Source organism: Bacteroides sp. Phil13 (genome assembly GCF_001940965.1).
Classification (GTDB): domain Bacteria; phylum Bacteroidota; class Bacteroidia; order Bacteroidales; family Bacteroidaceae; genus Bacteroides; species Bacteroides intestinalis.
This window is the reverse complement of the sequence record NZ_MSHA01000010.1, coordinates 119,200-219,265: the sequence shown is the minus strand read 5'-3', so window position 1 is coordinate 219,265 and position 100,066 is coordinate 119,200. Positions and strand designations below refer to the sequence as shown.

Below are 100,066 nucleotides of genomic sequence, written 5' to 3'. Positions count from 1 at the left end.
AACGATTCTGCTATTCTTTTAATAAGAGTTATATTCTCTCATAAAATCATCAATACAACGGTTACACTCTTCAGATAAGCCTTAAAGAATTGTAGTCTGCGCCATCAGCATGTCAACTTGTTCTTTCAACTTGGGAAGATCCTTGCTGATAACTCCCCAAATAATTACATTATCTACTTTATCGTAACCATGAATAACGAAATTACGCAAATCTACAATCCTGCGTGCATTGTCTATTGCAATCGACTTATCCAATTCAAGCAAATGATTTACCGCTTCACCAATAATCTCCAATTCACGCTCCACGGCCCGTCGGAGCTGCTTATTCTGTTCATAGGCAAAGAAATCCCGCTTTTCTCCTAAATACTCATTAATAGAATCAATAGACTGTTGAATATCATACAAATACTTTCTTAAACTACGTTGACCCATACAAAAGTTGTTTTGATTGTTCTACATCTTCTATAAAAAAAGGATTGGAAAGTGAACGGCGTGTCACAAGATCAATTTTACGTTTAAACAATTCCGTTAGTTTCTCACGCAATAAAAAGAAATAATCTGTATATTCCTCAATACTAACATCCGGTTCAAAATCTATCAGCAAGTCAATATCACTCTTATCCGTAAATCGCGGAGTATTAATCGAACCAAAAACATAAAGGCTCTTCACCTTGTAACGTTTACAAAGTGTTTTCAAAGCATCCATCTGCTCATGAATAATCTTATTCATCTCCTTTTCTCCTTCTCTGATTTATTCCGACAAGGACAAAGATAACTATTCTGCTGAAATTAAGAACTGAATTACATTAGAAAATGTCTTTTCAGAATAGAAAATTACGGCTACTTTATGAGTAAATCAGCCAAAAACTGATTGTTTTTATCACATCTGTCTAATAAATAAATCAGAATTATCGCATCTGAGCAAGTACTATTTAATAGTTTTTATCGCACACGCACTTACATTTTATCACATTTATTCCTACCTTTGCGCCCAAATTATAACTTTTAACTAACAACTCATAATCAACTACCATGGCTAAGATAACCAAAGAAGCTGCCTTGCTGTATCACTCACAAGGCAAACCAGGTAAGATAGAAGTAGTGCCCACCAAGCCCTACAGTACCCAAACCGACCTTTCACTTGCATACTCCCCCGGTGTGGCGGAGCCATGTCTTGAAATAGAAAAGAACCCGCAGGACGCATACAAATATACAGCGAAGGGTAATCTGGTAGCTGTAATTTCCAACGGTACCGCAGTGCTCGGTCTGGGCGATATAGGCGCATTGAGCGGCAAACCCGTAATGGAAGGTAAAGGATTACTTTTCAAGATTTACGCCGGTATCGACGTGTTCGACATCGAAGTGAACGAGAAAGACCCTGAGAAATTTATCCAGGCAGTCAAAGCCATCGCCCCTACTTTCGGTGGCATCAACCTGGAAGACATCAAAGCTCCCGAATGTTTCGAAATAGAACGCCGCCTGAAGGAAGAACTCGACATCCCCGTGATGCACGACGACCAACATGGTACAGCCATCATCTCCAGTGCCGGACTTGTGAACGCTTTGCAGGTAGCAGGCAAGAAGATTGAAGATGTGAAAATCGTTGTGAACGGTGCCGGTGCATCGGCCGTATCCTGCACGAAGCTGTACGTTTCGCTGGGTGCCCGCCTGGAAAACATCGTGATGGTGGATAGCAAAGGCGTTATCAGCAAGACACGTACCGACCTCAACGAACAGAAGCGTTACTTCGCCACCGACCGTACCGACATCCATACTCTTGAAGAAGCCATCAAAGGCGCCGATGTATTCCTGGGATTATCCAAAGGAAACGTACTGTCACAAGACATGGTACGCAGCATGGCCCCGTCTCCTATCGTTTTCGCACTGGCCAATCCTACACCGGAAATCTCTTACGAAGATGCCATGGCAGCCCGCCCCGATGTACTGATGGCAACCGGACGTTCAGACTATCCGAATCAGATTAATAACGTAATCGGTTTCCCCTATATCTTCCGTGGCGCGCTCGATACTCAGGCAAAAGCCATCAACGAGGAAATGAAAATTGCCGCCGTACATGCCATTGCCAACCTGGCAAAACAGCCCGTGCCCGATGTTGTGAACGAGGCTTACCACGTAAACAACTTTAGTTTCGGTCCCGAATACTTCATCCCGAAACCGGTTGACCCGCGTCTTATCACCGAAGTTTCCTGCGCCGTAGCGCGTGCCGCCATGGAAAGTGGTGTAGCCCGCAAGAACATCGAAGACTGGGATGCCTACTGCGTACAGCTCCGCGAACTGATGGGTTACGAAAGCAAACTCACCCGTCAGCTTTACGACACCGCCCGCCGCAATCCGCAACGTGTGGTATTTGCCGAAGGTTCCCACCCCAATATGCTGAAAGCAGCCGTAGAAGCCAAAGCCGAAGGTATCTGCCATCCCATTGTTTTAGGTAACGACGAGACCATCGAGAAACTGGCAAAGGAACTCGACCTCAGCCTGGAAGGCATCGAAATCGTAAACCTGCGCCATCCGAACGAAGCAGCACGCCGCGAACGTTATGCCCGCATCCTTTCTGAAAAACGTGCCCGCCAGGGTGCCACCTACGAGGAAGCCAACGACAAGATGTTCGAACGCAACTACTTCGGTATGATGATGGTGGAAACAGGCGATGCGGATGCATTCATCACCGGTCTTTATACGAAGTACAGCAACACCATCAAGGTAGCCAAGGAAGTTATCGGCATACAACCGCAATACAAGCATTTCGGTACGATGCACATCCTGAACTCCAAGAAAGGTACGTATTTCCTTGCCGACACGCTAATCAACCGTCATCCCAATGCCGAAACATTGATTGACATTGCCAAACTGTCAGAGCACACCGTACGTTTCTTCAACCATACCCCGGTAATGGCCATGCTGAGCTACTCCAACTTCGGTGCTGACACCGAAGGTAGTCCGGTAAGCGTACACGAAGCCGTAGAGTACATGCAGCAAAACTATCCCGACCTCGCCATTGACGGTGAAATGCAGGTGAACTTCGCCATGGACCGCAAGATGCGTGACGCCAAATATCCTTTCACCCGCTTGAAAGGCAAGGATGTGAACACCCTCGTATTCCCGAACCTGAGCTCTGCCAACTCCGCATACAAACTGTTGCAGGCTATGAATACGGAAATGGAACTGATTGGTCCGATACAGATGGGCCTGAACAAACCTATCCACTTCACCGACTTCGAAAGCTCTGTTCGTGACATCGTAAACATCACCGCAGTGGCAGTTATCGACGCCATCGTGGACAAAAAGAAAGCAGGTAAATGAGACGTCCTTTATCGAAATCACAAAGTGTTTGCATTATGTTGCTTTGGGCAGCACTTTGCTACATTGTTCTAACAACTGTCGAACGAATTGATGGACCAGTCATTATGACGCTTATCATTTCGGCAGCGTTAGTGTTCATTCCGGTAATAAAATCATTAAAGAGAGGATAAATAATGTCTTTTTATTCCTTTTTGCGGTAGAAAACAATAAAAATGTTGTTTTCTACCGCATTTTCTTTATAAATTGTTTGTTTGTCTCATTTTTATGTGTACTTTTGCAACCGCAACAGAGAAAAAGGGAAACGAGATACGAGGAAACAAGTTACAAGGAATTCCCTGCGGCAGCGCAAATGCCTTATCAACTGAACCCCTCGTCAACTTGTCAACTGAACTCTCGTCAACTGAAAAATAACCAATAAAAGAAATAGATTATGAACGCAGCTAAGGTATTAGAAGATTTGAAGAGACGGTTCCCCAACGAACCAGAGTATCATCAGGCAGTGGAAGAAGTACTTTCTACAATTGAAGAAGAGTACAACAAACACCCGGAGTTTGACAAAGTCAATCTGATTGAACGTCTTTGCATCCCCGACCGTGTTTACCAGTTCCGCGTGACTTGGATGGACGATAAGGGTAACATTCAGACCAACATGGGTTACCGCGTTCAACACAACAACGCTATCGGCCCGTACAAAGGTGGTATTCGTTTCCACGCTTCTGTAAACCTTTCAATCCTGAAATTCCTAGCTTTCGAGCAGACTTTCAAAAACTCACTGACTACGCTGCCTATGGGTGGTGGTAAAGGCGGTTCCGACTTCTCTCCGCGCGGTAAATCCAATGCTGAAGTAATGCGTTTCGTACAAGCATTCATGCTGGAATTGTGGCGTCACATTGGTCCTGAGACTGACGTTCCTGCCGGTGACATCGGTGTAGGCGGTCGTGAAGTAGGTTTCATGTTCGGTATGTACAAGAAGCTGACTCGTGAATTTACCGGTACATTCACAGGTAAAGGTCGCGAATTCGGTGGTTCACTGATTCGTCCTGAGGCTACAGGTTACGGTAACATCTACTTCCTGATGGAAATGCTGAAAACTAAGGGTACTGACCTGAAAGGTAAAACCTGCCTGATCTCAGGTTCCGGTAACGTAGCTCAATATACCGCTGAAAAAGTTCTCGAACTGGGTGGTAAAGTTCTGACAATGTCCGACTCTGACGGTTATGTTTACGACCCGGCAGGTATTGACCGCGAGAAACTGGACTACATCATGGAATTGAAGAATCTCTACCGTGGACGTATTCGCGAATATGCAGAGCAATATCCGGGTGTGAAGTATGTAGAAGGAGCTAAACCTTGGGGTGAAAAAGCTGACATCGCTCTGCCTTCTGCAACTCAGAACGAACTGAACGGTGACCACGCTCGCCAGTTAGTAGCAAACGGCTGTATGGCTGTATCCGAAGGTGCTAACATGCCTTCTACTCCGGAAGCTATCAAAGTATTCCAGGATGCCAAGATTCTGTATGCCCCGGGTAAGGCTGCCAATGCAGGTGGTGTATCAGTATCCGGTCTTGAAATGACTCAGAACTCTATCAAACTGAGCTGGAGTTCTGAAGAGGTAGACGAGAAACTGAAGAGCATCATGAAGAACATTCACGAAGCCTGCGTACAGTATGGCACAGAAGCTGACGGTTATGTGAACTATGTGAAGGGTGCTAACGTTGCCGGATTCATGAAGGTGGCAAAAGCTATGATGGCACAAGGTATCGTGTAAGAAAGCTATAGTTGTTATATATTGGGAATCCCCTTTGCACTCGGTGTGAAGGGGATTTTCTTTATAACTCATCGTCATTTTCTTCATCAGCTTAGACTTCATCCTTAAATCCGTTTTTTTTACTACTTCAATGTCGCAATCAATACTATCGGATTACTTTCCTCGCCAACATTTTCCAGAGCCTCAACAAGTTCTTTCTTTTTAGCTTCATCCTTTGCCTTGGTGGCTTTTATCCGACCTATATCAATCCAGTTATCTTCACTAAAAGGTTCCAGCACATCTATCCAATACTTACCGGCAGAACGATAATCAACTGTAAATTCACCTCCCAACAAGTCATTATCCAAAACAAAAGGACGTTCTATACGTCGTAAAGGTATGTTGAACCAGGGCACTTGGCGTTCTTTAATTTTGCCTTATCGCTTTTGCTCCCTCACTGTTCCATCTTGTTTGTTGTAGCAATAAGTCAATACCTTATCCCCTTTGCTCCCCACCAAATAGACATAATCTTTGCTTGGATAATAAGAGCTGATAGAGAAGTAATCGAAGGCTTTTCTTTCTCTAAACCATAAATGAGTCTGCTCGTAATCTCCTTTTTCTTCTTTTGTAAAGATAGAATATTGAGGACTCAAACTTTCATGAGTGACGTCATATCGATAGATAGTATCAGTATCGGGATATTTAAGGGTTAATTGGCTACCATAAGTATCTATATTGGTCAGATCCTCTTTCCAATAATTAGCAAAATAATTCATCTGAGCGCAATTCTTAATGATACCTTCTTCTCTACCCTTATGAACCGGATTCTTGAACATCTTTTTTAAATGAAAGCAACTGTCTACCAGTGCAAAAGACCATAAAGAGTCTTTGGGTACCGGTCTGTACAATGCTATGTTTTGTGCAATGAAAAAGTTGTTTTCGAACAGTACATGTTGCGTATAAGCTGCTGCAAATTTATTATAGTGATTATACCCTATAACGTTTCTCTTAAAGTTCCCTTCAAAATCATACACCAGAATGCCTCCACCTACAATATAGACTTCTACGTAGAATACGATTATCTTTATAATGCGCTATCCAAATATCATGATCTGTTACTTGCACCAGATGAATGCCTGCTGTCAGCGCCTCATTGGTTGCCTCCAAACACACAAACTCTACTTTAGCAACGGCATCGCTCAACGGCAGTGAAGAAGCATCCGATACATTTTCGGACAAATTAATCACAGCAACACCATTGGTTTCGGTAGTCGAAGTTTGTTGTTTCTTACCGGGTGTACAACTTATTAGTGCACAGATTAATAACAAAGGAATGTATTTCATAATACACAGGTATTAATTGGTTCTTTACATGATGTGCTTCACCTTATTATATCTATAGAATGCTCCATTTGCATATTCTTTCAAACTCCTTTCTACAAAGGAACAAATTAATTAGGAGAATTCGCAAATATATGAAATGAATTTTAGCCTGCCTTTTGCATGCCTTTCCAAAGATAATCCCTACTTTTGCAACAATAGCTTTATTCTTTAATATATTATGCCAGTAACAGAAGAAGAATTAAAAACGATATTTGCATCCTCATGCATCGAGTCAGCTGCCCGTGCTATTGGATGTCCGGCATCAGAAATGTATTTGCGCATGAAGCGCATCAATCTGATTGAAAACTATATTTGGGAGTTTTATGATGTACTTCACACCCAAAGCCGGGTATATGTAACAGAAGATATCCTGAAAACATTGGATATTTGGGAAAAGAAAGCTGGAATAAATCACTAATTCAAAAGAAAAATATATGCTCACTGTTTATCACGGCTCCATTACTAAAGTGGATTATCCAATTGCTAAAGCCGGACGAGAGAATCTTGATTTCGGCCAAGGTTTTTATATCACCAACATAAGAGAGCAAGCGGAAAGATGGGCCTTTCGCATAGGCAGACAACTACAAGAATCCCCTATACTCAATATTTACGAGCTTGATATAGAACGCATAGAAAAGGAATACCGCTATCTAAAATTTAAGAAATACGACCAACAATGGCTTGAGTTTATTGTAAAAAGCCGCAAAGGCGAAAAACCATGGGCAACATACGACATTGTGGAAGGCGGCGTGGCAAACGACCGCGTCATTGATACAGTAGAAGCCTATATAAACGGCATGATGACTGTAGAGATGGCATTAGGGCAATTAGCGCAACACCAGCCTAACAACCAATTTTGTCTGTTAAGCCAATTACTAATAGACGAATGCCTACATTTTGTTTCCATTGAACAATTAAACCCCTAAATATATGTTGAGTGACCTTCTTATGTGGAACAAAATCGGAAGAATCGTAATGCGACTTTCCGAGAAGCTGGAGATTTCTCCATTGCGTGCTTTAGATGTTTTCTATACATCAACGGTTTGCAACCGCCTGCATGACCCTGAAACCGAACTCTATACTTTCAGTGATGCCTATATTGTAGATGAAATCATTATGGAAATCCGCAACAATTGATACTCTCTATATACGATAAGCCTATTATAACGAGATTGTCCTGCCGGCTCCCGCCACTGCCATAAAACTAATATCAAACCTACTAAGAACTAATCCCCGCAACGCAAGGAACTAATTTCTTATTAACTAAAAACTATTCATACATCAATTGTTGTAAGAAAATTCTATAATTATTGTAAGGGAATAGAACAATTATTGTAAGAAACTACTATATTTGTAGTACGAATATTTTTTAGTATGAAAAATATTAGTTCGTAGCACATCCGACATTAGTTTCTTGCAGTTCCGATGCCAGTTTGTTTCTACGGAAGTATAAACCTCTTAAAACATATATTATGAGTACTTACTATGACCTCTACGAAACACCGGATCCCAGTGGCGAAGGAAAGAAAAAACCGTTGCACGCACGTGTGCGCTCTAAAGGCACCATTACGGCAAAAGAATTTCAGGAACGAATGGTGAAAGAGCAGCACATGCCGCACGCCATGATAGTGGGCATCATGCAAGCCATCAGCAATGCACTGGGCGACTGGCTTGCCGACGGCTACAATGTGGAATTGGACGAACTGGGTTACTTCAGCACTACGCTGAAATGCACGCGGACCGCCATGAACAAGAAAGATATTCGTGCCGAGTCCGTACGGTTTGAAACCGTGAAGTTCCGCCCAAGCAAAACCTTCAAAAAGTACGTTAGGTATCAAATGCATTTGGAAAGGCTGGACAAGAAGATGACGACAAAGAAACCGGCAGTAGCCCCGGAAAAAAGAAAAGAGATGATGCTGAAATTCCTGGAAGCAAATGTCTGCATCACACGCGCCGAATACTCCCGCCTGACGAATATAACGGACCGCCGTGCCAGTTGTGACTTACAAGAATATTTAGCAGAAGGCATTATTCGCAAACGGGGCGGAGGACGTTCAGTAGTTTATATAAAGAGGAATCAAGAATAAGCCATACTCCTTTCAGCGGGAAAACGCAGAAAGCAATGCCTCGTAAACCGCCGGATGGAGGAAGTAACGAACATCTTTCCCTTCCTCCATCGCTCGGCGAATAAAGGTAGAACTAATTTCGAAAGTAGGCGAAGAAACTACTTTCACATTCTCCGGAAGGGAATCGGAAGAAACCGGATAACCGGGACGGGGATACACAAGAATATGGTTTTCAACAAGAATACGATCCGACTGATACCAACAGGGAAAGAGCACCCAGTTATCCGAACCGATAATCAAATAAAATTCCCGGTCGGGATAGGTTTCTTTCAGTTTATCCAGCGTATGGATGGTATAGGACGGACGGGACAGATTAAACTCAATATCAGAAGCCTTAAACTTGGGATACCCCTCAATGGCAAGTTGAACCAACTTCAAACGGAAGGCATCATCCATCAATTCATCTTCTTCCTTCAACGGATTATGAGGGGTTACGAGAAACCATACTTCATCCAGCCCTTCATACTCGCAAAGATAATTGGCAAGGGCAAGATGTCCGATATGTACCGGATTGAAGGAGCCGCTGAAGATACCTGTTTTCATTCTATTGTTTTCATACGTTTCCAGCAAGTATAAACATTGATGCAACTTGAAAGCAGCACCACAGACATACCAATAATGATTGTCCATTGCAGGTAATACAAAGCGATCAATCCAGACACAAGAGAAACTAGTGCCAAGAGAATGTTGAGAATCAACAATGCTTTGTTCTGCTTGGGAGAAACAGGTTTCGGGGTATACATAGGAACCAATTATTCAGACAAAAACTCTGTAATAACCTGCAAAGCTTCCGCCTTTGCCTTCTCCAAATCATCATTTACAATGACTTTATCGAACTTAGGGGCAAACGTCAGTTCATATTCCGCCTTGGCAACGCGGGCTTCTATCACTTCGGGAGCATCCGTTCCACGTCCTACCAGACGTTTACGAAGTTCCTCTACCGAAGGAGGCTGAATGAATACCGACAGAGCACGGTCGCCATAAAACTTTTTTATATTGCAGCCACCTACAACGTCCACATCAAAAACCACATTTTGTCCGGCAGCCAACTGAGCTTCTACCTGAGACTTCAATGTACCGTAGTAACGGTCCTTATACACTTCTTCATATTCCAGAAACTCATCATTGGCAATGCGAGTACGGAATTCTTCGGGAGAAAGAAAGAAGTACTCCACTCCATGCTGTTCTGTTCCGCGTGGCGGACGACTGGTAGCAGAACAAGAAAAAGCCAGATTCAGGTTCTGCTCCAACAAATAGTTGATAATGGTTGATTTCCCTGACCCTGAAGGGGCTGAGAAGATAATAAGTTTAGCCATATTGAAATAGTAATTACATCACGTTCAATACCTGTTCTTTGATTTGTTCCAGCTCATCCTTCATCTGCACTACAATCTTCTGCATCTCAGCATGATTGGACTTGCTTCCCAACGTATTGATTTCACGTCCCATTTCCTGGGCAATGAAACCCAACTTCTTACCTTGTCCGCTTCCATCCTCCATAGTATTAATGAAGTATTTCAAGTGGTTGCTCAGGCGTTGTTTTTCTTCGTTGATATCCAGTTTCTCAATGTAATAGATGAGTTCCTGCTCCAGACGGTTCTTGTCATAGTCCACGCTGATGGTCTTTTCCAAAGCATCCGTGATGCGTTCTTTGATTTTCTCTACACGCTCTTTTTCGTACGGATCAACAGAAGTCAGCAACTTGGCAATATTGGAAATCTTTTCGCGGAACTTCTTCTCTAAAGCCGCGCCTTCCTGTATACGGAATTCAACCAGATTTTGGATAGCCTGAAGTACAGTGGCATGAACAGCTTTCCATTCTTCCTCGCTTAGTTCCTGAATATCGTTCTTGGTCATCACGTCCGGCATGCGGAGCAAAGTAGAGAACCAGTCTTCGGGTGCAGGGATACCGGTAGTTTCGGAGATGGTACGAATGCGTTCGTAATACGCCACTACCACATCCTGGTTAATGGGAGTAATAAGTTCACAGGCATCTTTTTTATCAATCCACAGACTGAAATCCACTTTACCACGTTCCAGTGCCTTAGCAATTTCGTTACGGATTTCTATTTCTTTTTCCCGGTAGAGGGGAGCGATGCGGGTTGACAGATCCATCGCTTTACTATTGAGCGATTTGATTTCTACATTGATTTTCTTATCGGACAGTTCAGCGGTCGCTTTACCGTATCCGGTCATGGATTGTATCATAAGATTCTTTAGTTTTCCGCAAAATTACATGAATATTTTCATTAGTGAAAATTATTCAAGAAATAAGTGACGTGTTTATCGCTTACTCTTTACTCCAAATACGTGTGTTCAAGTTCAGTTCATCTACAATTTCCAGTAAGGATTGGAGCACTGCAAAGTCCGATTTAAGGATGCTCATATCGTTCAAAGAACTCCACACATCTGCTTCAAACCGGTTTTTTGAATCCGGAATGGCGACCAGAATCGTAGAATTCCGGAAACTGATGGTAATTCCTTTCTTAAAATTGCTGTCCAACTTCAACATTCTTTCCATCATGGAAGGGGTAATCAGATAGCGGGCCTCAATCTGGTTCGTGGAAAAGACATCAAAGACTTTTTCAAAATCGGGACTTTCCATTTTCACTCTCGAAGCTCCCATCTTAATCTTGAAAAAGCTGTCCCGCAAAACGGTCGTTTCTCCCTGAAATTCTTTATGAAAGTCAGCAATGAAAAGAAATCCTTTGAAAATATCTTCCCAATAATACTGCACTCCATTCTTAGTAGAACGAGCTCTGCGCTCTTCAGCATGTACTTCGGAACAGATAAAGCTGGTTTTATCCAGACATCCTTCTATCAGATCTTCGGCATGATAACGGTCGGGAGAAGTAAACAGTCCGCTATTTCTAAAAAGATCCTCACTCACTCCGTCATTCGGAGAATAGGTCGCATTCGGACAAAAGACATGGATTATTTCATCTACCACTTCTTCTTTATAAAAAAAGGAAAATATTTTCGACTTATTATTGATACAAGTAATAAAAATGATGACAGAAATAACAACAATAACTATCGGACCAAAGATCCCTTCCAATTTAAGTATTAGCAAAGCAATCACTCCTACTACCAGAAAAATAGCAGCATAAATCAAACCCTCTGAACGTCCTTTCCTCAGAAGTTCCTTACGTTTATTTTCCAGAACTTGCAATGTGGGGGCCAGCTTCTGCGCCAGAGAGTCAAAATCTACATAATCCATTGCCGGCTATTTTATGAATTGAATAAGTTCTTTACATCCGGAGTTGCACGTTCTGCTTCCGGAATTGTCAGCACCGCTTTTCTTGTAAAGCCAAACATACCTGCCAACAGATTTGTAGGGAAAGTCTGGACGGCATTATTGTAATCGGTTACAGAAGCATTGTAAGTGCGGCGGGCAGCAGCCAACTGTTCTTCCGTTTCATTGAGCGAACGCTGCAATTGCAGGAAATTTTCAGAAGCTTTTAGTTCGGGATAGTTCTCCGCCACTGCAAAGAATTGAGTACGCACTTTAGAAAACATTTTGTCAAAGTCCGCCTTTTCGCTGTCATTAAGAGAAGTATAAGTCTTGTTGCGCATTTCCGTTATTGCAGCAAATGTATCAGCTTCATGCTTGGCATATTGCTGAACGGTTGCAACCAGATTGGGGATCAAATCGAAGCGACGTTTCAACATGACATCGATAGTGGAAAAAGCATTTTCTATCTGATTTCTCTTTCTCACCAATGAGTTGTACATCGAAATCACCACCAAAATAAAAAGTACAATAATAATAGCTACGATCATAATTACAGATACAACGACCTCCTTGTGCCGGTTATTTTATGTTAACGAATTCAGCGTTTATTCCTAAAATCAGACAGCAAAGATAGAAATAATCTAAAAACCTGCCAATTATGCCGTAAGAAAGATACCGAACCCTTTTTGGATTCGCTTGTGTATCTGAAAATAAACCTGTAAATTTGCCACAATTAAACTAACAAAAGACTATGTCGTGTATCTTGCATATTGAAACGTCCACCTCGGCATGCTCCGTTGCTGTGAGTGAAGATGGACAAAATGTATTTAACAAAGAAGATCTGAACGGCCCGTCTCATGCCGCTCTGCTGGGAGTATTTATAGACGAAGCTCTGTCGTTTGCCGACAGTCATGCCATGCCGATTGATGCAGTAGCAGTGAGTTGCGGACCGGGTTCTTACACTGGGCTACGTATCGGTGTATCTATGGCGAAAGGAGTTTGCTACGGACGTAATATTCCGCTGATCGGTCTTCCGACATTGAAGGTGCAATGCGTACCGGTATTGCTTTATCATGATGAATTACCCGAAGACGCATTACTATGCCCGATGATCGATGCACGCCGCATGGAAGTATATGCTGCTATCTACGACCGTGCCCTGAAACCTGTGCGCGACATAGCCGCTGACATTGTAGACGAAAACTCTTATACGGAATTTCTGGATCAACATCCCGTTTATTTCTTTGGAGACGGAGCAGCCAAGTGCAAAGAAAAAATAACTCATCCCAATGCGCACTTCATTGACGATATTCGTCCATTGGCAAAGATGATGTTTCCACTTGCTGAAAAAGCAATAGCCGAAAACGACTTTAAGGATGTAGCGTATTTTGAGCCATTCTACCTGAAAGAGTTCGTAGCTTCCCAACCGAAAAAACTTTTATAATATATGCAATATAACACTCAACAAAAACGGATGCCTTTGCCGGAATACGGACGCAGCATCCAAAACATGGTTGACCACGCGTTAACAATCGAAGATCGCGCCGAACGCCAACGTTGCGCAAACACCATTATCAACATAATGGGTAATATGTTCCCGCATCTGCGTGATGTACCCGATTTTAAACATAAACTATGGGATCATCTGGCTATCATGTCCGACTTCAAACTGGATATTGATTACCCGTATGAAATTATCCGCAAAGATAATCTGAATACCCGTCCGGAAGTAATCCCCTATCCCAGTACCAAAATCCGTTACCGCCACTACGGCCGTACACTGGAAGTATTGATAAAGAAAGCTATTGACTTCCCCGAAGGAGATGAAAAGCAGAATCTGATTGCCCTGATCTGCAACCACATGAAGAAAGACTTCATGACTTGGAACAAGGATACGGTAGACGACCGTAAGATTGCAGAAGATCTTAACGAATATTCGGGTGGCAAATTGCAGATGACGGATGACATCATCAAACTAATGGCTGAACGTATCAACCAGAACTACCGTCCGAAAATGAACAATCAGAACAACCGGAGAGATAACCGGAATAATAAGAGAAAGTACTAATAGATTTATGGCATCATTCGTAATTGAAGGAGGACACAGATTATCCGGCGAAATTCATCCGCAAGGCGCAAAAAACGAGGTATTGCAAATTATCTGCGCCACGCTGCTGACAGCCGAAGAGGTGACTGTACATAACATTCCGGATATATTGGACGTCAATAATCTTATTCAGTTGATGCGTGACATGGGCGTTACGGTATCCAGAAAAGGGCTTGATACGTATAGTTTCAAAGCAGAAAAGCTGGATTTGAGTTATCTGGAAAGCGATGAATTCCTGAAGAAGTGTTCCAGTCTGCGAGGTTCGGTTATGTTAATCGGCCCAATGGTAGCACGCTTCCATAAAGCGATGATTTCAAAACCGGGTGGTGACAAGATAGGACGCAGACGCCTAGATACTCACTTTATCGGCATACAGAATCTGGGTGCAGATTTCTCGTACAATACAGAACGCGAAGCATACGAGATTTCAGCTTGCGAACTGAAAGGCACCTATATGTTGTTGGACGAAGCTTCGGTAACCGGAACTGCCAACATTGTGATGGCAGCGGTACTGGCCAGAGGAACAACCACCATTTATAATGCTGCCTGTGAACCGTATCTGCAACAACTTTGCAAGATGCTGAACCGCATGGGCGCCAAGATACAAGGTATTGCCTCCAATCTACTGACCATTGAAGGAGTGAACGAACTGCACGGCACCGAACATACGATACTTCCCGATATGATCGAAGTCGGCAGTTTTATCGGTATGGCAGCCATGACGCAAAGTGAGCTCACCATCAAGAATGTTTCTTATGAAAACCTGGGCATCATCCCTGAAAGTTTCCGCCGTCTGGGCATCAAACTGGAACAACGGGGAGACGATATCTATGTTCCTGCACAGGAAACGTATCAGATAGAGTCGTTCATAGATGGTTCCATCATGACTATTGCCGATGCTCCCTGGCCGGGACTGACGCCGGACTTGCTAAGTGTAATGCTCGTAGTTGCCACTCAGGCAAAAGGCAGCGTGCTCATTCATCAAAAAATGTTCGAGAGCCGCCTGTTCTTCGTGGACAAACTGATAGATATGGGAGCACAGATTATTCTTTGTGATCCTCACCGTGCCGTTGTCATTGGTCATAACCATGCCATGCGTCTGCGAGGCGGGAATATGACTTCACCTGATATTCGTGCCGGTATTGCATTGCTGATTGCCGCCATGAGTGCGGAAGGAAGCAGTCGTATCCACAACATTGAACAAATCGACCGGGGGTATCAGGATATTGAAAGACGCCTGAATGCTATCGGAGCAAGAATTACGAGAATATGATATAGGATGGTGGAAGATGATTAAGAATGGTAGGATGATAAGATGATAAAAAGAGAAGATGTATATAAGATAGGAGTATTTAACAAACCGCACGGCATTCACGGTGAGTTGTCATTCACATTCACCGATGACATTTTTGACCGGGTGGAAGCTGAATACCTAATCTGCCTGTTGGATGGTATTTTCGTACCTTTCTTCCTGGAAGAATACCGTTTCCGCTCCGACTCCACCGCATTGGTAAAACTGGAAGGAGTAGATACGGCGGAACGTGCACGGATGTTCACCAACGTGGAAGTTTACTTTCCTGCCAAACATGCCGAAGATGCCGGACCGGGAGAACTGACCTGGGATTTCTTTGTAGGTTTCCGCGTAGAAGAAGTTAACTACGGAGACTTGGGAGAAGTGACAGAGGTGGATACTGCAACCATCAATACCTTGTTTGTAGTTGATCATCAGGGAGAAGAATTACTGATTCCTGCACAAGAAGAATTCATCCTGAACATTGACCAAAAGCACAAAGTAATCACAATGGATTTACCCAAAGGATTGCTGGCTTTGGATGAAACAGAGGAAGTGTAATATGAGTGATAAAGCGATAGGGCGATAAAGTGATAAACGCGTATGGTGAAAAAGAAACGACATAAAGCATTCTGGAGTAATATCAAATTCAAATATAAGCTGACTATCATCAACGAGAATACACTCGAAGAAGTAGTCGGTCTCCGTGTATCCAAGTTAAACGGCATCTCGGTATTACTTTCTGTGTTGACTGTTTTGTTTCTGGTTGCCTCAGTTATCATTGCTTTCACTCCGTTGCGCAACTACTTGCCGGGATACATGAACAGTGAAATCCGTGCCCAGGTGGTAGAGAATGCTTTACGAGTAGATTCACTTCAACAGTTGGTAGATCGCCAGAATTTGTATATCATGAATATACAGGATATTTTCAGTGGAACCATACGGGTAGATACTGTACACAATATGGACTCACTGACTACCGTACGCGAAGACTCGTTGATGGAACGCACACAGCGGGAAGCGGAGTTCCGGAAACAATATGAAGAGACAGAAAAGTATAACCTGACAAGCATTACAGCCCGCCCGGACATAGAAGGATTGATATTTTATCGTCCCACGCGAGGGATGATTACAGAAAAATTTGATGCTGACAGAAAACATTACGGTACGGATATCGCCGCCAATCCCGGAGAGAGCGTACTTGCTACGCTGGATGGTACAGTTATCTTGAGTACTTATACGGCCGAAACAGGGTATGTGATAGAAGTACAACATAATCAAGACTTTATATCCGTATATAAGCATTGCAGTTCCTTATTGAAACGTGAAGGAGACACTGTACAGGCCGGAGAGGCTATTGCTTTGGTAGGAAACAGCGGACAACTGACAACCGGTCCTCACCTGCACTTTGAGTTATGGCACAAAGGACGGGCGGTGAATCCGGAACAATATATTGTATTTTAAGTGATAGATAAATGAAAAAACAAATTGCTATACTCGGTTCTACCGGCTCCATAGGTACGCAGGCATTACAAGTGATTGAAGAACAATCCGACCAGTACGAAGCGTATGTGCTGACCGCCAACAACCGTGTAGAAGAACTCATTGCCCAGGCTCGGAAATTCAAGCCTGAAGCGGTAGTTATAGCCAACGAAACGAAATATGCCCAACTGAAAGAAGCCCTCGCCGATCTGCCTATCAAAGTATATGCAGGAACGGATGCTATCTGCCAAATTGTGGAAGACTCGGAAATTGACATCGTACTGACTGCGATGGTAGGTTATGCCGGACTGAAACCAACCATGAATGCTATTCGTGCCCGTAAACCCATCGCTCTTGCCAACAAGGAGACGCTTGTTGTGGCAGGTGAGCTGATTAACGATATGGCACGCCTATCCGGTACACCTATATTACCGGTAGATTCCGAACATTCAGCCGTTTTCCAATGTTTAGCGGGGGAACTCGGCAATCCGATAGAGAAGGTGATCCTTACGGCATCCGGTGGCCCGTTCCGCAATTGCACAATGGAACAACTGGCTACGGTAACCAAAGCCCAAGCCTTGAAACACCCTAATTGGGATATGGGAGCGAAGATCACAATTGATTCCGCTTCAATGATGAACAAAGGGTTCGAGGTGATAGAAGCAAAATGGTTATTCGGTGTTCGTCCGGATCAGATTGAAGTGGTAGTACATCCGCAATCTATTATACATTCGATGGTGCAGTTTGAAGACGGTGCAGTAAAAGCACAATTGGGTATGCCGGATATGCGTCTGCCTATTCAGTATGCATTCTCTTATCCGCACCGCCTGAAGGCTTCATTTCCCCGGTTAGATTTCAAGATGTGCACAAACCTGACATTCGAACAACCGGATATTACCCGTTTCCGTAATCTGGCTTTGGCTTACGAAGCTTTGCATAAAGGCGGAAATATGCCTTGTATCGTGAATGCAGCCAATGAAGTGGTAGTTGCCGCTTTCCTGCGGGATGAGATTTCATTCCTCGGCATGAGTGATGTGATAGAGAAAGCAATGTCTATCGTATCATTTGTGGCAAAACCGGAATATGAAGACTATGTAGCTACGGATGCGATGACACGCCGTATTGCACAAGAACTTATAAAGTGATAGCGGTATCAATGATAAGCCGCATTTAATATAGTAAATTGTAAATAGTAAAATAGAAAAATTATTAGATGGAAACATTTTTGATTCGTGCCCTGCAACTCGTTATGAGCCTTTCGTTGCTCGTTATCGTTCATGAGGGAGGGCACTTCCTCTTCGCCCGTCTTTTCAAGACACGGGTAGAAAAGTTTTGTTTGTTCTTCGACCCTTGGTTTACCCTGTTCAAGTTCAAGCCGAAAAATAGTGATACGGAATATGGTATTGGTTGGCTACCGTTAGGTGGTTATGTAAAGATAGCAGGTATGATAGATGAGTCTATGGATACCGAACAGATGAAACAGCCAATGCAACCGTGGGAGTTCCGGGCCAAACCGGCATGGCAACGGTTGTTAATCATGATAGGTGGTGTATTGTTCAATTTCATATTGGCATTATTCATCTATTCTATGATACTTTTTACTTGGGGAGATGAATACGTACCGGTACAAAAGGCCCCGCTGGGTATGGAATTCAACGAAACGGCAAAAGCTATCGGTTTCCGTGACGGTGACGTACTGATATCTGCTGATGGTGTACCCTTTGAACGTTACGGTGGTGACATGCTGACAAGCGTTGTCGATGCCCGCCAAGTAACAGTACGCCGTGATGGGCAAGAGGTATCCGTTTATATTCCTGAGAATTTCATGGAGCGTCTGCTGGCTGACAGTGTACGTTTTGCCTCATTCCGCTATCCATATGTTATTGATAGTATTTGTGCCAACCGTCCTGCTGCCCTTGCCGGCCTGCAAGCGGGTGACAGTATTATGCAATTGGACGGAAAGAACATTGCTTATTTCGATTTCAAAGAAGAGATGTTACGCCGTCAGAAAGCGGATTCTGCTTCTCATTATATCACATTGACTTATGCACGTGCCGGAGTGATAGATACCATAACTTTTGCTACAGATTCAATCTATGAGATAGGTGCAGTGGTACGTACGGCAACCAATCAGTTACTGCCGGTTGTAAAGAAAGAATATAGTTTTCTGGCCTCTTTCCCCGCTGGTGCAGCATTGGGAGTACAAACGCTGAAAGGCTATGTAGGACAGATGAAATATCTCTTCTCTAAAGAAGGTGCCAAGCAATTGGGTGGCTTCGGAACTATCGGAAGCATCTTTCCTGCTACATGGGATTGGCATCAGTTCTGGTACATGACAGCATTCCTTTCTATTATCCTCGCCTTCATGAATATTCTGCCTATTCCGGCACTGGATGGCGGACATGTACTATTCCTTATCTATGAGATTGTAGCTCGTCGCAAACCAAGTGATAAGTTTATGGAACGTGCGCAAATGGTGGGTATGTTCCTGTTATTCGGATTGCTGCTTTGGGCAAACTTTAATGATATTCTGCGGTTCCTGTTCTAAGAGAACTTTAGATTTACCCCAATAAAAAAGGATGACCAATATTACCTTGGCCATCCTTTTCTATATAATCGTATTTTCTTACACTAAATGTCCGATCCACTCTTCACGATCTCCCGGCAAAAGATCAATAACCGGAACCTCTACCATAGTGTAACAACCTGGTTGTTGACGCATGGAAGCGCGAGCTACACAAACCAATACCTGAGCAGTAAGTGCAGGGTTATTAATGCGCATATTGAACTCAAACAATTGATTCTGAGTTTTACCGGAAACTCCTTTACGAGTGAGGTTTACACCATGTCCCATGTCAAGCAAAGCATCTACGCTGGGAACTAATTTCACATGTGTCTCATCATTCACAAAATATGGATCTGCCTTGATGGCAGCAGATACTTTATCAAACTCATAACCGTCTTTCAATTCGATATAAACCATACGGCGGTGAATACCTGTTCCGGTAGGAATAGTCATGGAAAGAGCAGCCTTTACACCATCAATAGCTTTTACAGCTACTGTATGTCCCATACTCATTCCAGGACCAAAGTTTGTATAAGTAATTCCTTTCGGAGCAATCGCTTCCAACAGAGTACGTACGATAGAGTCGCTTCCCGGATCCCAACCTGCAGAAATAATAGAAACTGCATTATGCTCTTTTGCAGAAGCAGACAGTGTGCGACGCAAATCTACAATACCGGTATGAATATCGAAGCTGTCAACCGTATTGATGCCAAGTGCAAGGATTTCTTTGGCATAAGTCTCTACACTGCGGGTTGGTGTACAAAGAATTGCAACATCAACGCCTTCCAATTCCTTGATATTCTTTACAACAGGGTATTCACTCAGTTCTGCGGGACGATTTTCAGCTCCAGCTCGGCGTACTACACCGGCAATTTCAAAGTCGGGAGCCGCTTGCAACGCTTCGAGCACGTATTGCCCGATATTGCCATAGCCAACAATGGCTGCTCTTACTTTTTTCATTCTTTTATTGATATTATTTATCAGTTTTCTATTTTATCGGCACAAAAGTAATCATTTTCATTCAAATTAACCACAAAACGATTCAGTGTTCCACAGAGTTTTTTCTTTATTAACAAGATAAAAGAGTTACGAGCTACAAGCTACGAGTGGCTGCGCTATTATACCGAAAGGAGCTTGTAGCTTGTAACTCGTAACTTGTAACTCTTTCACACAATATTCTTCGCTCGCGCGCGTTATAGTAAGTATTATGATAGAATACATTAGAGGCGGACTTGCCGAGCTCAGCCCGGCAACCGCAGTTATCGACTGTAACGGATTGGGATATGCCGTTAATATTTCATTAAATACGTATGCTGCCATCCAAGGCAAAAAAGAGTGCAAACTATATATCTACGAGGCTATACGTGAGGATGCATATGTCCTCTACGGCTTTGCAGATAAACAAGAGCGTGAATTATTCTTGTTGTTGATTTCCGTTTCGGGCATTGGCGGTAATACTGCACGAATGATACTTTCGGCACTTTCACCGGCAGAACTGGTGAATGTTATCAGTACTGAAAATGCCAATTTACTGAAGACAGTGAAAGGTATCGGATTAAAAACAGCCCAACGGGTGATTGTGGATTTGAAAGATAAAATCAAGATAGGTACTGCAAGCGCAGGAAGTACGATAGGAAGTCTCGGCGGAATGTTATCTGCTGCTAATGCACAAGTGCAGGAAGAAGCTATTGCAGCATTGACAATGTTGGGATTTGCACAGGCACCATCACAAAAGGTAGTTTTGGCAATATTGAAAGAAGAGCCAGATGCGCCAGTGGAACAAGTTATTAAGTTGGCGCTAAAAAGACTCTAATTTAGCACTATGCGCTAAATTAAGTGACAAGCTACGAGCAACGAGCGACAAGAGCTTTTCAGCGTGATAGCCGAACGAATAATTATTCGTCCACGGGTATAGTTCAGTAACTTGTTACCCGTAGCTTGTAGCTCGTAACTTATTCAATTAAACACACATGAAGTCTCCTCGTATACGACATATCATTTGGTTATTGCTGCTATGGCTCATGCCTAGCAACTTTGTCGTTATGGGACAGAATGTAAATGGGGAGAATACACAAAAAGCGGAAAATGTACAGGATACAATAGCTCCGCGATATTCCGTTCGCAAGACCGTGCCGGGTACACTAAAAGACCTTTCTCCCCACCCTGCCGACCTGCAATCACCCATGAACCTACGAACCGAAGCAGAATATGATGCAAAAACAGACAGGTACTACATACGCACAAAATTAGGGAATACCGAAATCGATGTACCGATGGTACTAACTCCCGAAGAATATCTGGACTGGACATTGAAACAATCCATGCAATCTTATTACCGCCAAAAGAACGGAGAACAAATCGGCAAAGGAAAAGAGGCTTTCGACTTTATGGATATGAAGTTCAACCTTGGTCCGGCAGAGAAATTGTTTGGTCCCGGTGGGGTACAGATACGTACACAAGGTAATGCAGAACTCAGCTTCGGCATGACGTACAAAAATGTGAAGAACCCCTCACTTCCGGAAAGTCAACGCAAAACACTCGGTTTTGACTTTGACGAGAAAATCAATATCAACGTCAATGGAAAAGTAGGTGACAAGGTGAATATGAACATGAACTACAACACCGATGCTACCTTTGATTTTGACACCAAACGACTGAAACTGAAATATGAGGGAAAAGAAGATGAGATCATCAAACTGATTGAAGCCGGTAATGTGAGCATGTCCACCAATAACTCACTGATACGCGGAGCATCCGCACTGTTCGGTATTCGTACAGACCTGCAATTTGGCAAGCTAAAGCTACAAGCTGTTATCAGCCAGCAAGAGAGTGAAGCCAAAACAGTGACAAGTCGCGGTGGTGCACAAACCACTACGTTCGACTTCTCCGCAGATAATTACGAAGAAAATCGTCACTTTTTTCTAGCCCATTATTTCCGGGATACTTATGACAAAAACCTGACCCAACTTCCAAACATCCTTTCGGGAGTTACAATTAACCGAATTGAAGTATGGGTAACCAATAAACGAAACAACTATGATACCCCCCGCAATATTGTAGCATTAACTGACCTCGGGGAAGCCTTTCATATTGGTAACAACACAGCTTGGCAGGGAACAGGAAACCCATCCAACCCGACTTCCAATGTCAATGCACCCACCAACAATGCCAATACCCTTTATGCGCAGATGACCAGTACCTATGCCGCTGCCCGCGACATCAGCCAGGTAAGCAACACCATGAACAATATTCCCGGTGTAGAGGGAGGTATGGATTATGAGAAGATTGAAAGTGCCCGACTTCTCACTTCTTCGGAATATACTTTGAACAGTAAGTTAGGCTATATTTCACTAAAACAAACTCTGCAACCGGATGAAGTGTTAGCAGTCGCTTTTGAATACACACTGGGGGGACGGAGTTATCAGGTAGGTGAATTTTCTTCTGATATCAAAGAGACAGGGCAAAGTTTATTTGTTAAACTATTGAAGAATACGGCTAACTCTCCCGATGCCGCTTGCTGGGATCTGATGATGAAAAATGTCTATAGTCTCAATGCCTACTCTGTTCAGAAGGAGAAGTTCCAGTTGAATATCACCTACCAAAGTGATACGACAGGTGTGTATCTACGTTATATTCCCGAAGGCAAGATTGCCAAAATGCCTCTATTACGCGTCATGAACCTCGACCGCCTCAATAGCCAGAACCAAACTGGTACAGACGGTTTCTTCGACTTTGTAGAAGGCTATACTGTAACTGCTGTAGACGGACGTATTTATTTTCCAGTTGTAGAACCTTTCGGCAGTCATTTGCGAAAAGCAATCGGCAATGATGCACTGGCAGATAAATACGTATTTCAGGAACTCTATGACTCTACCCGTACTGTTGCCAGGCAAACTGCGGAGAAGAATAAATACCGATTAACGGGAGAATACCGTGCCTCCAATGCAAATGAAATACGATTGGGAGCCATGAATGTTCCACAAGGGTCGGTACGTGTAACAGCTGGTGGTATGACGCTGGTGGAAAATTCCGACTACACAGTAGATTACACATTGGGAATAGTTACCATCCTCAACCAAAGCATCATAGATGCCGGCACAGCCATCAGTGTAAATCTGGAAAGCAACACACTTTACAGCATGCAGCGCAAAACGATGATGGGGCTAAACTTCACTTATGATTTCTCGCAAAACTTCTCTTTCGGAGGAAGCATCATGCACCTCAGCGAAAAACCGCTGACGAGCAAAGTTGCAATGGGCGACGAACCCCTCTCCAACACTTTATGGGGGGTAAACGCCTCATGGAAGAAAGAGAGTCAATGGCTGACAAATATGATAGATAAGTTACCTTTTGTCAATGCCACCGTCCCCAGTAGTATCAATCTGGGTGTGGAATTCGCCCACCTCATTCCGGGACATGCCAAAGGACTGCAACAAAACGCTTCGTACATCGATGACTTTGAAAGTACGCAAAGTGGTATCGACCTTCGCCAGCCCTCATATTGGATGCTGGCAAGCACTCCCTACAGCCCTTCCGCCTCCGCCCTCTTTCCCGAAGCATCACTCAGTAATGATATAAACTATGGAAAAAACCGGGCATTACTGGCATGGTATCATATCGACGGACTTTTTACCCGACGCAATTCTTCGCTGACACCGACACACATCAAAAATGATCTCAACCAACTTAGTAACCACTACGTACGCGAAGTATATGAACAAGAACTTTTTCCTAATAAGGAAACCCCTTATCAGGAGTCAGCCTCTATGAATGTACTGAACCTGGCATATTACCCGCAGGAACGGGGACCCTATAATCTCGATACGGATATGAATTCGGATGGTACTCTACGTAATCCGGAGAAACGCTGGGGAGGTATGATGCGCAAATTGGATACAAGTGACTTTGAAGCTGCAAATATCGAGTATGTTTCATTCTGGCTACTCGATCCTTTCATCTATACAGAAGATGGTACACTTATTAAAAATACGACTTCTACCGCCCGCGGAGGTGACCTTTATATCAATCTCGGAGAAGTATCCGAAGATATATTGAAAGACGGCAAGAAATTCTTTGAAAATGGTCTGCCCATTGATGGAGATATGACAAAAACCGAAGAAACCGTCTGGGGACGTGTCCCCAGGGACCGTAGCGTAGTGTATGCCTTCGATAATACTTCCGGTGCACGCCGCCGCCAGGATGTCGGTCTGAACGGACTCTCCACAGAAGACGAACGTACTTTCTCCACGTATCAGAAATATCTGGAACGAGTACAAGGCATCGTTAATGCCGAAGCTTACCAGAAGTTCTACAATGACCCGGCCGGTGATACTTATCACTATTTCCGGGGTAGCGATTACGACCGGGAGGAACGTAGTATCCTGGAGCGTTATAAATACTACAACAATACCGAAGGTAACTCCACAGCCAGTGAAGACTCTCCTGAGCGATATGACATATCCTCAAAAACCGTACCCGATGTAGAAGATATCAATCAGGACAATACACTGAACGAGACTGAGAAATATTTCCAATATCGTGTCCGCCTTGCTCCCACCGATCTGAAAGTAGGGCAAAACTATATCACCGACAAAAGAACAGTCAGCGTCCGCCTGCGCAACGGACAAACAGAAGAAGTGACCTGGTATCAGTTCAAAGTACCTGTACGCAGTGGCGAGGCAGTGGGAAGCATTAAAGATTTTAAATCCATCCGCTTCATGCGTATGTTCCTGACCGGATTTGAGAAACCCGTTGTACTACGTTTCGCCACACTCGAATTAGTACGTGGTGAATGGCGTACCTATACCGATGCCTTGAACAACACACAGCAAGGTGCTTCTACCACCAGTTCCGCTACATTGGATGTATCTGCCGTCAACATCGAAGAAAACGGTGATCGCACCCCGGTAAACTATGTGATGCCTCCTGGAATTTCCCGCGTCATCGATCCCGGACAACCGCAACTCCGTCAACAGAATGAACAAGCCATGAGCTTGAAGCTGGAAAAGTTGGCTCCCGGTGATGCCCGTGCCGTCTACAAAAATACCGGTATGGACATGAGGCAGTACAAACGCCTGCAAATGTTTGCCCATGCCGAAGCCTTACCCGATCTCAGTACTGACCCACAAGACGGTGAGCTCTCCGTATTTATCCGCCTCGGTTCAGACTATCGTAGCAATTATTATGAATACGAAATTCCACTCACACTCACTCCCCACGGAGAGTATAATGGAAGCACTGCTGCCGGTTGCCTTGCCGTCTGGCCTAAGTCAAATAATCTGGATATCGACCTCAGTGTGCTGACCAATGCAAAAAAAGCACGCAATCGCCTGAAGAATATTTCAAATAGTGGTGTAACCTATGCCAAAGTCTATTCTGAATACGATCCGGATAAGCCCGCTAACAAAATAAGTGTAATCGGTAATCCGTCGTTGGCAGAGGTAAAAACTCTGATGATCGGAGTTCGCAATAATTCTCGTACCGTCAAGTCGGCAGAAATCTGGGTAAACGAACTGCGTCTCACTGAATTCAATGAAGAAGGTGGTTGGGCTGCACAAGGCAATCTCAATGTGCAACTCTCTGATATAGGTAGCATCAATCTGGCCGGACACATGGAAACAGCCGGTTTCGGCGGATTGGAACAAAGTGTCAGCGAACGCCGTCTGGATGACTACTATCAATACAGCTTCACTACTACATTCGACCTTGGACGCTTCTTTCCCAAGAAAGCCAAACTGACTGCGCCCATTTATTTCTCCTACTCCAAAGAAGCCACCACGCCCAAGTATAATCCACTGGACAAAGATATGTTACTGGATGATGCACTTGACGCCTGCACCACCGATTGGGAACGCGACTCACTGATGAATATAGCCCGTGAAATTACTACCTACCGTAATTTTAGCCTCAGCAATGCACGACTGGGTATCACCAGTAAGACTCCCATGCCATACGATCCGGGAAACTTTACTTTCAGCTACTCCCGTTCCCTACGTCATAATCAAGGCAGTACTACCGCCTATGAAAATGAAACAGACTGGCATGCTGCTATGACTTATAACTACGCTCCCATATACCGTCCATGGGAACCTTTCAAAAACATGGAAAACAAGTCTCCCTGGATGCGTTTTATTAAGGAACTCAATCTAAACTGGCTACCTCAAAGTATATCATTCAATACCGACATGACACGCCATTACTACGAACTGCAACTCCGTGACCTAGAAGCATTGACCTCCGGAACATCCGTGGGCAATGGAGACATCAGTATCGAAAGTATTCCAATCTCTGTAGCCAAAGAATTTCTCTGGAACCGTGACTTTGCCCTGCGCTGGGACCTGACAAAAAGCCTTCGCTTCAATTTCACCTCTGCTACCCACGCTGAAATTGTAGAGCCCTACGGCGTAGTGAATAAAGACCTTTATCCTGACGAATACACAGCCTGGAAGGATACTGTCCGCCGTAGCCTGCTCTCACTCGGCCGTCCCATCGACTTCCAGCAGACATTCAATGCTACCTATAAACTCCCATTTGATAAATTCCCTGCCACTGACTGGATCAGTGCAGATCTCCGCTTTGCTTCTTCCTATAACTGGGATCGTGGTGTCTCTTTATCCGAAGGCATAGAAATGGGAAATACTGTTAGCAATCAACGAAGTATCGATGTAAATTCCCGTTTCAACCTTGAAGCATTATATAACAAGATCCCCTATCTGAAGCAAGTAAACCGTCGTTTCTCTGCCTCGTATCGCAAACCGACATCCCCCAAAGAACAGAAGCCACGCCGCTACGATAAAGAAGTACAACTACGTGCAGATACCACCCTCACGATACAGCACAATATGAACTCCCGTCGTCCCAAAGTCAGTGCACTTACAGTAAACGGGCGTCGTTATCCTGTAAATTATAAGGTCCTAAGTGCCAATTCCCTCCGTATCGATACAAAAGATACGGCACGCATTAAACTTACGATCATTCCCGGGCCCAATCCGGAAGATGGCTGGTGGTATAAATTCGGGCAACATACCGCCCGCTTCGCTATGAGCGTGCGCAATTTCAGCTTTACGTACAAGAATACATATGCCATGACCCTTCCCGGCTTCCGTCCTGAAGTCGGTGACATGTTCGGACAAAAAAAGCATGGTGGCTTCCTTGCTCCGGGAATAGACTTTGCTTTTGGTCTTACCGGAGATGGCTACATTGACCGTGCCCTACAAAACGATTGGCTTGTTTGTAACGACTCCATTGTCAGTCCGGCCAGCAGTAATGCACTGGAAGACTTACAACTACGTATTTCTCTGGAACCGATACGTGATCTCAAAATAGACCTCACTGCAAATCGTACCCGTAACCGCAGTCGCGAAATGCAATATATGTTCGCAGGCATGCCGGATACCCGCAGTGGCAATTTCTCTATGAGCATCATTTCTATCGGAAGTTCTTTCGAACGACACAGTGCCGGAGATGGCTACCGTTCCGGTACTTTCGAACGCTTCCGTCGCAACCTCGATGTTATCCGGGATCGTGTGGAAACTCAGTTCATTGGCACACAATACCCACAAGGCAGCACCTTTGCCGGTAAGACATTCGATCCAGCCAACGGTACTATCAGCAAACATTCACCAGACGTAATGATACCTGCTTTCCTTGCCGCCTATACCGGAAGGAATGCCCGGAACTCGGCCCTCGACTTCTTCCCCAGCCTATTCTCCATGATGCCGAACTGGCGCATTACCTATACCGGACTCACCAAGATAGCCTGGTTCAAAAAGAATTTCCGCAGCGTCAATCTGAATCACGCTTACCGGAGTACATATAGTGTCGGCAGCTACAATACTTTCCAAAGTTTCATGAGCTATATGGGCGATCTTGGTTTTGTAGAAGATGTACAAACGGGAAATCCCATTCCTTCATCCCGTTTCGATATCAGCATGGTATCCATCAACGAGCAATTCTCTCCCCTCATTGGTATGGATGCTACTCTCAAAAATGGACTTACCGCCAAAGTAGAATATAAAACCAGTCGTATTCTGAATCTTAGTATGAGTGCATGCCAACTGGTAGAAACAGCCTCACGTGACTTTGTAATCGGTTTGGGATACAAGATTGTAAACTTCAACTTATTCAGCCGCCGCAATGTAAAGGACAGTAAAAATCGTGTCAGCCATGATCTTGCTCTTCGCGCCGATATATCATTCCGTAACCAGTCGGCCCTTTGCCGTGATATACAACAAGGATTTGCCCAGGCTACCAATGGGAACAAAGCCCTTAAAATATCTTGTTCTGCAGACTATACCCTAAGTCGTCTTCTGACTTTACGTCTCTACTACGATCGCCAGCAAAATACCCCACTGATATCTTCCAGTTCGTACCCGGTTGTCAGTGCCGACTTCGGTTTCAGTATGAAATTCTCACTGACTCGGTAAATATATCCGACGGCAGGAACACAAGTTCGAGGGAAAGCCCTATCTTTGTCTAATATAAAGTAAAACAACATGAAACAATCAAGAATTTACATGAAGCGTTGGTTAGCAGCTAACGAACGCAGTAAACAAGTTCCGACCGACACTTGGTATTTGCACTTCGCCAGTCAACTACTTCTTTTGATCGATCAATCTCCATTATACTGTAAAAAATCTGAAACGGAAAGAGTAGATGCTGCCATTTCATTAGCTCTCTACTTCCAAGACTGCATAGCCCAATCAGGTGGCTGGAAAGAGTTTTCAGATGCATACTATGGACTGTATAAATCTTATCTGCCCTTCTATACGCTGACGGATGCATATACTCCTGATGAGATCAACGTAGAGGACTTGTCATTTGTACAATGGACACTCTTCTCCCGATATGCTATTTTTGAAGAAGACGAAGTTATCGTCCAAAACCCTCATAACCCCGATTTATTGGCACTCAGCCAAGAAGCGTATGATCTAATGGATGCTTCATTCGAAGAAGCACCTATTTGCGATGAACCTTCTTCTCCTATTTGGGTGATGGGATTGGATTTATTAGAAATGCCTCAAGTGCCATTACCCGAAATTAAACCGGGAATGCAACTCAAGAAAGATGTAGAAAATTGTCTGGCATACAGTAAAGGAGAACCACTATTGTACTTCTCCGTATATGACGAGCTATGTAAATTCTTTATAGAAGAACTGAAATGGGAAAATAAAAATGAAAGCCTGCTACCCGAATTAAAAAATGAAAGGAACTTCGTAATCTATGCCAACGCCAAAGGTATGTTGATTGCCCCGAATGTTTCCTATTGTTTCTGCGATCCGCATAATCCAACATACAATGCAGCAAATGCTGCTGATAGAGGATTCAAATTATTCACTTATCCGGGAGCTTGTCCCTTTGATCTTGTAAAATATGGTATGGCTAAAGGGTTGTTCCCTGATCTGCAACTCCCTTTCCCCGGTGGAAAAGAAGTATTGCATGATAACTGGGACTTCATTGCGCGGTACTTCTTGTGTGAATATTACGAAGGAGAGTGAGAGTAATTGTGAGTTATGAATTATGAATTATGAATTGCCATGCGGCATGATTGCGCAGCCCATTCATAATTCATAATTATCCTACATTTCTATAATCTCTTCCTTACACAGCGTCAACTTCTCTACCCCGTCCACTGTTACTGCCCAAGAATTTTCGATGCCCAACGGACCAATACCCGGTAATACGATTTTCGGTTCAAGCGCAAATACCATGCCCGGCTCCAACTCCTGTTTCATACGCGGAGCAAGTACAGGGGCTTCATTAATTTCCAGACCAATACCATGACCTATAAATTTCGCTTTCTGTCCGGCTCCCATAAAGTAATCAGCAAACCCGGCTTTAGTAACCATATCGATAGCTGTATTATAAAGATCTTCGCACACAGCCCCTGGTTTTGCCTTTTCTGTTACGGCTTCCTGTATTTCCAGACAAGTTTGATGAGCAGCATAAGCTCTCTCCGGCAATTTACCAATAGAGAACACACGGCTCATATCACCCATATATCCATTGAAGTTTCCACCCATATCCACCATGAGACTCTGTCCGGGTTGCAACATTGCACCATTTGCACCGATAGGTATAGACGGATCAAGTCCTTCACCTCCTAAAGCAAAATCATAAGGTGCAGGAGCAGTAGCATTATCACCAGCCAACAGACTTCCCATAAATATCTCCATACTCTGTCCAAAAGTCCGGAAAATACCCAGGCAACCTTCCAAGCGCATCAGACGTTCTATCTCAATAGACAACTGGCGATCTGTCATTTCCGGTTGATAAACAGAAGGAATCCGCTCGTATGCTTTCGCGTGAGCAGCACCCGACCGGCGGAACATCTCAATCTCAATATCCGTCTTTATACTGCGTGCCTTACGAATAATAGGTGTACCATTCACAACCGTCGTTTCCGGAAAGCAAGCTGCCAGACGGGTATATTCAGTATACGACAATTCATCTCCCTCCAACATTAACTTTGTGGGCAAAGGTAACCCGCACTCTTTCAACAAATCAGTCAACTGCTCCGGCTTACGGATAGGATAAATATGTTCCCCCTCAATATTATTAGGGCGTTTGATAAACAAACGTGCCGGGGCATTCAGAGGTAAATAAAGATAACCACTGACAACACGTCCATACGTATAGATTAAATTTACATTGCAAGTGATAAGAGCGGCATCAATCTCTTGTTGAGCCATCAAGACGCGTATTTTATCGCGTCTCAGTTTCAATTCAGGTTGTAACATCTCTTTGTTATTTATAATTTTGAGATGCAAAGGTAGACTAAAAAATGAAGAATGAAGAATGAAGAATGAAAAAAAGTACTGCCCTACGCCTTCACAGGCAGGGGCAGCACAAACCACAAATACAAATACAACTAAACAAAGTTTTCCTTTAAATAATTCCCTGACCCATCATAGCGTGAGCCACCTTCATGAAGCCTGCAATATTAGCTCCCTTCACGTAGTTGATGTAACCGTCAGGTTCTGTCCCATATTTTACGCATTGTGCATGAATGCCGTGCATAATTGCGTGCAGTTTCTCGTCCACTTCGGCAGCACTCCAACTGAGATGCATAGCGTTCTGTGACATTTCCAATCCGGAAGTAGCAACACCACCGGCATTGACAGCTTTACCCGGAGCATACATAATCTTATGTTCAATGAACAAATCGATTGCTTCCGGCGTACAGCCCATATTTGAGATTTCTCCTACACACATCACTTTATTTTCAATCAACTGACGGGCATCATCACCATTCAGTTCATTTTGCGTAGCACAAGGCAGTGCAATATCAGCTTTCACTTCCCAAGGACGTTTGCCGGCAATAAATGTAGAACCGGGGAATTCGTCTGCATACGGAGCCACAATATCATTACCCGATGCACGGAGTTCAAGCATATAATCTATCTTGTCGCCACTGATACCATTCGGATCATAAATATACCCGTCCGGTCCGGAAATAGTAACTACTTTTGCACCCAATTCGGTTGCTTTGGTAGCAGCACCCCAAGCCACATTTCCGAAACCGGAAATAGCGACGGTCTTACCTTTGATATCAATGCCTTTAGTTTCTAACATCTGGTTCACGAAGTACAATCCGCCGAAACCTGTAGCTTCAGGACGAATCAGAGAACCACCGAATTCCAAACCTTTTCCGGTAAATGTACCGGTAAACTCACGCGTCAACTTCTTATACATACCGAACATATAGCCTACTTCACGGCCACCTACCCCGATATCACCGGCCGGCACATCCATATCCGGACCAAGATGACGCCACAATTCCAACATGAAAGCCTGGCAGAATCTCATAATTTCACCATCGCTCTTGCCACGTGGAGAGAAGTCGGAACCACCTTTACCACCACCCATAGGCAGAGTAGTCAGTGCATTCTTAAACGTCTGTTCAAATCCTAAGAACTTCAAGATAGAAAGATTTACAGATGCATGAAAACGAATGCCGCCTTTGTACGGGCCAATGGCATTGTTGAATTGCACACGATAGCCAAGGTTGGTTTGTACATCACCTTTGTCGTCCACCCAAGTAACACGGAACGTAAAGATACGGTCGGGTTCAACCAAGCGTTCTATGATTTTAGCTTTCTCGAACTCTGGATGCTGGTTATAGATATCTTCGATGGAAAGAAGTACTTCCTTTACGGCTTGAAGATATTCAGACTCGCCGGGATGCTTTGCCTCTAAAGAGGACATAATTCGTTCGATATTCATAATATTACGTTTTAAAAGGTTTATCCTTTCGTGATTTTAAGGTTATTCGAACAAAATGTCAGCGAATAACACTGCAAATATAGGCAAACTTTTGAATTTACCTATATTTTTCAGCGATATTTTGATTAAATAATGATAAAACGTCAGATTAATTATGAATTATAATTTAAAACTGAGGGTTCATTCCCAGATTATACATGATAAAGCCGTAAATGTCCGCCTGTTCCTCAAGCACCTTAGCCATAGGCTTACCTGCACCATGTCCTGCTTTGCTATCAATACGGATAAGCGTAGGATTCGTTCCGTCATTACATTCTTGCAGGGTAGCTGCAAATTTGAATGAGTGGGCAGGAACTACACGGTCATCATGATCAGCAGTAGTTACCATAGTTGCAGGATACTTGGTGCCGGGCTTCAGGTTGTGCAGTGGAGAGTATCCTTTCAAATACTCAAACATTTCCTTACTGTCCTCACTCGTGCCGTAATCGCTTGCCCAGTTCCATCCGATAGTGAACTTATGATAACGCAACATATCCATTACACCTACCTGCGGAATAGCTACACGGAACAGGTCAGGACGTTGTGTCATACAGGCTCCTACCAGCAAACCACCATTGGAACCACCTACTATGGCAATCTTATCTTTATTAGTATATTTATTATCGATAAGATATTCAGCAGCCGAAATAAAATCATCAAATACATTTTGCTTCTGCATCTTGGTACCTGCTATGTGCCAGTCTTCACCATACTCGCCACCCCCACGCAGGTTAACCTGTGCATAGATACCTCCATTTTCCAAGAACGGAATACGGGATGTAGAGAAGCCCGGATTAAGGCTGATATTGAAACCACCGTAGCCATAAAGGAATACGGGATTCTTGCCGTCCTTCTTAAGATCTTTCTTATAAGTCAGGAACATCGGTATCTTTGTTCCATCTTTGCTGGGATAAAACACTTGTTCCGTCACAAACTCGTCAGAATTGAAATCGACCTTCGGAGCACGGAAAAGCTCGTAGGTATTCGCATCCATATCATATTTATAAGTAGCACCGGGAATAGTAAATGAAGTAAATCCGAAGAAACATTCTTTATCATCCTTATCTCCCGTGAAACCTACAGAGCCAAGTGAAGGCAATTCTATTTCCAGTATTTCCTTACCATCCATCCCATATACATAAGCATGGTTGGCTGCATCCTTATCATAGGTCAGGAACAGTTTTCCACCTATCACTCCAGCATTCGAAAGTACATTCTCACTCTCCGGAACCAGTTCGGTCCAATCTTTCAGGGCAGGCTTATTGATATCTGCTATCATAAGACGGTACTTAGATGCATCGTAGTTCGTAAACATATAAATCTTATCTCCTATCACTTCCATCGGAGCATAGTTATAATCCATATCCGTAGCCATTGTCACAAACGGAGCATTCGGTTTACGCAGATCTTTCATATACAAAGCATTTCCGCGCCCGTCACCGCTCTCATACAGGAACAGGACAGTCTCATCCTCATTTACACTGGCAGTATAAAAACGCTTGGGATGTGCCGGATTCTGATAAACCAGCTGATCCTGCGACTGCGGTGTACCCATTTTATGATAATAAATCTTATGATTCTCATTTACGTTAGAAAATTCCTTTCCTTTCACCGGGGCGTCATAAGCACTGTAATAGAACCCGTCTCCTTGCCAGGCAGCCCCTGTAAACTTCGCCCATTCGATGTGATCATCCAGCAGTTTACCGGTTTCCGTATCCATCACATAGATTTCACGCCAATCCGATCCGCTGCGTGATATGGTATATGCTGTATATTTTCCATTATTCGAGAAAGAGATACCCGATAAGGCTACTGTACCATCGTCCGAGAGTTTGTTAGGATCGAGGAATACACGTGGTTCACCGTCCAAGCTATCCTGTACATACAGTACGCTCTGGTTCTGCAAACCGTCATTCTTATAGAAGTAATACTTGCCGTGTTTCTTGAATGGTGTACCAATCTTTTCATAATTAGCCACATCCGTCAGTCGCTTCAGCAGAGCATCACGGAAAGGTATCTTAGACAAATAGTCGTTTGTTACTTTGTTCTGAGCTTCCACCCATGCAGCAGTTGCAGCGGAAGTGTCATTCTCCAACCAACGATACGGGTCGGGTACTTCTGTTCCAAAATAGACATCTACAGTATCCACCTTCGCGGTTTCAGGATACGTAAGCTTTTGTTGTTGTGCACATGACATCATGATGATACCGGTTGCGAATAAAGTTACTTTTTTCATATTATACATATATAAGAGTATGATTGTTCTCTCTTTCTTAAAATGATTGCAAAAAATATTTTATTTAGTTTAGGCGTTAAAATTACAAAAACAACCAATAGTAAACAAGGATTTTTCCCATTATTATACTTCAAATAGCATTTCCTGTCAGCTTCATTCTTTTTTTAATTGTTTGTTTGTCTTTACAAATGAGAACTTTTATTTGTAATTCTCACAACACTTACTCCTTACCTACTCCTAATTATAGAACAAGGAGAAGGTAGGTATCAGGTTAGTCTAAGTCTGGTAGTACATACGTAGAAGTGCTGGTCACAATCCCCAAAGGAAAGTTTGTCTTTTTACTTTCCAAAGGAGTTTAAATATCATCAACTAAAGTAGATATTCTATCATTTCTTTGCATTTTGATGGTTTTTAAAGGTTTTATGGCTATTATCAAACCTCCTTTTGCCAAATAATCGCTAATCTTGCATCAGAAACCAAAGGTTAACTAAATCATGAGAAAGAAATCATTCATATTATTCCTGTTACTCATAAGCCATGTTTCCCTATTCAGTCAAAATTCTCTGACTGGAGACGCCTTACTGGAAAAGCAAATTTATGAAACCGGATTCATTCATGCCCCACTACCTTTGGACACCTCCCGTTCTTTCGAAGAAAATGCATTGAAAAAAGAGGTATTATCCAGTCAACCGCTTACAGAAACAGACAGTACAAACGGATGGACCCATTCCGGAACTGGCAGTATGGCTTTCTCTAATGAGAAATCCGTATCCGGCAAAGGTAGTATTCGTCTGACTTTTCCAACCGATACAGGAAAAAGAGCAGTCGGTTCTCCTTCCGACCCGGACTATGCAACTTATGGAAATAGCGGTATCACCTATCATGTCAATGGGCAAAATTGGGAGAAATATAACAGAATCGTTTTTTCTATCTATCCGGATTGTGACGGCGCACGTGTAGTCAACATGAATCTGACCTTCACAAACGATAATTCCACAACCAAGGAAGGATACAATCATCCCAGTGGCTCCCACCTCATCAATCTGGTCAATAAAACATGGAATCACTGTTTTCTTGATATAGACGAATATCAACGGGATAAAGTAATGTCTATTCGTTTCGACACAGCTCTAAAAGGGAAAGACCGGACCACAGGTGATTCTGCCATTTATTACATTGACAATATCCAATTACAGCAAATCAAAGCCCCCGGAAAAGTAAGCGGATGGACTCCAACAGAAAATGCCATCATCTATTCTACAACGGGTTATACAACCAACAGCCAGAAAACCGCTCTCGTTCATAGTCTATTGTGTAATCAGCAGACCGTATTCCAACTGATAAACTCTGCTACTAAAGAGGTGACATATGAGGGGGCATTGCAACGAAAACAAACCACCATCGGAGAATTCGGAGTTATTGACTTCACTGCCTTCAATCAACCGGGAGATTACCAACTGAAAGTAGGTAAAATCCTGACTCCAACATTCCGGATAGACGAAAAGCTATGGGATAATTCTCTTTGGAGAGTATTAAATTTCTTATTCTGCCAACGCTGCGGGCATCCCGTTCCCGGTAAACACGCGGCTTGCCACACGGATTTATTCTCCAAACATGATGGGAAAAGTATTTCTTATTCAGGGGGATGGCATGATGCAGGCGACTTATCACAACAGACGTTACAAACCGGAGACGTGACCTTTGCCCTGCTGGAAGCATACAATCGGTTCAAAACCCAAAATACTCCATTGGCTGCCCGCTTACTGGAAGAAGCGGAATGGGGAATTGAATTTATTCTGAAAAATCGCTATGGGGACGGATATCGTGCCAGCAGCATGGGATTGCTCATCTGGCAGGATGGTATACTGAATACAAAGGATGACATCCATTCCGTACGTGTTCAGAATATGGCATTCGACAACTTCCTGTATGCAGGATACGAAGCATATGCCGCAATGACCATAGACCGGGACCCGATGTTGCAAGAACATTTGCGGAAAATAGCGGAAGAAGACTTTTCTTTTGCCATAGAAAAATTCCGGAAAGATGGTTTCGACTCATTCAAGCAGATGTATGAACATAGTTACAATACCTCCGAGAGCCAATATATGGCAACTATATCCTGGTCTGCCAGCATGCTCTACAAACTGACTGGAAAATCTTGTTATGCAGAGACAGCCGCAGAAGCCATCCGGTATGTGCTCGACTGTCAGCGTACGGAACCTTTAAAAGATAAAGATAAGACCCGTGGTTTTTTCTATCGGAATCCATCACGGAAATCCATTGTGCACTATATCCATCAATCGCGTGAACAGGTTTACATGCAAGCCATGACGTTACTTTGTGAAACACAACAACAGCATCCTGATTATCAGAAATGGGCAAATTCCATACAACTCTACGGTAATTATCTGAAAAGTTTAATGAAATATACCCAGCCTTACGGAATGATCCCGAGTGGAGTATACCATGCAGAAGAGTATAAAGATTCTAAGAGCTTTTACGCCCTTCACCTCTTTCCACCATCCAATGCACAAGATCTGTACACAGAGCAAGTGAAACGGGGAGTCAAGCTCGACAAGGAGCATTACCTGAAACGTTTCCCGGTATGGTTCAGCATTTTCAACGGCAATACAGCTATATACCTCTCTACCGGAAAGTCCGCTGCCATTTGCGGCAATTTCCTTAAAGATGAAGAATTGCTCGGTATCGGTCGGGAACAGCTCTACTGGACAGTCGGGAAGAATCCATTCGGTCAATCCCTGATATATGGCGAAGGATACAACTATCCGCAGATGAACAGTTTCTCCTCCGGAGAGATGACCGGCGAAATGCCTGTCGGCATCCGTACATTGGGCAATGGTGATATTCCTTACTGGCCGCAGACCAACAACGCATGTTATAAAGAGGTATGGGTCACATCGGCAGGAAAATGGCTATCACTGATTGCTGAATACGAATAAAAAAGTTATTAACTATATAAATTATGAATGCTATGAGAAGTATAAAATTCTATCTTATTCTATTGTTTGCTATCTGTACATTTGCGGTAAATGCTCAGACTCCCCAAGGGTATCCGGCTAATTATGCCAATGGTCCCCGCTTCAAGGCACTGGTTTACTATACTCAACATGCAGAAGAGGCACACTATCAATTCTCCTTGCAGGCAGTAGAGTTCTTCAAAAAACTGAATTACGGTGACGGTTTTGTACTGGATATTACCATGGATCTGTCTCAATATAGTTACGAACAGCTGAAAGAATATAGCGTAGTGGTTATGCTCGATGGCTATCCCAATACAAAAGCTGAACGCGATGCTTTTGAAAAATACATGGAAAACGGAGGCGGCTGGGTAGGCTTCCATGTAGCCGCCTATAACGACAAGCACACAAATTGGCCTTGGTTTGTAGATTTTCTGGGTGGCGGGGTTTTCTATTGCAATAACTGGCCCCCTCAACCTGTACTGGTTGAAGTTGACAATGAAGAACACCCCGTCACCAGAAATTTACCCATTTCTTTTGTGGCTCCGTCAAGTGAGTGGTATCAATGGAATCCCAGTCCGAGAACCAATAAAAACGTAGAAGTACTTCTTTCCATTTCCCCTAAAAACTATCCGTTGGGCATAAAGGACGTGGTTAATTTCGGTGATTTCCCCATCGTATGGACCAACACCAAGTACAGAATGATCTATCTGAACATGGGTCATGGCGACGAAGAATTCATTGATGCCACACAAAACCTTTTGTTTGTAAACGCCTTCCGTTGGGTAGTCAGCACTGATAAGAAGGGAGACCCGTTCAAGAAATAAAAGTCAGCAAATACCCGATACTGAATGAAAAGCTCAACATTACAACGGGTAGCGGCTGTGGATGTATTCCGCGCCCTTACCATGTTCTTCATGCTTTTTGTCAATGACATTCCCGGTTTGAAGAATGTCCCGCACTGGCTGATGCATGCCGAAATGAACGAAGATATGATGGGATTCTCTGATACGATATTTCCCGCATTCCTGTTCTGTATGGGGATGTCTATACCTTTTGCCATTCAAAATAGAGTTAAAAAAGGAGATACAGCTTTACAAATCATCGCTCATATATCTGAACGTACAGTTGCCCTGATAGCAATGGGCTTATTTATGCTCAATTGCAGCGATGTAGGCAGTATATCTTATCAATGGTTCTCCATACTGATGGTCATTGGTTTTTTCCTGATATGGAATGTATACCCTCACACCGAAGGTCCTGGGAAATATGTGTTCAAAGGGATGAAAATCCTTGGCATTATTCTATTAGCATTCCTCGTTATATATAAAGATGTACATGGCTCTCCATTTCAACAAGGTTGGTGGGGCATCTTAGGACTGATCGGCTGGACCTATGCCGTATGTGCTGTCATTTATCTGTTTACCCGGGAGAGTCTTTGCAAAAATACAATTGTCTGGATAGTCATCATACTACTTGCTGTTGTAAGTCACTCCGATTTAATTCCCTGGGGATACGGCAGCCGGATTGTGTTACTCTCTTTTATTCCCAGCGATTGGACATTGCATGCATTCGGTATGTCCGGCATCATCACTTCCCTGATTATGTTGAAGTATGCCGACCGGAAGCATCCGGATAAATTCTTGTATATCCTTTTTGGCCTCGGCATAGTGATGTTCGTATTAGGATTATTCTCTCATCCCCATTGGATTATCTCTAAAATACAGGCCACTCCTACCTGGTTGTTCTATTGCCTGGCTATGTTCTTCCCACTATTTGGAATATTCTACTGGTTGACGGATGTGAAAGGAAAAGCTTCTTGGTTCAATATCATCAAACCTGCGGGAACGGCCACACTCACCTGTTATGTAATACCTTATCTGTGGTATTCCATACAGCAATTACTGGAATGGTACTATCCACATGCGCTATACAGCGGTATCCCCGGACTACTAAAATCACTCGTATACTCTCTCATCATTGTTATAATTGCCGGACTACTGGCTAAAGTTAAAATAAAACTGAAAATATAATCCGAACAATTACAGAATATGAAAAGAAACAAACTCCCCGGAATTATACTCCTTGCATGCTGCGCTCTGTTTGCTGGTATGCAAGCAAATGCGAAGGGTATAGAAGTTCGAAACGGAAACATCATCCTGGACTTTAGTACAAAAATCGCATCACAAACTTCTGCCGGAACATATACCATAAAACGATCTACCGGAAGATTCAGCGAATACCAGACGATTGGTAGCACGTCTTCAACAACATTTATTGATAAAAAAGTCAAAGGGAATCCCCATGATTATTATTATCAGATAACAGACAAGAAAGGTAACCTCTTGGCCTCAATGGCTATGGATACCGAAGTATTCGGCGACTATGTATACATATATAGTGATACGGACCGTAAAGTGGACGTAGGGAATGAGATTAATGCCATTCATGAACAAATGTTCGGCAAGGAGTTCAGTCCCAACCGCTATGCCCTCTTATTCAAAGCCGGTGATTATAAGGAAGCCGGACTGCTGAAAGTCCCATTCTATGTACATCTGGCAGGATTAGGAAAAACACCGTTTGATGTGGAAGTTTCTAATATACACACCCCTCCCCACTTAAGCAATGGCAACGGAACGTGTACTTTCTGGCGTTCTGCAGAGAATCTTTCTGTGATCGGACCGGAAACCTATGATGAAGAGGAAACTTTCAAATGGGCTGTATCTCAGGCTGCACCGATCCGACGTATTTACTCACAACGTGTCGTACGTAACCAATGGGAAAACGGATGGGTAAGCGGTGGTTTTACTGCAGATTGTTACTTCGATGCTGCTGCCGGTTCTAAAAACCAACAACAATGGTATACCCGAAATTCCTTTTTGAACAAAGGACGAGGAGAATTCGAAGAAATCAAATACAATTATTGTTTTCAGGGTGTTGAATTAGGTACAGAGGTAGATATCAAAGCCTATCAGAACAATTGGGACAAGGGAGGTAATGTAACTTTTATCCCCACCACCCCAATCATACGCGAAAAGCCATTCTTATTTATCGGCGACGACGGAAGATACAAAGTATTCCGTCCGGCACTGAAACACGAACACAAAGGAGTCTCCTACAGCCGCACTGACATGGGCGAAGGTGAAATTCTGGATTTACTAAATGAATTTTATGTAGTGAAACCGGGTGTCTCAGCCGAATACATGAATAAACAACTCGTAGCAGGCAAACATCTGCTTATAACTCCCGGCATGTACGAGCTTTCAGAACCACTCCATGTCACCCGCCCCAACACCATTATACTGGGAATCGGATGGGCGACTCTGATTCCGGGAGAAAAGAATTCCGATACGGCAATTCTGGTAGAAGATGTAGACGGGGTAACGATTGCCTCTCTAATGTTTGATGCGCATTACACTTCCAATACCCTGATTCAGGTTGGTACGGAGAAAACAGCTCAAAGACATACACAAAATCCGATTCTGCTCACCGACCTGTTTTTCCGGATTGGCGGATTCCGTCCGGCAAAGGTGCACGTAGACCGTGCAGTTGAACTAAACAGCAATGACGTGATTGGCGACCATTTCTGGATATGGAGGGCAGATCATGGTGTTCGTGGCAGTGTAGGCTGGGAAATCAATACCACCCGAAACGGTCTGGTAATAAACGGCGACCATGTCACCATTTACGGCTTATTCAACGAGCACTTCCAGGAATATCAGACTTACTGGACAGGAGAACATGGACGAGCTTACTTTTATCAATGCGAAACGCCCTATGATGCTCCCTCACAGGAATACTATATGAGCGAAAACGGCACACGCACCGGATATGCCGCATATAAAGTAGCTGATAACGTGAATACTCATGAAGCTTTTGCCTTCGGCATTTATGATGTACTACATAACGAAATAATGATTGAGAATTCAATAGAAGTACCCGATAAAACCGGTATAAGAATGTATCACATGTGCAACAACACCCTTTCGGGAGGAGGCGCCAAAGGTTTCAACTATATATTGAATGGCATAGGAAAAAGTACCTATAAGACGCACCACGATTACAGGGCATATATAGATGAATTCATAGGAAAACGATAACAGAACAGCAAAGATTCCTCTCTCACTCGCATTGTTGTCATAGCCAATAAACTTTTTGTCAAATCTAACTGACAACTATATATACATATCAGTAGATGCTTTAAAAGGAATGATGTTTTCAGGTAGAAAAATGAGGCTGTCTAACAACTAAAGTTAGATAGTCTCTTTTTTTGTAAAATCCTCTTCTATTGCCTATAAAGCTTGTTTAACCTGCACCATTCATTGTCGGGAGTTAGAAGGAATTATCAGCCAACAAGTTGGCTCTAACTCCTTGAAATGAAAGAGGCGTGACTCTGAATTATATAGGTTAGGCGGTATGTTTTTGGGGAAATGATGTATTTTGGAATTTCCTTGATAGCTTTTAAACCTATGCGACATTAAAATGCAAATATAAGTGTTTTTTTAAACCTCAAATGTCATTTTTTCACCCACTACTGGAAAGAAATCTCCATACATTTGTGAAAATTCTAACACTAATGATTTTAACACTTAATGATTTTATTTAATTTTAATGCTATGGGAAAGTTATGCAGATTACATCTCCTTTTGTTGGCTTTGTTGCTACCGGGAGTGTCCTTCGCACAAAATCTTTTTAAAGTGCAAGGTTGTGTTACTGACGAGCAGAACGAGCCACTTATCGGGGCTAGCGTGCAGACTATAGACAAGTCGAAAGGCACGATAACAGATAGCAGTGGCAACTATGTTTTGTCGGGAGTTCCCAAGGGTTCAACCTTGGTGTTTTCGTATGTCGGCTACAAGTCGAAAGAAGCAAAGGCAACATCGACTTCTCTTAATGTTGTTTTGGAATCGGATGATGAAATGCTTGATGAAGTGGTTGTCATTGGCTACGGCCAGCAACGTAAGGTGACGCTGACGGGTTCTGTCTCCAACGTGGGTGGTAAGGAACTTCTCAAATCGCCAGCCGCATCGCTTGGTAACACCCTTTCGGGTAAGCTCCCAGGTCTCCAGTCGGTGCAGTACACCGGTGTTCCCGGTGCCGACGACCCTATCATCCGCATCCGTGGTGTCGGTTCGTTCAACAGCGCCGAACCTCTCGTGCTTGTCGATGGTGTCGAGCGTGAGTTCAGCCAAATAGCCCCGAACGAGGTGCAGGACATTTCTATTCTTAAGGATGCTTCTGCTACGGCTGTCTTTGGTGTGCGTGGTGCCAACGGCGTTATTCTCGTTACAACTCGTCGCGGCGAGATGGGCAAGCCTACCATCACACTGACAACTTCAGTAGGTCTTCAGCAGATTTCTAAATTCCTTGAACCGGCAAACTCCTACGAGTATGCAACAGCTTACAATCATGCTCAGGAAGTGGAAGGAGTAGCCGAAGACGGATGGAAGTTCTCGAAGGAAGCTATACAGCATTGGAAGGACATGGATATGCCCACCGTTTATCCAAGCACCAACTGGTTCAAGTACTTGATGAACGACCACGCATGGCAGGAACAATATAATATTAATGTGTCGGGTGGTACTGAACGTGCCCGCTATTTCGTTTCTGTCGGTATGCTCAATCAGGACGGTCTTTTCAAAACTTTCGACCAAGGTGATGACGCAAACTTCAAATACCGCCGTTACAACTTCCGTGCCAACCTCGATGTAGATTTCTCTAAGCTGAGTACGCTTTCTATCGGCATCGGTGGACGCATTGGCAGACGCAACTCTATCGGTAATGGTGAGTATAACGGTCAGTCAGGTGTTTTTGGTGTTGAGGGTCTTCTCAACAATGGTACGCCAATGTCAGGCTACGGTCTTGATAGTGAGGGACGTCGTATTATTTCCGACCCTAATCTCGTTGGCGCAGTTGGCTCCGATGGTCTCGGCCTTATCTACGAGCAGGGTTATACTACTCAGCGTCAGAGTGTTGTAAACCTCGACCTTCAGTACAAGCTCAAGCTCGACTTTATCACCAAGGGGCTTGATTTCCGTATCAAGGGTTCTTACAACTCTGACTATACACAGCAGAAAGCACGTACTACCGGCGGTGGTATCAGCTACAAGGCCACCATTGCTAAGGGTGAATACGAAGAAAACGGTTCTCCAAAGATTGTTTATGTCCGTCAGGGTGACTCATGGCCTCTTGGCTATGAGGAGTCCAAATGGGGTGGTAGAAACTGGTATGCAGAGGCGAGTCTCAACTATACCCGCAAGTTCGGTGACCACAATTTCGGTGCGCTCGCTCTTTATAATGAATCTAAAAACTACTATCCCGGCGGTGTCTACAATTCTATCCCTCGTGGTTATGTAGGTATGGTAGGCCGTATCACCTACGACTACCAGACTAAGTATATGGTAGACCTCAACATGGGCTATAACGGCTCAGAGAACTTCGCAAAAGGTAAGCGCTTTGGCTTTTTCCCTTCTGCTTCTCTCGGCTGGATAATCTCTTCTGAAAAATTCTGGGAGCCTATCCGTAATGTTGTTTCCTATTTCAAACTTCGCGGTTCTATCGGTAAGGTAGGTAATGACCAGGGTGTCGGGCGTTTCCTCTATCTGCCTGGCACATGGCAGTTCTACAACAACAACGGTGGTGCATGGTGGACCAACGACCGTACAGGTAACTTCGGTACCAACAACGGTGTGTTCATGCCCGGCGCACGCGAATCCAGCAACGGTAACCCCGATGTCACTTGGGAAACAGCCACCAAGCAGAATTATGGTGCCGATGTACACTTCTTTGGAGGTCGCTTGAATCTCGGTGTAGACTTCTTCTGGGAAGACCGCAAGAACATCCTTATTTCCAACGAAACAAGCATCGCAGGTATTTCCGCTCTCAAACCCAACTCCGTCAACTTCGGCCGTGTCAAGAACCATGGTTATGAAATTACCCTACGCTGGACCGACCAGATAGGTAAAGTGAACTACTCGATAGCTCCTACATTAGCTTTCGCACGCAACAAGGTTGTGGAAATGGCAGAAGTGAAGAAGGAATTCCCACACATGTATCACACTGGTCATCCTGTAGGTCAGCCTTTCGGCTACGACTTCTTTGAGTTCTATGTTCCTGGTGAAACCGAACAGCGCTACAAGGAAGTTTACGGTGTTGACATGCCAGACCAGCAGATTACATTGCGTCCTGGTGACAGCGTATTCGTTGACCTCACAGGTGATGGTAAGGTGGATGCTAACGATGTACATGCTATCGGCTACAGCGATATTCCTGAGTATACTGGTAGCATAAACGCAACGCTCAACTGGAAAGGTCTCGACTTCTCCATGACTTGGGTAGGTGCCACCCACGTCAACCGCCAGCTCAGTTCTTTCTATACTCCAGCCTTCGGTACTGGTAACCAGTCAATGCTCAACAAATGGGTCTATGACAATTCTTGGACCGAAAATAACCCCAGTGCCAGCCTGCCACGTATCTCTCTTGAGAAATCGGCACGCGAGCATAACGGTTCACTTTCAGCCCCATGGATGGTCGATGCATCGTATATCCGTCTGAAGAACCTGGAGATTGGTTATTCGTTCCGCATACCCGGTGTGCCCATCAACAACATCCGTGTTTATGCCAATGGCTATAACCTTCTTACTTTCACAAGCTTCAAGGCCAATGACCCGGAGGCACAAGCCGGCTTTGGCAGCACACGTTATCCTATGACTCGTGTTTACAACTTCGGTATCAACTTAAACTTCTAACATTCAAGACAATGAATCTTATAGAAAAAATAAAAACTGCTACTATTATATGTGTAGCTGGTGCCATGATAGGGATGGGATCGCTGAGTTCCTGTGTCGATGATATCAACATCGGAAATGGCTTCCTCGACAAGCAGCCAGGTGTCGACGTAACCGTAGACTCCATCTTTGCCAAGGGAGAGAATGCAAAGCGTTTCCTCTGGCACATGTACGGTGCTATGCATAACCCTTTCACCTATACAGGTGCAGTATGGTATTCTCACCCCGATGCCCTTACCGATATTTGCCAATCGTACTGCGGATGGCACAATCTCGGAAAGTACTACGGTGGTGACCTTACCGAGACCGACCAAGATAACGGCGGTCTTGTCAAGTTCCCCTTCATCGCCAACGGTGACGGCAATGGTCGTGCAGGCATCTGGCGTACCATCCGTGAGGGTTGGATTTTCATCGAGAACATCGATCGCGTTCCCGACTTGAGCGAATCAGAGAAGAGCCAGCTCCGTGGTGAGGTGTACGTCATCATGGCATCGCGCTATCTTGATGCTTTCCGCAACTTCGGAGGTCTTCCAAAAGTCGACCGCTCATTCGTGGCTACTGATGTTGTAGATGGCAAGCGCATGAGCGTAATCGAGACAGCAGAGTTCATCGACGAGCTTATCCAGGGCGCCATCAACGAACCGGGTCTTCCTTTCTTTGTGCAGGATCAGGCCACCAACTCCGGACGTCTGACCAAAGGCTCAGCCTATGGTCTGCGTGTAAGGTTGTGGAACTTCGTGGCTTCGCCTCTGTTTAACAGTGACAAACCTTATCTTGAATTCACTCGCAACGAGGAGAATCAGGACCTCAACCAAATATGGGCTGGCGGCTACAAATCCGAACTTTGGCAGAAAGCGCTGAAAGCTTGTGAGGATTTCTTCCAAGCCAATAGCGTCAACGGCAACTATTTCGCCCTTGTACAGCCCACCGGTAACAGTGAGCAAGACTATTGCAACGCTTTCCGTGCCGCCTACTGGTTCCGTGGCAACAGTGAGAAGGTGATTGAAGTTCATGCTGGTCCGGGTACAGACGCTTGGAATGGTGACTGGAACGTACAAGGTATGGATGAGTTCGGTATGGCTCTCTTCACCCTCGAATATATGGAAATGTTTGGTATGGCAAATGGTCGTAACTTCCCTTACGACGACGTATTCAATACCGATAACACCAACAACGTAGACATCTTTGCCAACCGCGACCCACGTCTCTACGAGACAATGGTGGTGAATCGCAACAATCTTGCCGAGCAATATCAGGGGCTTTCGAGCACCGAGATGTGGCAAGGTGGCAATGTTGACCAGACCTTCAATCCTGCTGTTACCGACAATCCATGGTCTACCCGTATGAAACTGTTCAAGTATCTCCGCGACAACGGCTATGCAGCATACTATCCGACCAACTTTGCTTATCTGCGTATGGCTGACATTCACCTTTGCTACGCTGAGGCACTCGCACAGACAGGCAATCTGCAGAAAGCCTGCGACGAAATGAATAAGGTACGCGCACGCGTAGGTCTTGGTAAGGTAGAGATTATGAATCCAGAGCTCAACCTAACCACCAACAAAGACAACTTTATCGATCAACTCCTTAAGGAACGTGCCTGTGAGTTCGGTTATGAAGACTCCCGCTGGTATGACCTCATCCGCTACAAGAGATCCGACATATTCAAGAAACAGGTACACCAACTGCGTGTATGGCGCAAGGATGCCAACGGTAACAAGATGAATCCTGCCGACTACAATGGCGACACGAGCCTCGAACCCGGTGAACCTTGGCCGAACTGTATCTATGAGAAGATACCTTGTACCAACAATACCCGTGTATGGTGGGATACCGGCAACCAGACGAGCAAGTGGACCGACAAATGGTATCTCGCGCCTATTTCACGTGATGAAATCAACAAGGGCTATGGTCTGAACCAGAACCCAGGTTGGTAATCCAGATTTTAAAAATCAATAAGACTTATAAAATATGAATATAAATAGAATGTTGATGCTTGCGACTGCTGTTGTCTCTCTCACGGCAAATGCGCAGGTAAAACTCGACGATAAGAATGCAAATGCCTATGATATGGGTTACGGCGTGGAAATAAGCAATTTCCTCAGCACCGCTTCTGCAACCACAATCACAGGTGAAGAATTGCAGCAGACCTCGGCAACTAACCTTGCCCAGGCTCTCTATGGACGTCTGCCAGGTCTAACAGCTCTATCGCAAGGCGGCTTCTCGGGCGACGAAAATAAGGGTGCCTCGTTTAATATTCGTGGCTATCACACGCTTAGCGATAAAAGTATCCTCATCCTCGTCGATGGCTACGAGCGTCCCATCGACCGCCTCAGTGTAGAGGAAGTGGAGAGCGTTACCATCCTCAAAGATGCTGCCGCTACGGCACTTCTTGGCCATGAGGGTATCAATGGTGCTATACTTGTGAAGACAAAGCGTGGCGTTGAAGGCAAGACACACGTCAAGGTGAACTACAGTCATAAGTTCCAGTTCGACCCTGAATTCGCAGACATGGTAGATGGTTACGGATATGCCAATGCGTTCAATCGTGCCCGTCACAACGACGGACTCTCTGCCGCATACACCGAGCAGGAGCTTAACCTCTTCAAAGACGGTTCCGACCCGTACTTCTATCCTAACGTGAACTGGCGCGACCTTACTTTCAAGAACACTGCCGAGGAAGACCATGCATACGTTTCGGTGTACGGAGGTACGAACAAGGTGAAATACTACACCCATATCGATTATACCGATGTGCGCGGTGCTTTCAAGGACACCAAGCTGCCGGACTACAATACGCAGTTGCGCCAGTCGAAGGCCAATATCCGTACCAACCTCGACTTCAACATCACCAACACAACTCTCATGTCGGTGAACCTCTTCGGTATGTTCCAGGAGACCAAGCGGCCCTCCGACATCGGTGCTGACGATGCTACAGCTGCTATCTACCAACTGCCGGCAAGCGCTTTCCCCTACAAGACCTCAACAGGTATCTGGGGTGGTAACGAGGCATACGGTGATGCCAACCCCATTGCCAAGATTCAGGAGTCCGGTTTCTACAAGACCCATCAACGTCAGCTGTGGGTAGATGCCAAGCTGTCTCAAAAACTCGACTTCCTGCTCAATGGCCTGAACGTATTTGTCAGTGCCGGCTATGCCAATTCGTCGATTTATGCGGAAAATTCGCACAAGGCACACCAGTATGGCTACGAGCGTTACACCGGTACCATTGGTGACAAGAACAACGTAGCTCTGAACACATTCGGTAACAAGGAGACCAACCTCACCTTCAGCACCTGGAATGCCGGTCAGTGGTGGAAAGCAAAGGCCAGTGTAGGTATCAATTACAAACGTTCGTTCTTCGACAACGACCACTTCAATGCTACCGTTGTGTACGACAATAGTGGTGTGAGCACTGATGGACGTGGAAACACCTTCTATCGTCAGAACATCATGGGAGTCTTCCACTACGATTTTCAGAACCGCTACGTTGCCGACCTTGTGCTTGCAGGTAACGGCTCCTGCCGTACCTATCCTTCAAAGTGGGCATTCTCACCCACACTGTCGCTCGGCTGGATTTACGCTGACAACAACGATGCTCTGCTCAACTACGGTAAGCTGCGTGCATCGGCTGGCATCCAGCATACCGACTATATGCCTACCTATGGCATGTGGCTTCCCACATGGGATGTTTCGCACGGTTATGTGATTATTGGTAACAACTACGGTGCTACATGGGGAGCATCGCTTGGCTCCTTCCCAACTACCAATTTCTCGCAAGAGACATCTACGAGCTTCAACCTTGGTACTGACCTTCGTCTGGCAAATGCTCTTGACATCTCAGTTGATGCTTTCTACCAGCTTCGCAGCCACATCATGCTCTCTGCAAGCAATGAGAATTCATCGGTGGTTGGTATACAGTCGTCATACAACGATGTTGGCGAAGTTAAGAGTTACGGTTTTGAGGTAAGTGCCAAGTATGTGAAGAAAATCACTTCCGACCTCAATCTCAACTTGGGTGCCAACTTGTCGTGGGCACGCAATGAGGTGAGCAAGTATATCGGCACACCGACCTATCCGCTGAGCGACCCTGTAGGCCACCGTGTAAACGAGGCATGGGGACTCAAGTCGGCAGGCTTTTTCAAAGATCAGACCGACATCAACTCCAGCTATCGTCAGGAATACTCTACCGTAAGCCCTGGTGACATCAAATACCAAGACCTCAACGGTGACCAGGTAATCAATGAGTTCGATGTTACCAGTCTCAATGGTGCTACTGATATCCCTGAGCTCAACTACGCCTTCAATGTCGGTGTAGAATATAAAGGCTTCGGTCTAAACGCATGGTTCCAAGGCACTGGCAACTACATGAAGTATCTTCCGTCAGCAATATGGGGTGGCATGGCCGATAACGGCAACCTTTCAGTGGATTACTACAACAACTGCTGGGATGTGGCTGGCAACAACGCTCTCTACCCGCGTCTGACAACTCTGAACAACAGCAACAACAGCCAGAAAAGCAACGTATGGTACAAGCCTGTTCACTTCTTGAAGATGCGCAACATCGAGGTTTACTATAAAGTGCCTGCAACGGTGCTCTCGAAACTCTCTCTTACCGCAGCCAAGGTATTTATTCAGGGCGAGAACCTTCTTTCCTTCGACAATATCGACGCTATGGATGCTGAGGTACTTTCGACAGCATATCCCATGTTCAAGGGTGTCAATATAGGTGTCACATTAACTTTCTAATAAAAGATACATTTATGAACAAGATAACATATGCTCTTTTAGGTATGGCGGCAGTAGTCTTTGTAGGCTGTGCCGACCTAGATTACAACGAAGCTTCGAATCGTGACGAGGACTGGACCTACAACAGTCCCCTCAATGGTGTCAAGGCTCTTGTATACGATGTCTACGCACAAATGCCAAGTGAATTCAAGGACGATTCCTACGGTAATGGCGCCCTGATAGCCAGTGCTACAGACGAGTCTGAGTTTGCACTTTCCTTCTCACCCATTCACAAGTATTTCAACGGTGGTTGGACTCCTTCGAATCCTTTTTCAACCACATGGGATAGGTCATACCGTGCCATCACTCAGGTACACATGTACCTTGAGCGCATCCACAAGATAGACTTGTCGGATTATAAATATGATCCCGACTACCAGACCATGGTGCAGCAGTTTGAGATATTCCCTTACGAGTTGCGTTTCCTCCGTACCTATTTCTACTTCGAGTTGGTACGTGCCTACGGCGATGTGCCTTTGGTGACCACAACCCTCACCAATGAGCAGGCCAACAGCGTGGAACGCACTCCAGCCAAGGATGTGTTCAAGTTCATCATCAACGAATTGGATGCCGTGGCTGAATATCTGCCCGTGTCATATAATGACATTCCTGGTCAGGAAATTGGTCGTGCCACCCGTGGTGCTGCTCTTGCACTGAAGGCACGCGTACTTCTTTATCAGGCTTCACCCTTGTTTAATACAGACAACAACAAGGAGCTTTGGAAAGAGGCCGCTGCTGCCAGCAAGGTCATCATCGATAATGCACAGCGCTGGGGCTACAAACTCAGCGAGTATGCCAAACTATGGGGGCACGACACATTCACCAATTCTGAATTTATCTTCGTTCTTGGCACCCAGGCAAGCAACACCTTCGAGCAGTACAATTATCCTGTGGGTGTGGAGAACGGAAACTCCGGCAACTGCCCTACACAGGCACTGGTGGACGCATACGAATATCAGGCCGATGGCAAGACATTCAAGGAGAAACATCCTGGAGATGTTGATGTGACTACTGAGAATCCATACGATGGTCTTGACCCACGTTTCGAACTCACTGTAGTGAAGAACGGCGATCTCTGGCCATCTAACACAACTCAGCAGATTGCCATTGAGACGTATCAGAGCGGCTTCAACGGTGCTCCTAAGTACGGCGCAACTCCCACGGGCTACTACTTGAAGAAGTTTGTGGACGGCAACTGTGTCACCACAGCCAACAACCAGACTACAACACGCCACAACTGGATTGTGATGCGTCTGGCCGAGGTTTACCTCAATTATGCAGAGGCTATGTACAACTACTACGGCAATGCTGACGAACAGGGCGATTTTGGCATGTCAGCCAACGAGGCTATCAATGTGCTTCGTAACCGTCCTGACATCATGATGCCTGAATTCCAAGGAAACAATGGTTTCGAAGAGCGCTACATGCGTGAGCGTATGGTAGAGCTTGCTTTCGAAGGTCAGCGCTTCTGGGATGTACGTCGCTGGAAGAAGGGGGCCGAGTTCTTCAAGAATGTTGATGTGGCAGACTTCAAACTGAATGGAAACGGCAACTTGATTCTCAATCGAGTTACTAAGACTCGCCAGTGGGACGAGAAGTACAACTTGTACCCGATTCCGCAGTCTGAAATTCAGAAGAACGGCAATCTGAAGCAGAACCCCAATTGGTAAAACTGATTCAATGAAATTTCAAACGAATAAGATTTATGAAAAAACATATTATATATCTTCTGATCTTAGGATTCGCTTTGCTGTCGAACATGACACTGACCTCGTGCAGCGATAGTGATGTGGCGAATGCCAACGATGTGCTAATGGTGAATGCTGTCCTGCCTACAAAAGTTATGGAAGGACAGGTTGTCACCATCACTGGTACGGGTCTTGAGAAGACCATTTCCGTTGTGTTCCCTGGCAATGTCTCTGTGAACAACATTATCAAAATAGGCAACGGCTATATCTCTGTGATAACTCCTGCCGGCATTTCTGCAGAGGGGGGAACAGTAACAATAGAAGCCAACGGCGAATCGGCAGAGTCAGTCATGACGCTGACTGTCGGCAAGCCCGAGCCTTTGCGCGTGGCTCCTCTTGACAAGGAAATAAAAATCAACGAATGTGTGGAGGTGTACGGCAACGACCTCGAATTTATCACCAAGGCTTATTTCCCCGGTGAAGACGGCAAGGACATTGTTGTAGATGCAAGTAACTTTAAGCGCAAAGCTACCGGTTCTCTTTACATCTATTCGCCAATGGGTATAAAAGCCGGACCTGCCCAAGTTACCCTCGAAGACTGCAGCGGCAAGAAATATACTTTGCCAGAGGTAACGCTGTCTGACGAGGTTGCAGGTGGCAGCGAAGGAGGTGAAGGATATGCTTCAATCTGGGAAGGTGAATACACTACTGGCTGGTGGTGGTATCTCCCTGCATCTGAGCTTGACCTCTCGGCAATAACGCCAGAAGCCGGCCAAACTATTAAGTTCACGTTCACTCACCATGATGCTCCTCAGACTTTTTGTCTGTGCGATGGTTGGTGGGGTGCTCCTTTCATCCGCGATGGCGGTGAAAGCGGTAACAACATCGTTCTTACCGCTGGTGAGGACTTCCTGGAATTCAAAATCTCGGAAGGTATGGCGGCAACAATGAATGGTACTGAAACCGCTCTCATCATTGGCGGCGACATAACAATCACCAAGATTCAGATTAAGACAGATTAAACTCTATACAAAGAAGTCATAGCCTGATATCTGTAAACATTTCAAGTCTGCCGGAGAGCTAAAGTTCTTCGGCAGACTTTTTGGCATTTACTTGTGTTTTACTGTTTCTTCGCCTGAAGGCTTTGGAGCAACAAACAGTCATAGTCTACGGAGACTGCAGGCGAAAAGGAATACTACAAGCAAAATAGGTGCAATTCGATACATTTCGTATCAAAATAAAGAGAAGAAGCGGGAAAACAAGCAGGTTTTGAGAGAGTAGGTTTATGTAGATATTCGGCATTAACAGTAAGATAATCAAATGAATGTCCCATTAAAGAAGGGTGTAGGCAAAAATTGCCTATACCCTTCTTTAATTTGCTTTCACCACCGCTATAATGTCTATGAACAGGGAGATACAGAGAATGAATGTATGAGTATATGCAAAAACATGCATAAATTACAGGTAGAATTTATTTCTTCAAAGTCCAGCGGATAGCATTGCTAAGCATCATCGTGAAGTCGTCCGACTGGAAGAGCTTCGGACTATGCCCCATCTGGAAATAAACATTCCGGGCAGTCTTGCCTTCGTTCACCCACACTACCGGATGGTCGCCCATCTTGACAGCGGAAGCGGGTGTATAAGTGGACTCGTCCACATGTGCCAAAACGCGAACATTGGGACGGGGAGACTTGTCGTACGTATACCACTCGTCATCCTGAACCACAAAAGAAGCGTCGACGCCTTTCATTACCGGATGTTCCTTGTCTTCCACAATCACTGTACCATCAGCAAGCGGAGCGATATAGTTCTGGAAGCGAATGCCGCCCATGAAATCGGAGAACCATTGCCACAGAGGGTAACCGTCAAAGTCTCCCAGCAAAGTAGCATGATGGAAACCAATCCAACCGCCACGACCTTCGTTAATGTAGTTGATGAAGTTCTGCTCTGCTTCCTTCGGCCAGGTATAAGGCGGGAAGTCCAACTGAATGACTAAATCCGTACCCTCCAACACTTCCTTCTGAGCCAGGAGACGGGTGTTGTTCAATATCTGTATCTGCAGATTCTGTACCTTGCTCTCATCCACCAGCCACTTCACTGCCGCATCCGAGAAAGGTTTATGCTGGCCTTGGCTTTCGGTAAGTACCAGTACACGGTAAGTCCTGTCATAGAAAGGTTTCTGTTCTATCAATCCCTCGTAGACCGTACGACGCAAATCGCCTTGCTCGTTGTCACCGTCATAGTCCCAATACATGCCGCCCAGCAGTTTCTGCTTCAGGATATACTGGCATTTTATGGCCAACGAACGGGGATTTTCATAACCGAAGACAAGCTTTCCTGCTTTATTGGCCAAATAGGGAACCTTGGCTACCTCATCCCAGCATTCACGATACTCTCTGGTATGGCCTACCTTATTGAAATCCTGAAAGTTAGGATATCCATCGCCACCACGGCCATAGAAAGGCATGCCCATCACTAACTTAGAAGCAGGCACACCGGCTTTGAGGTGAGTCTCAACAGCAGCATCAGCAGTCATCCAGCCACTGTTCTCCGAACGATACAAAGCTGCATGATGTTTGGGAGCATTCCCCATATCATAGGACATGATATTGACAAAATCAATATAGGGAAGAATCGCCTTAAAATCTATATACTCTGCAGAAGCTACCGTAGCAAGAGTCAGTAACTTCTTCTTCCCTATCTCTTTCCGTATATCCCTCATCAGTAATGTGAAGTTCTTTGTATCATCCGGTGAAGCAGAAATATTGGCTGCTGCACTGGTAGGGTATTCCCAGTCTATATCAATACCATCAAGATCGAACTCTTTCACTACACGCTTGCAATCCTTTGCAAAAGCCAAGCGATACTTATCATTGGCAGCCATTTCACTGAACCGACCGCTTCCCCATCCACCGATAGAAAGCATTATTTTCAGTTCTGGTTTCTGCGCCTTCAGTGCAACAATCCCACGAAGACGGTTCTCATTATCAATACCAACTCCGTTGAAGGTTTCACTGACATGCCCGAATGCATAGTTAATATGCGTCATATATTGCGGATCCGGCATGATACTACTCCAGGAAGTCACATAAGCTACAATAACTTTTGTATCCGAAGAAGCCATACGCAACTCTCCTGCTTTACTACTGCACGACAACAATACCGCCAATGCAGTCAGAATCATTAATTTCATTCTTTTCATAATATTATTATAATAATTAATCAGCTGTTTGACAAACACGAGAACCTATCAATGCATAATACAGCATAAATACTTCTCCCAAAATTACAATAAACCAAGACCATCTCCAACTTTCCAGCAAGTCAGCGAAGACACCTTGCAACAAAGGCAGGATGGCACCTCCCACTACCCCTATCATGAATACCCCGGAAGCTACCGAAGTATATTTACCCAAATGAGCCACGGACAATGTGAAGATAGCCCCCCACATGATGGAATGGAAAAGTCCGACTGCTGTCAGTAACCAAGGATTATTAAAGATGATAGCCAGCAAAGCCAACACACCTGCCGATATGGTAGTTACGGTCAGTTGCACACGAGGGGAAACTCTGCTCAACGAACTTCCTACCAGTCGTCCGATCAGCATACCACCCCAATAGAGTGTGGCCAATAAGGCAGGTGAAGGACAATTCCGTTCAATGGCATATAAATTGATATTCGCACCAATGCAGACCTCGACACCCACATAACAAAAGATAGCGCAAACTCCCAATGTCAAGTGACGGAATGACCATACACTTTTCTCCAACTTCTCCCCTTTCTCTACCCGTGTACCCTGTATATCCGGCAAAGATAGCCTCATCAATAAGAAAACAACCACAGCTATAGTTACCATCAATGCAAAGAAAGGCATCATCAACTGGCTGATTTGAATATCTTCCATAGCCAAGCCACCAAACACAACACCGGTCACGAAATAAGGGGCAATCGTAGTACCCACAGAGTTTGCTGTCCCCCCAATAGCCAAACGTTGAATGGCTTGTGTCCCTTTCACACGGCAAGCGGTAAGATAAGGATTAATAACGACCTGCAAAATCGTGGCCGAAGCACCCACAACAAATGATCCTAATAGAAATATAAAGAATCCTATGGGAATAATACTCTCTCCCATTCTGATATTAACATCAGGAAATTGAACGGTAAAATAAGATGAAGCAAAAAAGAGTCCCAGACCGATAATCATCACCCAAAGTCCACGGATCAAGGTTCCTTTATAGCCATACTTGCTAATCCAGGATGAACCTATACTCCCACAAATAGGGTAAGCAAGGAACCACGAGAAAGTAATCAGAGTTGCAAATGTATTCTTCAGATTACCTACTTTCATAAGAAAAGTTTCCTTCAACGGCCCCTGAAACTGAGTATTGGCAGTTGTCAGGAAGCCTACAATAAGGAACAGGAAGACCATTGTAAGAAACGGTCCCATGTAATTGATTTGTTTTTCTTGGTGTGTCATCATGTAGTATTAGCAAATGATTATTTTTCAGATAACTTAGCTGCAGAAGCAACATCCAGCAGAAACTCACAATCCGGATGTAACTGAAGGACAGAGGCTGGAACATCAGACGTGACAGGTCCTTCCAGCATTTGTTTCACGGTCTCAGCTTTGTTACTGCCTTTGGCCACCAGTACAATCCGGCGTGTCTGCATGATATTTTTTATCCCCAGAGTTACCCCTCCCAGTTCCTTCTCCGGCGGGGTGTGGGTTTCTCTACGAATGCGTTCTTCCAATTCCGGATTCATCTTAGTAACCCACGCATCTCCTCCCAAAGGGGAGTGAGGTTGATTGAAACCTAAATGTCCGTTCTCTCCCAAACCCAGAATCAGTAAGTCAATACCTCCACGCTTGGCAATTTCTTCTTGAAATGCCCTGCAAGCTTTTCCAAAATCATCTGAAACTGTTGGCAACATCAGGAAATTTTCATCTTTTATGCCCAATGCATCTATAATTTCCGTTTTCAGCATCGTATAACATGCCCCGGCATATTCACGCGGCACGTTCACCACTTCATCCAATCCGAAAAACGTGACCGCAGAGGTATTGAAAGGATAACAGGAATATATTTCTCCAACCATCCGGTGCAGATTTCCGGTCGTACGTCCTGTCGAAAGCCCGATAACAGCTTCCGGTTTATTTAGAATTTCACCTATAATCTGCCATGCAGCGATGCAATCAAATTCTTTTTCGCTCTTTGCTATAGTTATTTTCATGACTCCACTTTCTTATCACTAATCACTATTTACATATTCATGGCCACAGCACCTGCACCCAGTAAACCTATGAATTCCGGATTCAACTTTGTGATAACAACACCATTGCTTACAAAACGCATAGTGGTCGGATTCAACAATTCCATTATCTTCGCATGAATATATCCGTCTGCCACTACACCACCACCTAAGACGATTGTCTCCGGATCTGTCACCCGCACCAAGTTCATTACAAGATTCGCTAATGCTTCGGAAGCATTCTCCACCAGTTTCACACATAAAGGATCACCTTTACGACTCAATGCAAAAATCTCACTGACAGGTATCCGTTCCCCTTTGTCGGCAGGAATGTGTAAATCCGTGGTATAATCTTTCTGAAGTATTCTTGCACAACGGTCGAAACCAATACCGGAAGCTATAGCCTCCACACAATCCACCCTTCCACAAGTACATTTGATTCCTACATTGACTCCTACCCGCACATGTCCCACTTCACCGGCATTAAAATGGCTACCACGTATCTGCCTGCCGTTCACAACCGTGCCGACTGCAATACCCGTTCCTATATTCAAATAGATGAAGTTTTTGGAAATTTGCCCGAAGCCCCACACACGTTCGGCACGTGTGGCACTTTTCACATCATTGTCTATATGGCAGGGAATGCCATAAATATCCGCTAATTCCTTAGCCAAAGCAATAGGTTGCGTCCTGCTGGGATCTATTTGCAACCAGATACCCTGATTAGGATCTACCCGTCCAATCAATCCCACTCCCATGGCCAAAGGTTTCTTATCATACCATCCTACGGTTTTGATATAATCATCCAGTGATAGTTTGATAATATCCAACGCTGCTTGTTGGTTAAAATATCCGGAGTCATATTTTTTATACCTCAAGATATTGCCGCGACTATCAATTTCGCCAATCAATAATTTAGTTCCGCCCAAATCCAGGCCTAAATACGTTTCCATTTTTTATCTGCATTTTTAGAAGGTTACTATTGACCACAATATTACGCACAATCAAGGAAACGAAAGTTGATTCTTTAACAAAAAAGGTTCGCTACTTATCCACTTAGGTTTAAATACAGTTTTTATACTCTAAAATTTACTGGGACTTGTGCCAAACTGCTTTTTAAAGCACGTACTGAAATATTTAGGGTCTGAAAAACCAACCATGCATGCCACTTCTCCGACTGAGTATTTCTGCGAAAGCAAAAGCTCTTTCGACTTATTCAACCGGACAATACGGATAAAATCATTCGGCCCTTGCCCTGTCAAAGTTTTTATCTTATTATAAACAGATGTACGACTCATGCCTAACGCACGGCAGAAGTCATTAATTGAGAATTCCGGATTAGTCATATTCTCATCGATGGCTGCCATGGCACTATCCAGAAACTCTTTATCCAATTGGCTGCTGTAATCTATTTCGTTGACAGGTATATCCGAGGAGAGCACAGTATCCCTGAGATGCTGCCTATTCTGGAGTATATTACGAAGCCTTACTTTCAATACGGACAAGTCAAAGGGTTTAATGATATAATCATTCGCCCCGGATTCCAATCCTAATATGATATTCTCCCTCTCACAAAGGGCGGTCAACAGAATGACAGGAATATGACTGGTCTCAACAGAAGATTTCAAGATCCGACACAACTCATCCCCTTGGATTACAGGCATTATGATATCTGAAATAATAATATCCGGATTGATTTCCCTCGCCATATCCAATGCCTTTCCTCCATCGGGTACACTGATTACCTTATATTCGGAAGACAAACTGTCCGTCAGATACTCACGCATATCTTTATCATCCTCGGCCAGCAACAGAATATTTTTATCCGTCTGGTCATCCTCCTCCTGAGATGAAACATCGGGAGACGTTACTTCCGGTAAATCCTCCTTCGCCACAACCACCATACCCGATCGCAGTTTCTTGGGAAATGTAACAGTGAACGTAGTCCCTTTATTCTCTATACTACTGAATTCTATCTTACCATGATGTTGCTTGATAATGCGGGAAGTAATCATCAGACCAATGCCGATGCCCTGTTCCTGAGAGTCTACCACATTCTTGGCACGATAATACTCATTAAAGATATTCTTCTGTTCTTCTGCAGGAATACCGACTCCTGCATCCCTTACTTCAACAATCCATTTGTTTTTAGTCTGTCTCACTACAATACCTATGGAACCTTTCTCTGTATACTTCAAAGCATTAGAAAGCAGATTATCCATTATATGATCCATCTTGCTCTTGTCCAGCCATACCTCAGACATCTCCGGTTCTACCTCCAGATAAAGTTCTATCTCCTTTTGGACTGCAGCCATACGGAAAGCAGACAACTTATCTTCCATGTACGCCTTTACATTATATAATGCCACTTCAAGATGTTCCGGGTGTGCCTCCACCTTTTGCAATTCCAGCAACTGAGTAATCATCGAAAAAAGCTTCTCTGCATTCTTCACTGCAATTGCCAATTTCTTCTTACTCTCCTCAGACAAGTCACCCCGTTCTTCAAGTTCACTCAGCGGAGCTTTTATCAACGTTACCGGAGTGCGTATATCATGGGCAATTCCTATAAACGAATGAATCCGTTCCCTGATTTTATTCTCCCGCACCCTTTGCCGTCTGAACTGGAAGAAAAAATAACCTAATATCACAAGCAAAATCAGATAGATCGCTATGGCCCACCAGGATGCCCAAAGCGGATGATCGATAGATATTTCTACCGAACGTTCGCCAACCTGTTGCTGGGTATATTTATCGAATGCACGCAATTCAAAAGTATATTTTCCGGGAGGAAGATCCATATAGCCCACACTTTGAGCCACATCCCTGTGATGCCACTGCCGCTCATGGCCTTTCAGCCTGTATTCATACCTGATTTTATGTGGAGAAACAAAATTGATAGCCGAAAAAGAGATAGAGAAAGAATTCTGATTGTATTTCAGTTTCAGAGACTTGGTATCATTGATACCCGCCGTTAATGGCGAACCGGCTGCTCCTGCTTTTACCGACTCATAAGGTAATTTAAAGTCTGTGAATATCAATTCGACCGGTGCACTTTTAGAAAAGTCAAAAGAGGGTGTAAAGAAAAGAGCTCCTTCCGCTGTACCAAATGCCAGATGTCCGTCTTTTGTCTTCAAGGAAGCATTCGAATTATAATATCCCCAGCCGATATTTAAAAGATCATTGCCATTGATAACCATATCTTCAACCAGATCCAGACAATATAACTCCTTCTCCGTACTGAACCAAATATGTCCGTTACTATCTTCGGCCACACTATTAATAGAGTTGGAGACAAGCCCATCCGCAGTTGTATAAATACGGGAACGGTCATTCTCCGGATTAAAACGAATCAACCCTTCTCCGTCTGTAAGCAACCAGATGTCACCGGAGGATGAACGCAGCAGGCAACGGACAGGATAATGCAAAGTAATATCACCAAACTTCTGCTGCCACTTAATTTCCCCCGTAGATTTGTCGAAGAAACCCAAACCGTCACAGCCAGCTATCAGCAATGTATTCTTGTCACCATACTTTATATCCCCTACACAATCAATCGGATAATAGGTATAAACATCGGTACGCCTGTTATACCGCGTGAAATGACCTTCAATACCTCCGAACCAGATATAATCACCCTCTGAGTAAATAGCATAAATATAGTCGGTAGAGATGCCACTATCAGCCTGTTTATTCTGTCTCGGCATTTTCCGGACTTCACCTGATTTTTTTTGAATACGATATAATCCGATTCCATAACCACCTGCCCATACATTTCCCTCATTATCTTCACAGAGAGCCAACACTACAGACGAATAAGCAAAACCTTTCCCATTCAGAAAGTGCATCCATTGCTTTGATTTCACCCGGTACACACTGATTCCGTCATTGGTACCATACCAATAATCACCTTCTGAGTCTTGTAGCATTACATTTACATGATCGGATGCCAATGAAGAAGGATTATTCCGTTCGTGCTTGATCCAACGTACATCGGGTACATTAGGATCCAGATAGCTGATACCATTCGTACAGGTGCTTACCCAGATACCTCCATATTCATCTACGCAGATGTCCGAAACGGTATTACCAGTCAGACTTCTTTCATCATCTTCATCCGTTATATAATGCTCCGTCAATGTTTCATTAGCAGCATCAATCCTAAAGACACCCGCACCGTCTGCTCCTATCAAAATAGAGTGGTCTCCATCATGGGCAAAAACCCGGACAGGTATACCCGGAATAAAGGAATTGAGAGATTTTACCTGTTTCGTAACCAAATCAATAACAAAAGCACTGTTAGAAAAGGTTCCCACATATAATTTAGTACCGTAGAGGAATAAAGCCTCTATACGAGCCTCCACAGGAATATCCACCTTCTCTTTCGATAATTGGCAGGTCGTTCTCGATTTCTCCATTTTATAGACTTCCGTATTGGTTCCTACGAAAAAGGTGTTCTCCGCTGATTTAATAATGCAATTGGTCCATTCGCCGATCAGGCCTGCCGGAGACAAAACTTTATCGGTTCTGTTCCAATAATACACTCCTGTGGATGTAGATAGCCACAATCCCCCATTCTCTTCAAACTCTATACCATTCAAGACCGGAAAGGATATGGACTGCGACAAATCCACCTGTAGTTCAAAGCAATCCTTCAATTTGTCATACCTGTATATTCTGCCATTCCGCAGGGCAATCCAGAGATTTCCCTCCTTATCTATCTCCATCACCGTGAACGACAATATATGATCCTTGGAGTCTATCGTCTCATTTAGCTTATAGTGCCTTATCTCGTTCCCGTCATAACGGTCCACTCCCATATGGGTATAAGCCCAGATAAATCCCGTTGAATCCTTACATATCTGATAAACCTGTCTGCTGCTCAAACCTTCCCTTACATTCAAGTGTCGGAAAGAACCTGCAAACAAGCTGGTATATAACGAAATAAATAGCAACAAAATAAATGTACGCTTTATCATAATAAAGATGTCTTTCATAATACTCACTTTTAGCAATTGCAATAATACAGACAAATATATTAAGATTGGTTGATAAACTATCCAAATAGGTTTGTTTTCTATCAAAAGAATCCCTCTGTTTCCCTTGCATTTCACAGGAAAAAGCACGATTTTTGCCTTTCAAACCAATAATTCGTGATAAGCCATGCTCAGCAAGCTTAAATTAAACCAGCTTTATTTTAAAGATACGCAGTTCGCCAACCTGATGACGCGCCGCATTTTCAATATCCTTCTGATAGCCAACCCCTATGATGCTTTTATGCTGGAAGACGACGGGCGTATAGATGAAAAAATATTTAATGAATACACATCGCTCTCCCTGCGTTATCCTCCACGGTTTACCCAAGTATCCACCTGCGAAGAAGCGTTGGCACAACTTTCCACCGTACCGTTCGATCTCATCATCTGCATGCCGGGTACGGGAGATAATGACAGTTTCGATGTAGCACGCCACATCAAGGGCTTGTACGAACATATCCCCATGGTGATACTGACTCCTTTCAGTCACGGCATCACCAAGCGTATTGCCAATGAAGACCTGAGCCCCTTCGAATATATCTTCTGTTGGTTGGGAAATACCGACTTGCTGGTGTCTATCATCAAACTGATAGAGGACAAGATGAACCTGGAACACGATGTAAACGAAGTCGGTGTACAAGTGATTCTGGTAGTGGAAGACGGTATCCGGTTCTACTCGTCCATCTTGCCCAATCTTTATAAATTCGTGCTGAAACAAAGCCAGGAATTCAGTACCGAAGCATTGAATGCCCACCAGCGGACACTGCGTATGCGTGGACGTCCAAAGATCGTGCTGGCGCGTACATACGAAGAAGCCATCGGTATCTACGAAAAATACAAGAATAATATATTAGGAGTGATTACCGATGTCCGCTTTCCACGCGTGGAACGTGGCGAAAAGGACGGATTAGCAGGTATCAAGCTGTGCGCAGCCATCCGTAAGGAAGATCCGTTCGTGCCGCTCATCATCCAGTCGTCCGAATCGGAAAATGCACTGTATGCATCCAAATACGGTGCCGCTTTCATCGACAAGAACTCCAAGAAGATGGATGTGGATCTGCGCCGCATCGTATCGGACAACTTCGGTTTCGGCGATTTCATTTTCCGCAATCCTGATACGCTGGAAGAGATAGCCCGCGTAAAGAATCTGAAAGAATTGCAGAATATCCTCTTTGCAGTACCTGCGGAGTCGTTCCTCTATCATATCAGCCGCAACCACGTCAGTCGTTGGCTCTATTCACGCGCCATGTTCCCGGTGGCAGAGTTCCTGAAACCTATCACTTGGAACAGCCTGCAGGACGTGGATGCTCACCGCAAGATCATCTTCGAAGCCATCGTAAAATACCGTAAGATGAAGAACCAAGGTGTGGTAGCTGTGTTCAAGCGTGACCGCTTCGACCGTTACTCCAACTTTGCCCGTATCGGCGATGGTTCATTGGGAGGCAAAGGTCGTGGATTGGCTTTTATTGACAACATGGTGAAGCATCATCCCGAATTTGAAGAGTTCGATAATGCCCGCGTTGCCATCCCTAAGACAGTGGTACTCTGTACCGATGTCTTCGACGAGTTCATGGAGACAAACAACCTGTATCAGGTAGCCCTCTCCGATGCTGATGACGACTTAATCCTGCGCTACTTCCTGAAAGCCAAACTACCCGACCGGTTAGTGGAAGACTTTTTCACCTTCTTCGATGTAGTGAAGTCACCGCTTGCCATCCGCTCGTCTTCCTTGCTGGAGGATTCGCACTATCAGCCCTTCGCCGGAATCTATAATACTTATATGATTCCTTATCTGGATGATAAATACGAAATGCTCCGTATGCTGTCCGACGCCATCAAAGGCGTATATGCTTCGGTCTATTTCCGCGACAGCAAGGCGTATATGCAGGCCACAAGTAATGTCATCGATCAGGAGAAGATGGCTGTCATCCTGCAAGAGGTAGTCGGCAACCAATATGGCGACCGTTATTACCCCAGTATGTCCGGCGTGGCACGTTCGCTCAACTATTACCCCATCGGTGATGAAAAGGCCGAAGAAGGTACAGTAAACCTCGCCCTCGGTCTTGGCAAGTACATCGTAGATGGTGGCATGACGCTTCGCTTCTCTCCCTATCATCCGCATCAGATTCTGCAAACCAGCGAAATGGAGATAGCCCTGAAAGAGACGCAAACCCGCTTCTATGCCCTCGACCTGCGCAATGCCGGACACGATTTCTCTATGGACGATGGCTTCAACCTGCTGAAACTGCACGTGAAAGAGGCGGAAAAGGATGGAGCACTGAATTACATAGCCTCCACCTACGACCCTTATGACCAGATTATCCGCGATGGTCTTTATCCCGGTGGGCGCAAGGTAATCACTTTCGCCAACATCCTGCAACATGATGTTTTCCCGTTGGCACGTATCCTACAACTGGTATTGAAGTACGGTGAGCAGGAAATGCGCCGCCCCGTCGAGATAGAGTTTGCCGCCACCATGAGCCGCGAACAGGATAAATCGGGTACTTTCTACCTGCTGCAGATACGTCCTATCGTAGACACCAAAGAAATGCTGGATGAAGACCTCACCGCCATACCGGATGAGAAAACCTTGCTCCGCTCCAACAACTCGCTGGGTCATGGCATTATGAACGATATCTATGACGTCGTCTACGTGAAGACGGATGACTATAGCGCATCGCACAATCAGGAAATTGCCTGGGAGATAGAGAAGCTGAACCAGCAATTCCTGGACGAAGGGCGAAACTATGTCCTCGTCGGTCCCGGACGCTGGGGAAGTAGTGACACTTGGCTCGGCATCCCCGTGAAGTGGCCACACATCAGCGCCGCCCGCGTCATTGTGGAAGCCGGACTGACGAATTACCGTGTAGACCCCAGTCAGGGAACCCATTTCTTCCAGAACCTGACATCTTTCGGCGTAGGGTATTTCACCATCAATGCATTTATGAACGACGGTGTATACAACCAAGAATTCCTGAATGCCCAACCTGCCGTACACGAGACAAAATACCTGCGGCACGTTCATTTCGAACAACCTGTAACAGTAAAGATGGATGGCAAGAAGAAGCTGGGAGTAGTACTGATGCCCGAAGAATAATTTCTGTTCTCATTCAAAGAGGATATGATTAGTGATGAACGTTCAGTTCTATCACCACCACCTCGCTGGGGGCAAACATGCGGATATTCTTATTGGAAGTCCCCAGACCATTGGTAATGATCATCGGTATTCCTTGGGAATTGCGCTTCAATCCGCCACGAAACCGCTGTCCGTAGTGCGAAGGAAGAATGGGAGCATAAAGCCCGAACAGCGTCACCTGCCCACCGTGTGTATGTCCGGCGAGGACAAGGTCGGTATTCGTTATGGCAACATCCTCGGCATAGTCGGGCGTATGCATCAGCAGAATCACGAAATCATCAGGTGAAAGGGCGAGCGTAGGAGATACACCATTCTTCTGCAGATCAAAAGGATTGCGCACGCCGGCTATCAGAATCTCCGCCCCGTCCCGCTTCAGTGTATCCACGCGGTGCTCCAGCAAATGAATGTTGTGTGCCTCCAATTGGCGCACAATGTCGGCATAACAGGCCTCATAATCGTTGTTGCCCAGCACCACGTAGGTGCCCATCGGCACTTTCACCGCCGCCAAGGCGGAGACGACAGGTGCCACATACTCACATCCCTCATGCAAGTCGCCACCCACCAGCAGCACGTCTGCCCGCTGGTCATTGAGCAAGCGGACCAGGTTCTCCAGACCTTTCTCCTTGAAAAGACTTTTGTAGTGCAAATCAGAAATAAAGGCAATGCGAAAACCGTCGAAAGCAGCAGGCACATCGGGGTGACTGAACTTGTACGTCCGTACCCGGCTGATGCCCCGGTAGCCGGAACCTGCCTTTAAAGAGGTTATTTCTGTATCGACGAGTCGGATACTGTCCGCTACCGAAGTCTCCGGCGGCAGAGAAGGAAGTACGTACAGGTTCGATCTACAAGAAGAGAGAAACAGTACTCCAAGAATCACATAGAGGAATTTCTTCATCATATACAAGCAGTATTTTCTTCATTACACAGACACAAAGATAGGCATTTTCAGTATCTTTGTTGCAAGAATCGGTAAACAAGCATTCACCCTAAACTAAAAACGGAATATGAAAGAGATTAAACTGAATTCACCTTATGCCTGGTTTCTCGCCGCCCGTCCCAAGACCTTGACGGGAGCCATCATCCCCGTACTGCTGGGTAGTGCCCTGGCTTTCAGCGATGGGGAGTTCAAGCCCCTGCCCGCCCTGCTGTGCGCCCTCTTCGCCTGCGGCATGCAAATTGCCGCAAATTTCATCAATGACCTTTTCGACTTTCAGAAAGGCACCGACCGTAAAGATCGTCTGGGTCCGCCACGTGCTTGCGCCGAAGGCTGGATTACTCCGGGAGCCATGAAACTTGGCATCGGCTGCGCATTGCTGCTGTCGTGCCTGGCAGGACTGGTACTGCTCTTCACCGTCTGGGGACAACTGCCCCACGGAGGCTGGGAACTGGTGGTGCTGGGAGTAGTATGTATCCTGTTTGCCTTTCTCTACACCACGCTGCTCTCCTATCTGGGCTGGGGCGATGTGCTGGTGCTGGTCTTCTTCGGCTTCGTGCCCGTCTGCGGCACCTACTACGTACAGGCCTACACGCTGAATATGGACGTGTTGGTACTGTCGCTCGTCAGCGGTCTGGCCATAGACACCCTGCTGATGGTGAACAACTACCGCGACCGCGAGCAAGATGCCGTGAGTGGCAAGTGTACACTGGTAGTGCGCTATGGCCGGAAGTTCGGTGAAAATATGTATTTAGGGCTGGGTATTGCCGCCACGCTGTTCTGCCTCTGGTTTGTAAATACCGGCCGACTGACGCTGATCGAGTTTATCTGGGCTCCCTGCGTCTACCTCTGCATGCACGCCCTGACATGGCGCAAGATGGTAAAAATTCGCAGTGGTAAAGGGCTGAACCGTATCTTGGGAGAGACTTCACGCAATATGCTATTCCTAGGCATACTGCTGGCCGTAGCACTGGCTGCATAAACGTAGCAGGCATCCGGATTCATCCCATGAGACAAAAAAAATCATCCCGTGAGGCGAAAAATTCCGTCTCACGGGATAAAAAAAATCATCTCATGAGACTATTTAAGATCGTCTCATGAGATGAAATTATCATCTTTTACCGTACATCTTCTCGTAATAGTGCTGGTAGTCGCCGCTGGTTACTTCTTCCACCCACGCCTGGTTATTCAGATACCACTCGATGGTCTTCACGATACCGTCTTCAAACTTCGTTTCGGGATACCAGCCCAGAGCAGCGGTAATCTTTGCCGGGTCGATGGCATAGCGCTGGTCATGACCGAGACGGTCCTTCACGAAAGTAATCAGGTCTTCATTAATCCAGCTGATGTCAATCTGGCCATCTTCGCCTTTCGTCTTCTTCTTCAGGACTTCGCGATATTCGGGTTTCTCCGTCATCAGGCGGTGGATGGTGGCAATGGTCAGCTTCACAATTTCAAGGTTGGTCTTTTCGTTATGGCCACCTACGTTGTACACTTCACCTTCCACACCTTCGCGAACCACCAAGTCGATAGCTTTGCAATGGTCTTCTACATAGAGCCAGTCGCGCACATTGCTGCCGTCACCGTAGACAGGAAGTTTCTTTCCTTCCAGAATATTCTTGATGATAAGCGGGATCAACTTTTCGGGGAAGTGATACGGACCGTAGTTATTGGAACAACGGGTAATGGTCACCGGCATTTTATAGGTATCATGGTAAGCCATAACCACCATGTCGGCGCTGGTCTTGGAAGCACTGTATGGGCTATGCGGACAAAGCGGAGTTTGCTCCGTGAAGTAGCCGTCGGCACCCAACGAACCGTACACCTCGTCCGTAGACACCTGATGGTAACGCACACCCTTGCGCCAGGTAGGATAGCCATTCTCATCCTTACCCGTCACCCAGGCACGGCGAGCTGCATCCAGCAGGTTCTGCGTACCCAGAATATTAGTAACGAGGAAGAGCTGCGGATTCTCAATGCTACGGTCTACGTGACTCTCGGCAGCAAAGTTCACCACATAGTCGAATTTAAATTTGGCAAACAGTTCGTCGGCAAGTATCCGGTCGCAGATGTCACCTTTTACAAAGAAACAGCGTTCGTCATCAATGTCTTTAGCGATGGTTCCAAGGTTTCCGGCATAGGTTAAAGCATCAAGTATCACAAGCTGCACGTCATCATGCTTTGCCAGGATATACTTGATATAGTTCGCGCCGATAAATCCGGCAGCACCGGTTACAAGATAAGTCTTCATTTAAATTATAAATTAAAAATTGAATATTAAAAGTTATTAGCGGTGGGAATTGGCAAGTTCCATTAGGTAAGTGCCATATTCTGTTTTGCCAAGTTGCTCACCAAGACGGTAAAGCTGGTCGGCATCTATCCAACCCTTACGCCAGGCTATCTCTTCGATGCAGCTGACGCGGAAGCCCTGACGGTTCTGTATGGTAGCCACAAAGTTGCTTGCTTCCAGCAGGCTGTCACAGTTTCCGGTATCGAGCCATGCAAAACCACGACCGAAAATTTCGACTTTCAACGTGCCCTCGTCCAGATACAGACGATTCAAATCCGTAATTTCATATTCGCCACGGGCGGAAGGTTTCAGAGCAGCAGCCTTGGCAGTAACGGTAGAGTCGTAGAAATACAGACCGGGCACTGCATAGTTGCTCTTGGGCTGTGCAGGTTTCTCTTCAAGGGAAATCGCTTTTCCGTCGGCATCAAATTCCACCACACCATAAGCACGAGGGTCCTTCACATAATAACCGAAGATGCATGCACCTTTTTCAATGGAGGCAGCACGTTTCAGCATGGCAGAAAAGCCCTGTCCGTAGAACATGTTATCACCCAGAATGAGACATCCCGGCTCACCGTTCAGAAACTCGGCCCCCAACACGAAAGCCTGAGCCAGTCCGTTAGGCTGCTCTTGTATCTTATAAGCAAAGGACATTCCAAGCTCTTCACCCGTACCCAGCAATTCGCGAAACATGGGCAAGTCACGTGGAGTGGAGATAATCAGCACTTCGCGTATCCCCGCCAACATAAGCGTGGAAAGCGGATAATAAATCATTGGCTTGTCATAAACCGGCATAATCTGCTTGGAAATAGCCTTAGATAAGGGGTAAAGACGGGTGGCGCTACCACCGGCAAGAATAATTCCTTTCATATTTCAGTTCTTTTTTCGGTTGATACAAATATAGAATAAAATAAGAAGGAGGACAACGCCCCACGGCTCTCGGTGATCTATTCAGGCTACAAAGATAATGCAAACGGAATGCAGTACAAAATAATTTAAATTATTTTTAGGAGCTTTCTCACCCTGCGAGCTCTATCACTTCAAGGTCCTTGAACACTCCGTTGTCCACAATAAAGCGCACCATGGTACGTACTTTATGGAATCCGGAGATACCTGCAGCACCGGGATTGATGTGCAGCATATCGAGCGTTTTGTCATACTTTACCTTTAGTATATGGGAGTGTCCGCTGATGAAAAGCTTAGGCGGACGCACCAGGATACTGCCCCGTATGGAAGGATCATAATTGCCGGGATAACCGCCAATATGCTTTATCAATACCTCGGCACCATCGACCGTGAAACGGTTGATTTGCGGATAGACCTGACGGATGTCTTGCCCGTCGATGTTACCATACACGGCACGGAAAGGACGGAATGCCTCCAGCTTCCGGGCCACCTCCAGCGAGCCGATGTCACCGGCATGCCAGATTTCGTCACACGTCTCGAAATATTGCAGATACTTTTCATCCCAATAGCCGTGTGTATCGGATAATAAACCAACTTTTGTCATCTTTCTTTTGTTTATCTGTGCAAAGGTAACTATATTTGGGCAAATCTTGATGAAACCATGGAAAACCAATATCAATATTTTAAACGGGACATCAGTTGGCTGTCATTCAACTACCGTGTCCTGCTGGAAGCGGAAGATGATACTCTTCCACTATACGAACGCATTAACTTTATATCCATTTATTCTTCCAACCTGGAAGAATTCTATAAAATACGCGTTGCCGACCATAAGGCAATAGCTACCGGTGCCGCACAAAGTGACGAGGAAACAGTACAATCGACCATCGAACTGGTAGACGCAATCAATCTTGAAGTAAACCGCCAGATGGAGGACCGTATCCGCATCTATGAACAGAAAATACTTCCTGCCCTGAAGAAAAACCATATCATCTTTTATCAGAGCCGCAACGTAGAACCGTTTCATCGTGACTTTGTACGACGTTTTTTCCGGGAAGAAATCTTCCCTTTCCTGCAGCCCGTACCTGTTTCCAAAGATAAGGTTATCTCTTTCCTGCGAGACAACCGCCTGTATCTGGCCGTCCGCCTTCACCTGAAAGGATTGCCGCCCGGTGCTCCCGGACGTACGCAGTACTTCGTGATGAAGCAACCTTACAGCAAAGTACCCCGTTTCATCGAACTACCCAAAGTGGGGAACAACTATTACCTGATGTTCATCGAAGATATCATCAAGGCCAATCTGGATGTGATCTTTCCCGGTTATGATGTGGACAGCAGTTATTGTATCAAGATTTCGCGCGATGCGGATATACTGATAGACGATGCCGCCAATACTTCCGAAATCATAGAACAGGTGAAGACCAAGGTGAAAAAGCGCAAGATAGGAGATGTCTGCCGTTTTGTGTACGACCGTGCCATGCCGCAGGACTTCCTCGACTACCTAATAGATGCTTTCCATATCGACCGCCGTGAACTGGTTCCGGGGGATAAGCACCTGAATCTGGAAGACTTACGACATCTGCCCAATCCGAATCCGAATATCCATCCCATCCGGAAACCGCAACCGATGAAGCTGACATGCCTCAACGAACGGGAGTCCATTTTTCAATATGTGGAGAAGAAGGATCTGTTATTGCATTACCCTTACCACTCTTTCGAGCACTTCACTCACTTCCTGTACGAGGCGGTGCACGAACCTACCGTACGCGAAATCATGGTAACCCAATACCGGGTGGCGGAAAACTCCGCTGTTATCAACACCCTGATAGCTGCCGCCCAAAATGGAAAGAAAGTCACGGTCTTCGTGGAACTGAAAGCCCGCTTCGATGAAGAGAATAACCTTGCCACCGCCGAAATGATGAAAGCATCGGGTATCAATATTATATATAGTATACCCAAATTAAAAGTACATGCCAAAGTTGCCCTCGTCCTGCGCCGTGACAAAGAGGATAAGAAACTGACCAGCTATGCATATATCAGCACCGGGAATTTCAATGAAAAGACCGCCACACTGTATGCCGACAGCGGACTCTTCACCTGCAATCCCATCATCGTCAATGACCTTCACAATCTGTTCCGCACCTTACGGGGAAAAGAGAATCCTGTATTCCACCGGTTACTGGTGGCACGCTTCAACCTGATACCGGAACTAAACCGCCTCATCGATCATGAAATGAAACTGGCAAGGAAGGGTAAGAAAGGCCGGATCATCCTTAAAATGAATGCGCTGCAGGACCCCACCATGATAGACCGTCTGTATGAAGCCTCACAGGCCGGTGTGGAAATAGACCTGATCGTACGCGGCATTTGCTGCCTGATACCGGGACAGAAATACAGTCGTAACATTCGTGTAACACGTATTGTGGATACATTTCTGGAACATGCCCGTATATGGTACTTCGGTAATGGTGGCAATCCGAAGCTCTTCCTCGGTTCACCGGACTGGATGCGGCGTAATCTTTACCGCCGCATTGAAGCCGTGACCCCTATACTGGACCCCGATGCCAAGCAAGAACTGATAGACATGCTCTCCATCCAGCTTTCAGACAAGCGCAAGGCCTGTTTTGTGGATGAAAATTTGCATAACTGCTGGAAATCGGCCCATCCGCTGAAAGAAAAAGTACGTTCGCAGTATACCTTTTATGAATACTTGAAAGAGAGAATTGAATAGTTTTGTAACATTTCTGTAATATGTATGACACCTCGCTGCAACACGGTTTCCGTTCCTTTGCAGCCAGAAATAAAATACATCATTATGGAAACTATTTATCTATGCATTGTCATCTTCCTGTTCGTCCTCGCGGTGTTCGACCTCATCGTGGGCGTCAGTAATGATGCAGTCAATTTTCTCCAATCGTCAGTCGGTGCAAAAGCTGCATCTTTCAAAACCGTGTTGTTTATCGCCGGTATAGGCGTATTCATCGGCGCAGCATTGTCCAACGGCATGATGGATATTGCACGGCACGGTATCTATCAGCCACAGCACTTTTATTTTGCCGAAATCATGTGCATCCTGCTTGCTGTGATGCTAACGGACGTAGTCTTGCTGGATGTCTTCAACACAATGGGTATGCCTACTTCCACTACCGTGTCTATGGTATTCGAGTTACTCGGAGGTACATTTGCCCTGGCACTCATCAAAGTAAACAACAGCGACACACTGGGGCTCGGCGATCTTATCAATACAGACAAAGCCCTATCCGTCATTATGGCCATCTTCGTCTCCGTCGCCATCGCTTTCTTCTTCGGTATGCTGGTACAATGGCTGGCACGTGTAATATTCACTTTCAACTACAAGAAGAGGATGAAATACAGCATTGGTATCTTCGGAGGTATTGCTGTTACATCCATCATCTACTTTATGCTGATAAAGGGGTTGAAAGACAGTTCATTCATGACTGCTGACAACAAACAGTGGATACAGGATAACACGGCAATGCTGATCGGTAGCTGTTTCATTTTCTTTACGATACTCATGCAGGTGTTGCACTGGCTCAAAGTAAATGTATTCAAAGTAGTGGTGCTGCTGGGTACTTTCGCACTGGCACTCGCCTTTGCCGGCAATGACCTCGTAAACTTTATAGGTGTACCCTTAGCTGGTTATTCCTCTTTCATAGACTTTACCACCAACGGAGCAGGCAGTTCGCCGGACGGCTTCCTGATGACTTCACTCCTCGGCCCGGCCAAGACACCGTGGTATTTCCTCTTTGGAGCAGGTGTCATCATGGTATATGCCCTTTGTACTTCTAAAAAAGCGCATAATGTAATCAAAACTTCCGTCGACCTTGCCCGTCAGGATGAAGGAGAAGAAAACTTCGGAAGTACCCCTATCGCCCGTACACTGGTACGCTTCAGTATGACATTATCCAACGGAATATCCAAAGTAATGCCCGAAGGCACGAAACGCTGGCTCGATACCCGCTTCCGTAAAGACGAGGCCATCATTGCCGATGGTGCAGCTTTCGACCTGGTTCGCGCTTCGGTAAATCTGGTACTGGCCGGTCTGCTCATTGCTTTAGGTACTTCATTGAAACTTCCTCTTTCCACCACTTACGTAACGTTCATGGTTGCCATGGGTACCTCACTTGCCGACCGGGCTTGGGGACGTGACTCTGCCGTATTCCGTATAACAGGCGTACTCAGTGTAATCGGTGGCTGGTTCATCACTGCCGGTGCGGCATTTACCATCTGTTTCTTTGTGGCCATGGTTATCCATTTCGGAGGCACGTTTGCTATCATAGCACTGATCGGCCTGGCGATATTCACACTGATCCGCAGCCAGGTAATGTACAAGAAACGCAAAGCTAAAGAAAAGGGTAATGAGACCCTCAAACAGCTGATGCAAAGTAATAACAATACAGAAATTCTGGATTTGTTGCGTAAACATACCCGCGAAGAACTGGTTAAGGTATTGGAGTTCACAGAAGAGAACTTCGAACGTACGGTTACTGCTTTCTTGCATGAAAACCTGCGCGGTCTGCGTCGTGCCATGGGATCGGTAAAATTCGAGAAACAACTCATTAAACAGATGAAACGTACAGGTACTCTTGCCATGTGTCGCTTAGACAACAATACTGTATTGGAAAAAGGCCTTTACTATTACCAGGGCAATGATTTTGCCAGCGAACTGGTTTACAGTATCGGACGCCTCTGCGAACCCTGCCTAGAGCACATCGACAATAATTTCAAGCCATTGGATACCATCCAGAAAGGTGAATTCTCTGATGTAACGGAAGATATCGTTTACTTACTACAGATCTGCCGCCATAAGATGGAGAACAATGATTATGAGGATTTTGAAAATGAGCTCCGGAAAGCGAATGATCTGAACGGACAGCTGTCGCACCTGAAACGGGAAGAATTACAACGCATTCAGACCCAGTCCGGCAGTATCAAAGTCAGCATGGTATACCTGACAATGATACAGGAAGCACAGAATGTTGTTACTTACACTATTAACCTGATGAAGGTAAGCCGTAAGTTCCAATTGGCAGAATAATTAAATATCAGTTTCAGACATAACGAAATGAGCCCTGCAACACAAATACTGCAGGGCTCATCTTATTTTTACTCTCCAAAGAATCAAGGACGTTTCAATCCCATTTTTGCCGCCCGTTCCATCATAAAAGCACGCGCTGCTTCGTATTCATTGGGAATCACCCCATCCAGAATGGCATCTTTAATGGCGCTTTTCAAAGCCCCCACTTCCCGGCAGGGTTCCAGATTGAAAGTTTCCATAATCTCTTCTCCACTGACAGGCGGTTGGAAATTGCGGACTCGGTCACGCTCTTCGAGGTCTTTCAACTTCTGGCGTACTAACTGGAAGTTATTCAGGAATCGCTGCTTACGCTCCATATTTTTGGAAGTGATATCAGCTTCACACAATGTCATCAAATCATCAATATCATCTCCGGCTTCAAAAAGAAGACGGCGGACAGCAGAATCGGTTACCACATCATCCGCTATCACAATAGGGCGCATATGCAGACTCACCAACTTCTGTACATACTTCATCTTCTCATTCATCGGCAGCTTCATCTTCCGGAAAATCTCAGGAACCATCTTTTCACCAATAAAATTATGGTTATGGAAAGTCCAGCCCGCACGAGGCTCCCAACGTTTTGTGGCGGGTTTGGCTATATCATGCAGCAGTGCAGCCCACCGTAACCAAAGATTATCCGTTTTACGACTAATGTTATCAAGTACTTCCAATGTGTGATAGAAATTGTCCTTATGTGCCCGCCCATTACGTGTTTCCACACCTTGAAGGGCAGCCAGTTCCGGAAAAATAAGGGACAACAAACCGGAACGATCCAGGTCTATAAACCCTTTAGAGGGAACCGGAGAAAGTATTATCTTATTAAGTTCGTCGGCAATACGCTCCTTGGAGATAATGGATATACGCCCACAGTTACGGCACAAAGACTCAAATGTAGTATCATCAATATAAAAGTTCAACTGAGTGGCAAAACGGATGCACCGCATCATGCGCAACGGGTCGTCACTAAATGTAATATCCGGGTCAAGAGGAGTACGGATTGTTTTTTCTTTCAGATCGTCTATACCACCGAAAGGGTCTACCAATTCTCCGAACCGGCTCTGATTCAGGCAGACAGCCAATGCATTGATCGTAAAATCCCGCCGATTCTGATCGTCTTCCAATGTACCGTCTTCAACGATGGGCTTACGGGAGTCGCGCTGATAAGACTCCTTGCGTGCACCAACAAATTCCACTTCTATACCACGGTATTTTACTTGTGCGGTACCAAAATTCTTAAACAGTGCTACGTGTGCTCCACGTCCCAGGCGTTTACCCAAAGCTTCGGCCATCTCTATACCACTACCTACCACTACAACATCAATATCCTTAGAAGGGCGTTGCAGGAAAATATCGCGCACATATCCACCGACTACATAACATTCCAATCCTAATTCATCTGCTGTCTCGGATATCCGCTTGAATATATCGTCGCTGAAATGCTGTTTCAGTTCTTCTGCCGTCAATTCTATCATACTATACTTTTTAAAATAATCATTTAGTTTTCATCGGAGAAAGTAGCACTGTTTTTGGTCTATATTCCCGGCTTCTCCTCCCTTGCTCCCTGTCTGTACCCTACCATCTCCGTAGTTACTCCGTGTCTATACACTGGGACTTGGTATGGAGTTGGTACGGGCTTGATACGGAGTTGGTACGGCCCGGGTATCAGATTGTTCTAAACTTCCGATATCTCCGGAAAACTAAAATACTATTTATCTATTTTCAGTGTGCAAAGATACGGATATTATTTCTAATTTTGCCCTCACTAACAGAACAACAGTAATTATGAAGAAAGTGACGCTCCTTGCGTGCCTCTGCTGCACGCTCTTATCTTGTGAAAATGTAGAAAAGAAAGCAGGTGAGAAACTGCAAACAGCCCGCGCAGCCTTCGAACGGGGAGACTTTAGCGAAGCAAAGATGCAGATAGACAGCATTAAAATACTATATCCCAAGGCTTTTGAAACCCGCCGGGAGGGCATTGGATTGATGCAACAAGTGGAACTGAAGGAGCAAGAAAAAACACTTGTTTACCTGGATAGCCTGCTTCAACAAAAACAAGGAGAACTGGATGCCCTGAAGGGTAAATTCACACTCGAAAAAGATACCGAATATCAACAAATAGGTAACTATTTGCACCCTTCACAAGTTATAGAGAAGAATCTGCACCGTTCCTATCTACGTTTCCAAGTGAATGAGAATGGGCAAATGAGCATGACTTCCATTTATTGCGGTCCCAGCAATATTCACCATGTAGGTGTAAAAGTAGTCGCCCCTGATGGTAGTTTTGCTGAGACACCTGCTTCCAAGGATAGTTATGAAACCACCGATTTGGGAGAAAAAATAGAAAAGGCGGACTTCAAAATGGGAGAAGATGGTAATGTAATAGGATTCCTTTACTTGAACAAGAACAAGAATATCAAAGTGAACTATCAAGGCGAACGCTCCTACTCCACTACTATGTCTCCGATAGACCGCCAGGCATTGGCAGGGGTTTATGAACTGGCACAGATACTTTCATCCGTCACTCAGATAAAAAAAGAGATGGAAGAGGCGCACCTGAAGGTAGAATTCGTGAAACGAAAGATGCAGGAAAGAGAAGAAACAGAACAAGGAAAATAAACACGTAGACGATAACAAAGTAACAATAGTGATTAATTTGAATATTGGCTGAAACATATTTATCGCACAAGGTGAAGGCATAAAATAACGAGCGCGGGACAACTACATTATGAAGTCATCCCGCGCTCATTATAGTATAATTTATGCTATGAAAATTCTGTTACCACTGTAATTGCGGCAGGAACTTGCTCAGGCAAGTACGCAATGCACTCAACGTAATGGGTTTCACCAATACTTCCGAAGCACCGGCAGCCATTGCATTTTCACGATCAGCCGTAAAAGCATAGGCAGTCTGCATAATGATAGGAAGTTCCTTTTCTTCTTCGCGAATGATCTTTGTCGCTTCCAGACCATTCATGATAGGCATTTTGATATCCATAAGGATAGCAGCTGTCTTTCCACGGTTCTCTTTGAACAGACCAACCATCTCTTCACCGTTCTTTGCCCACAATATCTCGCATTTCTTGCCAATAATAGCTTTTATCAATTTAAAGTTGCTATCATCGTCTTCCGCTACCAGTATCAGCGGACGGTAATCTTCTGACAAATTCCCTGTTTCCATGACCAATGTATTTTTGTTTAATGAGGCAAAGATATAAAAAATAATATAAATGTACTATCTTTAGAGAAGATAAGCTGCATCTCGGCATAACTTTTTCATGCAAGCATGAAAGTTCTACGCTCAATTTGCACTATCTTTGCGCCTCAATTTAAAAATAGAGTATGATTTCAATAGACGGACTGGCCGTAGAATTTGGCGGCACCACCTTATTCAGTGATATCTCCTTCGTTATTAATGAAAAAGACCGCATCGCCCTGATGGGAAAGAACGGAGCGGGGAAAAGTACCTTACTGAAAATTCTGGCAGGAGTACGCCAACCTACCCGGGGCAAAATTTCAGCACCCAAAGACAGTGTAATCGCTTATCTGCCGCAGCACCTGATGACGGAAGACGGACGAACTGTATTTCAGGAAACAGCACAAGCCTTCTCACATCTGCATGAGATGGAAGCAGAAATAGAACGCCTCAACAAGGAGTTGGAAACTCGCACCGATTACGAAAGTGACAGTTATATGGAACTGATCGAAACAGTCTCTGCCCTGAGTGAGAAATTTTACTCCATCGACTCCACCAACTATGAGGAAGATGTGGAAAAAGCTTTGTTAGGACTCGGCTTCACACGCGAAGACTTTGACCGTCAGACCAGTGACTTCAGCGGTGGATGGCGTATGCGCATCGAACTTGCCAAGTTGCTGCTGCAGAACCCAGATGTGTTGTTGCTGGATGAGCCTACCAATCACCTCGATATTGAAAGTATCCAGTGGCTGGAAGATTTCCTCATCAATAATGGTAAGGCTGTCATCGTCATCAGCCACGACCGTAAATTTGTGGATAACATCACTACCCGTACTATTGAAGTGACAATGGGACGGATTTATGACTATAAAGTAAATTACTCCAAATATCTGGAACTCCGCAAAGAACGTCGCGAACAACAGCAAAAGGCGTATGACGAACAACAGAAGTTCATAGCCGAAACCAAAGACTTCATCGAACGCTTCAAAGGCACTTATTCCAAAACTCTGCAAGTGCAAAGCCGCGTAAAGATGCTGGAGAAACTGGAAATCCTGGAAGTGGATGAGGAAGATACTTCGGCATTGCGGCTGAAGTTCCCGCCATCACCACGCTCAGGTAACTATCCGGTAATCATGGAAAACGTGGGCAAAACCTATGGTGACCATGTAGTATTCAAGAATGCTACGCTGACTGTAGAACGGGGAGACAAATTAGCTTTTGTCGGTAAGAACGGTGAGGGTAAGTCTACGCTGGTGAAGTGTATCATGAAAGAGATTGAGCACGATGGTACACTGACACTCGGGCACAATGTACAGATCGGTTATTTTGCACAGAATCAGGCGTCTATGCTGGATGAGAACCTTACGGTATTCCAGACGATTGACGATGTGGCAAAAGGAGAAATACGTAACAAGATACGCGACTTGCTGGGTGCTTTTATGTTTGGCGGCCCTGAACAATCCATGAAAAAGGTGAAAGTGCTTTCCGGTGGAGAACGCACCCGGCTTGCTATGATTAAGTTGCTGCTGGAACCGGTGAACCTGCTGATTCTGGATGAGCCGACAAACCACCTGGACATGAAAACTAAAGATATCCTGAAGCAAGCTCTGCTGGATTTTGATGGTACACTGATTGTTGTAAGCCACGACCGTGACTTCTTAGACGGGCTGGTTACCAAGGTCTATGAATTCGGTAATAAACAAGTGAAAGAACACCTGAGCGGTATCTACGAATTCCTGGAAAAGAAGAAAATGGAGTCGCTCCGCGAACTGGAAAGGTAAACGTTCCTTAACAAGGCTTCTGCAACTTTTCTTGCGTCATAGTGTTTTATTTCCATAAACCTTTAACTACGAGAATAATGAAACGATATGACGCAATAATAATAGGATTTGGCAAAGGTGGAAAATTACTGGCAGCCGAATTAGCCAACCGCAACTGGAAAGTGGCGGTTATAGAACGTTCCCCTGAAATGTACGGTGGGACTTGTATAAACGTAGGATGCATCCCTACCAAAACCATGATACACGAAGCTGAATTTGCTGAGCGTATCTACCAGAATGATTATGAAAAACAGTCCAAGTTATATTCTCTTGCCCTGAAACGCAAAGATAAGTTGGTCATGTACCTACGGGAAAAGAATGTCGAGAGTCTGACAGGCAACCCTAATATCACATTGTATGACGGAACCGCTTCTTTTGTATGCGAAGATACGGTGAAAGTAACTCTTGCATCCGGAAAGGATGAAAAATCTTTCGAACTGGAAGGAAAAGAAATATTTATCAATACCGGTTCTACACCTATCCTGCCGGATATAGACGGATTAAGAGATAGTAAATATGTATATACCAGTGAAACATTACTCCATGCAGATGTTCTTCCCCAACATTTACTAATCATAGGCAGTGGTGCCATCGGACTGGAATTCGCAACCATGTATGCCGGATTCGGCAGTAAGGTCACTATTCTGGAAGCCGGTAAACGTTTTCTGCCGAAAGCAGACCGGGAGATTGCCGAATACATGCAGGAAAGTTTAAAAAGGAAAAATATAGAGATACGCCTGAATGCCCGCGTGCAGTCATTGCATGATACAGCAGACGGTATCACAGCTGCCTATACGGATGCCTCGGACGATACACCTTATTTTCTGGAAGGAGATGCCCTGCTCATTGCAACAGGCCGTAAACCGATGATAGATGATCTGCATCTGGAAAAAGCCGGAGTACAAGTCAACGCACAGGGAGCAATAATTGTAAATGAACAATTACGCACTACTGTACCACATATCTGGGCTTTGGGAGATGTAAGAGGTGGAGAAATGTATGATTACCTTTCCATCGATGACTCCCGCATTATCCTGAATCATTTATTCGGTAATAAGGAACGATCTATCGACGACCGCAATCCTGTGCCTTACGCCATCTTCACAGATCCTCCGATGGCACATATCGGTCTGACAGAGGAAGATGCTGTGAAACGAGGTTATCCTATCAAGATATCACGTTTGCCAGCCTCAGCTATTCCGCGTGCGCGTACTTTGCAGAATATGGATGGCATGTTGAAAGCTATCGTAAATACGGATACAGAGAAAATTCTGGGCTGTTCCCTCTTTTGTGTGAATGCACCGGAACTTATTAATCTGGTAGCGTTTGCCATAAAGACCGGACAGAAATCTTCAGCTTTACGTAGCTTTATATTCACCCATCCCAGTATGAGTGAAGGTTTAAATGGATTATTCAAGGCTTTTTAATAACTAACATTTGGTAATTAAGCCGTTAACCTCTATCTTTGTCCGCAATTAAAAAATTAAGATGCAGAAGAAACGGTATATAACATTTTTCCTAATGTTCATCAGCATGGTCATGCTGGTAGTGCCGGTTATTCCTCATCACCACCACAACAACGGGTTGATATGCATGAAGAATGATATAGCTCCCGATTGTTGCGGACAACAACACAACTCGGATAACGAACATTGCTGTTGCGATACGGGATGTGTAACGACTCACTTCTTCCAGCAAACTCCCAGCTCGGACAATGGATGGGCACATCCGGACTTTCCGCTGGTTATTACATTATTTTCCGAACCACTCCTCCGATTATTAGTCCTACCCGAAGAAAGCGGGCAAAGACAGGACTGCATATATCAGGAGTCACTTCATGGCACGTATCTTACACGTGCCACAGGACTTCGCGCACCTCCGTGTATTCTTACTTTATCGTAAAGTCTGCAACTTTATTGCAGGCTTTTATCTCTAATTTTGCACACAGATAAAAGTAAGAACATAAAAATATCATCATGAAAAAAATTCTTTTTATGGGAGTCATGGGTCTATTCCTATTGGGTTCCTGCAATAGTAAATCCGGAGACGGACACGAAGGTCACAATCATGAAACAGAAAAGCATGAGCACGAAGGTTGCGATCATGATCATGAGGGCGAAGACCACAATCACGAAGGTGACGAACACAACCACGATGGACATGACCACGGTGAAGTAGTAGCAGCCGGACATAGTGACGAAATCATTCTGCCCCCCGCCAAGGCGCAGGCTGCCGGAGTAAAATCCAATGTTGTAGAACCAGGAATTTTCCATCAAGTTATAAAAACCAGCGGCCAGGTAATGGCAGCACAAGGAGACGAAAGCGTTGCTGTAGCAACAGTGGCAGGTGTAGTAACTTTCCGTGGAAAAGTTATCGAGGGCATGAGTGTCAGCAAAGGTACACCGTTGGTTATATTGTCTTCTAAAAATATGGCGGATGGTGACCCTGTAGAACGGGCACGCATCGCTTATGAAGTATCCAAGAAAGAATACGAGCGTATGAAATCCCTTGTAGGAAATAAGATTGTTTCTGAAAAGGATTTCGCTCAGGCTGAACAAGCGTATGAGAATGCACGTATCAGCTACGAAGCCGTAGCCAAAAACAGTTCGGCAAGCGGACAAGCCGTGGTTTCCCCCATCAGTGGATATGTAAAAAGCCTGTTAGTGAAAGAAGGCGATTACGTAGCGGTGGGACAACCGTTAGTCAGCATTACGCAAAACCGCAAATTATTCTTGCGTGCTGACGTTTCAGAGAAATATTACCAATATCTTCGTACTATTGGTTCTGCTAACTTCTGTACTCCTTATAATAATAAGGTATACGCATTGAAAGACTTAGACGGACGTCTTCTCTCCTATGGCAAAGCCTCGGGTGGAGACGGTGGATATTATGTACCTGTAACCTTTGAGTTTGACAACAAAGGTGATATCATCCCCGGTTCCTTTGTAGAAATCTTCTTATTGTCTTCCCCTATAGAAAATGTAATATCCCTACCCCATTCAGCATTGACTGAAGAACAAGGCAGTTTCTTTGTCTACCTGCAACTGGATGAAGAAGGATATAAGAAACAACTCGTGACTCTTGGAGCCGATAACGGTGAAAGCGTACAGATTCTCTCAGGTGTAAAAGCAGGAGACCGCGTGGTAACCGAAGGAGCTTATCAGGTGAAACTGGCAAGCGCTACAAATGCAATACCGGCACACAGTCACGAACACTAAAAAACAGTGGTAAGTGATGAAGTTATAGAGTGATAAAGCAACTTCACCCTATCACATTATCACATTAACACTCTAACACTTTAATCAACATGTTAAACAAGATTATACATTTCTCACTTCATAACCGCATCCTGGTGCTTGTGGCCTCGGTGTTGTTACTGATAGGCGGAACTTACACCGCCATGCACACGGAAGTGGACGTATTTCCAGATCTCAATGCACCTACGGTTGTCATCATGACTGAAGCAAACGGTATGGCGGCAGAAGAAGTGGAACAACTCGTCACATTTCCTGTTGAAACAGCAGTGAACGGTGCAACAGGTGTGCGCCGCGTGCGTTCTTCATCTACCAATGGATTCTCAGTAGTATGGGTAGAATTCGATTGGGATACGGATATTTATCTGGCCCGGCAAATTGTTAGCGAGAAGCTGGCTGTTGTAAGCGAAAGCCTGCCTACCGGTGTAGGAAAACCGACACTGGGTCCACAATCATCCATTCTGGGCGAGATGCTGATTATCGGTCTGACTGCCGACTCTACCTCTATGCTTGACCTGCGTACAATAGCTGACTGGACCATCCGTCCGCGCTTACTCTCTACAGGCGGTGTGGCACAGGTAGCGGTACTGGGTGGTGATATAAAGGAATATCAGATACAATTAGATCCGGAACGGATGCGGCATTACGGTGTTACGCTGAATGAAATCATGACCGTAACCCGTGAAATGAATCTGAATGCAAACGGTGGCGTGCTATATGAATATGGTAACGAATACATTGTGCGTGGAGTACTTTCTACCGATCGGGTAGATCAACTGGCACGTGCCGTGGTACGTGGTGGAACCACTTCAGGCAGTGCTCCTATTCTGTTGGAAGACATTGCAGACGTACACATCGGAGCAAAATTACCCAAACTGGGTACAGCATCGGAACGGGGTAAAGCTGCCGTATTGTTGACTGTAACCAAGCAGCCGGCCACCAGCACGCTGGAATTAACGGATAAACTGGAAGCATCCCTGAAAGATTTACAGAAAAATCTGCCACCGGATGTAAAGGTCAGCACAGACATTTTCCGACAAAGTCGCTTTATCGAAAGCTCCATCGGAAACGTACAGAAGTCCTTGTTCGAAGGAGGTATCTTCGTGGTGATTGTACTATTCCTGTTCCTTGCAAATGTACGTACAACAGTGATCTCATTGGTTACACTACCACTTTCATTGATTACTTCACTGGTGACGCTGCATTATATGGGATTCACAATCAACACAATGAGTCTCGGTGGTCTTGCCATCGCTATCGGTTCGTTAGTGGATGATGCCATTGTGGACGTGGAAAACGTATATAAACGACTCCACGAAAACAAGTTGAAACCTGTGGAAGAACGACTTTCCATATTGGAAGTGGTATTCAACGCATCGAAAGAAGTACGTATGCCTATCCTGAACTCTACGCTGATTATCGTAGTTAGTTTCGTGCCCTTATTCTTCCTCACAGGTATGGAAGGCCGCATGCTGGTTCCTCTGGGTATTGCGTTCATTGTAGCATTGGCTGCTTCTACGGTAGTGGCACTGACGGTTACACCGGTACTTTGCTCTTATCTTTTGGGAAAAGACAAGAAGAAGGAAGAGAAAGAAAGCAGTGACTCGTATGTAGCACGTAAAATGAAACAATGGTATGGCGCTGCACTGGCTTTCGTACTGGGACATAAGAAGATCGTATTGGGCAGTACTATTGGTTTGTTCGTAGTAGCCTTGGCATGTTTCTTCACATTGGGCCGTTCGTTCCTGCCACCTTTCAACGAAGGTTCGTTTACGATCAACATATCTTCTTTGCCGGGTATCTCGCTGGAAGAAAGTGACAAGATGGGACATCGTGCAGAGGAATTGCTACTCAGTATTCCTGAAATACAAACCGTTGCCCGCAAGACCGGACGTGCCGAACTGGACGAACATGCACTTGGAGTGAATGTTTCCGAAATAGAAGCTCCGTTCGAACTGAAAGACCGTTCACGTAGTGAAATGGTTGCTGAAGTACGTGAGAAGTTAGGTACTATCGTAGGAGCAAACATAGAAATCGGCCAACCTATCAGTCATCGTATCGATGCTATGCTTAGCGGTACAAAAGCAAACATTGCTATTAAACTGTTCGGTGATGACCTGAACCGTATGTTTACTTTGGGTAATGAAATCAAAAGTGCCATCCAGGATATTCCTGGCATTGCCGACTTGAATGTGGAGCAACAGATAGAACGTCCTCAGCTTATCATTTCGCCCAAGCGAGAAATGTTGGCTAAGTTTGGAATCTCATTACCGGAATTCTCTGAGTTCGTGAATGTCTGTCTTGCAGGAGAAACCGTATCACAAGTTTACGAAAAAGGCAAAAGTTTTGACCTCACTGTACGTGTACGTGATGACCTTCGCGACGAAATGGAGAAGATACGCAACTTGATGATAGATACCAGCGACGGAAAGAAAATACCGTTGAACTACATCGCCGAAGTGCGTTCTGCAATGGGGCCGAATACTATCAGCCGCGAGAACGTAAAACGTAAAATTGTGATCTCTGCCAATGTTGCCGACCGTGATTTGCGCAGTGTGGTGAATGACATTCAGGCTCGCGTGGACAAGGATATCAAATTACCGGAAGGATATCACCTTGAATACGGCGGTCAGTTTGAGAGCGAACAGGCAGCAAGCCGCACCTTATTACTCACATCGCTGATGAGTATTGCAGTGATCTTCTTACTACTTTATCATGAATTCCGTAGTGTGAAGGAAAGTGCGATTATTCTTATCAACCTGCCGCTTGCATTGATTGGCGGTGTGTTTGCTTTGTTGATGACAACGGGAGAAGTGAGTATTCCGGCTATTATCGGTTTTATTTCACTGTTCGGTATTGCTACCCGAAACGGTATGTTGTTGATCAGTCACTACAACCACTTGCAACGGGAAGAAGGACTGAATGTATATGACAGTGTTATCCGCGGTTCAATGGACCGTTTGAATCCGATTCTAATGACTGCGTTGTCTTCTGCTCTTGCACTTATTCCGTTGGCACTGGGCGGTGATTTGCCGGGTAATGAAATTCAAAGTCCGATGGCAAAAGTTATACTTGGCGGTCTTTTAACTTCCACGTTCCTGAACGGTTTCATCATTCCGATTGTTTATCTGATGATGCACCGGAAACCGGCGAATTAACATCCATATAACTATTAACAATATCAAATAATGAAACGAATTCTTATATTTAGTTTTATCACTTTTTTCCTATATGCGGGGATGCGTGCCCAATCGGTTGACATAGACGAAGTGCTGCACCGCATTGAAGCGAACAATAAGGAGTTGCAGGCCAATGCGCAACTTATCACTTCACAGAAATTGGAGAATAAGTCGGAAAACAATTTGCCTGATCCCACTCTCTCGTATGCCCATTTGTGGGGGTCGGAAGATAAGAGCGAGACGATAGGTGAACTTGTTGTTTCCCAAAGCTTTGATTTCCCTACTTTATATGCTACACGCGGAAAAGTAAATCGACTCAAAACCGGTGCACTTGATGCACAGGCTACTGCTTTCCGTCAACAATTGTTGTTGCAAGCCAAGGAGCTTTGTTTCGATATCATCATGTTACAGCATCAGCAAGTGATTCTGGATGAACGCATGAAACAGGCTGAGGAACTCTCCGCATACTACAAGAAACGTCTGGAAACAGGTGATGCCAATGTATTGGAAACAAACAAGATCAATTTGGAATTACTAAATGTACGTACAGAGTTCCGTGCCAATCAGACTGCGCTTGATAATGCCTGGAAATCTCTCCTTGCACTCAACGGAGACCAGTCTTTGCAAGACAATGAACTGAGCAGTTTCCGCTCCATCAATGATTATCCGTTACCGCTTCTTCCTAACAACTATGAACAGTTACGTTCGGAAGTGTTGGCAGCCGATCAGACTTTGCTGTCATTGAGCAGTGAAAGTGCTGCTGCCCGCAAACAGATTTCTGCAAGCAAGCAAGGCTGGTTGCCAAAATTGGAACTGGGATATCGCCGTAATACTGAGTCCGGTACTCCGTTCAATGGAGTTGTAGTGGGCTTTTCTTTCCCACTGTTTGAAAACCGCAATAAGGTGAAGATAGCCAAAGCGCAGTCTCTGAATCTCGACTATCAGAAAGAGAATGCAGCTTTCCAGGCCGAAGCCACCTTAGCAAAACTATACAGCGAAGCGCAATCATTGCAAACCTCCATACAGGAATATAGGGAAGCATTCAGTTCACAACAAGATCTTGCATTGCTGAAACAAGCCCTTACCGGTGGACAGATCAGCGTGATAGAGTATTTTGTAGAAGTCTCTGTGATTTATCAAAGTAAACAGAATCTGCTTCAATTGGAAAATCAGTATCAGAAGGTAATGGCACAGATATATAAGAGTAAACTATAAAAATATATTCTTAGTATTATAAAAAGTAAAGCGAAGAACCAACTCCGGCAATTGAAGGAGTCGATTCTTCGCTTTCTTTATAAATAACATAGTCAATTACAGTTTTGTAATTTTTCCCATAAAGAGGATGGCTCCCGTACTCTTTTCCTTTATTATAAAAGCAAAAGGACGATTCACAAAGAAAGGTATAGGAGAAGATGGATCGACAGAAGTCGCAAAGTTTCCTCCCACGGTAACTGCAGCGGCTTCAGTACCTTCCTCATCTACATTTACGTAAGTAAATTGCTGTAGAACACCAATATATAAATCCTCTGCCGACATTTTGGAGAAATCCGCCTTATTGCTATCAAAGGCATCATTCATTCCCAAAGCAATCATATCGCCTATGAGTATCTTGTTATATTCCACATTGAAACGGGGAAGTTTAACCTGCAATTGTCTGCTCGACAAAACCTGATTCCACTCTTTCCAGTTTTCATAAGTCAGTTCGGACAAACTCTCATCCAAAGTTTTATCTTCAGCAGGCAATAGGAGCACCATACTAAAAGCTTCGTTACCATACGGCAATTCTGCGATAGAGAATGCCGAGTTCTGGGCATAATTGAACCTTTTTGTCTGATTCATCATGTCCACCTTCCGCTGAGTATCATCAGAATTGGTAAAATTCTCCTGGCGAGTATCCGATTTTTGGAATTGACTTTTCCAAATACCTTTGAAGTAGAGTGCGTTAATCAAATACATACGCACATCCTCCGGTATTCTCTGTATAACCTCTTTTATACAATTATTCGTCTGCTCAGCACACCACCGGTTAATTACATCTTTCGCTGTGGGAGATGTAAAATCAAGTTCCTGAACCCGGGCATCATACATCTTCTTATTCACATCCACAAAAGAATCGTAAACTTTAAAACCTTGTTTTACCCAAATAGAATTGGCGATTCCTAATTGAGTGGTATTATCTAAATCCAATAAAGCTGAAGTTAATTTTTGATTATAATTATTCAGATCATCAAGAGAGAAAGAAGCGGCAGGAAATCCCAATACGTCCTGCATTTCAGTAAGCGTATTGCCCGAAGCTCCGTTAGTAATCATTGATAAGCAAAGTGATGCACTCAATGGAGACACAAAGACATTCGGCTTTTCCTTTTCGGTACTGCACACCTGATCAAAGAAACGGAAAGCAAAGTCTGTACCTTTGTCCATTAAATCTTGTTCCGTACGGGTGAGTTTGATGTCTTGACGTGGTTTAGGTTCCGGAGAAGGGTTCTCATCATTCTGACAAGCTGCAAGGATACTGAGTAGGCTTAGCGCAGCAATAGTTTTCTTTAGCATAAGCATTATAGTATTAGTTTTCTATTAAGTTACTCTGTTAGAATAAATGCATAAATTTATAAAATACTGCACTACATTACAAATTAAACATAAATCTTTCCTATCTTTGTTCCCGGTTTTGTTGGAGGATGCCTTTCGGTATACTCCATGAAAAGGGAATTGGGTGTGACTCCCAAACAGTCCCGCTGCTGTGAACTCCTATTGCAGGATTTGCCAATCACCTGTGCCACTGCCAATATTCGTATGGTGGGAAGGCGGCAAATCCGGAGTAAGTCAGAAGACCTGCAAAACCTATCATCCCTCATGTCTTCGAGGAAAGGACATGAGATGTATATAGTTTTTATAGCATTCTGTTTATGATAAGAGATAATCTATGTCGGTATGCCCGGCTACGGTTTTATTTGTCTTGCTTTGCATGTTGGCTTTGTGTCAGCCTGCAAGCACAACAGGTGGGAGACTCCATTACAGGAAAAGTACATGCCATTCCGGAAGTGGGGATAAAAGGTCGGCGTGTGCCACCGGCTCTCTCAGCAACCGCCCCGCTCCAACAAATGAAGAAAACTGATATGGAACGTTTGGGAGTATCGGATGTGGCCGATGCAGTTCGCCATTTCTCGGGAGTCAGCGTTAAGGATTATGGTGGAATTGGTGGATTAAAGACTGTTTCTGTACGCAGTTTGGGAGCGCAACATACAGCAGTCAGCTATGACGGAGTGACTGTCAGCGATTGTCAGTCAGGCCAGGTAGATATCTCCCGTTTCTCGTTAGACAATGTTTCCGAACTGGCACTCAGCATTGGTCAGAGTGATAATATTTACCAGACAGCGAAGATGTTTGCCTCTGCCGGTGCTTTAAGTATCGAAACCGCACGTCCGGATTTCAGTGACAGACCTTTCCGATTGCTTGCAAATATGAAAACCGGTTCTTACGGGCTTGCTAATCCTTCTTTATTTTATGCTCAGAAATTAAGTAACCGTTTCAGTCTTTCTGCCTATGCTGATTATTTACGGGCAGACGGAAATTATCCTTTCAAAATGTGGAATGGGAATAAACTGATTGACTCCAAACGAAACAATAGTGATATAGAGACTTATCGGGCAGAATTAAATTTGTTTGTAACTCTGAATGAGAAACAGGATTTGAAAGCCAAAGTTTATCTCTTTGATTCGGAAAGAGGGTTACCCGGCGGAGTGATTTATGACAATCCGTATGCTGCCGAAAGACTATATGACCGTAATTACTTCGGTCAATTGAAGTATGAGAACCGATTCTCAGAGAAATGGAAACTACAAGCAAGTGGAAAATTTAACTTCAGCTGGAACCGGGACTATAATAATGAATCTTCCGGTATTACAGACTATCGTTTCCGCCAGACTGAGACTTACTTATCCGCTACCCTATGGAACGAACCGGTGAAAGGGTTATCTTTCTCATTAGCACAGGATTTCGCCTATAACTATTTGTCAACGACTTTACAGAACAATCAATATCCGGAACGTTTCACCTATTTAACAGCAATAGCCACACACTATAAAAGCAACCGATTTTCTGCTACCGCTTCCCTGCTGAATACTTATATTACAGAGAATGTACGGACAGGAAAAGCTGCTGCAGACCGTAAACGCCTTTCCCCCGCTGTCAGTCTGTCGTGGAAACCATTTGATTTTGGTCTACGTTTCAGAGCTTCATACAAAGATATCTTCCGTACACCGACATTCAATGATTTGTATTATCTGGTAATTGGCAACCATAATTTAAAGCCTGAAGTTACCCGGCAATTCAATGTAGGTACAACGTGGAGTTCTACTTCATTGGAATTTATCGACTATCTAAGCCTTTCAGTAGATGCTTATTATAATCGGGTGAAAGATAAAATTGTGGCAGTACCCACTATGTTTATCTGGAAGATGATGAATTTAGGTAAAGTCGAAACCATTGGTACGGATATTAACCTGGCAATTGAAAAAGAATTAGCAGAACATTATAAGTTATATCTCACAGGAACTTACAACTTCATGCAAGCGGAAGATATTACTGACCGTAATTCTAAAATATGGCGGAATCAGATTATATATACTCCGAAGCATTCAGGTTCAGGAAGTCTGACTTTTGAGAACCCGTATGTCAACCTGACTTATAACATAATGTACGCTTCGGAACGCTATTCAATTGCCCAGAACATTCCGGAAAATCGTATTAAATCTTACACTGACCACAGTATATCACTCTCGCATACCTTTAAATGGAAGAAGCAGTCACTACGCATACAGCTGGATGCCTTGAACCTAAGTGATAAGAACTACGAAATAGTCCGCTTCTACCCGATGCCCGGACGCAATTACAAAGTAACAATCAACTATAAATTATAAACTAAAAACAAAAACTATGAAGAAGTATTGGTATAAAACCGCCATGCTGGTTATAGCATTAGGAGCATTTACCGCATGTAGTGATGATGACGAACCGACAATTCCGAAAGGACCGATAGCACCTGTTAATGGAGCATATGTTATTAATACAGGAAACTGGGGAGAGAATAATGGTACTATACAATGGTATGACAGAGATCTGAAGACAATTAGTGCAGATTTGTTTGCAGCTGCCAACGGAGCAGGTATCGGTGATGCACAGGACTTGTGTATATATGGTACAAAAATATATATCACTTGTTCCAGTTCAGCCAAGATTGAAGTGGTGGACAGAAAAGATTTCGCTCGTATAAAAACGTTGAACTTAAAAGACGAAAGTGAGAAGTCTATCCAACCACGATATATGACAGCTACCGGAGGAAATGTTTATTTCACCTCATACGATGGCACGGTATCACGCTTGGACACCACGAACCTCTCCATCACCGGAAAGATAGAAATAGGAGATCATCCGGAAGCATTGACTTCTGCAAATGGAAAACTCTATGTAAATCTGTCAAATTATAACAATGATGGTACCGGCAAATACGTGGCAGTTGTCGATATTGCTACTTTCAAGAAAACGAAAAACATAGAAGTACTTCTCAATCCTTATGATGTTTGTACAACCGGAGAAGACGGAAAAGTATATTTCATTTCATGTGGAGATTTCAGAGGAAATCCAGTTCAGACATTACAATGCATCGACCCGCAAACAGATCAGGTTACGGAAATATGCCCAGCCAGCAAAATAGCAATAAAAAACAACAAGATCTATCTCATTTATGCAGAATATTACGAAGATGCCGCTCCTAAAAGCATTTCTGTATATGACATGAATACCAAGCAAACTACGCGGTTTGCCAACTACAGCGATTTCTCCAATCCTGGTAATATTGTAGTCGACCCGGCTACAGGAGATGTAATTATCATCGATCAACCCTTCTCTGCTCTCAACGACATATATGTTTATGGTAGTGACGGCGTACTTAAAAAGAAGTTGGAAACCGGATACTATACCACTAATATGCGTTTTGTAACTGAATAACAGCATGAAACAAATTTCTTTCTTTCTAACCTTTTGGGTGACAGTGTTACTTCTTTCCGCCTGTAGCGGAAAGAACAGCACTGCTTCCGGCTCTGCACAAGGAGACACCATCCCGCTGCACTACTCCGCTAATCTCTCTCTGATAGATTACGAAGATTACATCGTTGCACAGCTACGCAATCCCTGGGATACAGCAAAGATACTACACACCTATGTATTAGTAGACAAAAAACAGCCGTTGCCCCATGAACTGCCTCAAGGCACCCTTGTTCGCACTCCACTTAGTAAAGCCGTCATTTACTCATCCGTTCATTGCAGCTTACTGAAAGACTTTGGTGATTTGAATAGCATTGGTGGCGTATGCGACTTGAAGTATATCAAACTACCGGAAATAGAGGAAGGATGTCGAAACGGAACCATCGCCGATGTAGGTGATGGAATGAATCCCAATATTGAGAAAATCATAGACCTGCATCCCGATGCCATCCTCCTTTCTCCTTTCGAAAACAGTGGTGGATACGGACGTGTAGAGAAACTGAATGTACCCATCATTGAATGTGCCGACTATATGGAAACCTCTTCATTGGGACGTGCCGAATGGATGCGTTTCTACGGTTTATTATTTGGTAAGAAAACAGAAGCAGATGCTATGTTTGCTTCGATAGAAAGAAATTATAAGGATTTGCAAGAATTAGTAAAGCCTATCTCTTTTGCTCCCTCCGTGATGTGTGATTTGAAAACAAGCTCTACCTGGTACACTCCGGGTGGTAACAGTACCATCGCCAAACTATACTCTGATGCAGGTGCCAACTATATTTTCAGAGAAGATACACATAGCGGCTCACTCCCCTATCCTTTCGAAGTTATCTTTGAGAAAGGTCAACAAACGGATTTCTGGCTGATACGCTACAATCAACCCGTAGATAAAACATACGGGGAACTTGAAAAAGAGTTTGCCCCTTATGCAGGTTTCCGTGCCTTCAAAGAACGGAACATCTACGGATGCAATACCAACCGGGTTCCTTTTTATGAAGAAACACCTTTCCATCCAGACTGGTTATTGAAAGATTTAATTAAGATATTTCATCCTTCACTGTTGGAAGGGTATGAACTGAGATATTACAATAAATTAGCAGAGTAAAATCTGCGGTCTATTTCAGAATGAAAGCAAAAGGATATATATATGGTATAGCACTGTCAGTCCTCATTCTCGTATTGATGGCTGCCAATCTCTGGTTCGGTTCAATCAATATCCCCGCCGGAGCAGTGTGGAATACCCTCACAGGAAATGAAGTAGAAAAAGCCAGCTGGACTTTTATTATCTGGGAGTCCCGTCTGCCACAAGCCGTCACGGCATTACTATGTGGTGCCGCACTCGCAGCTTCGGGACTGATGCTGCAAACGGCATTCAACAATCCACTGGCAGGTCCGTCCATCCTGGGCATTAACTCAGGGGCAAGTCTTGGCGTGGCGTTGGTGATGCTGGCAGGCGGAGGAAGCATTGCTACAGGGGTATTCACCTTATCCGGTTTCTTCTCCGTGATACTCGGTGCCTTCATCGGATCGATGGTGGTAATGGGACTTATCCTTTTCTTTTCTACACTGATTAAAAGCAATATCATGCTGCTGATTACAGGTATCATGATTGGTTATATCACTTCTTCCGCTATATCACTGCTCAATTTCTTTGCAACAGCCGAAGGGGTACATTCTTATATGATATGGGGTATGGGAAACTTTGGAGGGGTCTCATTGCAACAGCTCCCCTATTTCTCTATTTTCTGTCTGGCAGGTTTGTTACTTTCCATCTTGCTTATCAAACCTCTGAATGCCCTGCTACTGGGTACACGCTATGCTGAAAACTTAGGAGTAAACATCCGTCGCACAAGAAATCTGCTACTGATTGCTACCGGACTACTGACAGCTGTCACCACTGCTTTCTGCGGACCTGTGGCTTTCATCGGTCTGGCCGTTCCTCATATCTCCCGCCTGATGCTGGGCACATCCAATCATAATTCACTGCTTCCCGTTACTTTGCTGACGGGCGGTGTGATTGCTTTGCTCTGCAATCTGATCTGCATTCTTCCGGGCGAAGCAGGTATTATTCCTCTCAATGCGGTAACTCCAGTACTGGGTGCGCCTGTTATCATTTATGTCATTGTCAACCAGCGTAAAATACAATACTTCAACTGATGGAGAAAGCTGTTATCACCGCAAGCGATTTATGCATCGGCTACCGCCAGGGAAAGCAAGAAAAACGGATACATGAGCATCTCTTCTTCCGGCTCTACCCCGGAGAACTGACTTGTCTGCTGGGAGCTAACGGAACCGGCAAATCGACTCTGCTCCGCACTTTGGCTGCTTCACAACCAGCGTTGTCGGGCGAATTACTTGTACAAGAAAAGCCGTTGTCCGCTTATTCCGAGAAAGAACGTTCACGTACCATCGGTGTAGTACTAACAGACAAGACACAGGCAGGCGGACTGACTGTATATGAGTTGGTAGCCTTGGGACGGCAACCTCATACGGGGTTCTTCGGCAGATTGAACAAAACGGATCATTCTATCATTGAAGAAGCTCTGGAAGCTGTAAGCATCAGCCATAAAGCCCACAGTTATACCGCAGAGCTATCGGATGGAGAACGGCAGAAGGTTATGATTGCCAAGGCATTGGTACAAGAGTGTCCGCTCATTCTGCTGGATGAACCGACAGCTTTCCTGGATGTAGTGAGTCGTATTGAAATTATGACGTTGCTTCATCGCTTGGCAGTAGAACAAAAGAAAGCAATTCTGCTTTCCACTCATGACATAGAACAGGCATTGGTACTGGCAGATAAACTTTGGTTACTTTCCAAAGAAAACGGACTGCAATGCGGAGTAACAGAAGATATGATTCTGAGTCACCGGATGGACGGCTTGTTCTCCCGTAACGATATCCGGTTTGATTATGCGCACGGGGTATATTATCCCAAAGTAGACAGCCACCACCGTATCAGTGTAGAAGCCAATGATGAAGTATTACTGCATTGGACAACAAACGCACTCAATCGTCATGGATACGCTTGTCACCCTGTCTCTTCACCGGAAACCAACGAATCGCCGCGTTTGCAGGTTTTAGCTGCCGACCACTTCATATTACACACAGAGGGACAACACGAATATCATTCTTTTGAACAGTTGCTTGCAAACATCTGATTAAGATTTCAGTAGCATCAGTATCTCATCCGGCAAGTATCCGCTCCGGATGCGCCACTCCTGCGGGTAAAGGTTATTAGCCCGGTTACCGATATTCTTCACAAAGCCCAGAGGAATATTCTTATACGTCAACAGCACATAACCGCGTGGAGCAGAACCGGAAAGTACAATGGCTTCCTTACGCAAATAAGCAATAGCCTGTTCATAAGAGATCTCTTCACGAGGAAAAGCATCGGAAACCGGTACAGTGCTCATAGCAAGAGCATGATTGGGAATCAAGTCTTTTCCTTTCACTTCGGCAAGAGTAACACCTGCCTGAACAACGCGAAGGGATTGTTGGAAAATGGATAATTCGGATATATATTCTTTAGGGAAAGCTGTAATATTCATTCCATTTGCAGAAACTTCATAGTCCTCTGCCGAAAGAAGCCAGGCACGTGCAGCCAATAATTGTTCCTTAGATGCTCCGGCGTTAACTTTAGAGCTACCCGTTTTTTTCTTTCCTTGTGAAGAAGTGGATTTGTAGCGGATTTGTGCTGCCTCTCCTTCCGGTTTACGAAGCACGGCAAGGAAAAAGCCTTCACCCTTTGTACGGTGAGGCAGGAAACGATATATAGGAAAATCTTCACCTACAAGCAAGTTTCCGGTAATGTTCCACGTTGCCGGAGCATCTACAGGAAGTATCTCTGCACCGAATTCATCGTGCGTCCAACGGATATTTTCTTCATCTTCCTTTGTGTTATACGTACAAGTGCTATAGATAAGCAACCCACCGGGTTTCAGACTGGGCCATATATCGGAGATGATGCGCCGTTGACGTTGCCAGCAGATTTCCACATTCTCCGGACTCCACTCGCTGACGGAAACAGGATCTTTACGGAACATGCCTTCACCGGAACAGGGAACATCGGTCAGGATAACATCGAAGAAATCTTCCAGACCAGCGAAATCTGCCGGATCATTATTGGTCACCACGACACCAGGATGCCCCCACTTCGTCAGATTCTCCGCCAGAATTTGCGAACGGTTACGAATCACTTCGTTTGCTACCAGCAGGCTACCCTCGGGCAATACACTGCGAGCATGAGTAGATTTTCCACCGGGAGCAGCGCAAAGGTCAAGCATTACAGAGGGTGTTTCGCCGATATATTGCTTTAGTGCCTGCTCCACAAACATGGAAGATGCTTCCTGTACATAATAACATCCGGCATGAAACAACGGATCGAAGGTAAACGTCAATCGACGGTCGAGATAGTAACCTGTTGCCGACCAAGGCACACGATCGGAAGAGGCATGAAAAAGACTGAATGAAGAACTGGATAGTTTTTCGTCATTCAGTCGGATGCTTACGGGCTGTTCGTCATTCAAGGCATCAGCCAGTTTGTTATATTCTTCATCTCCCAGGAGGGAACGGGTACGGTCTGCAAAAGATACGGGTAAGTCCATGTGCCAAATTATTTTATGTCCGCAAAGGTAATGCAAATCGAATGCATAACTTTCATGCTTGCATAAAAAAGTTATGTTAAGATGTAGCTTATCTTCTTCAAAGGAACATAAAAAGGCGATACAAGACAAAACCGCCGGGTACTAAAAACTAAGTTTGACGCCCGCAAAGTAGGAACGAGGTGCTCCCGGACCATAAATGTAACCGGAATCACGAGTGGCTCCTTTATCAAAATCTTTCTGATAAGAGTTGAATATATTTTGTACTCCTACGTTGAATTGCAGGCACATGCCGGAGAAATCTATATCATAAGCGACTTTAGCACCCAGTTCAAAGAAATCCGGGCTCTTCACCAACAAGTCTGCCGTACCATCTACTTCGGACATCAGGTGAGGCACATACATTTGCCCGGTATAATTACCGTTCAAGGCCACCGACAATGCCTTTGTGGGATTGAAAGTAGCAGTAAAATAGCCATAAACATCGGGGGTACGCAATAACCGGTCGCTAGATCGTTCTTTGTCAGACAGGTGCTCTTTGTCTGCACTCCACTCCTCGGGAGAGTCGTACAGACTGCGTTGCACAGTCAGTCCCGCCTGCAACTGGATTTTATCACGCCAAGCAATCTTTCCTTCCAATGTACCGCCATATACTTTTGCACCAGAACCGTTGACACGGGTTTGTATCAGATATCCGCTACCGTTCGGATCTTCTATCGGTGCTGTCAGCACAAATGGATCAGAGAGTTTTGTGAAGAAGCCTTCTACCAACAGGTTTGCCTGAAAGTCACCGAAATAGTGATACCAGTCCATCGAAGCATTCACACTGCGCGAACGTTCCTCTTTCAGATCCTTGGCACGAACGATGGAAATCAACTCGCCTCCCACATTGCTAATATGCAGATCTTCGTCGAAAGCCTGCGGAGCACGAAAACCTTCGGCATAACTGAAACGGATATTTATATCTTGTGTAGGATTGTAGCGGACATTGGCACGAGGGCTGAAGATGGCTTTATCCATAATACTGTTCTTATCCAAACGTCCGCCTATCAGGAAACTCCATTGCTCACTTTTCCATTCATTCTGCACGTAGACACTTGCTATGTTCACTATTTGCTTCAAAGGATCGGGCGTATACTTATCAATCAACTGTTGCAGACGGTCGCCTGTTGCAGTAGGATCTTCCGCCAGGGCAGCATCGCGGTATTTTTGCATGTCTGTTGCCTTGTCATCCAGATTATCATGGTTAAATTCCACACCACCCGTCAAGTCGGAAGGCATGAAAAAGAGCTTATCAAAATGATAGATATACTGAGCACCCAATACACCGGTAAAGTCTGTGGTATGCCCATAGGCACTGTAATAACTATCGCGCACGATATGCTGGGCAGAGGCGTATGCATTGAATGAGTGTTTCTGGTCCTTGGAAAAGGCACTGAACTTCAATCCGCCCGTATTGATGGAATGTTCAATCTGTTCCACCAGTCCGGGCTTACCGGCACCATTCAGATTGGCATCTTCGGCAATGTGAGGCGGCAAATCAAAGCGATTACCGCCACGACGAAACTCTTCCATGTGATGATATTCCAGATTCAGCTTGGAATAGGGATTCAGTCTATAATAAGCGTTTATGCCTACTGTCTGGTTCTTCAATTTGGGCAATTCGGAGAAGCCGTCCCCATTGGAATCCCATGCCGAACGGTGGCGGTTCTGCCCATAAATGTAGGCTCCCATTTTGTTATCCGAAGATACAAGGGAAAGATTGAGCGTGGTATTATTGTCAAACGAACTGGAGCCATCGAAATTGGAGATGGAGTGGGCAAACGAACCGGAGTTGCGGAGAGGTTCTTTCGTAATGATATTCACCGTTCCGGCAATGGCGGAAGAGCCGAATAGGGCCGAGCCACCTCCACGCACCACTTCCACACGTTCTATCATGTTGGCGGGAATTTGTTCCAAGCCGTAGACACCTGCCAGTGCAGAGAAGATAGGGCGGGAATCGATCAATATCTGTGTATATTTTCCGTCCATACCATTGATACGCACCTGAGAGTAACCGCAATTCTGGCAATCATTTTCTACACGTACACCCGGCTGGAATACGAGCCCCTGCGATAAGGTGTGCGAATTGGTCATATCAAATAGTTTCGGGGTAACGACTTTTACCAAGGTAGGTGCTAGTCGGCGGGCGGTTTCATTACGATTGGCTGTAACAACTACGCCATCCAGGGCTACCATGTCTTCTTCCAGTTCGAAGTTTTCTTCCAGTGTCTTGCCTCGTTTCAGGGTTACTTTTCGTTCTTGTGGCTTATAACCTACGGCACTGACGGAGAGCGTAAACTCACCTTCCGGAAGGTTCTTCAAAAAGTAGTGTCCGGTACCATCAGTCATGGTTCCGATAGTGGTCCCTTTCAGGGCTACTGTCATATAGGGAAGGTGTTCTCCTGTTTTTTTCTCCAGTACGTGGCCGATGATATTGGCATCGGATTTATTTAAATCAATGGCATAAGCGGTGTGGGAGAGCAATGTACACATTACTCCCACCACGAAAAAGATATATTTTTTCATGTAGTTCTATTTTTTATGGATTTTAATAAAAAAAGGAAGGGGGACTCCTATTGTCAATGAACTACAGGTGGTGCACGCAAGCTGATGCCGCAACGAACCCGCACGCACTTGACATGTTCCACAGCCGGAACACTCAGCACACGCAACAAAATAAGGAAAGCCGATGCGGCGAAAAGAATAGCAGGCAGAGAAGAAGCTACAAAAGAAGAAAGGAAGAATATCGTTTCAACCTGTGCTTCCGTATGGCTATGTTCACCTTTGAAGGGATGGGAATGCACAATAATTACCCCATTTACCACATGCGAGTGAGTAAACAGCGTAATTCCTCCTAAATATGCAATAAATAATAAAGGAAGGAACCATTTCAGTATATTCCGTAACTTCTCCAAAAGCGTTTTTAATATAGGTTTGCGAAAGTAACACTAATTACAATAAGAAGCAACCGGATTTAGGTGTTTTAACCGGATATGGAGCAAAATACCTACATCTTATGAGTACAAGATTTCGATATTACATTAAGTAAAGCTGACTCATATTGGAGAAGAAAGGAGGAAAAAGAGTGATAAGGCGGTAGGGTGATAAAGTGGCTGCGCTATATATCACAGAGTGTTATCCCGCTACCACCTTATCACATTATCACATTTTGTTCATAACCGGAAAGAAATGAACTAAATGCAACAGCTAATTCCTTTCTTAGGCATTCCTATGCTTTTTCCCTTCCGACGGTTAGCCCTTTCCATCCGAACGTTTATTCTTT

Annotated in this window: 68 protein-coding genes, 1 pseudogene and 1 riboswitch; of the genes and pseudogenes, 41 read left to right on the top strand and 28 right to left on the bottom strand. The window is 44.7% G+C overall.

Features of this window, described 5'->3' with window-relative positions; genetic code table 11:
• Window positions 1-81 precede the first annotated feature (81 nt).
• Both BWI44_RS01970 and BWI44_RS01965 read right to left on the bottom strand, forming a co-directional pair.
• Window positions 82-432: a HepT-like ribonuclease domain-containing protein gene (locus tag BWI44_RS01970; protein WP_195208307.1), complete on the bottom strand. Its 351-nt coding sequence runs from the start codon at window positions 430-432 to the stop codon at window positions 82-84.
• Window positions 419-730: a nucleotidyltransferase family protein gene (locus BWI44_RS01965; protein WP_117987972.1), complete on the bottom strand. Its 312-nt coding sequence runs from the start codon at window positions 728-730 to the stop codon at window positions 419-421. The genes BWI44_RS01970 and BWI44_RS01965 overlap by 14 nt, the downstream gene beginning before the upstream one ends.
• A 302-nt stretch (window positions 731-1,032) precedes the next feature.
• Here BWI44_RS01965 and BWI44_RS01960 point away from each other — a divergent pair, with 302 nt between their 5' ends.
• Window positions 1,033-3,321, top strand: a complete 2,289-nt coding sequence (locus BWI44_RS01960) for an NADP-dependent malic enzyme (protein ID WP_025834143.1) — start codon at window positions 1,033-1,035, stop codon at window positions 3,319-3,321.
• Between the two features lie 430 nt (window positions 3,322-3,751).
• Window positions 3,752-5,089, top strand: a complete 1,338-nt coding sequence (locus BWI44_RS01955) for an NADP-specific glutamate dehydrogenase (protein ID WP_007667796.1) — start codon at window positions 3,752-3,754, stop codon at window positions 5,087-5,089.
• 122 nt (window positions 5,090-5,211) lie between these two features.
• On the opposite strand, the pseudogene BWI44_RS01950 reads toward BWI44_RS01955, so the two are convergent.
• A pseudogene (locus BWI44_RS01950) lies at window positions 5,212-6,412 on the bottom strand (DUF4934 domain-containing protein).
• Between the two features lie 217 nt (window positions 6,413-6,629).
• On the opposite strand from BWI44_RS01950, the gene BWI44_RS01945 reads away from it, so the two are divergent.
• The 4 genes from BWI44_RS01945 to BWI44_RS01930 all read left to right on the top strand — a co-directional run bounded on the left by BWI44_RS01945 (window position 6,630) and on the right by BWI44_RS01930 (window position 8,538).
• Complete coding sequence (locus tag BWI44_RS01945) at window positions 6,630-6,869, top strand: DUF3791 domain-containing protein (protein WP_007667800.1); 240 nt, start codon at window positions 6,630-6,632, stop codon at window positions 6,867-6,869.
• Window positions 6,870-6,885: 16 nt separating this feature from the next.
• Entirely contained in the window at window positions 6,886-7,377 is a 492-nt protein-coding gene (locus BWI44_RS01940; protein ID WP_007667803.1) for a DUF3990 domain-containing protein, read from the top strand.
• Between the two features lie 22 nt (window positions 7,378-7,399).
• Entirely contained in the window at window positions 7,400-7,588 is a 189-nt protein-coding gene (locus BWI44_RS01935; protein WP_370807822.1) for a DUF3791 domain-containing protein, read from the top strand.
• A gap of 335 nt (window positions 7,589-7,923) precedes the next feature.
• A complete protein-coding gene (locus BWI44_RS01930; RefSeq protein WP_044532835.1) occupies window positions 7,924-8,538 on the top strand; it encodes an HU family DNA-binding protein in 615 nt (204 codons plus the stop codon).
• Window positions 8,539-8,550: 12 nt separating this feature from the next.
• Here the strand turns inward: BWI44_RS01930 and nadD are convergent, their stop codons facing one another.
• From nadD to BWI44_RS01900, 6 genes are all read right to left on the bottom strand, one after another.
• The gene (gene nadD / locus BWI44_RS01925) at window positions 8,551-9,120 is read right to left on the bottom strand and encodes a nicotinate (nicotinamide) nucleotide adenylyltransferase (protein WP_044532834.1); all 570 of its coding nucleotides are present in this window, start codon (window positions 9,118-9,120) and stop codon (window positions 8,551-8,553) included.
• Entirely contained in the window at window positions 9,117-9,320 is a 204-nt protein-coding gene (locus tag BWI44_RS01920; protein WP_021968362.1) for a hypothetical protein, read from the bottom strand. Before BWI44_RS01920 ends, nadD begins: the two co-directional genes overlap by 4 nt.
• A 9-nt stretch (window positions 9,321-9,329) precedes the next feature.
• The gene (gene gmk / locus BWI44_RS01915; RefSeq protein WP_007667807.1) at window positions 9,330-9,893 is read right to left on the bottom strand and encodes a guanylate kinase; all 564 of its coding nucleotides are present in this window, start codon (window positions 9,891-9,893) and stop codon (window positions 9,330-9,332) included.
• A gap of 13 nt (window positions 9,894-9,906) precedes the next feature.
• Window positions 9,907-10,785 carry a YicC/YloC family endoribonuclease gene (locus tag BWI44_RS01910; RefSeq protein WP_007667809.1) on the bottom strand — a complete coding sequence of 293 codons (879 nt, stop codon included), beginning with the start codon at window positions 10,783-10,785 and terminating at the stop codon, window positions 9,907-9,909.
• 82 nt (window positions 10,786-10,867) lie between these two features.
• Window positions 10,868-11,797, bottom strand: a complete 930-nt coding sequence (locus tag BWI44_RS01905) for a DUF3137 domain-containing protein (protein WP_117692395.1) — start codon at window positions 11,795-11,797, stop codon at window positions 10,868-10,870.
• Window positions 11,798-11,808: 11 nt separating this feature from the next.
• Window positions 11,809-12,360: a LemA family protein gene (locus BWI44_RS01900; protein ID WP_007214900.1), complete on the bottom strand. Its 552-nt coding sequence runs from the start codon at window positions 12,358-12,360 to the stop codon at window positions 11,809-11,811.
• Window positions 12,361-12,563: 203 nt separating this feature from the next.
• Here BWI44_RS01900 and tsaB point away from each other — a divergent pair, with 203 nt between their 5' ends.
• The 7 genes from tsaB to rseP all read left to right on the top strand — a co-directional run bounded on the left by tsaB (window position 12,564) and on the right by rseP (window position 19,240).
• A complete protein-coding gene (tsaB, locus tag BWI44_RS01895) occupies window positions 12,564-13,256 on the top strand; it encodes a tRNA (adenosine(37)-N6)-threonylcarbamoyltransferase complex dimerization subunit type 1 TsaB (RefSeq protein ID WP_022392673.1) in 693 nt (230 codons plus the stop codon).
• 3 nt (window positions 13,257-13,259) lie between these two features.
• Window positions 13,260-13,880 carry a DUF4290 domain-containing protein gene (locus BWI44_RS01890; protein WP_007667819.1) on the top strand — a complete coding sequence of 207 codons (621 nt, stop codon included), beginning with the start codon at window positions 13,260-13,262 and terminating at the stop codon, window positions 13,878-13,880.
• A 7-nt stretch (window positions 13,881-13,887) separates the two neighbouring features.
• On the top strand, window positions 13,888-15,192 hold the full coding sequence (gene murA / locus BWI44_RS01885; RefSeq protein WP_007667820.1) for a UDP-N-acetylglucosamine 1-carboxyvinyltransferase: 1,305 nt from the start codon (window positions 13,888-13,890) through the stop codon (window positions 15,190-15,192).
• A gap of 42 nt (window positions 15,193-15,234) precedes the next feature.
• On the top strand, window positions 15,235-15,771 hold the full coding sequence (rimM, locus tag BWI44_RS01880; protein ID WP_007667821.1) for a ribosome maturation factor RimM: 537 nt from the start codon (window positions 15,235-15,237) through the stop codon (window positions 15,769-15,771).
• Between the two features lie 42 nt (window positions 15,772-15,813).
• Window positions 15,814-16,674: a M23 family metallopeptidase gene (locus BWI44_RS01875; RefSeq protein WP_007667822.1), complete on the top strand. Its 861-nt coding sequence runs from the start codon at window positions 15,814-15,816 to the stop codon at window positions 16,672-16,674.
• 11 nt (window positions 16,675-16,685) lie between these two features.
• Window positions 16,686-17,837 carry a 1-deoxy-D-xylulose-5-phosphate reductoisomerase gene (locus BWI44_RS01870; RefSeq protein WP_195208308.1) on the top strand — a complete coding sequence of 384 codons (1,152 nt, stop codon included), beginning with the start codon at window positions 16,686-16,688 and terminating at the stop codon, window positions 17,835-17,837.
• 68 nt (window positions 17,838-17,905) lie between these two features.
• A complete protein-coding gene (rseP, locus tag BWI44_RS01865) occupies window positions 17,906-19,240 on the top strand; it encodes an RIP metalloprotease RseP (RefSeq protein WP_007667824.1) in 1,335 nt (444 codons plus the stop codon).
• A 78-nt stretch (window positions 19,241-19,318) separates the two neighbouring features.
• On the opposite strand, the gene BWI44_RS01860 is transcribed toward rseP, so the two are convergent.
• On the bottom strand, window positions 19,319-20,218 hold the full coding sequence (locus tag BWI44_RS01860; RefSeq protein ID WP_007214908.1) for a diaminopimelate dehydrogenase: 900 nt from the start codon (window positions 20,216-20,218) through the stop codon (window positions 19,319-19,321).
• Between the two features lie 247 nt (window positions 20,219-20,465).
• On the opposite strand from BWI44_RS01860, the gene ruvA reads away from it, so the two are divergent.
• The 3 genes from ruvA (at window position 20,466) to BWI44_RS01845 (ending at window position 29,754) form a co-directional block, all read left to right on the top strand.
• Window positions 20,466-21,071, top strand: coding sequence for a Holliday junction branch migration protein RuvA (ruvA, locus tag BWI44_RS01855; protein ID WP_117692391.1), 606 nt, complete (start codon window positions 20,466-20,468; stop codon window positions 21,069-21,071).
• 157 nt (window positions 21,072-21,228) lie between these two features.
• On the top strand, window positions 21,229-28,683 hold the full coding sequence (gene sov, locus BWI44_RS01850; protein WP_195208309.1) for a T9SS outer membrane translocon Sov/SprA: 7,455 nt from the start codon (window positions 21,229-21,231) through the stop codon (window positions 28,681-28,683).
• Window positions 28,684-28,752: 69 nt separating this feature from the next.
• Entirely contained in the window at window positions 28,753-29,754 is a 1,002-nt protein-coding gene (locus BWI44_RS01845; protein WP_138293045.1) for a DUF3843 family protein, read from the top strand.
• 81 nt (window positions 29,755-29,835) lie between these two features.
• Here the strand turns inward: BWI44_RS01845 and BWI44_RS01840 are convergent, their stop codons facing one another.
• The 3 genes from BWI44_RS01840 to BWI44_RS01830 all read right to left on the bottom strand — a co-directional run bounded on the left by BWI44_RS01840 (window position 29,836) and on the right by BWI44_RS01830 (window position 34,757).
• Entirely contained in the window at window positions 29,836-30,996 is a 1,161-nt protein-coding gene (locus BWI44_RS01840) for a M24 family metallopeptidase (RefSeq protein ID WP_195208310.1), read from the bottom strand.
• 148 nt (window positions 30,997-31,144) lie between these two features.
• On the bottom strand, window positions 31,145-32,482 hold the full coding sequence (gdhA, locus tag BWI44_RS01835; RefSeq protein WP_007667837.1) for an NADP-specific glutamate dehydrogenase: 1,338 nt from the start codon (window positions 32,480-32,482) through the stop codon (window positions 31,145-31,147).
• Window positions 32,483-32,648: 166 nt separating this feature from the next.
• Entirely contained in the window at window positions 32,649-34,757 is a 2,109-nt protein-coding gene (locus BWI44_RS01830) for a prolyl oligopeptidase family serine peptidase (protein ID WP_044532605.1), read from the bottom strand.
• Between the two features lie 494 nt (window positions 34,758-35,251).
• Here BWI44_RS01830 and BWI44_RS01825 point away from each other — a divergent pair, with 494 nt between their 5' ends.
• The 9 genes from BWI44_RS01825 (at window position 35,252) to BWI44_RS01785 (ending at window position 53,023) form a co-directional block, all read left to right on the top strand.
• Window positions 35,252-37,720, top strand: coding sequence for a glycoside hydrolase family 9 protein (locus BWI44_RS01825; RefSeq protein ID WP_138293048.1), 2,469 nt, complete (start codon window positions 35,252-35,254; stop codon window positions 37,718-37,720).
• 32 nt (window positions 37,721-37,752) lie between these two features.
• The gene (locus BWI44_RS01820) at window positions 37,753-38,565 is read left to right on the top strand and encodes a ThuA domain-containing protein (protein ID WP_021968369.1); all 813 of its coding nucleotides are present in this window, start codon (window positions 37,753-37,755) and stop codon (window positions 38,563-38,565) included.
• 24 nt (window positions 38,566-38,589) lie between these two features.
• On the top strand, window positions 38,590-39,771 hold the full coding sequence (locus BWI44_RS01815; RefSeq protein WP_115503601.1) for a DUF5009 domain-containing protein: 1,182 nt from the start codon (window positions 38,590-38,592) through the stop codon (window positions 39,769-39,771).
• Window positions 39,772-39,789: 18 nt separating this feature from the next.
• Complete coding sequence (locus tag BWI44_RS01810) at window positions 39,790-41,838, top strand: pectate lyase-like domain-containing protein (RefSeq protein ID WP_195208311.1); 2,049 nt, start codon at window positions 39,790-39,792, stop codon at window positions 41,836-41,838.
• 516 nt (window positions 41,839-42,354) lie between these two features.
• The gene (locus BWI44_RS01805; RefSeq protein WP_286810684.1) at window positions 42,355-45,486 is read left to right on the top strand and encodes a SusC/RagA family TonB-linked outer membrane protein; all 3,132 of its coding nucleotides are present in this window, start codon (window positions 42,355-42,357) and stop codon (window positions 45,484-45,486) included.
• A gap of 11 nt (window positions 45,487-45,497) precedes the next feature.
• Complete coding sequence (locus BWI44_RS01800) at window positions 45,498-47,462, top strand: RagB/SusD family nutrient uptake outer membrane protein (RefSeq protein WP_044533077.1); 1,965 nt, start codon at window positions 45,498-45,500, stop codon at window positions 47,460-47,462.
• Window positions 47,463-47,496: 34 nt separating this feature from the next.
• Complete coding sequence (locus tag BWI44_RS01795) at window positions 47,497-50,274, top strand: SusC/RagA family TonB-linked outer membrane protein (protein ID WP_138293050.1); 2,778 nt, start codon at window positions 47,497-47,499, stop codon at window positions 50,272-50,274.
• A gap of 14 nt (window positions 50,275-50,288) precedes the next feature.
• Window positions 50,289-51,983 (top strand): RagB/SusD family nutrient uptake outer membrane protein, encoded by a 1,695-nt coding sequence (locus BWI44_RS01790; protein ID WP_195208313.1) that lies wholly within the window; start codon window positions 50,289-50,291, stop codon window positions 51,981-51,983.
• Window positions 51,984-52,018: 35 nt separating this feature from the next.
• The gene (locus tag BWI44_RS01785; RefSeq protein WP_044533738.1) at window positions 52,019-53,023 is read left to right on the top strand and encodes an IPT/TIG domain-containing protein; all 1,005 of its coding nucleotides are present in this window, start codon (window positions 52,019-52,021) and stop codon (window positions 53,021-53,023) included.
• A gap of 449 nt (window positions 53,024-53,472) precedes the next feature.
• On the opposite strand, the gene BWI44_RS01780 is transcribed toward BWI44_RS01785, so the two are convergent.
• From BWI44_RS01780 to BWI44_RS01760, 5 genes are all read right to left on the bottom strand, one after another.
• Entirely contained in the window at window positions 53,473-55,203 is a 1,731-nt protein-coding gene (locus tag BWI44_RS01780; RefSeq protein ID WP_138292952.1) for a glycosyl hydrolase family 18 protein, read from the bottom strand.
• A 16-nt stretch (window positions 55,204-55,219) separates the two neighbouring features.
• A complete protein-coding gene (locus tag BWI44_RS01775) occupies window positions 55,220-56,479 on the bottom strand; it encodes an MFS transporter (protein WP_044155444.1) in 1,260 nt (419 codons plus the stop codon).
• Between the two features lie 20 nt (window positions 56,480-56,499).
• Window positions 56,500-57,234 carry a 6-phosphogluconolactonase gene (locus tag BWI44_RS01770; RefSeq protein WP_195208314.1) on the bottom strand — a complete coding sequence of 245 codons (735 nt, stop codon included), beginning with the start codon at window positions 57,232-57,234 and terminating at the stop codon, window positions 56,500-56,502.
• Window positions 57,235-57,263: 29 nt separating this feature from the next.
• The gene (locus BWI44_RS01765; RefSeq protein WP_007667866.1) at window positions 57,264-58,205 is read right to left on the bottom strand and encodes an ROK family protein; all 942 of its coding nucleotides are present in this window, start codon (window positions 58,203-58,205) and stop codon (window positions 57,264-57,266) included.
• 129 nt (window positions 58,206-58,334) lie between these two features.
• Window positions 58,335-62,246 (bottom strand): hybrid sensor histidine kinase/response regulator transcription factor, encoded by a 3,912-nt coding sequence (locus BWI44_RS01760; protein ID WP_286810656.1) that lies wholly within the window; start codon window positions 62,244-62,246, stop codon window positions 58,335-58,337.
• A gap of 166 nt (window positions 62,247-62,412) precedes the next feature.
• On the opposite strand from BWI44_RS01760, the gene BWI44_RS01755 reads away from it, so the two are divergent.
• A complete protein-coding gene (locus tag BWI44_RS01755) occupies window positions 62,413-65,382 on the top strand; it encodes a PEP/pyruvate-binding domain-containing protein (protein ID WP_138292949.1) in 2,970 nt (989 codons plus the stop codon).
• A 28-nt stretch (window positions 65,383-65,410) separates the two neighbouring features.
• On the opposite strand, the gene BWI44_RS01750 is transcribed toward BWI44_RS01755, so the two are convergent.
• The gene (locus BWI44_RS01750; RefSeq protein ID WP_195208316.1) at window positions 65,411-66,319 is read right to left on the bottom strand and encodes a metallophosphoesterase; all 909 of its coding nucleotides are present in this window, start codon (window positions 66,317-66,319) and stop codon (window positions 65,411-65,413) included.
• 106 nt (window positions 66,320-66,425) lie between these two features.
• On the opposite strand from BWI44_RS01750, the gene menA reads away from it, so the two are divergent.
• Window positions 66,426-67,337, top strand: coding sequence for a 1,4-dihydroxy-2-naphthoate octaprenyltransferase (menA, locus tag BWI44_RS01745; protein WP_195208317.1), 912 nt, complete (start codon window positions 66,426-66,428; stop codon window positions 67,335-67,337).
• Window positions 67,338-67,466: 129 nt separating this feature from the next.
• On the opposite strand, the gene rfbB is transcribed toward menA, so the two are convergent.
• The 3 genes from rfbB to BWI44_RS01730 all read right to left on the bottom strand — a co-directional run bounded on the left by rfbB (window position 67,467) and on the right by BWI44_RS01730 (window position 70,155).
• Complete coding sequence (gene rfbB / locus BWI44_RS01740; RefSeq protein ID WP_022392937.1) at window positions 67,467-68,606, bottom strand: dTDP-glucose 4,6-dehydratase; 1,140 nt, start codon at window positions 68,604-68,606, stop codon at window positions 67,467-67,469.
• A 36-nt stretch (window positions 68,607-68,642) separates the two neighbouring features.
• A complete protein-coding gene (gene rfbA / locus BWI44_RS01735) occupies window positions 68,643-69,515 on the bottom strand; it encodes a glucose-1-phosphate thymidylyltransferase RfbA (protein WP_007667881.1) in 873 nt (290 codons plus the stop codon).
• 148 nt (window positions 69,516-69,663) lie between these two features.
• Window positions 69,664-70,155: a metallophosphoesterase family protein gene (locus tag BWI44_RS01730; protein ID WP_007667884.1), complete on the bottom strand. Its 492-nt coding sequence runs from the start codon at window positions 70,153-70,155 to the stop codon at window positions 69,664-69,666.
• Window positions 70,156-70,212: 57 nt separating this feature from the next.
• On the opposite strand from BWI44_RS01730, the gene BWI44_RS01725 reads away from it, so the two are divergent.
• The gene (locus tag BWI44_RS01725; protein WP_278704244.1) at window positions 70,213-72,282 is read left to right on the top strand and encodes an RNA degradosome polyphosphate kinase; all 2,070 of its coding nucleotides are present in this window, start codon (window positions 70,213-70,215) and stop codon (window positions 72,280-72,282) included.
• A gap of 84 nt (window positions 72,283-72,366) precedes the next feature.
• The gene (locus BWI44_RS01720; protein ID WP_195208319.1) at window positions 72,367-74,610 is read left to right on the top strand and encodes an inorganic phosphate transporter; all 2,244 of its coding nucleotides are present in this window, start codon (window positions 72,367-72,369) and stop codon (window positions 74,608-74,610) included.
• An 83-nt stretch (window positions 74,611-74,693) separates the two neighbouring features.
• On the opposite strand, the gene BWI44_RS01715 is transcribed toward BWI44_RS01720, so the two are convergent.
• Window positions 74,694-76,124 (bottom strand): CCA tRNA nucleotidyltransferase, encoded by a 1,431-nt coding sequence (locus BWI44_RS01715; RefSeq protein ID WP_117692367.1) that lies wholly within the window; start codon window positions 76,122-76,124, stop codon window positions 74,694-74,696.
• Window positions 76,125-76,434: 310 nt separating this feature from the next.
• On the opposite strand from BWI44_RS01715, the gene BWI44_RS01710 reads away from it, so the two are divergent.
• Window positions 76,435-77,268: a hypothetical protein gene (locus tag BWI44_RS01710; RefSeq protein WP_195208320.1), complete on the top strand. Its 834-nt coding sequence runs from the start codon at window positions 76,435-76,437 to the stop codon at window positions 77,266-77,268.
• Window positions 77,269-77,428: 160 nt separating this feature from the next.
• Here the strand turns inward: BWI44_RS01710 and BWI44_RS01705 are convergent, their stop codons facing one another.
• Window positions 77,429-77,830, bottom strand: coding sequence for a response regulator (locus BWI44_RS01705; protein ID WP_007667900.1), 402 nt, complete (start codon window positions 77,828-77,830; stop codon window positions 77,429-77,431).
• 161 nt (window positions 77,831-77,991) lie between these two features.
• On the opposite strand from BWI44_RS01705, the gene BWI44_RS01700 reads away from it, so the two are divergent.
• From BWI44_RS01700 to BWI44_RS01675, 6 genes are all read left to right on the top strand, one after another.
• Window positions 77,992-79,626, top strand: a complete 1,635-nt coding sequence (locus BWI44_RS01700; RefSeq protein WP_118216586.1) for an ABC-F family ATP-binding cassette domain-containing protein — start codon at window positions 77,992-77,994, stop codon at window positions 79,624-79,626.
• Between the two features lie 77 nt (window positions 79,627-79,703).
• Window positions 79,704-81,092: an FAD-dependent oxidoreductase gene (locus tag BWI44_RS01695; RefSeq protein WP_118216585.1), complete on the top strand. Its 1,389-nt coding sequence runs from the start codon at window positions 79,704-79,706 to the stop codon at window positions 81,090-81,092.
• Between the two features lie 61 nt (window positions 81,093-81,153).
• Window positions 81,154-81,567 (top strand): DUF6769 family protein, encoded by a 414-nt coding sequence (locus BWI44_RS01690; RefSeq protein ID WP_082074159.1) that lies wholly within the window; start codon window positions 81,154-81,156, stop codon window positions 81,565-81,567.
• A gap of 74 nt (window positions 81,568-81,641) precedes the next feature.
• Complete coding sequence (locus BWI44_RS01685) at window positions 81,642-82,883, top strand: efflux RND transporter periplasmic adaptor subunit (protein ID WP_044533389.1); 1,242 nt, start codon at window positions 81,642-81,644, stop codon at window positions 82,881-82,883.
• Between the two features lie 89 nt (window positions 82,884-82,972).
• On the top strand, window positions 82,973-86,077 hold the full coding sequence (locus BWI44_RS01680; protein ID WP_195208321.1) for an efflux RND transporter permease subunit: 3,105 nt from the start codon (window positions 82,973-82,975) through the stop codon (window positions 86,075-86,077).
• 30 nt (window positions 86,078-86,107) lie between these two features.
• On the top strand, window positions 86,108-87,313 hold the full coding sequence (locus tag BWI44_RS01675; RefSeq protein ID WP_195208322.1) for a TolC family protein: 1,206 nt from the start codon (window positions 86,108-86,110) through the stop codon (window positions 87,311-87,313).
• Window positions 87,314-87,409: 96 nt separating this feature from the next.
• Here the strand turns inward: BWI44_RS01675 and BWI44_RS01670 are convergent, their stop codons facing one another.
• Entirely contained in the window at window positions 87,410-88,648 is a 1,239-nt protein-coding gene (locus BWI44_RS01670; protein ID WP_138292941.1) for a serpin family protein, read from the bottom strand.
• Between the two features lie 101 nt (window positions 88,649-88,749).
• Window positions 88,750-88,952, top strand: a riboswitch (cobalamin riboswitch).
• A 52-nt stretch (window positions 88,953-89,004) separates the two neighbouring features.
• Between BWI44_RS01670 and BWI44_RS01665 the strand changes: the two genes are divergently transcribed.
• From BWI44_RS01665 to BWI44_RS01645, 5 genes are read left to right on the top strand one after another with little or no spacing between them, the layout of a single operon-like run.
• The gene (locus tag BWI44_RS01665; protein ID WP_195208323.1) at window positions 89,005-91,017 is read left to right on the top strand and encodes a TonB-dependent receptor plug domain-containing protein; all 2,013 of its coding nucleotides are present in this window, start codon (window positions 89,005-89,007) and stop codon (window positions 91,015-91,017) included.
• Between the two features lie 16 nt (window positions 91,018-91,033).
• Complete coding sequence (locus tag BWI44_RS01660; protein ID WP_007667913.1) at window positions 91,034-92,104, top strand: DUF5074 domain-containing protein; 1,071 nt, start codon at window positions 91,034-91,036, stop codon at window positions 92,102-92,104.
• Window positions 92,105-92,108: 4 nt separating this feature from the next.
• Window positions 92,109-93,245 (top strand): ABC transporter substrate-binding protein, encoded by a 1,137-nt coding sequence (locus BWI44_RS01655; protein WP_115503581.1) that lies wholly within the window; start codon window positions 92,109-92,111, stop codon window positions 93,243-93,245.
• A 20-nt stretch (window positions 93,246-93,265) separates the two neighbouring features.
• Window positions 93,266-94,297: an iron chelate uptake ABC transporter family permease subunit gene (locus tag BWI44_RS01650; RefSeq protein ID WP_007667916.1), complete on the top strand. Its 1,032-nt coding sequence runs from the start codon at window positions 93,266-93,268 to the stop codon at window positions 94,295-94,297.
• Window positions 94,297-95,298, top strand: a complete 1,002-nt coding sequence (locus BWI44_RS01645; protein ID WP_115503579.1) for an ABC transporter ATP-binding protein — start codon at window positions 94,297-94,299, stop codon at window positions 95,296-95,298. The genes BWI44_RS01650 and BWI44_RS01645 overlap by 1 nt, the downstream gene beginning before the upstream one ends.
• Here BWI44_RS01645 and BWI44_RS01640 read toward each other — a convergent pair whose 3' ends face one another.
• The 3 genes from BWI44_RS01640 to BWI44_RS01630 all read right to left on the bottom strand — a co-directional run bounded on the left by BWI44_RS01640 (window position 95,299) and on the right by BWI44_RS01630 (window position 99,698).
• Complete coding sequence (locus tag BWI44_RS01640; protein ID WP_195208324.1) at window positions 95,299-96,744, bottom strand: methyltransferase RsmF C-terminal domain-like protein; 1,446 nt, start codon at window positions 96,742-96,744, stop codon at window positions 95,299-95,301.
• Between the two features lie 141 nt (window positions 96,745-96,885).
• Entirely contained in the window at window positions 96,886-99,309 is a 2,424-nt protein-coding gene (locus BWI44_RS01635; protein WP_195208325.1) for a TonB-dependent receptor, read from the bottom strand.
• Between the two features lie 53 nt (window positions 99,310-99,362).
• Entirely contained in the window at window positions 99,363-99,698 is a 336-nt protein-coding gene (locus BWI44_RS01630) for a DUF8478 family putative metalloprotein (RefSeq protein ID WP_044532458.1), read from the bottom strand.
• Window positions 99,699-100,066: the final 368 nt, after the last annotated feature.

Coding starts and splice junctions, on each gene's coding strand:
- BWI44_RS01825 (WP_138293048.1), top strand. CDS start 35,252: ATGAGAAAGAAATCATTCATATTATTCCTGTTACTCATAAGCCATGTT.
- BWI44_RS01840 (WP_195208310.1), bottom strand. CDS start 30,996: ATGTTACAACCTGAATTGAAACTGAGACGCGATAAAATACGCGTCTTG.
- BWI44_RS01780 (WP_138292952.1), bottom strand. CDS start 55,203: ATGAAAAGAATGAAATTAATGATTCTGACTGCATTGGCGGTATTGTTG.
- BWI44_RS01675 (WP_195208322.1), top strand. CDS start 86,108: ATGAAACGAATTCTTATATTTAGTTTTATCACTTTTTTCCTATATGCG.
- BWI44_RS01890 (WP_007667819.1), top strand. CDS start 13,260: ATGCAATATAACACTCAACAAAAACGGATGCCTTTGCCGGAATACGGA.
- gdhA (WP_007667837.1), bottom strand. CDS start 32,482: ATGAATATCGAACGAATTATGTCCTCTTTAGAGGCAAAGCATCCCGGC.
- BWI44_RS01640 (WP_195208324.1), bottom strand. CDS start 96,744: ATGGACTTACCCGTATCTTTTGCAGACCGTACCCGTTCCCTCCTGGGA.
- ruvA (WP_117692391.1), top strand. CDS start 20,466: ATGATAGAATACATTAGAGGCGGACTTGCCGAGCTCAGCCCGGCAACC.
- rseP (WP_007667824.1), top strand. CDS start 17,906: ATGGAAACATTTTTGATTCGTGCCCTGCAACTCGTTATGAGCCTTTCG.
- BWI44_RS01720 (WP_195208319.1), top strand. CDS start 72,367: ATGGAAACTATTTATCTATGCATTGTCATCTTCCTGTTCGTCCTCGCG.
- rfbA (WP_007667881.1), bottom strand. CDS start 69,515: ATGAAAGGAATTATTCTTGCCGGTGGTAGCGCCACCCGTCTTTACCCC.
- BWI44_RS01680 (WP_195208321.1), top strand. CDS start 82,973: ATGTTAAACAAGATTATACATTTCTCACTTCATAACCGCATCCTGGTG.
- BWI44_RS01700 (WP_118216586.1), top strand. CDS start 77,992: ATGATTTCAATAGACGGACTGGCCGTAGAATTTGGCGGCACCACCTTA.
- BWI44_RS01875 (WP_007667822.1), top strand. CDS start 15,814: ATGGTGAAAAAGAAACGACATAAAGCATTCTGGAGTAATATCAAATTC.
- BWI44_RS01730 (WP_007667884.1), bottom strand. CDS start 70,155: ATGACAAAAGTTGGTTTATTATCCGATACACACGGCTATTGGGATGAA.
- BWI44_RS01845 (WP_138293045.1), top strand. CDS start 28,753: ATGAAACAATCAAGAATTTACATGAAGCGTTGGTTAGCAGCTAACGAA.
- BWI44_RS01965 (WP_117987972.1), bottom strand. CDS start 730: ATGAATAAGATTATTCATGAGCAGATGGATGCTTTGAAAACACTTTGT.
- BWI44_RS01795 (WP_138293050.1), top strand. CDS start 47,497: ATGAATATAAATAGAATGTTGATGCTTGCGACTGCTGTTGTCTCTCTC.
- BWI44_RS01910 (WP_007667809.1), bottom strand. CDS start 10,785: ATGATACAATCCATGACCGGATACGGTAAAGCGACCGCTGAACTGTCC.
- BWI44_RS01705 (WP_007667900.1), bottom strand. CDS start 77,830: ATGGAAACAGGGAATTTGTCAGAAGATTACCGTCCGCTGATACTGGTA.
- BWI44_RS01870 (WP_195208308.1), top strand. CDS start 16,686: ATGAAAAAACAAATTGCTATACTCGGTTCTACCGGCTCCATAGGTACG.
- BWI44_RS01695 (WP_118216585.1), top strand. CDS start 79,704: ATGAAACGATATGACGCAATAATAATAGGATTTGGCAAAGGTGGAAAA.
- BWI44_RS01635 (WP_195208325.1), bottom strand. CDS start 99,309: ATGAAAAAATATATCTTTTTCGTGGTGGGAGTAATGTGTACATTGCTC.
- BWI44_RS01685 (WP_044533389.1), top strand. CDS start 81,642: ATGAAAAAAATTCTTTTTATGGGAGTCATGGGTCTATTCCTATTGGGT.
- BWI44_RS01930 (WP_044532835.1), top strand. CDS start 7,924: ATGAGTACTTACTATGACCTCTACGAAACACCGGATCCCAGTGGCGAA.
- BWI44_RS01860 (WP_007214908.1), bottom strand. CDS start 20,218: ATGAAAAAAGTAAGAGCAGCCATTGTTGGCTATGGCAATATCGGGCAA.
- BWI44_RS01790 (WP_195208313.1), top strand. CDS start 50,289: ATGAACAAGATAACATATGCTCTTTTAGGTATGGCGGCAGTAGTCTTT.
- BWI44_RS01760 (WP_286810656.1), bottom strand. CDS start 62,246: ATGAAAGACATCTTTATTATGATAAAGCGTACATTTATTTTGTTGCTA.
- BWI44_RS01670 (WP_138292941.1), bottom strand. CDS start 88,648: ATGCTAAAGAAAACTATTGCTGCGCTAAGCCTACTCAGTATCCTTGCA.
- BWI44_RS01715 (WP_117692367.1), bottom strand. CDS start 76,124: ATGATAGAATTGACGGCAGAAGAACTGAAACAGCATTTCAGCGACGAT.
- BWI44_RS01755 (WP_138292949.1), top strand. CDS start 62,413: ATGCTCAGCAAGCTTAAATTAAACCAGCTTTATTTTAAAGATACGCAG.
- BWI44_RS01820 (WP_021968369.1), top strand. CDS start 37,753: ATGAGAAGTATAAAATTCTATCTTATTCTATTGTTTGCTATCTGTACA.
- BWI44_RS01725 (WP_278704244.1), top strand. CDS start 70,213: ATGGAAAACCAATATCAATATTTTAAACGGGACATCAGTTGGCTGTCA.
- BWI44_RS01900 (WP_007214900.1), bottom strand. CDS start 12,360: ATGATCGTAGCTATTATTATTGTACTTTTTATTTTGGTGGTGATTTCG.
- rimM (WP_007667821.1), top strand. CDS start 15,235: ATGATAAAAAGAGAAGATGTATATAAGATAGGAGTATTTAACAAACCG.
- BWI44_RS01830 (WP_044532605.1), bottom strand. CDS start 34,757: ATGAAAAAAGTAACTTTATTCGCAACCGGTATCATCATGATGTCATGT.
- BWI44_RS01770 (WP_195208314.1), bottom strand. CDS start 57,234: ATGAAAATAACTATAGCAAAGAGCGAAAAAGAATTTGATTGCATCGCT.
- BWI44_RS01920 (WP_021968362.1), bottom strand. CDS start 9,320: ATGTATACCCCGAAACCTGTTTCTCCCAAGCAGAACAAAGCATTGTTG.
- BWI44_RS01650 (WP_007667916.1), top strand. CDS start 93,266: ATGAAAGCAAAAGGATATATATATGGTATAGCACTGTCAGTCCTCATT.
- BWI44_RS01940 (WP_007667803.1), top strand. CDS start 6,886: ATGCTCACTGTTTATCACGGCTCCATTACTAAAGTGGATTATCCAATT.
- BWI44_RS01750 (WP_195208316.1), bottom strand. CDS start 66,319: ATGATGAAGAAATTCCTCTATGTGATTCTTGGAGTACTGTTTCTCTCT.
- BWI44_RS01645 (WP_115503579.1), top strand. CDS start 94,297: ATGGAGAAAGCTGTTATCACCGCAAGCGATTTATGCATCGGCTACCGC.
- BWI44_RS01815 (WP_115503601.1), top strand. CDS start 38,590: ATGAAAAGCTCAACATTACAACGGGTAGCGGCTGTGGATGTATTCCGC.
- sov (WP_195208309.1), top strand. CDS start 21,229: ATGAAGTCTCCTCGTATACGACATATCATTTGGTTATTGCTGCTATGG.
- BWI44_RS01765 (WP_007667866.1), bottom strand. CDS start 58,205: ATGGAAACGTATTTAGGCCTGGATTTGGGCGGAACTAAATTATTGATT.
- BWI44_RS01655 (WP_115503581.1), top strand. CDS start 92,109: ATGAAACAAATTTCTTTCTTTCTAACCTTTTGGGTGACAGTGTTACTT.
- BWI44_RS01710 (WP_195208320.1), top strand. CDS start 76,435: ATGAAGAAAGTGACGCTCCTTGCGTGCCTCTGCTGCACGCTCTTATCT.
- gmk (WP_007667807.1), bottom strand. CDS start 9,893: ATGGCTAAACTTATTATCTTCTCAGCCCCTTCAGGGTCAGGGAAATCA.
- BWI44_RS01970 (WP_195208307.1), bottom strand. CDS start 432: ATGGGTCAACGTAGTTTAAGAAAGTATTTGTATGATATTCAACAGTCT.
- BWI44_RS01945 (WP_007667800.1), top strand. CDS start 6,630: ATGCCAGTAACAGAAGAAGAATTAAAAACGATATTTGCATCCTCATGC.
- BWI44_RS01690 (WP_082074159.1), top strand. CDS start 81,154: ATGCAGAAGAAACGGTATATAACATTTTTCCTAATGTTCATCAGCATG.
- BWI44_RS01800 (WP_044533077.1), top strand. CDS start 45,498: ATGAATCTTATAGAAAAAATAAAAACTGCTACTATTATATGTGTAGCT.
- BWI44_RS01785 (WP_044533738.1), top strand. CDS start 52,019: ATGAAAAAACATATTATATATCTTCTGATCTTAGGATTCGCTTTGCTG.
- BWI44_RS01805 (WP_286810684.1), top strand. CDS start 42,355: ATGGGAAAGTTATGCAGATTACATCTCCTTTTGTTGGCTTTGTTGCTA.
- BWI44_RS01775 (WP_044155444.1), bottom strand. CDS start 56,479: ATGACACACCAAGAAAAACAAATCAATTACATGGGACCGTTTCTTACA.
- rfbB (WP_022392937.1), bottom strand. CDS start 68,606: ATGAAGACTTATCTTGTAACCGGTGCTGCCGGATTTATCGGCGCGAAC.
- BWI44_RS01935 (WP_370807822.1), top strand. CDS start 7,400: ATGTGGAACAAAATCGGAAGAATCGTAATGCGACTTTCCGAGAAGCTG.
- BWI44_RS01960 (WP_025834143.1), top strand. CDS start 1,033: ATGGCTAAGATAACCAAAGAAGCTGCCTTGCTGTATCACTCACAAGGC.
- BWI44_RS01810 (WP_195208311.1), top strand. CDS start 39,790: ATGAAAAGAAACAAACTCCCCGGAATTATACTCCTTGCATGCTGCGCT.
- BWI44_RS01660 (WP_007667913.1), top strand. CDS start 91,034: ATGAAGAAGTATTGGTATAAAACCGCCATGCTGGTTATAGCATTAGGA.
- nadD (WP_044532834.1), bottom strand. CDS start 9,120: ATGAAAACAGGTATCTTCAGCGGCTCCTTCAATCCGGTACATATCGGA.
- BWI44_RS01665 (WP_195208323.1), top strand. CDS start 89,005: ATGATAAGAGATAATCTATGTCGGTATGCCCGGCTACGGTTTTATTTG.
- BWI44_RS01955 (WP_007667796.1), top strand. CDS start 3,752: ATGAACGCAGCTAAGGTATTAGAAGATTTGAAGAGACGGTTCCCCAAC.
- tsaB (WP_022392673.1), top strand. CDS start 12,564: ATGTCGTGTATCTTGCATATTGAAACGTCCACCTCGGCATGCTCCGTT.
- menA (WP_195208317.1), top strand. CDS start 66,426: ATGAAAGAGATTAAACTGAATTCACCTTATGCCTGGTTTCTCGCCGCC.
- murA (WP_007667820.1), top strand. CDS start 13,888: ATGGCATCATTCGTAATTGAAGGAGGACACAGATTATCCGGCGAAATT.
- BWI44_RS01905 (WP_117692395.1), bottom strand. CDS start 11,797: ATGGATTATGTAGATTTTGACTCTCTGGCGCAGAAGCTGGCCCCCACA.